Here is a 114,124-nt window from a genome sequence, read left to right on the forward strand (position 1 = left end):
AACTTTTTATGTTGACGTGAACGCGCTCTATTTCGCGCATTTGCGTCTGTACTCCACTGCATCGAAAATGCTTCCGCCGCCGTAATTTGTCAGACGATTTGCACGACCCGCAATCAGCATTCGGATTGCGATTGTGCCGCAGCAGAAATCAAAACTGACACATGGCCGTCATTGACGCTGACTAACGGTCTCGCCGCTTTGCATGCACCTCTTGAGGGAAAAATGAAGAATCGAAAATTGAAGACGACGTTACTCGCCACTGTAGCGCTGTTTGCTGTTGCGAGTATTGCAACGTCGACTGGCTCAGTTATCGCTGGTCCGGGCACCAACAAGGCAGACAGCAAGAAGGACGACAAGGATGCCGCCGTTGTTCCGAATACGCTGAAGACCAAATATCCGATCAAGCACCTGGTGATCGTTTTCAACGAGAACCGCTCGTTTGATCATTATTTCGGTACTTACCCGAATGCACTGAATCCGGAAGGCGAGCCGGTTTTCGAGCCTGCCAAGAACACGCAGCGGGACATCGACAATCTCTTGTCGAGCGTCACTCTGCTCAATAACAATCCAAACTTGAATGCGGCCAACGGCGCCGGCGCTTCCAACCCGTTCCGTCTAGATCGCACGCAGGCCAATACGGCCGATCAGGGCCATGGCTACACGGCCGAGCAGAAGGCCTACGACGGCGGCATGAACGATCTGTTCCCGGAATTCACCGGCAAGGGCACCAATGGCGGCGCCGGCGCTTTTGGCACCAAAGGTCAGGTCATGGGCTTCTTCGACGGCAACACAGTGACCGCCCTCTGGAATTATGCCCAGAACTACGCGATGAGCGACAATGCCTGGAGTGATCAATATGGCCCGTCGACGCCTGGCTTGCTCAACATGTTTGCCGGGACCACGAATGGGGCGATCATTCCGGCGGGCCTCACTGCGAGTACAGTCCAGGATGGTCAGGGCGGTCTCACGCTGACCAGCGATACGGATCCGGTCGGGGACGTGTGCTCAAGCCAGACCTCACAAGTTCGGATGACGAGCAAGAACATCGGCGACTTGCTCAATGCCGCCGATATCCCCTGGGGATCTTTTGTCGGTGGTTTCAACCTGCAAACTCTCAACAACAACGGCACCACAGGTTGTGTGCGCTCCACCGTGAGCCAGGTCGTCGGCGGCGCGATCCGGGACTATATCCCGCATCACATTTGGTTCCAGTATTACCAGTCGACGGCCAACCCGACCCATGCCCGCCCGACCTCGACCAAGGCGATTGGCTATACGACGGTACCCGGCAAAAACAAGGTTGATCCGGCCAACCACGCCTACGATTTGGACGACTTCTTCACTGCGGTCGGATCCGGCAACTATCCGGCAGTGTCTTTCATCAAAATGTCGGCCTTCCAGGACGCTCACCCGGGCAACTCCGATCCGCTCGATGAGCAGACGGGGCTGGTTACCCTGATCAACTTCCTGCAGCAGCGGCCTGACTGGGAAAGTACCGCCGTAATCCTCGCCTATGATGACTCGGACGGCTGGTATGACCACGCTTTCGCCAAGACGACGAGGCCGTCGTTCTCGGCAACAGCCGATGCGTTGAACGGCACGGGCATTTGCGGCGTGATTGGCACGACCGAACCCGCAGGAGTCAACGGCTTGCCTGTTCATGGTCGCTGCGGTCCCGGCACGCGCCAGCCGTTCATGGTGATTTCCCCCTACGCCAAGAAAAACTACGTCAGCCACGTGCTCATCACCCAGGCCTCCATTCCGCAGTTCATCGAAGACAACTGGCTGAACGGTGAGCGGATCGGCGGTGGCTCCTTCGATGCTACGACCGGCTCGATCGTCGACATGTTCAACTTCAACAAGAAAAACAGCACCACGCTCATCCTCGATCCGACCTTCGGTACGGTGGATACCAAGAACAAGACGAAGAACGATTGAGCCAGATTCAGATGCTCAATCGCACAATCGCGTGCTTCGTCGGCGCAGGCCTTATGGCCTGCGTCGCTTTGGCTGCCGAGCCGCAAACGTTGCCCGGCGAAAACCCGAATCCGGTTCGTCTGGTCCGTCCCCCAGTCGCGCCGCTCTCGGCGATGGCGAAACTCGGTCGGGACGTATTCTTCGACACGAGCCTGTCGTCGTCGGGCAAGATGGCTTGTGCGTCCTGTCACAGCCCGGACCACGCGTATGGTCCCCCTAACGACGGGCCAGTCATGCCCGGCGGCCCTGCTCTGTCGCTTCCCGGGTTGCGAGCCGTCCCATCGCTGACTTACCTGCAGCGGCAGCCTGACTTCAGCATCGGTCCCGACGACCGGGAAAACGAGACCGTCACACTGGCGCAAATGGCCGACATTGGTCAGACGGCAACGCGCGTACAAAAGACCGCGCAGCAGGCCACGCAAAGCGCGGCGAATATCGTGCCGCAGGGTGGCCTGTTCTGGGACGGCCGCGCTGACACTCTCCAGATCCAGGCATCGGGTCCGTTGCTCGACCCGCGAGAGATGGATGGCGGCAGCATCGAGGTGATTGCAGAAAAGCTGCGTCGCGCGCCTTACGCTACGAAAATCGCGGCATTGTTCGGTGAGACCGTTTTGAAGAACGCGAACTTGTTGGTTGCCGAGGCGACTTTCGCGATCGGTCGCTACCAGATCGAGGAGCCGAGCTTCCACCCCTACACGAGCAAGTTCGATTATTGGCTTGAAGGCAAAGCCCGCTTCAACGACAACGAAATGAGGGGCTACCGCTTGTTCAACGATCCGGAGAAGGCCAACTGTGCCGGATGTCATAGCTCGAGGGTCACCCGCGACGGCTTCCCTCCGCTCTTCACCGACACCCAATATGAAGCGCTGGCCGCGCCACGCAATATGGTACTCCCCGACAACAAGGACCCCGGGTATTTCGATCTTGGGGTTTGTGGACCGGTTCGCAAGGACATCGCAGACCAGACTCAGTATTGCGGCATGTTCAAGACACCTACCTTGCGCAACACCGCGTTGCGCCGTGCCTACTTCCACAATGGCGTATTCACCTCGTTGCGGCAGGTCATGGATTTCTACAATTTTCGCGATACAAATCCGGAGAAGGTCTATCCGCTTGGTGCCGACGGAAAGGTGCAAAGGTACAACGATATCCCAATGAAGTATCACGCCAACGTGGACGTCAGCGATCCTCCCTTCGACCGACATCTCGGCGAGACCCCGGCTATGACGGATCAGGACGAAGCCGACATCATCGCCTTTCTGAACACACTGAACGATGGATACAAGCCGCGGGAATGAAACGCTCGTACCGTGGCGACCTAGCGCAAGGCGCGCAACCAGTCGAATGCAGCCGATGGCTTGGTCGCCCCGGTGTCTTGTACTGACCCTTCTCAGTTCTCGCACAAATGTCCGCTTCCACGCCGCTGTCGGAGCCTGGTCGGACATCTTGGATCTATCAGTACATTCCGATGACCATTCTGGTCGCTCTGCGCCGCCTGTTCGCGAGGCTCGATGGCCGATCGCGGGAAAACATCCCGCTCGCCCGCAGCGGCTTGCCATCACCGCCTGACGGCGCCGCGATCGCTGGCGAGCCCCTGGAAACTCCGACACAGGGCATAGCCTATGTGAGCGCTTTCGGTGACGAGATCGAAGTCGCCGTAGCGCATATATGTGACGGCCGGGCCCGTGCTATCTAGCTACATAAGAACGCGCGATGGTCGACTATGACGAACGCCGCATCAGACTCGCTCTGGTCTCAGCGACTGCTCCTATAACTTATTGAGCAAATGCGTTTTTCGTTGGTGGCCGCACCAGGGCTCGAACCTGGGCCCGCTGATTAAGAGTCAGCCGCGGCTTGATGAGAATCAATGACTTGCCAGTCGCACCTCCGGGCCTATCTGGCTGAGACTGGGCATCCGTCGCAGGATCTTACCGGGCCAGTTCAACCGGCGTTCTACAGGAGGCAGCCAACGACTCAACACGTCAGAAAAACGAGCGAACAAGCTTCTGCCAAGGCAGTTGGGTTTTTCTGCATTTTTGAGATATCCGACAAGTGCGAGGTAGTTCCACGCCGCGCTGGGGTCGTTGACGGGATTTGCCTTCGCGAACTGCGAGAGATTTGTTGCGAACTCGGGCGGCGGATCGGATCGCGATCGAGGTGCTCGATCTGACCGCTTAACTAACATGAATGGAACGTAGCGCGGCTCGACGCCGCGATGCCGTCTCATCCGCCACGCCGTGTGCGCTCAGATTTTCGGCAGGGTGCGGACCGATACGTCCACGTGCAGCCCGGTTGGATCGTTCGCATTGCCGATGAACCCGCCCGATATCGGCATGGCCTGGCCTGCCTCCCGGGTCACCCCGACGCGGACCAGATTCGCGCCGGCGATCAGGCCGTTGGTCGGATCGTATTCGACCCAGCCCGCGCCGGGCAGATAGACGCTGCACCAGGCGTGCGTGCTGCCGCCGCCTTGGGTCGTGCCCGAGGAATCGTCGTACAAATAGCCGGTTACAAATCGAGTGGCGAAGCCAAAGCTGCGCAGCGCTTCCATCATCAGCACGGCAAAATCGCGGCAGGTGCCAGAGCCGAGTGCCAGGGTCTGGGCGGCCGTGTGCGTGCCCTCCTCGTAGCGAGCGTTGTAGCGAAACTCCCGCTTGATCGCGTGCGTCATCGCTTCCAGCACCTTCAGGGTCTGTTTGCTGTTCGCCTCGGACACGACGCGGAGGGCCCAAGCGTCGACCTTCCGGTCAGGATCCGGCATCTGGCGTTCGGCCAGGCGCGCGAGATCGGGAATCTCTTGCGCGTCGTAGGAAAATGGGAATAGCTCGGCGGCTTCGTCAAGGCTGTAGACCGGCAGCGGCTGGCCGTCGGGGTGATGCGTCACGTCGAGCGTCGATACAATGCTAAGCTGTTTGGTCCGGAGCGTCTCCGACCATTCGAGGTAGCAGATGGAATTGTTGAAGACGTCATGCTTCCAATAGACGCTGGTCGGCTCGGGATCGACTTTCAGTGTCGCGCCGTGCAGGCGCAGATCGTGACTTTCGTCCGGCCGGACCATCAATTTATGGCGCAGCAGGCCTACCGGATTGCGGTAGATGTATTCGGTCGTATGCACGATACTGATGTGCGCCATGTGATCCTCACCTGACCGGGACTGATCCAATCTATGCCGTGCTCGTTTTACCGGGAACAAGACGCTCCTCCCGATAGGCAAGGGCGGCCGGATTTGGGGCACCCGCCTGGTCGTTGCTTTTGAGGGCGTTGATGAACCTCGATCTCGCCCTCGTCTTGCTCATGCTCGCGGCCGCCATTGCGATGTTCCTCGTCAATCGGCCCCGCATGGACGCGGTCGCGCTGCTCGTGATGGTGGCCATGCCCTCCACCGGTATCATTACCATGAACGAGGCGCTGGCGGGGTTTGCCGATCCCTCCATCATCCTGATCGCTGCGTTGTTCGTAATCGGCGAAGGCCTGGTGATGACCGGGGTTGCACGACGCCTCGGCGACTGGCTCGACGCCAAGGCCGGCGACAGCGACAATTGCCTGCTGATCCTGCTGATGGCGGCGGTCGGCGGCCTCGGCTCCCTGATGAGCTCGACTGCGGTGGTCGCCATCTTCATCCCGGTAGTGCTGCGCATCTCGCAAAATCGCGGCACCGCACCAAGCCGGCTGATGATGCCGTTGAGTTTCGCCGCGCTCATCAGCGGAATGCTCACGCTGGTGGCTACCGCGCCCAATCTGGTCGTCAATGCCGAACTGATCCGGCAGGGCGCAAACGGTTTCAGCTTTTTCAGCTTCACTCCGTTCGGGCTGCCGTTGCTCGCGCTGGGCATCGTCTACATGCTGTTCGCGCGCCGCCTGCTGACCTCCAGGACCGGCCCGTCGGCCGCCGCGGACCGCCGCCCGAGGCTGCAGCAGTGGATCGAGCGGTACCGCCTGGCTGATCGCGAGAAGCGCGGCCGCATCGGCCCCGGCTCGCCGCTCATCGGAAAACCCCTCGACGAATTGCCGCTGCGTTCGGCGGGCGTGAACTTGCTTGCGATCGAGCGCGGCATCGGGCTTGCGGCCAGAGTGCTCCGTCCAACCGCACAGACGGAGCTACGGGCAGGCGATGTCCTCCTCGCCGATGTGCACACTTCCAAAGAGGGCATCAACGAGCTCTGGGATTCGCTGAAGCTCGAGCCGCGACCACTCGGCGAGATGGGAAACTACTTCGTCGACCACTCCCAGGAGATCGGCGCCGCGGAGGTCATCCTGCCGGCGGAATCGGCGCTGGTTGGCCAAACCGTGCGCGAGGCCCGGATTCGCTCCGAATATGATCTTACCGTGATCGGGTTGCGGCACGGCAGCGATGTGGCGGTGAACGATCTGCTCGACGAGCGGCTGAAGCTCGGGGACACGCTTTTGCTGATTGGCTTCTGGTCCGACATTCGCGAACTCCAATTCAACATGGACGACGTCGTCGTTCTGAACATGCCGGCCGAGCTGACGGAAGTTCTTCCGGCGGCGCAACGGGCGCCGCATGCGCTCGCCGTGCTCGGCCTCGTGGTCGCGCTGATGATCAGCGGCGCGGTGCCCAACGTGCAGGCCGCACTGATCGGCTGCCTGTTGATGGGGCTTCTGGGCTGCGTCGATTTCGACAGCGCGTATCGCTCCATCAATTGGAAGAGCCTGATCCTGATAGTGGGCATGTTGCCGTTCTCGCTGGCCCTGCAGCGGACGGGAGGAGTCGACCTCGCAGCCGACGCGGTGCTCGGCGTGGTCGGCGGCGCCGCGCCGCGCATGGTGCTGGCAGTCTTGTTCGTCATCACCGCGGCGCTGGGCTTGTTTATCTCGAATACGGCCACGGCCGTGCTGATGGCGCCGGTTGCGCTGGCCATCGCCAAGGACTTGGGAGCCTCGCCCTATCCGTTTGCGATGACCGTCGCGCTCGCGGCGTCCACGGCTTTCATGACGCCGATATCCTCGCCGGTGAACACGCTGGTGGTAGGACCCGGGCAATACAGCTTCGGCGATTTTGTGAAGCTGGGTACGCCCTTCGCCATCATCGTAGCGGTCATGAGCGTGCTGCTAGTCCCGGTTTTCCTCCCGTTCTGATAGACGACCCGACACTCCGTGCTGCAGTGGGGTTACGAAAACGCGCTACACCCGGAAGCTGCGGCTTGCGCGGTGACTAACGGCAACTCTTTGTCGCGCTACCCCTTTTGTTTAGCTACCGCAACCGCAATCCGGCGGGCGCGGCAACAAGGTCGCGGCTTTGTCACCGACGACCCACCACGATCATCCCTGGTCGACCGCAGATTGGCCACGTAGTCAGGGCCAAGAACGCCGACAGCAGCGTGTGCATCCACATCACACACGCAGACGAACGAATGCTCAGTATCACGCCCCCTTGAATCGACCGTGAGGCGAATCTCTATATTAGTATAATCCACTGTTTGGACAGTTCGGCTTCGGGAGTAGATGCATGGAGCGGCGCTACCAAGTCCTCCATCGTCTCATCTTGTCCTGGTCGAGCGCAGCGCTTTTTGTTCTGGCTTTCCAGGTCAACGTTGCCAGCGCCTCAGACTGGAACGATTGCAGCTCAACCAATGCCAGTCGCGCGATATCAGGGTGTTCTGTCATCTTGAACAAGGGCAGCGCGATCCCAGCCGCGCAAAGAGCCGTCGCCCTTGTCAACCGTGGCATCGCTCTCTATGACCGCAATGAGCTCGAACGAGCAAGAGCGGATTATACGGCGGCGATCCAGCTGGATCCCAAGAATGCGGAGGCACTTCACAATCGCGGCGATCTGCTTCTGCGCCAGGGTCTATTGGAGTCCGCTATCAGCGACTACACGGCCGCCCTGGCGCTGAACGATCGGTTTTCAAGTGCGTACAATGGTCGTGGGAATGCGCTCCGCGAAACCGGTCAAGTGGATCGGGCGATTGAGGACTACAACAAGGCGATAGAGTTCGATCCCAAGTCGCCGTTCGCTTACAACGGTAGAGGAAATTGCCTTAGAGATAAGGGCGAAACGGACGAAGCGATTGCCGATTACAGCCACGCGATCGAGCTGAGTAAGGACTACGCAACAGCCTATATTGGCAGAGCAAACGCTTTCGCTGACAAATCGAACTGGGCAGCGGCGCTTAAAGATTACGATGTCGCCATAGCGGTCGATCCAAAGGATCCCACGGCTTACAACAATCGCGGGACCGCGCATCAAAATGCGGGCGAGTTGGACAAGGCAATTTCAGACTACGACAAAGCCATCGCGCTCGATCCGAAACGAGCAGCATTCCACTTCAATCGCGGGCTTGCATTCCACTTGATGGGCAAGGCGAGTGAAGCGTTCTCCGAGTATACCGAGACGACTAAGCTCGATCCAAAGTATGCTTTCGCGTACCACAATCGAGGGCTGATCTCTCGTCAGAAGGGAAACCTCGACGAGGCGATATCCGACTTTTCGAGAGCTATCGAGATCAATCCGAGCTATGCGCAAGATTTCGCGTCACGAGGACTGGCGTATCTCAAAAGAAAACAACTGAAGGAAGCAATCGACGATCTGCAAAAGGGGCTTCAGTTAGACAATCGGCAAACCGGCGCCATGATCGGGCTGGGCAAAGCGTACATCGAATCGCAAGCATTTGACCAAGCTAAGCCAATCTTGGATCAAGCGATCCGGCTCGATCCGGTTTCGCCCGAGGCCTATCTCCAGCGTGGCCGTTTGATGGAAGGGATTGGCGACCTCGCCCAGGCATCTAGCGACTATAGGACCGCCCTGTCTTTCGATCCGGAACTGAAAGAAGCAAAGGAAGCGCTAAGCAAGGTCCTTGAACGCTCCAAGGTGGTCAAAATTGATCCAGCGATCGAGCCCACTGGACGGTTAAACAGGGTCGCATTGGTCATTGGAAACGGCACGTACGAAAAAGCGACTACTCTTCCCAATGCTGTCAACGACGCTTCGATCATTTCTGAGGCACTCCGAAGGATTGGCTTTAGGCAGGTGATCCAGGTTCAAGATCTTGGCCGTCAGGATCTCCTCGCAGCATTGCGTAATTTTCGTGAACTAGCCGATCATTCCGAGTGGGCGATGATTTATTATGCCGGTCACGGTATTGAAATCGATGGACAAAACTACATTGTACCTGTCGACGCACGTCTGCTGACCGATAGGGATGCGCCAGACGAAGCAATATCGCTTTCACGCTTTCTGGACGCGATCGAGGGAGCTTCGGCCATGAAGCTCGTAATACTTGACGCTTGCCGTGAAGATCCGTTCAACAACTCTATGAAACTTTCGAGCGCTTCTCGAACGATTGGACGTGGTTTGGCGAGGATAGAACCTGAGGGGGGCACGCTCGTCGCTTATTCCGCGAAGCATGGTCAGGTCGCACTTGATGGAACGGGCGCAAACAGCCCCTTTGCGATGGCACTGGCCAATCGTATGATGGCGCCAAATGTCGAAATCCGAAAGCTTTTCGGACTGGTCAGGGACGACGTCCTCGCTGCAACCAGCCGCAAGCAAGAGCCGTTCATTTACGGAACTCTCGGGGGTGATGATCACTTTATCAATCCCACGCAAAGCGATGATACCGGACATTAGAAATGCCTACGCCGCGAACTAACGCAGTATGGTTCGCTGTGAGTTTCATGTTCATGAGCTCGACGGATACTCGTGGGCAGGACGCTCCAAATACCCGCGTGCTGGTAGCGAATGTCGAACCATCGAATCGGCTCGGGCGGGAGTTGCTGGGAAAACCCGTCCTAGTTTCGAGGTCCGACGTTGCACGTGTTCGGGGCGGCGCTATTCCGGACAACCCAGTCCAGGCTGCACCACCCGTTGCCGATCCAGCATTCAAGGCAGTCTTGCTCACACCGCGGGAGTCAACTGGTCGCCCTGTTCAGATTGGCATGCCCGCACTGCCAGATGAACCTGTGGCAGGACCGTCTGTTGCGCAGCCAAACACGGCCGCTAAACCGCCAGTCTCCTTGCCGCCGGCGGCAAGTCTCAACCCGAGCGCGCCGGCAAGCGTTGAAAGCACGCCGGGCTCCGCTCCCAAGGCGCATGTGTTGCCCAATCCTGTCAGCCGATCACGGCTGAGCCCTCATCCGGCGGTAGCCAGAAGCGAAACAGCTTCGCGACGCAAAGCGATCGAACCACCGGCACGTACAAGTTATGGGGCTGCGGAAATCGCCGCGAGCCGTGCCTTCACCCGGTTTTGATCCCTAGAACCTTCGCGGCGAGAACGACCCGCCCCGCACTAGTTTTGATAACGCAAGCCAATTCTCACGCCACCGGCGGTCAGGTTATCACCAAAGCGGGTATCGGCCCGCACGAATCCCGATACTCCGTTGGAGAGGTTAAAAAAGTTGACGGCAGCTTGAATCTCACCGCGGACCTTGCCCGCGTCGGATGGAAGGGTGATGCCTGTGCTGCCGAAGACGAGGGAGTTACCCGTCTGACTGAAGATACTGTAGACGTAACCCAGCAAGCTTGGCTCAATACGCACACCATTCACTAGAAACTCGGTGCCAACCCTGGCGCCAATCCGTCCGCGCGTTGCGTCCCCATCATTAAGCGCAATGGTCGTCGCGGAGAACGCGGTGGTGCCGCTGAACTTCGAGCTAACGTATTCGATGCCTGCGGTCGGCTCGATGTAGGACTTGCTCGTCAAATCAAATTTGTAGCCGATATTGGTCGATAGGTCATAGTTTATGACGTCGTCCTTTTGATTGATTCCCCCTCCATTGATGCTGACGTTCAGTAGATCCGTCTTGAACATCAGGTCGGTGAACCAGTTGCCCTTCAGATAGGTCGCGTAGACGCCCAGGCTTCCACCATCGTAAGCCTGCGAAGCGGGCGAAGCCTTCAGATCGACATGTGAGTTCGTATAGCCCAGCAGGCCGCCCAAGAGCAGCGCGTCGTCTGCGGAGGTGACGTTCTTGATGAGCGCATCGGCCCCCGCCAGCGCACCTCCGCTTCGTTGCCGAAAGCTGAGATCTTGAGGAAAGATCTGCCCACCAAAGTTAATGGCGGTTGTGGCATTCTGATCTACATAATCGCCCCAGCCCTTAACCCAGACCGCCGGACGAACAGTTGGTCCGACGGCAGGCGGTGGTGCCTTTAGGGCAGCGAACGCATCTGTTGGTCTGCGCTGTACGGCATAGCCAAGGGCCTCTCCGGCAAAGCCTTGGGCCTGGGGCTGAGATGAATCAGCGACTCCGTTTCGTACCTCCCAAATGTGGTCGAAAACTACGTCCGAGGATTGGAACGCGATCGTCTGAGCCGCGGTCAAGGCGACGCCACTGGACAGCCCTGCCACGGTAGGGATTGACCCGAGAGCAACCGTTGTTCCTCCGTTTTGCGGCAGCAAGACCAACGCGCTCGTTCCGAAGTTCTGCGCGTTCGCAAGCGTGAACGTGCCGGGGGCAATTGATCCTGCTTGAATGAGGGTGGCTGCAGTCGCAAATGGCGCCAAAGGAGTCAGATTGAGTACCGAAATGGAGGTCGACCCGGACGCGCTTCCATTGATGATAACTTGATCGGCACGAGCAGTTTGCGTGCTAAAGTCGAGCAGAATCCTGCTCCCCGGCGATCCGACATAGTTGCCGCCGATGGTGAGTCTGTCGCCGGCGGCGTTGTTTTGCAGAATGATGGTGCCGGCATTGCTGAAGTTGCGCGTCACCGATGACGTACCGGACGCGGCAAACGTACCAGCATTCGTGACAGAACCATTCCAAATCCCGGACGAGTTGACCAGGCTCGAGTTGTTGAGCAGATCTCCGTTCCAGACTCCTGTGTTTGTGATGGTTCCGCTGGTCGCAACGACGTTGCCAAGCCAGTTGCCTTGGTTCGTTATAAGGCCGGCATTGCTGACAATATTTCCTGTCCAGATCCCAGTCGATGTGTTGGTGATCGAACCCGTGTTGCTCGCGACCACCGCGTTGGTGGTACCGCTGTTCGTGACCGTGCCATGGTTACTAAGATCATCGTTCAGCGCGCCGCCCGCGGCGACGGTGATATTGCCGCCGCTGTTGTTCGTAACGCCCGTCGACGAGAGCGAGCCGCCATTCCCGACAATAAGACTGCCAGAATTATCGATCGTCGTGGCGTTCTGGGTCGTCGCACCAATGTCGAGCGTGCCAGATACAACAGTCCAGGGCAGCGCCGTTACAGAGGGTCCGCCAGTAAGCAGCCAGGCACCGGTTCCAGTCTTCTGAAACTGTCCAAAATTCTGCAAGGATTGCGAACCCAGCAGCGCCATGTTGAAGCGGCCGGCCGTTGCTCCGCCAAGAGCAAAAGTATCTCCCGACTGAGCCACTACATTTCCGTTGATGACGGATGTTCCCGTGATTGTGAGACTGTTGACGCCGCCTGTAAAAGTAATCGCGTTGGCCTGACCGCCGCGACCAATCCCGCCGGAAATAGTGCCGCTATTGACGATAGCGAGATTGCTGCCTGAGATTCCAGCACCGCCCAGGCCGGCCAAGCCGGAAGGTCCGGGACTCTCGGACGAGTCGCCACCCGCTCCACCCGCGCTGCCGCTGCCGCCTGTGATGGCTCCGTTATTTGTTAGCGAGATCCTCTCTGGTGACTGCAACGACATTCCAACACCGCCATCGCCCCCGTTTCCTCCACCACCTCCGAATGTTCCGCCAAATCCGCCTGCTCCACCCGTTCCACCGCTACCACCAGTTATCGCTGTATTGTTCGTGATTGAGATCGGGACGGCCGTTGAGCTCGGGGAAGGAAGAAGAAATCCATCTCCGCCCGCGCCGCCTCCACCGCCGCCGCTTCCCGCCTCACCACCATTTCCACCATCACCGCCACGGCCGCCACTTCGAGCGGCTGGAAGAGGCGAGTCCAAGGACGAACCGGCGAAACCACGACTAATGCCGGCAGCGCCGCCGCCACCACCCGAAGTCAAACCGAGCGTACTTCCTTCAATGCCCAGGCCTCCATTCCCGCCATTCCCACCCGGAAAAATTCCACCTGTCCCGCCCGGAAGGTTGCTGCCGTCTCCTTCCACGGCTGGTGCAGTTTGCCCGGTTTGGCCAGCATCTCCACCATTGCCACCAGGACCTGCGACCTCTCCCGCTGCCGCGCCGCCCAAACCACCTCCGGCGAACACTGTTTGGGGATCTGCTATCGCTGAGATTGCCAATGTAGCCAGCGCCACTCTCGAAAGCGAACGGCGGCGAAGCGTTACGGTATTGACGTGCGAAGACCCGGCGGCAATTCGCTCTCGCAGGTTGATGAAAAGGGTCGCTCCATCGTCTAACGCTGTCGTCGAAAACCACGGATGCGCCGATTGCGCGAAAAGAGCCCTCCGCTTAGTCGCTTTCAACATGATACACCCCGCGCAACTGACCGCATGCCAAGAACGGGATTCTCAATCCTCTAAAAAAATTCCCAGAACGACCATGATTCCCTAACTAAATTTCGGTCGGGTTGACGATCTTCCTCATGTTGCGAAATGGAGCGAGATTCAAACCGCACGCTATTCGGCGCTTCGTTCTCAGCAAAATGCCGCGCCGTATCGATCCGCGCTGTCCTGGGATATGGAACGCGTTCTCCAGACCCAATCCGCAATTCAATTTTGAGAGCAATTCCCTGTCCCCAAAAGTGCGCAAGAACGACCGCCCCTTCGAGCCTGTCGCCTCCGGTGCCGGTTCGCAATCGCCAACTACTCGCCTGCTGGATCTCGGGTGGCCACGGTCATGAATGTTCGAGGGCCTGGTCTCGCAGTCTCGTATGATCATGCCCGGACCCACAACGTCCGCCGTGTCCGCGATCTGTCAGAAAGATTGGTTTAACGAGAGCGTATCGCTCAACACATGATGCGTAGGCGCAACACAGGTGGGGCGCGGAGTATTAGGCTTGTAGCCGCGCGCCGAGTGACCACGATTGGCCACGGTGCCGATGCATGCTAGAAAGCCGCCATGAAGGCGGATGAAGGAATGATACTTTGGTCAAAAAGAAAATGAGCGTTCGCCGCGAGTGGACGAAGGATGATGTTAAGACGCTGAAATCGCTCGCCAAGCAAAAGGCTGGTGTCACAAAGATTGCAAAGACGCTGAAGCGGACTCCTGGAGCTACAGCCGCCAAGGCCCATATGCTTGGAGTATCGCTCAGCACGCAGTAGTCGATGCCGGAGACCGACTGATAAGGTTCTGGGCGCGCGGGTTCATACAGCAATCGGCGGCGAGCACAGCAGCTAACCAAGCTCCGCACCGCTTATACTGCGGCGCAAGAGCGTGACCCCGCTCCTACAAAGCGACCCCGGCAAGTCTGGCGCCGATACTCATCCCTGGTGGTTTCGGGGACCCAGACGGCGCTCAAGTTCATGGACACTTGCCAACTGATAAGGTTTGCAGCCAAACCTTATCAGTTGCCAGATCGACTTTGCTTTCACCGTTCGCTTGCCGGTCCGTCGGGGTTCGAGTCGGGGGTCCGCTACTACATCGCTAAACCCACTATTTCGAAGGCCTTGTTCTCTTACTGGAGGGCAGACTAACTCGGAACGTCGCCTCTCGATAGTCCGCCAAAAACCGCCGTTCGTGCGTGATCCGTCGCCGCCAAAAATGGTCGGCAAGTAGGCTCAAATCGGGGACACGCAACAGCCCCCACAGACTCGTGCAGATTGTGATTTCGTTGAACTTGTGAGAATTTGGACTGGCCCCCGATCTTGCTCTCTGTAGCCTCCGGAGTCCGGCACCGCGAAGCGAGCTACCTTGGCGTCCTAGCCTCCGACACCAAAGTCGTGGTGTCCAATCCCGCGATGCACCGACTGGCGGTAGACCCGTTCCACAGACATCCGCACCTGACGGGTGGCACCGTTGGCCCCAATCCTGGCAGCGGCGCGACAATGCAGAAGTGAACCGGGCGTTAGCCAGCGGCTGCGTTAAGCTTGCCAATGCCTTCAAGCCGCAGGTGAGTGACCCCCGACAAGGCGATTGAGTCTCCGAGCTTCCGGCTCAGCTGCTCGAAACGGCCAAGAATGTCCTTGCCCGCGTCGGTGTCTGCACGATGTACGCAGATATCGTTGTGCTCGTTGCGACGGACCGGCAGTAATTCAATTTCGGTGATCTTCTTCCCTGCGATCGAGCAGCGCAGCGCCAGACCATCGAGATGACGGCCGCGCATAACGTCCCAGTCGAACGCAAAATTGCCAAGGCTGTAGAAGATCGGCTTACCTTGATAGATCTCGCCGGCCTGGACCACATGCGGGTGGTGGCCGAACACCATGTCTGCCCCCACATCGATGGCGGCGCGGGCTATTTCGCGCTGGTATGCGACTGGCTCCTCCTTGGAGGACACGCCCCAATGGCATGAAAGGATCACAAGGTCGACCTTGGTCCGCAGAGCGCGGATATCTTCCCGCATGGCCTCGAGTTCGTCGGCGTCTGCGAATGTATGCGTGATCGGCTCGGCGCCCGGCATTTCCAGCGCGCGCGGGCCCGGCTCATAGGCGGCGTGGGCCTTGATGGTGGCGCATCCCGGGCCATTGGCTGAGGCGGCGTGATTGCTCGGCCAGAACACCGATGTGTAGCTCAGGAAGCCGAAACGAACCCCGTTCTTCTCGATGATCACCGGCTTCCTGGCCTCGGCCAGGGTTTCGCCGACGCCACAGTGCAGGATCCCCACCGAATCCAGCGCCTTGACGCTGGCGACAGCGGCGCTCGCGGGATAGGCGACGTTGCTGGCGCAGCTCACGCCGACATAGCCCGCCTTCTTGAGCGCCGGACCTACCTTGGCGCCCGAATGGCGCCAACCCTTCTTGTGCGGGATATCGGGCCGCGCGGGATCGATCGAGGGCTCGGCAAGCGGGCCTTCCAGCTGTCCGAACACGACATCGGCCGACGTCAGCATGTCACGCACATTGACGAATGCGCTGAAAGGATCTTCCCGGTTCTGGATGTTGGTATCGCCCAGGATGAGCAGCGTTTGATCCATGTGCAGTTCCTTTTCGTGATGTCTGGTGTGGATGTCGGGATTGCGACCAGGTCAGGCCGCGCTTTCGGCGGAGCGCGGTGTTGTCACCGCCGCTTCGCCATCGCGCACTGGCGCGATCGATTCCAGGGAGCGCTGGTTGGTTTCGATGCCGAACAAGAGGATGCCAAGCGCCAACAGCAGATAAAGCGACGCAATGGCGTAGAGCACTGATGGGAGACCATAATTGTCATAGAGCGACACAACCATGTAGGGCGATGCGATGACAGCGATCCGCCCCGTCATCTGGGCGATGCCGGAGCCGCGGAAGCGATATTCGGTTGCGAACAACTCCGGCGTATAGCCGCCGAGACCGAAGCCGATCATCAGGCTCATGCCGCCCTGCAACAGGAAGCCGAAGATCAGCACCCAGGTCGGGTCAGTCTGTTGCGAATACGCCAGCGCGAACACGCCGCACCACAAGGCCGCAAACATGGTACCGCGACGGCGTCCAAGCCAGTCGGAGGTCAACATGCCGACCAGCGGCCCGAGCGAACTGCCCAGCGCCATGACGGTCGCAAAGCTGAGCGACTTCGTGACACTCAGCCCCTGTTTGACGAAGAAGGTCGGCACCCAATAGGAGAAGCTGTAGGAACCGACCAGACAGGTGATGCAAACCGCCATCGCGAGCAAGGTGCGGGTGACAACGCCGCGCGAGAACAGGATGGAAATCGGTACCCAGGCCGGCGCAGGCGCCGCCACTGATGTCACCGGCGGGAGCGGCCCCGCCTTCGAGGCCTCAGCCTCGATATCCTGCATGATCTTTTCGGCTTCTTCGTAACGGCCGCGCGCTTCGAGCCAGCGCGGCGACTCCGGAAGCTTGCGGCGCAGAAACCAGACCCACAATGCGCCGCAGCCGCCGATCAGATACATCGGCCGCCATCCCAGTGCCGGAATGACGAACAGGCCGGTAAAATTCACGGCGAATGTCGATGCCATCGACACCACGCTGATCAAGCCAAGCGCCCAACCGCGCCGTTGCGGCGGCACGAACTCGCTGACCATGCCGTAGCCGCAGACATATTCTGCGCCGATCCCCACTCCCATGAAGAAACGCAGCGTCATCAGCCAAGTCATCGACGGCGCGAGCATCGAGAACAGGCACATGCTGCCGAAAATCAGAAGATTAAACTGATAGGCGAACCGCCGGCCGTACCGGTCGCCGACCAGCCCCGTCATCAGCGCACCAATGGCGAGGCCGGCAAAGGTGATGGAGATGTAGTGGGCATTGGTCTCCATGTTCGACCAGCCCTCCTTAACGAGGGCGCCCAACACGCCGGCGGCCATCTGGTTGTCGAAACCGTCGAAGAACATCCCGAGGCCGATCAGGCTGAGAATCCGCCACTGAAATGCGCCCATGGGGAGCCGGTCAAGCCGGCCCGCCGCGTTAACGGGGGTAGTCATAGAAAGCGTTTCTCCCGCAAGTTACGGCGGTCAGCGACCGGTTTATGCGGGCAAGATAGGCGGAACGCCCTGGCCCGAGTATGCTAATTTACTCATCACGACGATGACTTATCTTCAGAGCAACACAGAGAATGCGGCGCTGACGCGATCAGCCCTCAGTCGGAGGCGCTGATGGCCCGAAAATTGCCTCCGCTGAATGCACTTCGCGCCTTCGAGGTCGCCGCCCGCTCGGAGAACTTCACCCATGCCGCCAAAATCCTGAACGTCTCGCAGGGCGCCATCAGCCGGCACATCGCTCAACTCGAAGCCTTCCTTGGCCTGCGCCTGTTCGTCCGTAACCAGCGCGACGTCAAGCTGACGACGCAGGGCGAACAATATGCGCAGGCCATTGCCGAAGCCTTTGATCGCATCGAACTCGCGACCCAGGTCAGCCGCCGGGAAAAGCAGTATCGCGTGGTGCGGATACGGCTGTTTCCCACGGTGGCGATGAAATGGCTGGTCAAGCGGCTCGCTCGCTTCCATGCCCTTCACCCAAGCATCAATGTGCAGGTCACGATCGCCAACGATCTCGTCGATGTAAGCGCTGGAGAGGTGGACTTCACCATTCAGATTCCCGCCATTCCAAAGCCCGGCGTGCGCTACGACACGCTGTTTCCGATCGAGCTGCTGCCGGTTTGCAGCCCCGCCGAGTTCAACAAGCATCCACCCGTGCACGATCCACGAGAGCTGCTCGACCGCACGTTACTGCAGTCGATGAAGCGCCCGCACGATTGGCGGAGCTGGTTTGACGCGGCGAACGTCACACCCGGGAGCTTTCGCGAAGGACTATCGTTCGGCAATTCCTCACTAGCCTATCAAGCAGCGATCGACGGGCTTGGCGTCGCGATGGCGCATCTGGAGCTGATCCAGGACGATCTCAACGCCGGGCGATTATTGGCGATCCATCCGCTGGTGGTACGAACCGCCGACAGCTACCACCTCGTCGGCCGCGAAACCGAGGCCGGCAGGCCGGAGATTGCTGCATTCCGCGACTGGCTGCTGTCCGAAACCAGGACACAGAAATGAGATTTCTCCATCGACAAGGTCTTGTTCTGCCTCCTCGTGTAACGCGACATGTGTAATCTCTCCTGAGTTGAGCACGCGACACCATTGTCGCGCGACGCCGCATTTCTTGTCTCTTGGTGGACCCTTGTTTCGACTCGCGCGACCGACGCGATCAGTTCTTTGCGTCCATCGTTGTCACAAGCCGCGGCCTGCATCAGGCCAATTGCTCCTTTGCGGTCTCAGCCATCAGCAGCAATGCCAAGCCTGACACAACCGCCGAAAAGATGATGAAGTAGGACAAGGAGATGGGCGTGCCAGTCCGAGTGATCAGCCACGACGCAATGAACGGAGCAAAGCCGCCAAACATCATTGATTGCAGGTTGTAAGCGGTCGTCAATCCGGTCAGCCTTCGCTTGGTTGGAAACATCTCAACAAGCGCAGCCGGCATGCTTCCCAGAAACAGCCCGCAGAACGCTGTAAAGACACTTTGTGTCAGGATCACAGTCCAAATCGATGTCGCCGCCAGCGCTACTGAAAGCAGAGGATAGGACAAGAAGATCAACAGGCCGCATGCGGCGATCATGTTGAGCCTTCGCCCTGTCTTGTCGGATATCCAACCCGATGCCAGGCATGACAGACCCATGACCAAGGTCGCAATTGCCGTCGACCAGAGCGCGGCACTGGGCGAAAGACCCGCATATTTCTGAGCGAAGGTCGGAAAATAACTGACGAACACGTACGTCACCACGGACTGGACCGCCGGAAAAGCAAACGCAAGCAACATCGCGCGAGACATGGAGAAGTTCTCCATTTCCGCCGCCTCAGGCTCCTGCTGGGCGCGCTTGAAAATCGGCGTCTCATCCACGTTGCGGCGAACATAGAAGCCCAGCGGGCCGATCAGCGCGCCGATCAGGAACGGTATCCGCCACCCCCAATCGGCCATGACGGCAGACCCAAGCGTCGTGGTGAGCACCCCGGTCACACCCGAGCCCAGCAACAGCCCCAATGTGATCGCACACGGGTGCAGGCTGCCATACAGACCGCGCCGATGTGCCGGTGCCCATTCCACCAGGAAGGAAGCTGCACCGCCCCACTCGCCCCCTGCCGAAAGGCCCTGCATGAGACGCGCGACCACCAGGAGAATTGGGGCTGCGATGCCGATCGAGGCATAGGTCGGCAAGACGCCTATCAGGCCGGTTGAGCAGGCGATCATCAGAAACGTCAGCAGGAGTGCCGGCTTGCGCCCGTATTTGTCGCCGAACAATCCAATAAGGAGACCGCCGAGCGGACGGGCCACAAAACCGACGCCGAACACCGCGAATGTTGCGAGCAGCGCCGTGTTCTCGTCCCCGGCTACGAAGAACTTTGTTCCGAGAACACTGGCCAGATAGGCGTAGACCGTGAAGTCGTACCACTCGAGCACGTTGCCGATCCCGGCTCCTGCAATGGCTTTGACCCTGGCAAACAGGCTTGTGGATTGAAATTGGCCGCGCGCGACGACGTCATAGGCCTCGGCAGTCATCTGATCCCCCCTGCCCGGATTTTTTGTTTTCCGATCATCGGAGCGTAGCCGCGGCGCGTCCAATCGAATATTGAATGATTGGTATTCGGACTCGGAATGTCAGATGGCACCCCCGCAAGCTTCAGCTTTCGCTTATCAACTCCGTTTCAAGCAACTCCAGCTGATGATCGCGCTCGGGGATCAGGGAAGTCTCAGCAAGGCGGCTGCGGTCCTCAACGTCACGCAACCAACTGCGACCAAGATGCTGGCGGAACTCGAGGCGTTGGCGCGATTCAAGATCTACGAACGCAAACCCCGCGGGATGCAGATCACAGAGCTCGGCGGCGAAGTGCTGATGTTCGCATCACGCGTGTTGTCCGAGTTCGACCGCATGCAGGCTGCGCTTGACGCAAGGCGCAACGGAGGCATCGGCGAACTCGTCGTCGGAGCCATTATCGGCGCGCCGGACATGATCGCCCGGGCGGTGACGGAGATGAAGCAGGCGCAACCGCTATTGACGATCAAACTGCGCGGCGAATCAAGCGATCATGTGATCGAAATGCTGGAATCGAGGACAGTCGACATTGCGGTCGGCCGCTTTAACAATCTCGGTCAACACAATCTCTACAACTATGAACCCCTTGGCGATGAAGGTCTGTGCATCGTCGCACGCGCTGGGCACGCACTTGCCAAGCGACGGAAACTCAAGCTGACGGATCTTGCGAGCGAACGGTGGATCCTGCAATCCCTGGCTACGCCGGTACGTCAGATACTCGAATATGAATTCGGCAAGGCAGGAATGGCGACGCCGGCGGACGTGATCGAGGTCAACTCGATCCTGGCCGTTATCCAGCTCCTGGAGCGGTCCGACGCTATTGCAATGCTGTCAGAGCCAGCGATACGGGACTATCTGGCGACCGGCCTGCTCTATCGCCTCCGTTTGCCCATTCAGTCACGTATGAGCGGGTTTGGCATTCTCACACGCCGCGGTGAAGCACTTACCGGCACGGCCGCGGAATTCGCCGAGCGCCTTCGTGCCATTGCGCGAAGCGCCCGGCGTGCCTGACTTCATTTCTAGCGGGCGAACGTCCCTCCGAGCGATCTTGTACCGATCGAGAATAGACGACCTTAACAGACCGGGTCAGCGTCGATACCATTCGATCGAAGTAGAAGCCACGCCATGCATTGATGGCTCCTCAACAGGAGGGCCGCAACCAGCGATACCGACATTTGGTTCAGGTTTCGATTTGACCGGCAGGCCTAGAAACTGCCTCGAGCGAGTGACTTCTGGGCGGCGCGTCGTTCAGAACAAAATCGCGAACTCTTATGAAAATGCTGAAGGCATCAACGCCGGGCCAGCATGGCGCCGCCTCTCCCATTGACCGACGACGTAGTCGCCCTCGGCGATCAGATCCGCAGTGCCCCAGAAGTTGAGATCGGGAAACGCGGCGCGGAAGTCGGTCGAGCGCCTTGATATCGGCGCGGCCGCCACGGGGCTCATGCAGCGAATATTTGAGCAGCATGTCAGGAGCGGCGATCTTGTCGATGACACCACGATCGACGGTCTTGCCCCAGAATTCGGTGAACCAACGGCCAACGACGGCCTTGTTATCATCCTGTTTGCTCATCGAAAAACACCCTCCATTTGCAGAAATCATGGATCGGTCGGCGATCGCTGCAACGTCTAGGCGTCGTCCCCGTTTATCGAATTCCGATTCTTGCCCTGAAATTGAAAGAAGCGGCCCGCCTCGGTCTGTCGAGCAGCCACGGCCGCATCTGCTCGCGGTCATCACGGACCTCTGCTTCGTCCTCGTCTGACCGCATGCCGCGCACTTCCGACGATGCTGCCGGCTACCTGGTGGCGAGCAACAACCTTGCAGCCGTAGTCCCCGTGCATCGATTGAAGACGTCGTGCCCTGATTCCGATCGGCCTTTGCCCGCTGTTTTTGCAAAGCTACCCTTGACACCATTAATTTCGAGGAGTGAAATTAAATTCTGAAATGGAGGATCCATGGCCAGGCTGACTGCCACCGAGCGAAAGACCAGTACGGACACGTTGCAGGCGTCCTCCGACGACGCGCGGCTCGTACAGGCCGTGGCGCGTGGCCTGTCGGTGCTTCGGGCTTTCAAGCCCGGCGAAAGTTCACTGAGCAATAGTGAGCTGGCGGAGCGCACAGGGCTCTCGAAGCCGACGATCTCGCGTCTGAGCCAGACACTTGCCGCGCTCGGCTACCTCGCGATCGTTCCCCGCACCGGCCACTATCAGCTCGGAGCCGGGATCGTCGCCTTATGCCATTCGCTGCTAGCCGGCATGCCTCACCGCATCGCTGCCCGCCCTGTCCTGCAGGAAATCGCCGACTTCTCGCGCCTGCCTGCATCGGTCGGCATGCGCGACCAATTGGTCATGCTCACCATCGAGACGGCGCATCATCCGCAGATGCGGCCGGCAAGATTCGACCTGGGCTCGCGGCTGCCGATCGAGACTTCGGCCATGGGCCGCGCCTATCTCTTCGCCCTCGCAGAGGATGAGCGCGAAGCGTTGCTGCAGCGAATCCGACTGCAGCGGCCGCGCAGCGAGTGGCGCGGCGTGCGAGCGCGGATCGACGCGGCCTTCGAGTCGATTGCCAAGCGCGGTTTCTGCGTGTCGCTCGGTGATCGCCAACCGGATGTTTATGCGGTCGGCGCTCCCGTCGTGACGGCGGACGGCGCGGTTCTGGCGTTCAATTGCGGTGGAATGCCATCTGAGGTCACTGCCGCGCAGCTCGAGAACGACATCGGACCGCGCCTTGCTCGCGCCGCCCGGCAAATTTCCATGGAGGTTTCAGGCGTTGCGTGACTTCACAAAGCAAGGCCGATCGATGACGATCGGCGAGAACGGCATGATCTGCACGTCGCATCCGGCTGCCTCCATGGCTGGCCTCGATATGCTGCGAGCCGGCGGCAACGCGGTCGACGCTGCCCTGGCCGCCATCGCTGTGCTGGCCGTCGTCGAGCCGCACATGACCGGCATAGGCGGCGACTGCTTCGCACTGTTCTCAATTGGCGGCGCGGCACCGATTGCGCTTGACGGTTCGGGGCGCGCGCCCGGCGCGGCGAGGGCCGAATGGTATGTCGATCGTGACATCCGTGAAATTCCACCAACCTCCGCGCATGCAGTGACGATACCCGGTGCGATCTCGGCGTGGTGCACGCTGAACCGTGACCACGGATCGAAGCCTCTTTCAGAGGTACTTGCGCCCGCGATCCGCCTTGCCGAGCAAGGCATGCGTGTGACGCCTCGCGTCGCGTGGGATTGGGGCCTGCAGATCGAGAAGCTCTCGGTCGATCCGGCAACCCGCGCCGCCTATCTCCCGGGCGGTTCCGCACCGGTCGTTGGCGATCTCTTCCGCAACCCCGCGCTTGCCGAGACGCTGCGTTGCATCGGTCGCGAAGGCGCGGCCGGCTTCTACTCGGGCAAAATAGCTAAGGCCCTGACCGCCAAACTGCGCGAGGCCGACGGGCTCCATCAGGAGGAAGACTTTGCCCGGCATCACTGCGATTATGTGCAGCCGGTCCAGACCAGCTATCGCGGCTATGAGGTCTACGAATGTCCGCCGCCTGGACAGGGGCTGGCCGCCCTCATGATCCTGCGCGTCATCGAGAATGTGGCGCTTGGGGACAGCCGGCGCAGCGAGGCCGATCGTATCCATCTCCTTGCCGAGGCTACCAAGGCGGCGTATCGCGTCCGCGATTCTTACTTCTGCGACCCGACGCAGGGCGACGTACCGGTTGCGCGGTTTCTTTCTGATGCCTTCATCGCCCAAATCAGTGATCGCATCGACCCCGGCAAGGCATCGCTGCCCGAAGACTGGGATCTGACCGAGCACAAGGACACCGTGTAAGTTTGTGCGGTCGATCGCGACCGCAACGCGGTGTCGCTGATCAATTCGCTGTTCGCGCCGTTCGGAAGCGGCATTTTCGAACCGACCACTGGCGTTCTCCTGCACAATCGGGGAAGCGGATTCCGGACGGACCCGAAGCACCCCTGCGTGATCGCTCCCCACAAGCGGCCCCTGCACACGATCATTCCAGGGCTGGTTTTCCGCGACGGCAAGCCGGTCATGCCATTCGGGGTGATGGGAGGCCACTACCAGGCCACGGGCCACGCGCATTTTCTCTCCCAGCTTCTCGATCGCGGGCTCGACATTCAGGCCGCGAGCGACGAGCCGCGTTCATTCGCCTTCGACGGAACGCTGTCGCTCGAGAAGACGGTCTCGCCCGCCGCTTTCGACGACCTTGCCGGCCGCGGACACGCGGTTGCCTGGTCCGATCTTCCGATCGGAGGCGCGCAGGCGATCTGGATCGACCACCAGCGGGGACTCATGTTCGGAGCGTCCGACCATCGTAAGGACGGGATGGCCCTGGTTCTCTAGTTGGAAGGAGGTGAGCAATGACGCTGTTGAAAGGTGCACTCACGGCGGAAGCAAGTCCGAAGCACCCGCCTGGCGCCTCAGGCTCACGTGATTTCATCCGCATCAACGAGGTCGGCAAGCTGTTCGGCGGTCGCGGGCCGGCCGTGACTGCGCTTCAGGATATCAATCTCGATGTCGGCCTTGGCGAATTCGTCGCAGTCGTGGGTCCATCGGGCTGCGGAAAATCGACGTTGCTTCGCATTCTCGCAGGACTAATCCCGACCAGCTCGGGAACCGTCTGGGTTGGCGATGGCAAGCTGGATGGACCACGGCACGACATCGGCGTCGTGTTCCAATCGCCCGTGCTGTTTCCCTGGCGCACCGTTCTCGACAACGTGCTGATCCCGATCGACGTCCAGAAGCTCGATCGCAAGAAGTATCTGTCGCGGGCGCGCGAGCTCATCGATCTCGTTGGATTGGGCGATTTCGAACAGCGCTATCCCGCCGAGCTCTCCGGCGGCATGCAGCAGCGGGTCGGCATCGTCCGCGCCCTGGTCCATGATCCAGCCATGCTGCTCATGGACGAGCCGTTCGGAGCGCTCGACGCCATGACGCGCGAGCACATGAACGTCGAATTGCAGCGCCTCTGGATGGCCCAGAGCAAGACCATCCTCTTCATCACCCATTCAATCTCCGAGGCCGTGTTTCTCGCCGACAGGATCGTTGTGATGACGCCCCGACCGGGCCGCATCACGGAGGTGCTCGACATTGACCTGCCTCGCGAACGGACGCTCGACATGATGACCACGCCGCCATTTGGCGAGTACGTCCGCCGCATCCGCACCCATTTCGGCACAGCTGGAGTCATGGACTGATGCCTGATCTCTCCTCGCTCGACACCGCCAAGAATCGAATCTTGAGCATCCTGCTGCTCTGCCTCGTACTCGTTGTCTGGCAGGCAAGCCCGATTCTCTTCAAAATTCCCGCGTTCATCCTGCCGTCTGCATCCGCCGTCGCTGAAGGACTGTGGCGCGGCCTGACCAGCGGGCTCTATCTCTATCACGGCGCAGTGACGTTGTTCGAGGTGGTCGCCGGGTTCGTACTTGGCGGATCTCTAGGCCTCGCTCTTGGAGTAGCCCTCGCGCTCAACCGTCGTTTCGCCTACTTCATCTACCCATACATCATCATGTTCCAGTCGATGCCGAAGGTCGCGCTCGCGCCGCTGTTCGTTCTCTGGTTCGGCCTCGGCGTCACCTCCAAGATCGTGACGGCGGCACTCGTGGCTTTCTTTCCGATGATGATCAACACGATCTCGGGATTGAACTCCGCCGACAAGGACCGCATCGACCTCATCCGTTCGCTCGGCGGCAGCGAACGACAGGTCTTCACCATGCTGCGGTTTCCGAGCGCGTTACCCTTCATCATGGCGGGTCTCGAGATCGCGATGGCCCTGTCGCTGATCGGCACCGTTGTTACCGAGTTCCTCGGCGCGGATGCCGGGCTCGGCATGTTGATGCAAAGCATGAATTTCATGATGGACGTCGCCGGGTCGTTTTCCGTCCTGATCATTTTGGCAGTCGTCGGGCTCGCACTCAATCAGACGCTGATCATGATCCGCAACCGGCTGCTGTTCTGGGAGCACCTTGGGCGGATTGACCCCGGAGTTGCCGACGACACGACCATCGCCGAGCCGAAGTCGTCCCAAGCCGGCAACGCGCTCCCCGCATCGCAGAAGTGAACTTGCCATGAAGGTCTTTTACTCAGAACGTCAACTTGAGCACCGCCCCCAGCAGATCATGCTGCTCGGCAAGCTCGCTTCGCCGGTCGAGAATCCGGATCGGCTGGCGGTACTGGCCCGCAGACTTACCGAGGCTGGCCTGAAGGAAACGCCACCTGCCGACCATGGCCGCGACGCCATCGAAGCCGTGCACGGGGCTGACTATGTCGACTTTCTCTCCTCCAGTTATGCACGCTGGGCGACCAATCCCAACGCCGGGCCGGAGATCTTGCCGAACACGCATCCGTACCGCGGTAAGGGATCGGCGCTCAGTCCTTCGTCCACACCGCCTTGCAGCGCGGTCAACGCCCAGGCGGGCTGGTACATCGGCGACCTCAATTGCGCCATCGGCGCCGGCACCTGGAGCGCGGTCTACGAGTCGGCGCAGGCCGCGCTATCTGCGGCGCACGCGGTTATCGATGGTGCCCCCTCTGCATTCGCGCTTTGCCGTCCGCCGGGACATCACGCATTCGCCGACCGCGCCTCAGGCTTCTGCTTCCTCAACAACGCCGCCATTGTCGCCGATCTCATCGGCAAACGGGCAGGCAGAGTGGCCATCCTCGATCTCGACACGCATCACGGAGACGGCACGCAAGCGATCTTCTATGATCGCAATGACGTGCTGTTCGCATCCGTGCACACCGACCCAACGACCTACTATCCCTACTTCTCGGGTTACGCCGACGAGCGGGGTGCGGGAGAAGGGTTCGGCGCCAACCTCAACTTGCCGCTTGCTCCCGGTAGCGGCGACGAAGCCTTTCTCGACGCCTGTAGAAATCTCGTTGAAGCCGCGCGGGCCCGCAGGACCGAGGTGCTCGTGGTGTCGGCCGGCTGGGACGCCCACCGCGACGACCCGCTATCCGTGCTCGATGTCTCGACCGACGCATTTGCACGAGTCGGCGAACTGCTGGCCGATCTGCAGCTTCCGACACTCATCGTGCAGGAAGGCGGTTATTCGCTCGAGGCCTCCGAGAACGCCGCCGCAGCCTTTATCGGCGCATTCTGCTCACGACACAAACGGGCCTGACGAGATGTCACCTCAACCAACGTGCAACGGAACTGGAGAGTAAGATGCGTCATAGCTATCTAGGTGCTGGCCTCGCCCTTTGCTCGGTGATTGCCGTGGCAGGCACGACCTCGTCCGCACTCGCACTGGACAAAGTGCGCCTGGGCTGGTGCACGAGCGTAATGACGCATGGGGTCGCCCCGATCGCGGTTGCCACCAAGTTTGGCTGGTTCAAGCAGGAGGGCATCGAAGTCGAACTGGTGAATTTTCCGGGATCCTCGGACTGCGTCCGCAACGTTGCGACAGGCGAGGTGCTGGCCGCGGTCGCCACCGCAGAACCGGTCGCGATCCTGCAGCAGACTGGCGTGAAGACGCAGGTTTTCTACACTGCTTACCGCCGCAACATTTTCGGTGTCGCAGTGCCGGTGGACAGCCCCATTAAGAAATATGCGGATTTGAAAGACAAGAAGATCGGGGTAACCTCCATGGCCTCGGCAGGCGTGGTGCTGGCCCGCTCGGGAGCCTCCGATGCCGGCCTCGACCCCGACCGCGATATCCGCGTCGTGGTGTCGGGTCAGCCGGCCCAAAGCGTCGTCCTGCTCCAGCGCAAGGAGATCGATGCTGTCAGCCAGTGGGACACGCAATACACATTAATGGGCCTCGCCGGCGTCCCCATGCGCATGCTCCAGGATCCCTTGATCGACTCTTTCCCGGCCAACAGTCTCGTGGCGAGCGCTGACTCGATCAAGAACAAGCGGAATCTGCTGGTGCGCTTGGGGCGCGCCTACACCATGGGCGTGGTTTACACCCTGAAGAATACGCGTCAGGCCGCCGCTATCTTCCAGGATGTCTATCCGCAGGTCGTCCCGACCGGCCTTGCTCCAGACGCAGCGCTCGAGCGGACAGCGACCCTGCTCAAGACCGTCTCCGAGAAGTGGACGCTCGATAAGCCGGGCGAGAAGTGGGGCGAGAGCGACCTCAAGATCTATCAAGGTTACATCGACTGGCTGGTACGGGCAAAGATTCTCAAGCAGTCCATTGACGCAAAGGAGATCGCGACGAACGACCTGGTCGGAGACATCAACAAGAACCTCGACATCAAGTCGGCTGAGGAAGCTTCGGCCCGCTGACACGCCGGCTCGCCCTTCCACGACAAACAAGACTGGAGTAGCGCAAATGGACCAAGCAAGCCTCGATATTCCTCCGAACGACCTTGAAGCCTACTGGATGCCGATGACGCCGAACCGGCGCTTCAAGTCGGGACCGGATTTCTTTGTCGAAGCCAAGGGGATGCACTACAAGACACCCGAAGGCCGGTCTGTGCTCGATGCCATCGCTGGGCTTTGGTGCGTCAATGCAGGGCATTGCCATCCCAAGATCATCGAGGCCATTCGCCACCAGGCGGGAAAGCTCGATTACGCATCAAGCTTCTCATTGGGCCATCCGCTCGCGTTTCATTACACCAATCGCGTGATGGAGATCGCGCCGAAAGGGTTTGACCATATTTTCCTCGCCGGATCCGGCTCCGAGGCAGTCGATACCGCCCTGAAGATGGCGCTCGCCTATCACCGGGCACGCGGCGAAGGCCATCGCCAGCGTCTGGTCGGACGCCAGCGCAGTTACCATGGAATGGGATTCGGCGGGCTCTCGGTTTCGGGCATCGGATGGCAGCGGGCGCAGTTCGGCGTCATGCTTCCGGGGGTGTCACACCTTCCTCATACACACGATCTCACGCGAAATGCGTTCAGCAAGGGCGAGCCCGAGCACGGCGCCGAATTTGCAGATGCGCTGGAAGGTCTCCTGACCGCGATCGACCCCTCGACGGTCGCAGCCGTGATCGTCGAGCCGGTCGCCGGAGCCGGCGGCGTGCTGCCGCCGCCCAAAGGCTATCTCAAGCGACTGCGCGAGATCACCAGCAAGCACGGCGTCCTGCTGATCTTCGACGAAGTTGTCACAGGCTTCGGAAGATTAGGAGCGCCCTTTGCCGCACAGGCTCTGGGCGTCACGCCAGATCTCATCACCTGCGCCAAGGGGATGAGCAACGGCGCCGTTCCCATGGGCGGCGTGCTGGTTCATCAACATGTGCATGATGCCATGTCGCAGGGACCGGAGGCTGTGGTCGAGTTTGCTCATGGCTACACCTACTCAGGCCACCCGCTTGCCTGCGCCGCCGCGATTGCCACACTCGATGTCTATCGGGAGGAAGGCATCTTCGAAAAAGTCGCCCGCATCGCCGGGAAATGGGAAGCCGCTATTCACGACATCAAGAGCGCCGGCGGCATGGTCCGCGATATCCGCAACCTCGGGCTACTCGGGGCCGTAGAGATCGAAGCTGCCCCGAATGCTCCTGGTCAACGGGCCCGCGCCGTGGCGAACCATTGTTTCGAAAATGGGATCTTTGTTCGCGCCCTTGGCGATACACTGATCCTGTCGCCGCCTCTTATCATCAACGAGGAGCAGATCGGTCAGATCGCCGATGGCATCAAGAGCGGCATTCGGACATTGTGAGATACTGAGGCGCAGACGGGGGCCGCCGACCAACAAAGCAGGCATTGCGGGCAATCTGGTCTGTGGCTCTATGTCAGCTTGCGCGGCCGTCGGCGTAGAAGACATTCCTTGAGCTCGGCTACTGACGCGGGATCGACGCCTTCGCCATTAGTCGCATCCGAGTTTCGCGGACCGAGCCGTTCCTGCAGTTGGAGGCAGTTATAGGAATTTCTCGCGGTCCTGCGCTTTGATCTCTGTCTCCAGTTGCTGATCGAGCTTGTCGAGGATTTGCCTCAAAACCTCGACTTCGTGCGGATCGAGCGCGGCCATGAGCTTACGCTCGACCCGAACAACGAATTTCTCGATATCCTTGTAGACCTTGCGGCCATCGGTCGTAAGGCTCAGGCTGGCGCGGCGGCGGTCTGCTTTATCCACATCACGATAAATCAGCCCTCGACGCACCAGCAATTCGATGGAGCGCGCGACCTTGAACGCATCGGACGAGGTCAATTTCGCAAGTTGCGTGGCCGTCAGCGGCTGATGCCTGGCAATGACCGCAAGGCTTCGCCAGGCCGGCATCGTCAGCTCGTAACGATCTTTGTACATGGGGGCAATGAAGCTACCCAGCCGCGAGGCGATGAGACCAAACCGGTACCCGGTCCAGTTCTCGAGCGGGAGGATCGTGCTGACTTTGTTCATCAAAAAGATCTGCTCGCTAGTATGGGAGCGGAACCATAACGAGTTGCATTGCACCGCTCAACCGCTCGCTTTTCCGGACGATCGTGTCATTGACGCAGGGCCAAATTACTTGCATAATGCAAATAATAAGCGTTCAAAAGAACCAAGGAGGATCAACATGTCGAAATCGACTGACGGCCAGGATCTGACGCTGGTTGGCCCAGGCACGGTCATGGGCGAGATGATGCGGCAATACTGGATTCCCGCCGCTCTCTCTTCGGAGCTATCAGTCGACGGCGATCCGATGCGTTTAATGCTGCTCGGTGAGCAGCTCATTGCCTTCCGTGACAGCTCGGGCCGGGTTGGCGTGCTGGATCATCAATGTCCGCACCGCTGTGCCTCGCTGTTCCTTGGCCGTAACGAGCACGACGGAATCCGTTGCGTCTATCACGGCTGGAAATTCGACGTCGAAGGCCGCTGCCTCGAGATGCCGAACGTCCCGCCTCCACAGGACTTCAAAGAAAAGGTCCGTGCAAAAAGCTACAAGGTGCGCGAATGCGCAGGCCTCATCTGGGTTTACATGGGCGCGCGCGCCGAGGCGCCACCGATGCCGATGCACGAAGCGCTGTTCGTTCCGGAGCAGGATCTGACCGTCACCATCCTCCAACGCGAAGCCAACTGGCTCCAGGGCCTCGAAGGCGATATCGACACGTCGCATTTCGGCTTCCTGCATGCCGGACACATCAACCCTGATGATTTCGAGGAAGGCCACCCGGCCCGTCACACGGTTTCCAACCGAGCGCCGGAATACAAGGTCACCGACACCGATTGGGGCACGATGTATGGCGCGTTTCGGCCGGAATCGGACGATCGAATGCACTGGCGCATGGCGCATTTCTCCCTGCCGTTCTGGACCCAGACCCCGAACGCCGACTTTGCCGACCACGTGGTCGCCAAAGCCTGGGTGCCCATGGACGACACCCACACGATGCTGATCTCGATCTATGGCGGCCGCGCCAAGGGGGCGACTTACTCGAGCTCCAAGCTGAAATCCGGTGGCGGCATCCCGGGGGCCGATGGTCTCGATTATCTGCCCAACACCACGGATTGGTATGGACGCTGGCGTCCCGTCCAGAACATCGGCAACGATTGGCAGATCGATCGCGAGGCTCAACGCACCAACAAAATCTACACGGGCATCCGCAACATCGTGATGCAGGATCAGGCCGTCACCGAAAGCATGGGACCGATCGTCGATCATACCAAGGAACATCTCGCGCCGAGCGACGTCATGATCTCGCGGACGAGACGGCGCCTGCTCAACGCGGCACGGGCGCTCGCCAATAACGGCACGGTGCCACCCGGCGTCGACGATGCCGAGGTGTTCTGGAATGCGCGCGCAGGCTCGTTCTATGCAGACGCGAAGGTCGATTGGCTCGAGGCCTACCAGGAGAAGCTGAAGACCGCCCTTCGCTGGCGTGCCCCGAGCCAGCAGGCGGCGGAGTAGCGTCGATGTCCACGCCGGATTGGAAGGAGCGCGCGCGCATCACGCGCCGCGCCGCGGTGTTTGGACTGACGGCCTCTTCAATGTTGCCATCGATCACGGCACCGGCACGGGCGGAGGACGAGTGGTCCACACTCGTGGCCGCGGCCAAGAAGGAAGGCCGCGTGGTGCTCTACAGTGCGTTCGTTGGCCTTGCTGCACATAAAGAACTCAAGAAGGACTTCGAGTCGACCTACGGAATCACAGTGGACATTCTCGAGGCACGCGCGAGCGAAGTCCGGGAGCGCATCCGCATCGAACAGGCCGCCGGTCGAAACGCAGCCGACGTCTCCGAGAACGGGCGGACCACGACCACGCTGCAGATCAAGGAGGAGCATGTCTTCGAACCTCACGGTCCCCTCCCCAGCCTCGGCCGCCTGAAGCCCGACTTCCCAAGCGACGGCATGCGGCTCCCTGTCTTTGCCATCGTCTACGGCATCCTGGCGAACACCTTGCTGGTCAAGCCGGCGGACGAGCCGAAAAGCTGGCTCGACCTGACGGATCCGCGCTGGAAAGGCAAAATCCTCAGCGACGATCTGCGGACGCTGGGCGGCGGCGGCGTGCTCTTCTCGGTCCTGCAGGATCTCTACGGGCGCACCTTCCACGAGAAGCTTGCTCAGCAGGACCTGAAATTCAGCCGGGAGATCCCCGCCAACGAGCGGCGGGTGGCCCGCGGCGAACTTCCGCTCTACATCCCCGACAGCCTGACGTCGCTGCTTGAGCTCAAGGGCCTGCCGGTGAAATTCATCGCGCCCAAGGAAGGGCTGCCCTATGTCGGCTACGATCTCGCGTTGCTGAAGAATGCGCCTCACCCCAACGCAGCGCGGCTGCTGATGGAGTACTATCTGGGCAAGACGATGCAGCAGAACCTTGCGAGGCTGGGGCTGCTGCCGACCACTGCGGCCGCGCTGACCGGTGTCGACCCTGCGGTGGCACAGATCGAGACAACGAAGCTTCTCGGCACCACGGATCCCGAACGCATGAACGCGATGCTGTCCTTGGCTCAGCAGATCTATCGCTGAGAGGCATCCCAGCGCAGGCCGGCTCAAGGGGCCGCGCCGGCCTGCTCCGGCACAGCCCAGGCCGACTGCTGCGGAACGACAACGGTCACATTGTCTCCGACCGAGAAGCCACCGAACGGCGGCGCATCGACATTGAGGCGGCTATCGTCGGTCTGCACCACGACCGACCGGATCGGACCGCGGAAGATCGTATGCGCAATCTGCCCAGACCACCGAAGTTCATGGTCTTTGCGGGCCGTGTCGGGCGGCGCGATGCGGGCGTCTTCGGGACGAACCATGACGGTCACGGCCTGCCCCGGCCTGACCTCGCTTGCCGACTCGCACGCACCACGCCAGCCTTTTCCGACGACGTCGAGCCGCACGCGGTGATCGCCGATCCGCGTGCAGGCCTCCACACTGGCCTCGAGCAGGTTCGGTGTTCCGAAGAAGGCCGCCACGATCCGGTTTGCGGGGTAGCGATAAATCTCCTCGGGCGCTCCGATCTGCTGGATTCGGCCGCGATCCATCACGACCACGCGGTCGGACAACGCCATCGCTTCGGCCTGATCATGTGTCACGTACAGGCTCGTCATCCCGAGCCGTTTTTGGATTGAACGGAACTCATCGCCCATCTGCAGACGAAGCTTCGCGTCGAGATTGCTGAGCGGCTCGTCGAGCAGCAGCACCTTGGGTTCGAAGACGAGGGCCCGCGCAATCGCTACCCGCTGCTGCTGGCCGCCGGACAGCGCCGGTGCTGGCCGTTCGGCCAAATCCTGCATCTCGACGAGGCGGAGTGCCTTGCCGACAAGATCGCGTATCTCGGCCGCTGATTTGCGGCGCACCCTCAGCGGATAGGCGACGTTCTCGAAGACGGTCATGTGCGGCCAGATCGCGTATGACTGGAAGACCATGCCGAGCCGCCGGCGCTCCGACGGAACGAAGACGCCGCGCCCCGCATCGCTGACCATCTCGTTGCCGATGCTGATGCGGCCGCCGGTATTCTGCTCGAGGCCTGCGACCATCCGCAACGTCGTGGTCTTGCCGCACCCCGACGGCCCCAGCAGGGTAACGAATTCGCCCTCGTTGACGCGCAGATCGACGCCGTTGACCGCGACGAAATCACCGAAGCTCCGGCTCACCTTCTCAAGAACGACATTCGACATGGCGCGATCCAGGCTCGGTCACATTCCACCGATGCGGCTGCTAATGAACTTAAGTTGAACCCACCGGAAGACGATCACGAGAACCATCATGATGAGCCCAATGACACTGACCTGCTCTGCATTGCCGTTCGCCCACAGCTTCAGCAAGACGACGGACAACACCTCGGAGCCGACGGAATAGAGCAGAACGGATGCGCTCAGCTCGCGCATGATCCCGAAGAACACCAGCACCCATCCGACAGCGAAGGACGGCCACGCCAACGCAAGGACGATGCGCCTCATGGTTTGCAGCCAGCTCGCGCCATGCACCCGGGAGCACTCCTCAAGGTCGAACGAAAGCTGCGCATATGCGCTCGACATGGCGCGGACCGAGAGCGGCGTGCCGAGCGAAATATAGGCCAGCAACAGCGCCCAGATCGTGCCGTAGATCGGGATCCCGTGAGGCAGCAGAGCAAACCCCCAGAGAAACCCGACACCGAGGACGATACCGGGCATCATCCACGGCAGCCAGGCCATCGAATCGATCAGCAGCCGGCCGCGCCACTTCGTGCGGACCGAGACATAGGCGACGGTTGCGCCGAGCAGCATGGTCAGCGTGGCGCCGACGAGTCCCAGGAACATCGTGTTGCTGAACCCGCGCCAGAACTCGCTGCTGCCGAACACCGCTCGATAGTGCTCGAGCGTCAGCATGTCCCACTGGTAGAACCCGAAGAACTTGAAGAACGAGCCGATCACGAGTTGCCCGACCGGGAGAACCACCGTCACCACAAAGAACAGAAGGCAGAAGGCAAAGGTTGCCCATCGCCATGCGCCGAGTTTCATCACCGAAGGCGAATATCCCTTGCCAGTGATGGTTTGAAAACTCCGGCCGCGCAGCATCCGCCGCTGCAGGAGAACGATCAGGAATAACAGCGCCATGATGACGAAGCTGATCGCAGTTGCGTACTGATATTGCGGCGGCGACCGCTGGTTGATCGAATCATAGATGTCGGTGGTGATGACCCGAATTCCTGCCGGCGAACCGAAGAAGAGCGGTGACTCGAAATTCTCGATGCCGCGAATGAAGCTCAGGATCGCGGCACCTGTGAGCGCGGGCAGCATAAGCTGCAATGTGACAGTACGAAAAGCTCTCAGGCGCGACGCTCCGCACATGGTTGCCGCTTCTTCGAGACTTGGATCCATCGCGCGGAAAGCATCCACGATGAGCAAAAACAGGAACGGTACTGAATATTGCATCATGTGCCAGACCACGCCGCCATATGAATAGACGTTGATTGGCGCTGTCTCCGATCCCGTGATCCACTCATAGAGCTGATTGAGCAGCCCGACCTGCGGATTGCCGAGCATGCCCCACGCCATTGCGGTCAGGATTGGGGGAATGAAGAATGGAAGCGTGATCAGGACTTCCAGAGATCCCCGAAACGGCGTGTCGGTTCGTGCCAGAATCCAGGCGAGCAGGACGGCCAGAACAACGGAAGGAATAGTCTTGGCCAGGGATATGCCGACGGTGTTGAGAAGTGTCACCGCGCTCTGCAGCGTGAGGACGTCGCGATAGCCGTCCAGACTGAACGTTCCGGCCATCCCCGGCGGCGTCGAATGCAGGCTTCCATAAAGCAGCATCGACAGGGGATAGACGGAAAGGAAAGCGAGAATGACCACGAGCAGGGCAAGGGCCGCAAGGCGGCCCGCCGCTGTCGTCTGCAGCCATCGCCCAACCCAACCAAGGCCCTTCGAGCGCCGCTCGACGAGATTGTTCACTCCCTCTCCGGCTGAAACGCTCATGGCCCTCTCAGGGATAAAGCCTCTTGGCGAGGTCCATCATCGTGGAGCGCTCAGCCAGCTTCGCGGGCCCGATGATCTTGGCGTTGACGAACTGCTGCGCATCCGGATTGGCGCGCTCGGCCGCCGCAGCGTTCACTGGCAGCATCCAGGCATTGGCGTAGAGCAATTGCGCCTCAACGCTAAGGAAGTGGTCGATGAACAAACGCGCGGCGTTGGGGTGCGGGGCGTTCTTGAGCACCGCGAGATCCATCTCCGCGTAAGGTGCACCCTCCTTCGGAATCACGACCTTCACCGGTAACCCCTTCAGATCGGACGTGAAGGCAAAGATCTGCGGGATATAGATGGCGTACTCGCCGCGAGCCACGCGTCGCGCGTCGTTTCGCATATCGCGGCTGAATACCGGCTTTTGCTCGGCGAGCTTCTGGTTGAAGTCAGCGCCCATGGTCTTTTCCAGGATGGCGAACATGGTGTTCCCGCTGCCGAGCGGCCGCATGTCGTCCGAGAGGATCTTGCCCTTCCATTTGGGATCGTTGAGATCGTTCCAGCTCGTCGGAATGTCCTGCTCCTTGACCAGCCGCGTGTTGACGAGAATACCCATTGGCTGCATGAAGGCCGGCACGCTGTATTCATTGGCCTTGAACGGCGGTCGCAAATTGGCGGCATTCGGGATCGGTGGCAATTTCTGCACGAAATCGCCGTTCTTGAGCTGCTCCTCGATCATGGTCGTCGTGACCATTTCCGCGTCGCCCAGGAAGCGGCCAGCCGCCTGCTCAGTGCGGATGCGCTCGGCGAGCTCGCTGGCGCGCAGGTCGAGACTCTCGACCGAAATTCCGTACTTCGCTTCGAACGACTTGAGGACTTCCTTGAAGTAGGGGGCGCCCAAGGCCATGTTGTAGACTACGACCTTGCCTTCCTTCTTGGCGGCCTCAACGACCTTGTCCCAAGAACCGTCGTCGGCTTGCGCAGGGCTGAATAGACCCACAAGACAAGCGACAGCCGCCGGTATCCCTAGCTTGAACAACACGTTACTCCTCCCAAAGTCCTTTTATTTGCTATATTGGTTCGCCGGTCTTCAGGTCTCCAGGACCACATATTGCTTGTCGATCGTGACCTGAAACGTTTCGGCGCGCAGCTCGCCTTCGATCAGCGCCCCACCGGACTCAACCTTCAGCTCATAACTCCGCACCTTGGTGCGATCGGGCTCGCACCACGACCGCCCGGTTCGCAGATCGAATTCCCAGCCGTGCCATGGGCAGCGCAACAACTCACCACGGCGGCTGTATTGATAGTCGCCAGGCCCCGTTGCCTCGACGAGCCCGACGATGCGCCCCTTGCACAGGGATGCGCCTTCATGCGGACAACGATTGCCGACCGCGAAATACTCGCCCTCGACATTGAAGATGCCGATCTCGCGTCCATTGACCTGGACCAGCAGGCGCTGGCCTGGCGGGATCTGATCCACGGTCGCAACCACATGCCGCGCCATCAGTCCAACCTGTAGAACTTGCGGGCATTCTCATAGAGAAGTTGCTCGCGCTGGGCTTGCGTGAGGTTGGCGCGAAATGCGAAGCGCGGATCGTCGAAATCCCAATGTGGATAGTCGGTGGAGAACAGCAGCCGGTCCCATCCGATCCTGTCGAACAGATCGATCAATTCGGCTGATGTCGCCGGCTCTTCCATCGGCTGCGTGCTGAACCACACTTGCTCGCGCACGTAGTGCGACGGCGGCTTCTTGACATGGGGAACCTCGCTACGTAGGCGTGCCCAGTGCTTGTCCATGCGCGCATTGAGCGATGGGACCCAGCCCAAGCCGCCCTCCATGATCACGACGCGCAGTTCAGGAAAGCGTTCCAGGACTCCTTCAAACACGAGACTGGCTACGACCGCCTGCATGGTCTGGGCGACCGAGTGATGTTCCTCCATGTAATAGGATGTCCATCCGCCGCCGGTCGACGGATGGCCATTCGTGCCGCCGACATGGATGGTGATCGGCAGGTTGTTGCGCACCGCCGCCTCATAGATCGGCCAGTAGCGCCGGCGTCCGAGCGGCTCGTCCGTCTTGGGCAGGATCAGGATCTGGGTAAAGTTGGGATCGCCTCCCCTGGCGTCGATCTCGGCGACGGAGGCAACCGTATCCTCCTGGGCGACCAGTACCGAGGCCCGCAGCCGCGGCTCCTGCTTCACCCAGCGTTCGACCTGCCAGGTATTCATCGCGCGGGTCAATGCGACGCCAAGATCGAGATTGCGCTGGCTTCCCGGATTCCAGCGCAGGGGAATCAACATGCCCACCTCGATTCCGTTCGGATCGAGGTGCTGCTTCCTCATCAATTCAAGGCTCGATCCCGGCGGTCCGCCCTCCTCCGGATAGGCATCGATCCTCGCAGCGTCGGGCGACATGCGCGGATGCGACAGCGCCTCGGAGAAAGCGTGGCGCAGGTGGCTGCCATAAACCGACAGATGCTCGATCCATCGTCTTTCCAGATAGGGATGCACCTCGGTCCACGACGTCATCGCCGGATGGATGTCGCAATCGATGACTTTCAGCTCGTAGCTCGCGGCTTTTGGCCGCTCGAGTTCAACGGTGCTCATGGCACAACCTCCATGATCTGATCGGCTTTGGCCAATCGCGAGTAAGTGGCAAGCGCGTTTTCACTGGCGATCTTGCGGAACAGCTCGCCAGGGAGCCGGCCGGAGAGAACCGCATCCCCGTCGAAATGCCAATGCGGATAGTCCGTCGAGAACAGGAACAGCTCATCCGACTTGATGTGATCGGCGAGCCGCATGATGGCCTCGCCGTCGTCCGTCGCATCGACCGGCTGGACGGTGAAGCGCACGTTGTTGCGGATGATCTCCGACGGCGTGCGCGTGACCCAGGGGACCTCGGCCCGTACGCCCTTCCAAGTCTTGTCGGCGCGCCAAATGAACCCGCTCAGCCATGTCAGTCCGGATTCGATGGCGACGACCTTGAGCCGGGGAAATTTCGCGAACACGCCTTCCGATATCAGGCTTTGCAGCTGGCTCTCGAATGCGGCGGATTGCGCCACATAGTCCTCGACGTAGTGGGAGGGCCAGCCGATAGCGGTCGGCGCATATCGATAGGCGCTGCCTGCGTGAATTCCGATCGCGAGGCCAAGGCGCTCGGCGCGTTCGTAGATCGGCCAGAGATGCCGGCGGCCCAGTGTCGTTTCGCCGGACACCAGCATGAGCACCTGCACGAACCGGAAGTCATCGGAGCGGCGATCGATTTCGGCCACGGCGAGCTCTGCATTGTGTGACGGGATCACGATCGAGGCGCGCAGCCGCGGATCGTGGTTGAGCCAGTGATCCCTGATCCAGTCATTGGTCGCCCGGCAGAACGCAGCCGCCATGTCTTCGCTGTGAAGCACCTGCGCGCCGTAGAGGCAGTTCAGGATTCCATAGCGCGGCCGAAACCGATCGAGCACATGGCCCTGCATCGCCTGCAGCGAGGAGCCCGGCTTCGCGCCGCCCTCGAGATCCCAGTCCGGGCGGCACGACAGCGGCGAGTTCTGCGGATAACTCGTCAGGCTCAGGTTGAGACGATCGAGCGCGCGGACGGAGACCATCTCGCGCCAATAGTCGTTCAGGTATGGCAGGAGGACGCCCATCCCGGGCACCGCCGGGTGAAGGTCGCAATCGATCGCCCCGGCATACGTCCTCGCCTGATCAAGACCGGCGACCAAGCCGTTTCCTTCCATGTCGCTCTCGCCACTTTTTTCTTGGAATTGGGAGATTGAGCTTTATGTTGATACATCAATAAATGTCCTGTCAAGAAATTTGATCTGGATCAATGCGCCTGCAAGAGTGAGACTTTGGGCGAAGATTTGCTGAGGGAGATCCCTGGAATGCCTGCGGCCAAGAAGCTCGAGGTTGAGGAAGCGTCGAACGACCGCTCGCGCACCGCCGGAACACTGGCGCGCGAACATTTGGCCGTGCTGGTCTCGACCATCGGCATGCGTCTCAACAGAGGCGCGACCGCTTATTATCGCTCGGCCTGGAACATCGGCGCGGTCGAGTGGCGCCTGATCATGACGCTCAAGAGCATCAGTTCGCTCAATGTCAGCGAGTTGTCGGACGCTGCGGATATCGACAAGGCTGCCGCAAGTCGAAGCCTGGCGATCCTGGAGGAGCGTGGGCTCGTATCGGTCGAACAAACACGGTCGCGTGGCAGAGCTGCGATCGCCAAGCTGACCGCCGAAGGTCGAAAGTTCGCAGTCAAGTTGACGGAAGTTTCGCGCGAACGAGACGCGCGACTGTTCAAGGAATTCACCCCATCCGACAAGGAGAGATTACGCGAACTCCTGAACCAGCTGTCCCACTCGCTGGAAAAAGCCGATTGGGAGCATTGACCGCGGTCAATGCGCTCCTCGGCGGGGCGATCAGACGCTTCGTCGTTCGCCTCAGGAGCGGTCCCTGATCGAACTTCGCATCCGGGATTTCCCTCACTCCAGCCCCGCGGACGGCAGACGTATCGCCACTCGAAGTCCTCCGAGCGGAGACCGGTCCAGGCTAAGGGATCCGGCGTAGAGCTCCGCGAGCTCCCGCGTGATCGACAGGCCGAAGCCGAATCCGGGAGAGCTTTCGTCGAGCCGTTGGCCGGCCTGCATCGCCTGCGACATCTGCTCCGGCGAAAGCCCCGGTCCGTCGTCCTCGACAACGAGTACGACCCTTCGCGACTCTTCGCGGGATCCGACCACGACCTTGCTGCGGCACCAGGAGAAGGCGTTCTCTAGTACGTTTCCCAGCATTTCGTCGACATCCTGCTGTTCGCAGGCGACTCCGAGGCCGGCCGGGATGTGACTGACAAAATCGATCGCCTTGTCGGCGTTCACCTTGCCGAGGACGAGGCCGAGATCCGCGACCCGCGGCAAAATCGCAGTTCTCGTCCGAACCGGACCGCCGAGCGTAGCCGACCGGGCGCGGCCCAGATGATGCCGGATGCGCCGGTCCATCAGCACGACGAGGTCGTGAAGATCATCGGATCCGGGCGTCTGCTTCTGCAGCGCAACTGCCAGCGTAGCGAGAGGTGTCTTCAAGCCGTGCGCCAGATTCGAGACGTGCTTGCGCGCCCGATCGAGGTTTGCAGCATTTTGGACCAGCAGCGCGTTGAGTTCGGTCGCCAGCGGCTGTACCTCGCTTGGCTGAGCATCCGGTACACGTTCGCGAAGCCCTGATCGTATGTCGGCGACCGCGCGGCGAAGTCGGTCGAGCGGTCGCAGTCCCAGGCGAACCTGGATCAGCATGGCACCGATCAACGCGATGCCGAGCACGGCAAGCGACAGCGCCAATGTGCGCATCGCTTCCCATAATGGCCCAAGCACCGCGTCTCGCGGAGCGGAAGCCACGATCCTAGCAGGAACTCCGGATGCCGACACATTCAGGATGCGGAAGTGGAGCCTGCGGTCGTCGGGACCCATGCCATCAGCTGGCGCCGGACGATCTCGCGGAGGTGGATCGTCGTCGACCCGACGAGGCGGGGGCGGAGGCGGCGGGGGCCTGTCGCGGATGTTGGGAGGAGACAGGTCCGCTCCATCGAGCGACCGGGACCGCAGCACGTTTTTTGGTCCGGAGATCATCCAGTACCAGCCGTGTCGTCGCCGATCGAAAGGAGGGCCGTCGGCGGATCCTGCCAAGCGTAGGGTGCCGCTACCATCGACGTCGAGCATGGAAGACAGAAACTGGATCTGGGCATCGAGCCTCTGGTCGATCTGCCCTTGCACGAAACGGTGCAGAACGAACGAGATCAGGACCGCAGCGACGACGAGCGCGGCGGTGATGAATATGCCGGCCCCGATCATAAGGCGTCGGCCGAGCGACGTGCTCTGGCTCATCATCAAGATCCTGAGTTGAGCTTGTAGCCGCGGCCTCTTTCGGTCTCGATCAGCGTCTTCCCGATCTTGCGGCGCAACCTGGCGACGATCACTTCGATCGAATTCGAATCCGTCCCGATATCCCCTTCGTAGACCTTCTCCGAAAGCAGGCCGCGCTCGACCACGGTATCCTTATGCAGGATCAGGCATTCCAGAACGCGCCATTCCAGCGCAGTCAGCTTCAACGGAAGGCCGTTGAACTCGAACACCCCGGTCTGCGTTTCGAAAGTAAGAGGGCCGCACGAGATGCGCGGCGCGGCATGACCGGAGGCGCGACGGACCAGTGCACGGAGGCGCATGACCAATTCCTCGGTCCGAAACGGCTTCGTCAGATAGTCGTCGGCTCCTGCCTTGAAGGCCTCGACCTTTTCAGTCCAGCCGTCGCGCGCAGTCAAGATCAGCACCGGCAGATGCCGGTCGTGCTGTCGCCATCGACGCAGCACCTCGACCCCGGGCACCTTGGGCAATCCCAGATCGAGCACCGCGACGTCGTAGGATTCTGTCTCACCGAGATGCTGTCCGTCCTCGCCGTTCGCGGCCACATCGACCGCGAAGTTTTCCTCGCGCAAGGCGCGGGCAATCTCTTGCGCGAGCAGGCGGTCATCTTCCACCAGAAGGATTTTCATTCCGCTTCCACCTCGGACGGGACCTATGCCCGGGAGCTTAACCCAACCTGAACGAAACGGTTCAGGCTGGATTGGGGGCGGCGTCCTAGGCTCCGGTCATCGCAATCGATGAAAGGACCGTCGGATGACCGAAAGCCATTCACATACAGATACCGACCCATCGCTCCCGGCACGCCGACAACCGCGGCATCGAGCCCTGCTGGCAGGGGTAGCGCTTGCCGTACTCGCGGTCGGCGCTGCCGCCGGCGGCGGTGGAGTGAGACTCGCCCAGAATTGGCAGCCTCACAGCGTCATGCTGTTGCAGCCGACCGCCATCGATGCGCTGCAGCCTGGAGGTCCGTCCGCGGTGCGGGGCCGCGTCGCCGAGATTTTCGGCAACAAGTTCATCGTCGACGACGGCAGCGGCCGTGCGCTGGTCGACCTCGGGCCGCGCGGCCAAGATGCTGATACGGTGACCAAAGGCGAGACCGTCACGGTTCAGGGCATATTCGAGCGGGGGATCGTCCACGCTCAGATCGTTTCGCATGCCGACGGCAGGGCGGAAGCCTTCGGTCCTCCGCCGCGTCCGCCCCGCGGGGCGCCACCTCCGCCGCCCCGGGCGGACGCGCCGCCGCCACCGCCTCCTGGAGCGCCGCCGCCGCGGTCGGATGCACCCCCGCCACCGCCGCCTGCGGCTTCTCCGCCACCGCGGGCCGATGTACCGCCCCCGCCGCCACCTCCGGGGCCCAAAGCGCTGTGAGCGAATGATGAATGGATGAATATCAGGAGACCAGGATGTCCGAAGACCAGATCAAGTTATCCGGCAAGATCGTGCACGTGTTCGCGCACCGCTTCGTGGTTCAGACCGCGAAGGGTGCGGTGCTTGCCGATCTCACGCCGCACGGAGCGGACCTCGTCAAGCTCCGGATCGGAGCCGACGTCGAGCTGGAAGGCGAACAGAAGCCCTCCGAGCTCAGGGTGACGCGTTTCACCTGCGGCCGCGAGAGCGTGACGATCCAGCACAAGAGGAAGCCCGATCACGGCCATCACGAGTCCGCGGACCTCGCCACGGCGATCGAGGCCGCGCGCGCGGCCGGGTTCGAGCCGGTCGGCACGCCCCGTCGCAAGCCCAAGCACTTCGAAATCGAGGGCCAGCGAAACGGCGAGACCTACGAACTGCACGTCGAATTGGGCGGCCGGATTCGGAAGGCCAAGCTGGTCGGCAGCGGACACGAAGCTGCTTAACGCTCAAGGGGGGCGACTGATGCCGCTCTGACCAACCGTGGTCTGCAATGGTCGAAGGAAAACGGACCCGAGCCGGAACTCAACCGGCTCGGGGGTCTATTGAGGGCCTCATTGAGCGGGCAGATCGTCAATCAAGCATCGGGATGCAACGTGTCGATTCCACTGATAAAACTACAGTGCGGCTCGTGCCGGCCAGCATCTTCCTCCTTTCGCGTTTTTGAGGAGGAGCGCCGGTGACCACACACAAGGCAAATCGAGATGGCGCGCTGCGTCCGCTGCTCGCGCTGAACTTCTTCATGGCAGACATGCAGGCCGGCATCGGCCCGTTCCTGGGCGTGTTTCTGCTCGCGCACGGCTGGCAGAGCGGCTGGATCGGAACGGTGATGACGGCAGGCTGCATCGCCGGGATGCTGATGACGACGCCAGCAGGGGCACTGATCGACGCCACGCGCAGCAAGAAGCTGTTCGTCATCATCCCCGGCATCTGCACCGTCATTGCGTCCGGCATCGTGCTACTGTCGCAGGAATTCTGGCTGGTGGCCGCCTCTCAGGTCGCAACCGCGATCGCGGGCGCCGCGATCGGCCCGGCCGTCGCCGGCATCACGCTGGGCATCGTCCGCCAGGCCGGCTTCAATCGGCAGAACGGCCGCAACCAGGCCTTCAACCACGCCGGCAACATGGTCGGTGCCGGGCTGTCCGGATTCACCGGCTGGGTGTACGGCTTCACGGCGGTGTTCTGGCTCGCCGCAGTCTTCGGCGTCCTCTCCATCATTTCCGTGCTGATGATCCCGAGCGCGTCCATCGACGACGACGTAGCGCGCGGGCTCGAACGCGAGGGCAACGACGACAGGCCCGCCAGCGGGTTGCAGGTTCTGGTCGAGTCGAAGCCGTTGCTGATCCTCGCCGCAGCGTTGCTGTTCTTTCACCTCGGCAATGCGGCGATGCTGCCGCTCTACGGCTTGGCGGTCGTCGCCAACAAGCAGGCCGATCCGGCGAGCTTTGTCGCCATAACAATCGTCATTGCCCAGGGCACTATGATCCTGACCTCGCTGGTTGCGATGCGGATGGCCGAAAAGGAAGGTTACTGGCTGGTCCTGTTGGTGTCGTTCATGGCCTTGCCAATCCGGAGTATCGTCGCCGCCGGGCTCTTGAACAAATGGGGTGTTTATCCAGTGCAGATTCTCGATGGGGTTGGGGCGGGCTTGCAGAGCGTCGCAGTGCCAGGTCTCGTTGCGCGGATCCTCGATGGTACCGGGCGGATCAACGCAGGCCAGGGCGCGGTGATGACAGTGCAGGGCATCGGAGCTTCGCTGAGTCCGGCGATCGGCGGCTGGATCGCGCAAGAGTTCGGCTATGGGCCGATGTTCCTCATCCTCGGCGGTTTCGCGGTGATCTCGGTCGCGCTGTGGAGCGTCTTCGCTCCATTGCTGAAACCCGCCTGTGCGACGAAACCCCGGCGCGTATCGAACGGAATTGCCTCGCAGGTCCCGGGTGTCGCCTGATGTTCGCTTCAAACGCCGCGACCTGGGGAATCGCGGGTCTTGCGACCCTGGGCGTCATCGCCCGTCCATGGAATCTGCCGGAATACATCTGGGCGGTGACCGGCGCCGTCTTGCTGATCGCCTTCGACCTGTTGCCATGGCGGGATGCCGTCGCAGCCGCAGGGAAAGGCACCGACGTTTATTTTTTTCTGATCGGCATGATGCTGCTGGCCGAGGTCGCACGGAAGGAAGGCCTGTTCGAGTGGCTCGCCGAACAGGCCGTCAGGCATTCGCGCAACTCGGCATCCCGGCTGTTCTCGATCGTTTATGCGGTCGGTACGCTGGTCACCATCTTCCTGTCGAACGATGCCACCGCGGTCGTGCTTACGCCTGCGGTCTATGCCGCGACCCGTACCGCGAAGGTCGAGCCGTTGCCGTATCTGCTCGTCTGCGCGTTCATCGCCAATGCCGCCAGCTTTGTGCTGCCGATCTCGAACCCGGCCAACCTCGTGCTGTTCGGCGCGCGGATGCCGACGCTGCCGGAGTGGTTGCATTGCTTCCTGCTGCCATCGATCGTGGCGATCGCGATGACCTTCATCATGCTCCGGATCAGCTTGCGCAAGAGCCTGTTGGGCGGCGTTGATGAGCGCGACGGAGAGCCAGCCATTCTGACGAGGGGCGCTGCGATCGTCGCGGCCGGCATCGGCACGACGGCGGTGGTGCTGCTCGCCGCATCCGCCTTGGGTCGGGATCTTGGAGTTCCAACTTTCGCCTGCGGTGCAGTAGTAACCGCGATCGTTCTCCTGCATAGCCGCAAATCGCCGCTATCGATCGCGCGCGATATCTCGTGGTCGGTCCTGCTTCTCGTCGCCGGGCTGTTCATCCTGGTCGAAGGCCTCAATCGCACCGGCGTGCTGCCGGCGCTCGCCGAAGAGCTCAAGCGAACCGCCGCGCTGTCGCCGCACGTAACCTCATGGGGCGCCGGCATCTTCACGGCGATCGCCTCGAACCTCATCAACAACCTGCCGATGGGTCTGATCGCGGCGACCACGACGCAAGCCGCGCAGACGTCGCATCAGATCACCGGCGCCGTTCTGATTGGTGTCGATCTCGGACCCAATCTGTCGGTCACCGGCTCGCTCGCGACGATCCTTTGGCTGATCGCGCTGCGGCGCGAGGGCGAGCACGTCGGCGCGCTTCGCTTTCTGCGGCTCGGCGTCCTGGTCATGCCGCCGGCATTGGCACTGTCGCTGCTTGCACTCTCGCTGGTTGCGCTATGAACGCAGTGGGCCGAGGTGTCGCAGCTGAAACACAACGTCGTCGGAGTAACCCTCACCGGGATCGTCATAGGCTGCAAGATCCGCGCCCCGGCGGTGAAGTGTGCGCAGGAGCGATTCCACGTCAACGGGTTGTGCGATTGAGTTGAACAATCGGAAGCTATCGATATGGCTGACGACGATCATGTGGTGCGATCGCCCCTGACGGTCCGAGCACCACGTCTCTCGAGGCGGAGGCCGCTATCCTAACCCCTCACATCGATCCAGAACGTCGTAGTCCCTTGCTCGTGTCTACCAGAGACTTGGAACAACAGCGAAGACGCGACGGCGCTTATTCCTGGGACGTCTTCGAAGACGCCGCTGAGAGCGGACGCTTTCTGGAGACGTTCATGGTGACCTCATGGCTTGAGCACCTGCGGCAGCACCAGCGCGTAACAAACACCGACACGGCCGTTCAGGATGCGATCCGCGCGATCGGTGCCGCGGCTGAGCTACGCCTACGCCAAGCTCGCGGCCATCCGGCGTAAGAAATCGCACAAAATCGTAGTTTGGCGTGCAAAATAGTCCGATTGGTAGCGGGAGACCGCTACCAACGTTCCCCCCGACCGCTTTCCGCTGAATTTTTGGTGTCCGTGGCCTAAAGCGCCAGCCTCTAGCGGCGCGTTGCTTAATTTCGCATCCAGACCGGAGCACCAATCCACAGCGACAGCTCCGCATTGAAATAAAATTTGATGGGATAAGTCTAAAAGACGACTTGATCTCTTATCCTTCTATGAAGCTGCGACGTTCCAGCCATTCGATAGGTAAGCAGTAATGACCGATCAACAATTGGCTCTTCAGGCCGTCAGCGAAGCCCAATGCATACTGAACGAATACCTTCAGCCCCGCCCCCACGACAATGAGCGCATCCTCGACAGGTTGGTGGAGGTTCTTGAGCGGCCCGGTTTGATAGTTGCAGTGAGCCGGTTGCAGCAACGAAGTAGTCTCTGAGCGCTCAGATGACGAAACAATTTCCATTAATTCCTTTGGCCGCTTGCATCGCTACATTCTTGTTAGGGGGAACGCCAACTGCGCTGGCGAAACAATGCAGTACCGCGATGCCACCAAATCGGCACGAGTATTGGTCTTGGCGCCTCATCGACGGACGAAAATGCTGGTACGAAGGCAAGCCGATGCTTTCGAAATCATTATTGGAGTGGCCTGTGCAGGTTTCGACGCAGCCGCGTCTCACTGAAGAGCTTGCAAGCGCCCTCATAGAGAAGCCTAGCGATCCGATAGATTCAGAAGAGCTGGCGCCGACGCACAAGAATACTTTCGATGCCCTGTGGCGCACCAGGGTTGAACGGCGGTAGACTTTTGACCTTCAAATTGAGCGAGGCCGCTTCGTCAGCTAAGGCTATCGGCTTCGATCCTGCTCTCCCCTTGTGGGAGCCTTATGCAGCGAAAAAATCTAACGAGCAGGGTTCAGCACGAATTTTGGGAGTCAGTCGTCGCTGCAGATACTTTCATTTCTCTTTCCCATAGCGGCATACAAGACGGCCCGATGACGGCGGGGCCACCTTGCAGAGGGTCGCCTTCGCTTTCAGCGCCCGCCGTCGTCTCGAAGCGGACAGTGGCGGTATTTCGGGCAGACCGGCTACGCCGGTGTGTTGCCGCCTGATAACGCGGCGGGGCGTTTTGCTGTTGACGCGCCACACAACAATCAAAGCACCAACAGCCGTATATGTGCGAACGGTATAATCGCCTTTTCTCAACGCATCGCACCTAAATCATGTACCATCTCGTACACAAAGGCGGTGCGCCGACGGGCCATCAGAAGCAGACTTCAAACTGCGAATGCTTGATGCCCGCTTCAGCGCCGTGAGCGGACATCATCAGCTAGACCAGTCATGTCCGGGAAGGGCCAAGAACGGACGTATCCGGTACCGAATTGAGCGCGGGAAGTCCGTCATTCGATGTCACAAAGGGTTTGCGGCCCGGAGTCCAAAGAATACACCTCGCGCAATTGCGTCCCGCACTATGCCGCGCTGACGTTATCTTCATCAATTGGATCAGCGATCGTCGGCAAGGTATGCATACCGCGTTCATGGAAGTGGGTCGCCGGTGTGCGATCGATGGCCAGACTGAGAAGTTCCGGTCGACTGTAGTGGCCGCGCGAGTCCATCAGTTGCTTGCGTCGATCGATTAACGCGAAATCCAGATCGGCAATCACCTGGCCTTGACCAGAACGCAAGGGTTCACCGATCAATTCACCTTCTGGCGAGATGATCGCGGTGAAGCAGCCGCCGGAGATTGGCCCAATGCTGCACCCGGTGTCCTTCATGATCTGTGCTTGCTGTTCGCCATCTAGCCACGCCGTTGCGCTAACAACGAAACAGCCGGCTTCAAGGGCGTGATGGCGGACATTGACTTGTGTCTGCTCGGCAAATCGATCACCCGCGAATGAACCCGGATACATCGCAGAATGGATTTGCTCGCCGTCAGCCATCAGGGCGTAGCGCGCCAGCGGATTGTAATGCTCCCAGCATGCCAACTGGCCGATACGGCCGACGACACTATCCACTGCGCGCAGCCCGGAACCATCGCCCTGGCCCCAAATCATGCGCTCATGAAAAGTGGGACTGATCTTGCGGCGACGTTGGACTAAGGTACCGTCTGCGTCGAACAACAATTGCGTATTATAGAGCGTGCCGCCGTCGCGCTCGCTGACGCCTATCGACACCACCATCCTAGCCTGCCTCGCAGCCTCACCGATGGCTTCCGTGGTGGCTGAGGGTACCGTTACGGCCTGATCGAGCAGCCGGGGGTGCTCCTTGCCGGTTCGGAGCTCGAAAGGAGTCTGCACGAATGAGAAATAGGGATAGTATGGCACCACCGTTTCCGGGAACGTGGCGAACTGGACCCCCAGTTTGGCGAGTTCCGCGATTTTCTGAACCACTTTTTGCACCGTACCTTCCCGGCTATAGAGCACGGGACTGATCTGTACGGCAGCGGCTTTGACGATGATCATGCTTTTTCTCCCAGAATACGGATTGGGCCCCTGGGGACCGTTGGCCGCTCATACAGCTTGCTGAAACAACGCCATCGAATTGCGCGCGAAACGGAGGAAGAACCTCTGCATTGCTTGATCGGTCTTGGTTCGGGCTTCAACCAATGCATCGGGACCAAGGGCCGACCCTTCAACGGAGAAGAACGTCAGATCATGCAGCCCAATGGAACCCAGGATAGCTTTGAGATACGGCGTGATGAAATCGGGCTGATGCGTGCGCTCGCCGGAAAATCTTCCGCCCGATGACACTGCGACAAAAACCGGACGGTCGCGTAGCGCACCTATTTTTCCTTCGGCAGTCACGTGGAATGTTCGACGGACTCGAACGACGTGATCTATCCACATCTTGAGAGCGGCAGGCACGCTGAAGTTATGCATCGGAGTTGCGATGACCACGAAGTCGGCGCTCTCAAGCTCCTGGATCAGCTCTTCAGACCGGGACATAGAGCCTTCGGGAGACAGTTCCGGCGAACGACCGCTCCGTCGCGCCAAGAGCAGTTGCATAATCTTCATCGAGATCGGTGATGGCGCCACCGATCGGTCGAATGATGACCGTTGCCGTGGGTTCGCTGTTCAGCAGATGGCCGACGATTGTTTGAGATAGCCTGTAGCTCTCCGATGCCTGCCCGCGGGGGCTGCAAATCAAATGCAGTATTTTCATGATTGGCTTTCCATCGCTGTTGTCTGAACTCTGACTGAACGATAGCCAATCGCGCGGCCTGCATCCAAGGACCATGAATGAGCTTTGCGACTGGTCCATGATTTACCGCGCGATGAACTTGACCGCTGCGGCCTGCGAGAAGTGGAGACCGATCCGACCCGTTGTGGCATAGTCGTTTTTCGTTCATCCACGGATCGGATCAGGCCATGCGTGCCGCGAAGCCCGAAAACCTCTTGTTGCTTGATCCGACGGCGGCGTCACCGTTCTACCGGCAGATCTACGATAGGTTTCGCGACGCCATCGCCAATGGAATGTTGAAGCCCGGCGACCGTATTCCCTCGGCACGGGCGCTGACCAAGGAGTTGGGGCTGGCCAGAGGTACCATCGAAACGGCGTATTCCTTGCTGGCCGCCGAGGGGTATATCGAGGCACGCGGTCAGGCAGGGACCATAGTAAGCCCGGATCTCAAGCCGCGAACGCCCACTGCGAGCCCGGTGCCGTTGCCGGATATCCCCGACATCGACGCTGTCAGTTTTCGTCCGGATTCCATCCTGCCGTTCCAGATGGGCTTGCCGGCCCTGGATGCCTTTCCTCGCAAGATTTGGGCGCGCCTTGGCGCGCGCAGTGTGCGCGCCATGCAGCCTTCTGACATGATCCATCCTTCCGTGTACGGCTTGCCTTTGCTGCGTGCGGAAATCGCGAGGTACCTCCAGGTTTCGCGGGGGATCAGCTGCCGGCCATCACAGGTGTTCGTCACCTCGGGCTATCGTCAAACCGTGGAGCTGATTGGTTATACCCTCCTGAAGGCGGGTGATCGCGTCTGGCTCGAAGACCCGGGTTATCCGCCCACCGGGGAAATATTCAACCATATGCGCATCGAAGGTGTCTCCGTGCCGGTCGACGGGGAGGGCATGGTTGTTTCCGATGCCGTCAAGCTGGCGCCCAAGGCGCACGCAGCGGTGGTCACGCCTGCGCATCAGAGCCCGCTCTGCATGTCCTTGTCGTTGCCCCGGCGCCTCGCGCTGTTGGACTGGGCCGCGCGAAACAAGGCATGGATCATCGAAGACGACTACGATGGCGAATACCGCTATGTCAGCCGCCCACTCCCTGCGTTGAAGAGCCTCGATCGCGATGGGCGGGTGCTCTATGCAGGCACGTTCAGCAAGGTGCTCTTTCCAGGCATGCGGCTTGCGTATCTCGTGGTGCCGGAACAGAAGGTGGAGCGGTTTGAGCAGGTCGCTGAAAGCCTTTCAGCGGGTTGTCCCGGGCTCACGCAAACTATCGTCACTGCATTCATCGCCGAAGGACATTTCGCGCGCCATATCCAGCGGATGAGGAAGCTCTATGCCGAGCGCCGAGAGGCGACGGCCGCGGGCCTGGAAAGCGTTTTGGGAAAATATGTACGAATAGATTCACAGCCGGGGGGCATGCACCTGATCTTGCGTCTGCGAGGCAATCGATCAGACCGCCGGCTCGTCGCAAGTATGCGGGAACAGAATTTGTACGCGGAAGCACTCACGGACTGGACGACACGCAACGATGGAGCTTCGGCCCTTCTTCTAAATTTCACAAATATTGACTCCCGGCGCACCGTCGAACATTTCGGACGACGCATTTTGAAATTGATGTGACGGCGGCGGCTGGTGCGAGATCTGCTGGAGCCCAAAATCATGGCACACCTGCAAAGACCAATCATGGACCTTCTTGAATAGGCCAAGATACAGCACGATGGAATCCTTCAACCAGATGAGGATTCAATCATGAACAAGCGCATTGATTACGCCAAGGCTTCGCCGGACGGCTTCAAGTCTTTCGGGGGTGTCTATGTCTATCTTCAAAAAAGCGGCCTCCCAAAGCAACTCGTCGATCTCGTGTATCTGCGGGTTTCGCAGATCAACGGCTGTGCCTACTGTATCGATATGCACTCCCGCGACCTGCTCAAGTCTGGCGTCGCCGTCGAAAAACTCGTGCTGGTGCCTGTATGGCGCGACGCGGGGCAAGTCTTCAGTGATCGCGAACGCTCTGCGCTGGCCTGGACAGAAACCGTGACGCGGGTGGCCGAAACCGGCGTTCCCGATGCCGACTATGAGGCCGCGGCTGGCGAATTCAGCGACAAGGAGCTCGCTGACCTCACCTATGCCATTGGCTTGATGAGTGCGTTCAACCGATTGGGAATTTCGTTTCGCTCGATTCCCGCTGCCGCCGGCAAGGCTTGAGGTACCCAACATTTCGCGCATGGAAATTCGTCCATGCGCGCACCCTGCGACGTCCGGCCGTAGCGCCGGCGACGAGTGAATGGATTTACGCACATGGCATGGATAATGCTGGCCTCCGCCGGCTTTCTCGAAATCGGATTCGCGTTCGGCATGAAGTGGTCTGCAGGGTTTACGCAGCTGATACCTGGGCTGTTCACGGCTGCTACCGGCTTGTCGAGTGTCTTTCTTCTCTCACTCGCGCTCCGGACACTTCCAGTAGGAACGGGGTACGCGATCTGGACCGGCATCGGCGCCGCGGGTACCGCCATTCTAGGTATCGCAGTGTTAGGCGACTCCGCGTCGCCCGCGCGGCTGCTTTGCATTGTTTTGATTGTAGCAGGCGTGATTGGACTAAAGCTTGTCTCGGTAAACTGAAATGCCGCTTTGCCGCAAGAGGCCCAGTGTCCGCTTTGGGTCAAAAAGCCGACATAGACTTAGGGCGGCGCGATGTCCGTTACGGGCCAATAGGCGACGTCGCCGATCCGCCTTTTTCATTCAATGACCTCGTCGTTTCCATCAACACCTGACGGGCGGGTGAGCCTAACCATCCAGAATCGGTCAAGTGCATTGCCCCTTCGGTGCAAACTGTCTTCTGGCGAGAGATGGGCATCAACGGTAACATTGCGCAAACTGTTCGGGCGGGGAGAGACGAATGATCTCTGCTTGTTGGCTTGCCGTTTGGATCGCGTGCTTCGGCTTAGGAATGGCTGTTGTCTATCGGACTGGACTCCGCATCGAACGTTGGTCTGGCGCTCTTGGCTTGACCTACTTCGTACTCATGGGCTGTTCAGTGCCGATCTTAGCTTGGCTGGCCGCGGATCAGATCGCAACTGTAGAGCTGGCCAGTTGCGAGGAGTTAGACCCAACCGCGGATCGGCTAAAAGGCATGTCACCATCCGAATTTCGCACGCGCTGCATTGCGACTCACGACAATTCAGATTGGCTTGCTCGTCGCAAAACATGAATGCTCTGGAGGCAAATCATGCCGGATGCGCTTGAAGTCGAGATATCTGCCTTCTTCAACAAATACATGGAGACGTTCACCTCCTGGGATGGCGATCAAATCGCCAAACTCTACTGCGCTCCCTGCATCACCATGCGGGGTGACGGGTCGATACATTGTTTTCAGTCACGTGGCGAGATTGCGCGGTTTTTCCAAGGAGTGGCCGATACCTACCGACGCGAAGGGGCCGAAAGTGGAACTCTGCACGATGTAGTGGCCGTTCCTATAGGCGAACGCAGTGCTCTCGGAACTGTAACGTGGAAAAACCTCCGACCGGATGGAAGCGTCACAAGGCAATGGCGGCAGTCCTACAACCTTGTTCGCTTCCCCGACGGCTGGCGCATCCTTGCTACGACATTTCACCTAAGCGGAGTACCGGGCGAGTGATTTCCGCTTTGGGTCAAACGCGGAAGTCGGAACGCGCAATCGTAACGTCCGCATCACTCCCGACACCGGACTTTCGATAGCCAGCGCAGCACTTCCGAAAACGGCGTCTGCAAGACGCACGGACGCCATCATTCGAACGCTATTCAGCGGTCAGCCCCAATGCCCTCACCGCAGCCACCAAAGTGGGCGTTTCGCTATCGTACATCTGCTTGAACGCGATGTGTCCTTGAGCGAATTCCTCGATGCCATACGAGTCGAGCCACTTCAGTATTCTATCAGTCTTGCTTGCTTCCACCATCAGGCCGGAAAGGCGCTCTACGACTTCCTGCGGCATGCCGACTGGGCCGGCGAGAAAGACGTAACCGGCAATAGCAAAGAGCTTGGCGTCGAGCCCCTGCTCGATAAAAGTGGGAACGTCGGGAAGCTTCCTGTTCCGCCTCGTCGATTGCACGGCGATTGCCTTTCCGGCTCCGGATTCCAACGCGTTGACAGCATTGGCGTAGCTCCCCATCGCCGCCTGAAGCACGCCCGCGGCGAAATCCTGCCACATCGGCGCTTCGCCGCGGTAGTGCACGGCTTTTATCTGCAGCCCATACTGTTTGTTGAGCTCTGCAACGACAATATGCGGGTACGTGCCTGGGCCAAAAGTCCCCACATTCGTGGCGTTCTTGCGGGCGTATTCGACGAACTCTTTCAAGCTGGTGGCGTTCGTCGCCTTGTAGGCGACCAATGGCAGATGTCCTGCCGACATACTCGAAATGAGCGCGAAGTCTTTGTCGGCGTCGTACGGCAAATTCTTAAAGATCACGCGGCTTTGCGCCAGAGTCGCGGTGATGGCGACCAGTAGTGTGTAACCATCTGCCGGCGACTGCTTCACCGCCGCTGCACCGATCGAACCGCTCGCACCTGCCTTATTCTCAACGATAACCGGCTGGCCGAGTTTCTGGGACAGGTATTCGCCGTAGATGCGCGCAAGCGAGTCTGTGAATCCGCCGGCAGGATAGGCGCAAACGATTTTGATAGGCTTGGATGGCCAAGTCTGCGTCCACCCGCGATCATGATACGAAAAAGCGATAGCGGCTGCGCCGGTTGCGATAAAGGAACGGCGCGTGGTTCTCGATGCCATGACGACCTCCATCGGATCTACATTTCGAATACGCGCGTCGTGGGTGCGCTGCTGCCGGTCCTTCAAGCGAACGACCTTGGTTGAACCTTGCGCGGTTCGGGGCGCCGCTGCGCGGCGCGGCAAGCCGTTGGTCATGCTCACGAATTGTCTCCTGAGCAAATTGCTGCCACCCAGAGGACGGTATCAGGCCATGGGCGGGGGCTCTTGACATTCTGCTTACATTCTCCTCACCGGCGGCTTATTCTTGCGTTGCAACCGGCGCGAGAGACCGACGGGGGAAGTCACCCAAGGAATTGCCAGATTGCGGTATCTCTTCGAGGAGTACGCATTCGACACCGACCTTCGCGAGCTTTACCGCGGAGCACACGTGGTCTCCGTTGCTCCTCAGGTATTCGACCTGCTCGATTATCTGATCCGCAATCGGAAACGGGTCGTGAGTAAGGACGACCTCATCAATACCGTCTGGAACGGCCGTGTCGTGTCCGATGCGGCACTGGCAACGCGGCTGAATGTCGCTCGAAGTGCGATCGGCGATTCCGGCGTAAAACAGCGTCTAATCAAAACCCTGCAACGCAAAGGCTTCCGTTTTGTTGGAACGGTGCAGGAAGTGCAGAGGCCCGCAGATGCGGTACTCACAGCCGATTCCGGCGGACAGATCTTTCGGGGTAGCGCTGGTCCAGGTCGGTCGGACGCCGTGCCCCCGGATGGACATGCCTCAGGAACTCGCGACGGCGCTACGAGGTCGATTCCCGCGCCGCGTCTTTCCATCGTCGTGCTGCCGTTCGCGAACCTCGGAGGCGATCCCGAGCAGGATTATTTTGCCGATGGCGTGACCGACAGCCTCACCACGGACCTTTCGCGCATCAGTGACTCATTCGTATTCGCGCGTAACACCGCTTTCACCTTCAAGGGAAAAGCCGTCAATGTAGAGAAAGTCGGGCGCGAGCTGAATGTCCGCTATGTGCTTGAAGGGTCGGTGCAGCGAGGCGGCAACCGGCTTCGGGTGAATGTTCAGCTGATCGATGTCGAAACCGGCAATCACCTGTGGGCCGACCGGTTCGAGAAACCCGTCGTCGACCTGTTCGATATGCAGGACGAAGTCGTATCGCGGCTGGCAAACACGCTAAATGCGGAGCTCATTGAGGTTGAGGCGCGGCGAGCGGGACTTTCAATCCATCCCGATGCGATGGACCTCTATTTCCAGGGCTGGGCTTGCGCGAACAATGGGACGACCGCGGAATACATGACGCAAGCCCAAGCCTTTTTTGACCGAGCCCTGGCGCTTGATCCCGGCAATATCGGGGCGCTTGTCGGCTCGGCGCGGGTTAATGCGGCGATTGGTGCCAATCTTATGCGCGACGACTGGATCGCGCACCTCACGGCGGCCGAAGTCGCCTTAACGAGGGCCTTGTCCCTCGCGCCAAACCATGCTCAGGCCCATAGCGTCTTGGGCCTCGTCCAATCATTTACCAACCCGGTCCAAGGTATCGCTGAGTGCGAACGGGCGTTAGCACTGGATCACAATCTGGCCGACGCTCATGCCTTCATCGGTCTAGCTAAGTTTTTTCTCGGTCGCGGCGAGGAGACCGAGGCCCATATCCGCGAGGCGCTTCGTCTCTCTCCTCGCGATACCAACGCCTACCGGTGGTTCATGTTTGTCGGTCTCGCCAAGTTGTTTCTCGGCGCTGACGTGGAAGCAGTTGTGTGGCTGCGCCGGAGCATCGAGGCCAACCGCAATCATCCCGTCACGCATTGCTATCTCGCCGCTGCACTGTCGCTGCTGGGCTCACCAGACAAGGCGCGGGCCGCCGCGCAGGCGGGCCTTCTGCTCAATCCGACCTTCAACCTCCGCCGCTACCGAGCCCGCGCGGCGAGCGACCATCCGGCTTATCTCGCCGGCCGCGAGCGTGTGTATGAGGGCATGCGCATGGCCGGGGTGCCGGACGAATGAACGGCAGGAAGTTGCCGGTCGCGACCCAATGTCCGTTTCGACGAAATAGCGGACGTGAGCCCCGACTAGGGCCGTGTCCGCTTTGGGTCAAACTCGGAAGTCGGAACGCGCAACCGTAACGTCCGCTTCACCGCCGACACCGGACTTTCGATAATCCAGCGCGGCACTTCCGAAAAGGGCCAGATTCGGACATCTCAGCACAACGCGCATCTTGATCAATTCGAAAAGCCATGCAGCAGATCGCGACGACCGCGATAGCAGTCGGGGCTTGCTATGGCCGGCGACCCCGATCATGCGAATGGCTTAGGGACTGAGCGGCGTGAGGACGTTGCGCAGTGGCGCGCTGGAAATTTGCATCAAACCCGCGAATGGCTGACCCAGCTCTAGGACCAGGTAGATCGCCCCGGCGGCCGACAGTGCAAAAACGAACAGCGAGCCGAAAACGGTTGCGCTGGGTTTGGCAAACAGGCCGAAGCTTCCAAAGATGATGGTGAGCCAGAAAATCAACACCACCAGGAACGGCATAGGGATTGAGTTGTTCGTCTGTGCGAACAGCAGCAGGCGGGTTTGCGCAATGTCGGTGGCGATCTGTATGGCACTGGTTTGCAGGGAGCGCTGGGACTCGTTCTGCGGCGAAAGCCGCTGAAGCTTCGCAAAGAATGCGTCGCCTGCGGCGCTCGCCTCGAAGGGATGCGCCTTGGTAACCTCGGAACCTTTCTCGCGCCACATTCGCTCGGCTAAAACAACGATGCTGCGCCGCAACAGATTGCGGACGTCGTTCGTCTCCGGTCCGTACTGCTCCAGCAGATTGTCGAGCACGACAACATTACTCGTCATCTGCGTGACTTGAGCGCTCTGCGTGTCGTAGGAACTCTTCGCCGAGGCGATCAGCAGGCCGAGGACAAGCGCGGCTATCGTCCCGATAAGGCCCGTGCCCAGCCTGACCACATCCTTGTCATCTGTACTCAGGTGATGCCCAGGAAGGAACATACCGAGCAGGGCGCCACCTGAGATGCATAGAAACGTGATGCACGATAGCGCGATTGCATTCATGATTCACCTGTGTCTCGCGAGGCAGCGGCCGTCTCTCTGCTAGTCATCCAGTTTTAGGCCGTAGCTTCAAGCTCGTTCGCCTGAGCATAGCCTCGGTCTCTGCCGCGTATCGTTGACGGGGCATCCTGATGCGTCGACCGCGGTGTGTCGCCTACGCCGCGGAGGCAACTGCGGGTCCCTTAGCGATCAACATGCGTCGGTCGTGAATCAAGCTCTCCAGCCGGAGGGCTGCCACGGACAATGTGGCATCATCCACCGCGCTCTCGTCTCCAGCAGCGGATTTGGCGCGCTCCGCCTTTAGAATGCCGTCGATTTCTTCTTCGATATCCGAAAGTTCAGCCTCTGTATCGACTTTCCGAATCCGGCGCGCCAAGGCATAGAGAGAATCGAGCGGGCCTTCGGTTGCGCGGTTGCCGACGCCCAGGAATTTCCACGCCGCCGCAAGCAAGGTGGCGGCGCCACCCAGTACCATCGGCGTCAAATAGATCCAATTGCCGTATTCATCCATGAAGCTCTGCGTGGTGCTGTTGTAGACGGCTGCCGCGCCAGGGTGTAGCGGAAGGTAGGCATCCTGGTCGGTGCTGGGCGCGGTGATCTGCGCGAAAATCGGCTGCTCGCGCAGAAGATTCCTGCGCGCGCTCATGATCGCCTCCGTGAGGCTTGTTACCAGATCAGTGCCGAGCTTCTTTTGCGCAACCAGGTATAGCGAGGTCCTCAGGGTCGTCAGGTCATCTTCCGGGACCGGCGGCGATCCCCGCAGCGTGCCCTTCGGGACGTCGAAGCTTTCAAAGGCGCGTACATTCTCTGCAATTGCCCCCGCGGACCCGATTGGGATCAGTACCGGGACCATTTTATGGTCGAGCTGAAAAAATCCGCGAACGAGTGAGAGGTATTTTTCGGCGAGCGGGATCACGACAAGCAGGGCACTGACCTGTTTTGACTGAATGGCCTGCCGAACATCCGTCAAAGCAAGGTTCTTGAATACAACTTTGGCGCCCGCCAGATCGTATTCCTTGGTCAACACATCGACAATTTTCGCGTTCGCTACTCCGCCGACCACGCCGACCGTGCGTCCCTTCAGGTTGCCCATGCTCTCGATGGATGATCCCGGCGGCGCGATGATCAGTACGACCATATGGCTGACTACGACAACGGCTTGCGCCTGCGACAAGTCACCGACATCGCCGCGAACCACGGCGAGATCGACCTTACCCGCGGAGAAGGCGTTAGCGGCCTCAAGGGCGGTGCCGCTGTCGATAACCTTGAGCCGCACCGGCGCGTTCGTCGAAACGAACTCGCCTGCTATCGCTGACATTGCCTTGGCAGCCTCGCCGTCGATTGAGCCGACCGCCACGATCAGCGTTACCGGGCGAGTGTAGTACCGATAGCCAAGGAGACATGCGCCTGCCGCAAAGACGACGACGCCGATAACCAGGAAAAAGCGAAGCCACAGCGGCAACTTTATCGACATCATGCTCGTCGCTCCAGACGCGTCGGCCGATGGACATCGCTGCATGCCCTAATTGCCGCGCGTACAGCCGCAAAGACCAAGGCCTCGTACTTCCAACTATGCGAAAACGGACAGGCGCCCGTGCGAGTTCGCCATGCCCTTGCCGCTGTATTTCTGCGGACCTGCGACGCCCGCGAACGTCCGCGGCCAGCGGCCGCTCTACGTGCTCGCTTCTCAAGACGCACCCCCAAGCTCGGGGAAATTAAATGGTATGTATCAGAATTGTGGGCCGATGTCCCTCTATTCCCAAGTCCGAAACGGGTCCTGTGTCACGAGCAGATAGATCGTGGTGGCCTGCTTTGATCTGAATCAACGCCCAACCGCTGGATGCGATCTTATGTGACGCCTCTTGCAGAACAACGACCTTTGCGGAGAAGAATCCACGCTGTTGGTCATTGGGTTCATAGCCGTAAGCGCAGAAAAGGCCAGTGCTGCCGTAGTGTACTGCCAATACGTTGACTATCCCGCCGGGTGCGTCGTAAGGCCCGGCGTCGTGTTGCGGCCTCGGCCGGTGGTGGTATTGCCCCCGTTGTGCGCGCCCCTGTGGTCCGTCCAGTGGATCGCGAAATTCGGCGCTGATTGTTAGCTCCACAGCGCAGCGGGCTTCCGCTTTTGCACGCATTCCAGACTCAAGTCGGACACTACGGTACGTCCGAAATGGGCCAAAGCAACCTCCCCCGGCGCTAAAAAACGGCCGTCCGACGTCTTGACAGTTAACCCGCCTGATCTAATTTTTTGACGGGCATAGCCCTTATATTTCAAGGATAGGCAGAACGACCGTCAGAGGAATGACGACGATGATCGACGAAAATTTTGTGCTATTGCGGTGCCACCGAAACAATATCCATCGCTACCGTAAATTGCTCGCAACGGAGCTCTCCGAGCTTGAGCGTCAATACCTAGAGCGCCGCATTTCCGAAGAGCAGACCGCGATAGAGACGCTGTCGATGGCCATTTTTCCTCTTGAGTTAGGTGCCGTGAACGCCCCGCGACGAGCATCGCCTGACGCGGCTTAAGGCGGCCTGCGACAATGTTAGAAGTCGTCTTGATTGACCGTGATAGACGCGGGTGGGAGTGGCAGCTTCGCGACCATTCTGGCAATACATTCATGCCCGGACGAGAACGGACACGGCGAGCCGCCAAGTACGCGGGGGAGAGAGCCTTATTTCAACTCCTCGCTGCCGATCCAAACTTAATAGGTCTGCAACGGCCGACGTGAACGCAGGCAACCACTTAGCCCGGTTCGTGGTCGAAAACCTTACTTCAATGAGTCGTCGTTGAAGGTATCGCATCGATTAAGCGCATAAAGGCTGGTTGTTCTCGCAAGTGAAGGAAGCTGCGGTCTCGTTGGCCGCCACAATCAGCGCGCGGTGCGCGCCAACTCATCGCGTGCAGCGAGCAACGCGTCGCGCTCGGTCATGTCGCGCAGGCTACCTCTCCTTTGTAATCCATTTCACACATGCAGCGAAGCGCGTCCGATATAATTTTTTGCGGGGGCCCCGAAGTGGGAGGTCGAGATGCCAACATCATCTCACCTTTTGCGATGGTCGACCGAGATGCTGCCGGAACGCGCGAGGTTCTCCACGTTCCGTGAGGAGTTTGCGCGGCTGAACCTCGCATTGGACGTGATAGATCACAGCGGCGGCCGCCCGCGTATCGACGTCACCTACTTGCCGCTTGGCGCGGTCGGCGTTTGTGGCGTTGTCGCCACGCCGGTGGAGTTCATCCGTCACAAACACCACCTCAAGGATAGTTGTGACCAATTCGGACTGAACATCGTCGAGACCGGACCGGTCCAATTTGCAAATGCTGGCCAGGAACATGTCTATGATGCCGGCTCCGCTTGTTTGATTGACCGGGGAAGGCCGCTGCGAGTATTTGGGCCGAGTGGTGCCAGAGTCAGATACGTGACCGTGCAGGCTACCGCCCTTAAGTCTCTGGTTGCGCAGCCGGAAGATCTATCAGGTCGGCCGGTGCGTCCCGGACCGGCGCTTAGACTCCTAGGCTGCTACCTGCGATCGCTCGCAACCCTCAAAGAGCCTCCGTCATCAGAACTGGCCTCCACCATCGGCGTACATCTCCTTGATCTCGTGGCCGCGACGCTCGGGACGACCGACGAAGCTGCAAACATCGTTACGGACCGCGGCGTGAAAGCAGCCAGGCTGCAGGCGATCCTGGCGGTGGTCGCGCGACGCTTCAACGATCCCAATTTCGATCTGGACAATGTCGCCGGGGTGCTCGGCATGTCGCGGAGATACGTGCAAAAACTGCTCGACGAGGGGACCGGAAAGTCGTTCACCGAGCACCTTTCAGAACGCCGGCTTGAGCGTGCCTTCGCGATGTTGACTGACCCGCACCATCGGCGCTTGGCGATCATCGATATTGCGTTTGGGGTCGGCTTTGGTGATGTTTCTCATTTCAATCGCATGTTCCGCCGATACTTCGGCGAGACGCCATCAGGCGTGCGCGCCGCAGCGACAATGGGGGAGCAGAAGTGATCCTGCGACTTCCAACTCGCGAAATCATGATATCTCTTAGGCCCTTCTTGTTGAACCCGAGCATCCCTACCCATGCTTACAGTCTTCAACAGTCGGGTAGCTGCGCGCCTCCTTCGTTTGGTGTGTTTGCTGGCGATCTTGGCCGGTCCCGCCTTTGCCGACGACGAGCAGGTATGGGCCGCGCTAAGGCAAGGCGGCAAGATCGTGCTGCTGCGCCACACTCACGTCGATATGCGAGAAGGAATAGGACGCCTCGTGCGCGGTAACTGCGCTGAGGAGGTGAACCTTTCCACCCACGGCATTGAGCAGGCCAAGCGCATCGGAGAAGTGTTCCGCGCTCACGGCATTGTGGTCGGAGAGGTCCTCACCAGCCCTTATTGCCGTTGCGTCGACACCGGCAAGCTTGCATTCGGTCGCGCGACGCCGGTCCAATATCTGATGCCCCCGGGCGTCTTATCCGACGATCAGGCCAAGTTGGATCAGGAGCGGGTCTTGCAAGACATCCGGAGCCACCGCGCTTCTGCGAACCTGGTGATGATCACCCACGATCTCAACATTTCCAACATTGTTCTTGAACCATCGATTGCCATGGGCGATTTTTTCGTTCTCCAGCCCAATGGGATGGATTTCGAGCTCGTCGGCAAGATTCTAATGCCGGACAAGTAGGACATCGACGCCAATACGCGTTTGCGCTTGGCATCGCCGTTGCGATGACGACAGTCGACGACCGCTCAGGGTCAAACTCGGAAGTTGGAGGGTGCAACCGTGACGTCTGCTTAACCTCCGTGCGGCACTTCCGAAAAGGGCCAACGGGAGACGTGCCCTCGCGGTTTTCCCGCTAACGGCTGACATCACAGCCTCAAATCTGCTTCCTACGGATTACGCTGGCGTACAGTGACGGTATCGCCGATTTCGAACGACATCAGGTCCTCGCCAACTTGCAGCGGACCGTCATAGGTTTCGCGCGTTCCCGCGACGATATCGTCAACCGTTGCCCGAGGAACCTTGTCGCTGCCGAGAAAAACTAGATGCGAATAGACGGCCAGTTTCGGCTTGGCCAACGAAAATATCTGCCCAGCTTCCCGCGGACTAGTATGGTGGTCGACAACGCGCTGGATGTAGGCATTTGACAGCAGTTCAGGTCGTACGACACACACCTCGTGTATCAGCAGGTCAACGCCGGTACCGTACTTTATGACATTTCTGTCATAGCGGGTGTCGCCCGAAATCACCACCGCGTGCCCTTTGTATTCAATGCGATAACCCACGGCAGGCTTGATGGCCGCCCCGTGATCGACCGTGAAAGCAATCACTTTGACGCCATCTTTATCGTAAACGACGCCGTCCTTGTCGAACTCCTCCACGACTGTTGCGATGCCTTCGGGCGACAGCTTTTCGTCCTCCAGCCGGATTTTGATGTCCAGAGCGTAAGCGCTTTCCAGATTGCTCATCAGCGATTTGGCACCGACCGGGCCAATCAGCCGGAATGGCTCCTTCCGGCTATTCCCCAACCACCCCGTAAGCCATAGATCGGGGATGCCCAACGTGTGGTCCGAATGATAATGGGTAATGAAGAGCGCATCGATCCTGCTCATGATCGTGCTCTTCGTCGCGTTGATTTGCCGCAAACGGATAGTAGCACCCCGCCCAGCGTCAAAAAGCAGTTTCTGATTTCCCGCCTCTACGAGCGTGCTTGGGCCAAAACGATCTAGATCGGGGATCGGCGTGCCAGTGCCGAGCAAGGTGACCTTGAAATCGCTGTCGGCTTTGGTTTGCGCATTGACCGTCGCGCCAAGAAGGAAGGCCAACAATCCGACGAATGAGGCTAACGTCTTGGACATGGTCGCAACCTTTCGTTGGTGGCGAAACCAAGACCCTCATCTTTAATTTTGAGGTAGTCAATGTCCGTTCCGGGTCAAAAGCCGACCATAGACGCCTCGCTCGACCTTCGTCGACTTCCCTCCCGACAGCGGACATTGCGGCGTTCTGAGCAAACGTCAGCTAAGGCCAAATGCGGACATGGCCAGCTCAATCGATCGCCTCGTCGGCGCGCGGGCAACGACATCGCGAAACGGCAACGGGCGTGATTGAGCAATTATACTGTTGATCCAGATCAAGACCGCTGCCACCGGCCGGCCACTACGCTGTCGGCTAGGAAGTGCCGCCCAACGCCGAAGGATGTTGGACTCAGGGATGAGCATTTTTGTTAAGTTCATGAGCGCAATCTTCGGTACCAGGGCGGAGGCGGACCTCACCGGGCGTTACCGAAACGTGGGAGCGATCATGAGTGTTCCGTCTCCCCGGCAATGAAGCCGTAAATCACGAGTACAGTCGGCTACTTCCCACAGGAGCCTATCAAGAAGGACACAACTCATGTCGAACTATGATCGAAATGCAGCTGCGCCGGGCTTCCCCGCAAACGGCGCCATAGCGATAGACGTCGGCCTTCGCGCTTTTATGCTGCGCGTATACAATTACATGGCCGCCGGCGTTGGCTTGACCGGCGTTGCCGCGTTTTTGACCTATCAGTTCACCGGCCCTGAATTGCTTCAAAGTCCGCTGATGTGGGTGCTAATGCTGGCGCCACTGGGTTTAGTGTTCTTTATCAGTGCACGAATCAACACGCTGTCGGTGGAAGCTGCGCGAGGATTGTTTTTCCTCTATGCGGCCCTGGTCGGGATTTCATTGTCGACTATCTTCCACATTTACACACAGTCCTCGATCACCAGAGTGTTCTTCATCTCAGCGGCGGCCTTCGGCGCGCTCAGTATCTGGGGCTACAGTACCCAGCGAAGCTTGTCTGGATTTGGAACGTTCCTGCTTATGGGCCTGATCGGCATCATTGTCGCTAGCCTGGTCAATCTGTTTCTGAGATCGAGCGGGCTCGATTGGATGATTTCCATTATCGGAGTCGGCGTCTTTGCGGGGCTCACGGCCTACGATACCCAGCGGATCAAGGGGATGTACGACGGCGGCGATGACACCACTTCGGCCGGCCGCAAGGCAGTGTTGGGCGCGCTGTCACTCTACCTCAACTTCATCAACCTGTTCATGATGATGCTGCGCCTGATGGGCGGCCGACGCTAGACTACGACGTCATTCTCGAGTGCGATCCGCTCGCCATTGCGCGATGAGGACGCGACGATTGAATAACAAGAGCGCTTTGGCGTGGGAATGTCTGCTTCGGGTCAAACTCGGAAGTCGGAACGCGCAACCGTGAGGGACGAGGATTGTCCACTCGCATCTGCCGTGCCTTTGCAAGGGCTGCTCGCGCCGAAGCGAGGCGCTTTTCGTCCTGATTTTGGAACGTGGGAAGGACGGAAGATGCGGAATTTTGTTTCGGAAGTCGGCCGGTCATCTCATGGCGCTTTGATCGGTCTTTATCTGCTGCATCCAGGTGCTGTAGCTCACGATACCGGCACTTGGGCAGGGCTCATTTGGGAGCAACGCCAATAGTTCAAGAAGGTGGTGATCGGGATCCCTGAAGAAGATGGAAGCCGCAGGCATCCATCCTATGACGGAGGGTTCCGCCGCCGGCAAGCCAAAAAAGTCCAGAGGAACAACACCTGCACTAGTGAGCTGCTGCTGCCAACGCAAAAGGTCTTCCAACTCCACGCGAAAGGCGAGATGGAGCTGCATCACATTTGGCGACGAAGAGCCTGCCCACAATCCGAGCATCGAGTGTCCTCGTTTACCGATCCAGAAGAAAGCGGTACCGCGCTCGTTATCAAGGTGTGCCAGTTCAAGTCCGAGCACTTCGGAATAAAAGGCTGTTGAGCGGCTCAGTTCACTGACATTTAGATGAGCTTCGAACAACGAGCAGGGCAAAAGAGCCGGCATAGATTTCTCCACACGATATGAACGAGAGCGCCAGCGCGGCCCTTTTATTCCGCCTTCGGAAATTGGGTAGGGCTTTATACGACAAAGACTCGGCTTTCTGCGACACCCTCCTCAAAGTCTCGTCTGTCGGGATAAGGCGTGAAGTCAGCTTCGGGTCAAATTGGGACGTCGGAACGCGCAACCGCGAGGTCCGCGTCACTCCCGACACCGGACTTTCGATAGCCAGCGTGGCGCTTCCGCAAAGGGCCTCACCCGACGTCGTTATTCCTATTACCCCGTTGACCAGCGGTTCAAGTTCACGCCGGATCTTGTTTTCCGCTTCCCCTAGGGGCTCGGGCCAATTCTCGTACATCCTTTAACTCTTCGAGACCATCGACGAGTGAAACGACCCGCTCTGCGCCAGCCTTGCCAACGACTGGAACCGCAAAGTTCATGAATTTACCTTCTAGGGACGATCGCGAAAGGGGGCGCTCGGCGTCGCCTTCCGGAACCTCCACGGTCTCGCGCAGAGACTGACCGTCTGCGAAAACGATCTCTACGCTGGCGCCGCGTCCCTTGGGGAGCTTGGCCATCAGAGAAGATCCCGCTTTCACCGACGTCTTCTCCACCAGCACCATGACGTCCTTGGCTCGCCTGCGGTCTTTCTCGAGTTGCGCTACAGTCACATCGCCGTCGAGAAGAGCCATCGCGACGCAAACGGGAAGACTGTGATCGGCGGTACCCTTCGTCTGCGGCCGGAATTTTGCAGGATCCGCAACGCGCTCGATTATCCCGGGATAGCTCTCAACCGTAATAGCCCGTATCTCTTGTGTTCGCCCCTTGATCTTCGCCGAGAGTAATGCGCCAGCCTCTGCTGCGGCCTGCAACTCAATTTGCACGGGGAAGCGCTTGAATGCCACCTGGGGCAGCCGGTATCCCCCAAGCTCAAGGTCAACGGCAAAACCCTCTTTGGCGGGTTTCATCTTCGACGCCAACCAATCGAGCGTACCGGAAGGGCCGGTAAAGCCCTGTGCGGCGAGCCGTGTTGCGAAAACGCCGTCAGTCGCAGTGGCGGCAAGTCCCATGGCTTTCATCATGCTGATCGACGGCGCGTTGCGTGCGCTCGTGGGGGAGCAGTATCTCATGGACTTGGCGGTCCACACTCGGCGCGGGCTTGAGGGTGTCATTCGCGATGGCCGACACGCAGGCGGTCGCGCGTACGGTTATCGTGCGATTCCGGCAAGCCCGGCGAGTTGGAGATCGTCGAGAAGGAGGCCGAGATCGTCCGCCAAAATTTTGCTGACTACATTGGCGGTCAGACACCGCGCCAGATCGCGCACAACCTCAACAATCGACGTGTCCAGCCTCCTCGCGGAGGCCTGTGGAACGCGTCGACAATAAATGGCAACGTGTCACGTGGCGGCGGCATGATCATGAACGATCTGTACGCGGGGCGCATCGTTTGGAACAAGGTGCGCATGGTGAAAGACCCGGTGACGCGCAAGCGTCTCTCGCGGCCCAATCCTAAGGATCAATACAAGATCGTCGATGCTCCGCATCTACGCGTTGTTGATGACGCGACATTCAAGGCCGCACAGGCCATCAAGATCGAGCGCCGCCGCGACGCAACGCCAGCGGCGGCTCAAAAGGCTCGCGCGCCGAAGCGAGTGTTTTCTAGACTTATTAAGTGTGGCTGTTGCGGCAGTGGCATGGCGTCAATCGGGAGCGATGCCAAGGGTCTCCGCCTGCAGTGCACGGCGTATCGCGAGAGCGGTTCCTGCAAGAATAGCCGCCGCGTTTACCTCGACGACATCGAGGCGCTCGCGATCAAGGGATTGGGCCAGCACCTCGCGCACCCCGTGGTGCTCACCGAATATGTCGAGGCCTACAATATCGAGCGCAAGCGCCTTAAAAAGGAGGCGAGCAACGAATGCGCACGGCTGGAACGGCGGCTTGGCGAGATTGAGCGCGAGATGAACCGGATCGTTGACTCCATTGTCGTCGCGGGCATGCCGCCGGAACGGTTCGTCGCCCGCATGCAGGAACTTGAGGCCGAAAAAAACAAAGTCGTGGCCGGGCTTGTAAGCGCCGAGGAAAGCGACAACGTCATCGCACTGCACCCGAAGGCGCTCGACCGCTACAAGCGCGCCGTTGTGGCACTGGCCGATGAACTGAAGCGCGGCAACCCCACCGAGTTCGCGACCGTCCGCGAGTTGGTCACGGCAATCATCGTGCATGCCAGCCCAAGCCGGCCTGGCGGTGCGGGAACCAAAGCGAATGCGGAGGATGACCGGAGTGTGAGGATCGACATAAGAGGTCGGCTGGCCGCGCTTTGCGACAACCCAGCCCTTTTTCCGAACATAGCTATGTCGGGGGGAACGATGGTAGCGGGAGAGGGACTTGAACCCCCGACCCCAGGATTATGATTCCCGTGCTCTAACCAGCTGAGCTACCCCGCCATGGGCTCGCGAACGTCGGCGTGCAGCCGCGGGTGCGAACGGGCGGCATATAAAGAGTGGCATGCTCGCCTGTCAAGCAAAGGCGGACATGTCAGCAACTTATTGCAGACAGAGGCTATTTCGGCCGGACCGACGGGTCGCCGCCGCGGCTGCCTGGCGGTGGAATCACCGGCGTGTTGCCGCCTTGCGGGGTCGGCGCCCGCATCTCGGGATCGACGCCGGCCGGCGGGCACAGCACGCCGTCGGATTTGGCGAGCTTGTCGCCCAGCGCCTGCCCGGTGGTGGTTCCCTCCGGAACCACGACGCCGGGATGCGAAGGCTGTTGCGGCCCGCAATTCACGGCAGCGCGCGACGGTGCCGGCGGCGCGGTCCGTGCCGGCGGCGTGGCCGGCGTCGGCGGCGCCTGCGCGGCGGCCACAATGGGTGCCGTCATCAGCACACAGGATAAAGCGAGCGTTCGAATCCTCATGACGGGAGAACCGTGACGACGCGCCGATGTTCCCTATGAAAATTGCCGCAGCCTCACGATTTGCGGAAGCGGATCAGCGAGAAGTGGCCCATCGGCGGCATCGGCCGACGCTCCGCGAGGCTGACACCGCCGTGCTTGGCCGCCCAATTGGTCAACCGCTCCCACGGAAATTCCGGACGCCAGCCGAGCCGCCGCGCCAGCGGCGCAAAGGCGAGCTCGAAGATGCGGCGCGGACCGCTCTCGGCGCCGATGTGATTGACCAGGATCAGTTCGCCGCCGGGCTTCAGCACGCGAACAAAATCATCGAGCGTCGCCTCGGGATCCGGCACCGCGGTGATGACGTATTGCGCGACCACTGCATCGAAGAACGCATCCGGAAATGCGAGGTTCTTGGCGTCCATCACCGCCAGCGTCTCGACATTGGAGAGGCCCAGCGCGCGCACGCGCTTCAGCGCCCGCCGCAGCATCGGCTCGGAAATATCGACGCCGCACAGTTTTGTGGTGCGCGCATATTCCGACAGCGACAGCCCGGTGCCGACGCCGACATCGAGCACGCGCCCGCCGATCCGGTCCGCTTCCGCAATCGTCGACTGACGGCCCTGATCGAACACCTTGCCGAACACCAGATCGTAGATCGGTGCCCAGCGGCCATACGCCTTTTCGACCCCCTCGCGGTCGATGTCCCCAGCCATTCCCTGCCCCGAATTTTCTTTGATCTATCCGCGAACCGCTTCCGCGAGCGCCGCCGTCGCATCCCGCACAGCGGTTCGCGCCACGCGGCTCGCACTCGCACTCCTGATGAAGCCGCCGCCGAGCACACGCGCCTGCCCCGAGGCCGCGTCGTAGAACACGCAGGCCTGGCCGGGCGACACGCCCTCCTCGCCGGCGACGAGCTCGACCTCATAACCGCCATCGGCGGCGCGCAACCACGCCGGCTGCGGCGCGCGCGTCGAACGCACGCGGACATACATCTCGATGCCCTCGCCGATCACGCGATCCAGCGCGCCGTCGCCGATCCAGTTGACGTCGCGCAGCGCGATGCGATCCATCCGCAGCGCCTCGCGCGGCCCGACCACGACACGGCGCGTCGCCGCGTCGAGCTTGACCACATAGAGCGGGCTGCCCGACGCAATGCCGAGGCCCTTGCGCTGGCCGACGGTGAAATGAACGATGCCCTGGTGCTGGCCGACGACATTGCCGGCGAGATCGACGATGTCGCCCGGGGCGATCGCGTTCGGCTTCAGCCGTCCGATGATGTCGGTGTAGCGGCCGGTCGGCACGAAGCAGATGTCCTGGCTGTCCTGCTTGTCGGCGACCTCGAGATCGAAGCGCCGTGCCAGCTCGCGGGTCTGCGGCTTGGTCATGTCGCCGAGCGGGAAGCGCAGGAAGTCGAGCTGCTCGCGCGTGGTGGCGAACAGGAAATAGCTCTGGTCGCGATCGGCATCCGCCGCGCAAGTCAGCGAGCGCGATCCGTCGGCCAGCCGGCGCGAGGCGACATAGTGGCCGGTGGCGAGCGCCTGCGCACCGAGCTCGCGCGCGGTAGCGAGCAGATCGCGGAACTTGACCGAACGGTTGCACTCGATGCACGGCACCGGCGTCTCGCCGAGCGCGTAGCTGTCGGCGAAATTGTCGATCACGGATTCCTTGAACCGGCTTTCATAGTCGAGCACGTAATGCGGGATGCCGATCCGCTCGGCGACATTGCGCGCGTCGTGGATGTCGCGGCCGGCGCAGCATGCGCCCTTGCGATGGGTCGCGGCGCCGTGGTCGTAGAGCTGCAGCGTGATCCCGACCACGTCATAGCCCTGCGACTTCAACAGCGCAGCCGTCACCGACGAGTCGACGCCGCCGGACATGGCGACGACGATCCGTGTGTCTTCAGGGCGGCCTTCGAGATCCAGACTGTTGAGCATCTTCAAGGGGTCATTGAGCAGTGTCGCGGCGAGCTTACGCACTCCGCGACGAAATTGGAAAAGCCTTTTATCCAGAAAGCCTTAGAACGCATCCACGGCGGCTTCGGTCGGTTCAGGACGCGTCGGAGGCCACCCTTAATATAGGCCGTATTCCGGTGAGGCAATCCGGCGGAAACGACACCTTGCCGCGCGCGGACGGCAAATCTTGCCGCCGGGCAAAAAGGAGACCCGTTGGGAACCTGTTCCAGCCCATGGGCGCGACACGTAACCATCTGAAATAGCTTGGCATTTATTACACGCCATGATTGGCCCGCTCCTTGCTGACAAAAGCCCGGAAGTCTCATTTGCGAGGGTTGGCAGTGGTCAGCGTCACGTCGGAAGCATTGGCAAGCCGGTCTTTTCAGGGCACGACGCCGCGGTCGTCGCGGCCCGACCCCGCCGCGCAGGCGGGGAACGACGGCTTTGCCGCGCTGGTCGACAGCAGCACTGTGTCCAGCAACGACTCGAGCCGCTACGACTCGCAACCGGCGCCGTCGCGCCGCTCCGACGATTCGTCCTCGACGACGGATGCGCGCTCCCGCGGCAGCAGCACGGCCCCCGACCGGACGCGGGATTCCAGCAGCTCGCCTGACGACAAGAAGGTCGACAGCGACAGCGACGCGCCGCGCAAGACCAAGTCGAAATCGAAGTCGGATGACGCGAGCACCGATACGCCATCCACCGATGACACGCCGGCCACGACGCAAGCCGTTGCGCAGCCCGATCCATCCAGTGCTGCCACGGCCGCCGCGGTAATTGCTGCCGCGACCGCTGCTCCGGCGACTGACCCGGCAGCGACGGCCACCACGCCATCCGACCAGCCGGCCGCACCGCTTGCGATCGCGGCCGCGGCGATTGCGGCGAGCGCGGCCATCGCCGGCACCGGGACGCCGGGCAGCAACGGTGCGCCTACCGGCGCCGACACCGCAACGGCGGCGGCCACGACGGCGAATGCCGGCAAGGTCGCCAAGGCGGCCGGCGTCAAGACCGAGACTCCAGTCATCACCACAGCCGATGCAACGACGGTCGAGGGCGCAGCGACAGCGACCGGCGACGCGACGCTCGCTGCAACAATTGCCGCCGGAACACCGACGAAGCCGACGCAGGCCAAGGTCCAGGTGGCCGCGAAGGACGCGACCGCCACGGCACCTGCGGACCAGGACAGCGCAGCGGCGGACGGCGGCAGCGCCGCACCGGCTGCGCCGACGACCATCGTTCCCGCAGCCGCGCCGGCCGCCGGCAAGGCGAAGGCGGCTGCCGACGGTGCCGCCGATGCTATCAAGGCCGATGCGAGCGGCGACGGCAGCGCCGCACCAACGTCGCCTGTCGGCGGCCACACGGCTGCGTCGACCCAGCTCACGACGCCCGATCCCTCCGCGCAGGCTTCGAACGCAGTCCAGCCGCAACTGACGACCACGCAGACGACGCCGTCCGCGACCGCGCAACTGACCGTGACCACCGCCGCGCAAAGCGCCGCCGTGCCGCTCAGCGGGCTTGCGATGCAGATCGCAGCCTCCGCCAAGAGCGGCAAGAGCCGCTTCGAGATCCGGCTCGACCCCGCCGAGCTCGGCCGCATCGATGTCCGCATCGACGTCGATCGTAACGGCCAGGTGACCTCGCATCTCACCGTCGAGCGCCCGGAAACGCTGTCGATGCTGCGCCAGGACGCCAACCAGCTGCAGCGCGCGCTCGACAATGCCGGCCTCTCGACCGGCAATGGCGGACTGCAGTTCAGCCTGCGCGACCAGTCGCAGTCGGGCCAGAACAACAATGGCCAGCCCAACCCGAATGCCCACCGTTTGATCGTCGCCGAGGAGGACAGCGTTCCCGCCGCGGTGGCAGGCCGCTCCTACGGACGTGCAACCGGCGCCCTCGGCGGCGTCGATATCAGAGTGTAAGGAGTTCACGATGTCAGTCGATGCAACCATGCCGACGCCCGTCGTCTCCGCACCGAGCACCGGCAGCGGAACAAGCTCCGGGAGCAGCAGTAGCAGCAGCAGCAGCACCGGTGCGTCGACGACGACGGCCGGTATCGCCGACAATTTCCAGACCTTCCTGACGCTGCTCACGACCCAGTTGAAGAACCAGAACCCGCTCGATCCGCTCGACACCAACCAGTTCACCCAGCAGCTCGTGCAGTTCGCCGGCGTCGAGCAGCAGCTGAAATCCAACGATCAACTGAAGTCGCTGATCGAGATCGAGAAGAGCGCGCAGTCGACCCAGGCGCTGGTCTATGTCGGCAACACCGTTGCGGTCGACGGCAGCAAGACGCAGTTCGACAAATCGGCGACCTGGAATCTGGTGTCCCCGCAAGCCACCAGCGCCACCATCACGATCACGAGCTCGACCGGCCAGACCGCCTATTCCGGCAATTTCAACCTGAAGCAGGGCAATGCCAGCTTCGTCTGGGACGGCAAGGGCAATGACGGCACGCAATGGCCGGCCGGCACCTACACGCTGACCGCCACCGGCAAGGATTCCAGTGGCAAGGACCTCGCGATTTCCACCGAAGTGCAGGGCGTCGTCGACTCCGTCGACCTCACCGCCTCGCCGCCGCTGCTCTCGATCGGCGGACAGACCTACACCACCGACAAGATCAAGCGCGTGGTGCGCGGCACGTCGAGCGGCAGCAGCAGTTGAGCTACGTCGTCCCGACCTGCGCCTCGCCAACGTTGGCGATGGTTCTCGATTCACTATCAAACATCGCGGTGTCATCACCCGCGCATGCGGGTGATCCAGTATTCCAGAGACGCCGGTACTTGAGCCGAGGGGCCGCGGCGTACTCGATCGCCCGGTCGAGCCGGGCGATGACAGATGTGGGTGAGAATGCAGCTTCGCGTTCGTCGCGCGACTTTCTCCGCACACTCCACCGTCGTCCCGGCGAAGGCCGGGACCCATAACCACAGGATTGTGTTGTTGGAAACAGGCTGTTGCCCCTGCGCCACGCAACAATTCGCATTTGTGGTAATGGGTCCCGGCCTTCGCCGGGACGACGGCGAGTGTGTTGCACGATCTGTGAGCCATACATCCGCATTCTCGCGACATTGATTTGTCCGAGCTTTGGATTTCGTTCCGCCCTCCTCTCACAGAGGGCGCAGGGAAAGCCGGGTGCCGATCGCACCCATGGGCCCCGAGCAAAAGGTAGAAAGCTAGGGGGTAGGACCACAGGTGTAACCGGGAACTCCGGCTTTCCCTGCGCGATGGGTTACGGCTTACTTCGTGCTCTCCCCGGCGAGACTGGGCTTGCTTGTCACCGCCATCGCGTCACGCCTTCGCGTGTTGCGACGAGACACCTGCCGCTAGGGCGTCAGGACCACACGACTTCACCGTCCGCTTCACGCGCATTCGTCGACTGCGCGCTTGGCGTCCACCGCATCCCACACCGCGTTCGTGACGATCGCGAAGCGCCCCTCGATCGGGTGAGACGGGCGAACCATACACTGAGTTTTCATTCCGATAAACCGAAATATTTCTCTCGCGACGGCTTGACAGGTTTTGCTGAGTTGCCCGTCGTGTCGAATTGGCAACACCGGTTGCCATAACGATGCCCATCATCTCACCGCGCGGATAAAAATGATGGGTATCGCTGCGCTCCACCCATCCTACGCGCGGAGCCCGGAATCCATCTCCGGTTGACGCCGCCCGGGGAGCGGGAGCGGCCTGGCGTCCGCTGCTGGACTGTTTCGCAGCAAATGGCGGCCGCGCCGGCGGCGTGCCTGTGATGCAAGGTCTTGCAGAGGACGTCTTGCCTGAGCAACACTCTCAATTCCGGGTGATTGCCGACCTCAATGCTCCCGCGCGATGAGTTGATCGAATGAAGCCAGCTCCGGGCCATCGACGGCCGATCCATCATTCGCCAATTTTCTGGATCGGCATCGCTTTGTGCCTGGCGGCAATCGCCATCTACGTTTGGTCGGATGACCTTTCCTGGCGGCCGGCACCGAACCCGCGATGAAGAGCCGGGCTCGTGATCGACTCGTAGTGGGCATTGCTCACGGTCAGCTTTTGGCCCACCCGGCATGCAACTGGTTCTGGCCCGCGTTCCCCCTCGATCAAGAGGGGCGATCCTGAAGGGGCATCCTGGACACGTGCCGATCAGGGCAGCGTGGCTCAGTGAGAATCCTTTCGGGCGAGGCGGACGCCGCGCGGCGAATCGCCGAAACGCGTTCGGAACAGGCGATTGAAATACGAAACGTCCGAGAAACCAACCTCCAGCGCGATATCGGAAATTCGCTGACGGCTGGCGTGAGACTCGGTCAGCAATTTGAGCGCCCGTTGCAGACGCAATTCATTCAAGCGCTCGGTGAACGATGACCCCGATGACGCCATCAGGCGCTGCAGATAGCGAGGTGAAATGCCCTGGCAACGGGCGACCGTTTGAACGCTGAGCCCGGGCTCCTGAAAGTGTATGGCCAGGTAGTCGAGCACTGCGTTGTGCCGAGCGGCCACGACGGCGCTCGCGCTGCTCTCGCCCAAGGCAGGCCCCTCGCCGATTGCGAGCGCGATGAGATCATGGATGTGGGTCACGACCGTATCATGAAGCCTGGGGGCGGACAGCGCCCTCGTCTTAATGACCGACTTCAGATATGCCGTGAACAGCCGGAATGCTTCGGTCCGGTGCCAAATCGGCCGCATGGCCAGGCTTTCGACGTCGGTCAAGCGCTGCGCAAGCACCTCGCGCGGCACGGCCAGACCAAATTGCAATCCCTCGACATAAGTAACGCTGACGGGCTCGGAATGCAGAATTGCGATTGCATCGCTGCCGCGAACTTCAACTTCGCCGCCGCGCTGCGACAGCTGGCTTCCGCCGGAAGAGCAGAAGATTACGCCGATTGAGTCATCACCATCGGCAAGGTTCGCTTGCAAGCGCTTAAAACGCATGGAAGTGCCTTTCAGCGCGAGCGTACGCAAACCCCGAACCGCATACAGGGACGCATCGGCCTGGAACGGAACGTTCGATAGAGGCTCGATATCTGCATGCACGACGCATCGCCCAAAGTGCTCGCGCCATGCGGGGATGCGAATGCGCTCCGGAAGATCGCGCGTTGAAAATCGATACGATATGAAATTGGCTGCGTCCGTAGGCATGGGGACCTCCAGCCTTCACAGAACATCAGAATGAAGTACTGCGGCACACCAACGTCGGAATCTGCATTTTGCAATTCACGCACCGGCCTGCTCTTGATCCGTGCGCATGAGTCCAAGAAGCCACGCTATCAGTCTGCTAGTCTGATTTGCCTGTGATTGATAGTAGTGTGAACTGGTTCACTCAGTCGCCAGAATATTACGTGTATAATATCCGCGAAAGTCGCAGCCGATTTTTCTCCTTTAAGAGGATACGGTCGTGACGGCTCAATTTATGATTGCTGCCATCGGATCCGGTTCAAACATTCCTGGCAGAGTGCAAGCGCAAATCAGCCCTACGACCCTGTTTGCGATTGACCCAGCTTAAGGAGCCGCACGCAAGGCTCCCTGGTAGAACTACTGGTCTCGATTTTGTTTGGTCGCTCCGGCCAAATCGCTATCAGTATTCGTTGGACTGCCGGCGGCACCGTTGGTTTTTTGGCCCCGGTTGAAATGGTCGAAATCTGTCACATGGGAAGTCAGCCTTAGTGATCAGGAAAGGGTTCGATCATGTCCACCATATTCGACATGCTTTATCACGAGTACTGCCGTGCCCGCCTCGCCGAAATGCGGAAACAGCTTTTGATACCGGTCATCGGCGGAACCTTGCTGGCGCCGTCGGAGGACGATGATCCTTCTGGCCTCGACGAACGTGGCTGGCCCGCGAAAGCGCCGCCAACCATCGGATAGCTGCAGCGCGCAATCCCATAGGTTGACCGGAGGCTAGTCCGGCACGCGCACGCCTCGGAGCGTCCGATCGGCTCACGGACCTGTACGCGATCAGGCCGCGCGCGCACGCCAGACAGATCAACAGATGCTTGATCGAACCCACACTTCGAAGCGATTGATCGGCGAAACTCCGCCGGAGTTCAGATCGACCGGCCGCGACCCGCGCATCGATGTCTGCCGCGGGATCGCGTTATGGTGGATCTTTCTCGATCACATTCCAAATAACGTCGGAAGTTGGCTGACGCTGCGCAACTACGGCTTCTGCGATGCCGCCGAGATATTCATGTTCATCTCGGGCGTGACCTGCGCACTGGCCTACGGCAGAGCGCGTCAGCGTGACGGCTGGAGCGGCATGATCGGCCGTTCGCTGCGACGGGGATGGGACATCTATGCCGCCTTTCTGCTGCTTACGCTCGCTTGCGCCATCCTCGTCTACCTCACGGGCAGCGACCGTCTTGCCGACGAGAGCAATACGCGGGTCCTGTTCGAGCGTCCGGGCGCCACGCTTGCGCACGCCGCGATCCTGCAATACCGCCCCGTCAATACCGATGTCTTGCCGGTCTTTGTGATCTGTCACGTATTGTTCGCGCCGCTGTTGTGGCTGCTGCTGCGAGCACCAAACATGACGCTTGGCCTTTCGTTGTTGCTTTATGCGCTGGTGCACGTCTTCGGCTGGAGCGTTCCTGCCTGGCCCGATGGCGTCTGGTTCTTCAATCCGCTGGCGTGGCAGCTGCCGGTCGTGCTGGGCGCGTGGTACGTCATCGAGAGGAAGAGGATCCGAGGATGGGTGACGTCGCGCCCTGCGCTCATTCTTTCTGCTCTCTATCTGGCGTTCAGCCTGGTCCTTGCGCTGGGCCAGGACATCAAGCTGGTCCCGCCGATCCTGACGGATCTATTGTTTCCATTGGACAAATCGAACTTGAGTCCGTTGCGGCTGCTGCATTTTCTGGCGCTTGCGATCGTGGCGTTATGGCTGGTTCCCGAGGGCTGGCGAGGGCTATCGACCCCGATCCTGCGCAGCGCGCGGTGTTGTGGCGAGAATTCGCTGCCGATTTATTGTCTCGGCGTCCTGCTGGCGCTCGTCAGCCAGTTTGATCTGTTCGACAGCTCGAACCGGCTTTCGATGCAGATCGTGCTCAGTCTTGCCGGCGTCCTGGTGATGATCCTCGTCGCGACGCTACTGAACGCGCTCAGCACCAAGCGCAAGCGCCAGGTCGACGTCGATGCCGTCGTGCATGATTTGATTCCACGCGCGAGCCATCACGGCATCCTCGACAGCCATGGCGCGCACATCCTGTAGAGCGTTTTCGAGCGAAGTGGGTACCGGTTCGCGTGAAGAAACGCGTCAAAACTAGAGTTTAGAGCCCCGTTCCGATGCAATCGGAACGGAATAGGCTCTAGGCGGAACCGAATCGCAAAGCGGCCCTGGGAGCGTCGCCGCGCCCCCAGGGCTGCTTTCGTTATCGCGCGTGGGAGAAGCGGGCGCGCTCTGCAGCGCAGTTGGCGCCCACGCTCACTTCGACTGCCCCGCAGCGTCGAGGATCAGGCGCGCAATCGCGTCGGGCTGCGAGATCAGCGCGAGATGGCTCGCCTTCACCTCGATCGTGGTGGCGCCCATCCGCTTCGCCATGAAGCGTTCGAGATCCGGATTGATGGTGCGGTCTTCGGTCGAGACCGCGTAGTAGCTCGGCTTGCTGCGCCAGGCCGCGTGGCTGACCTTGCCGGCCAGCAGCTGCTTGTGGAACGGCTGCTGCACGGCATAGAGCACCTTTGCTTTCGCTTCCGGCAGGTCGCCGGCGAAATCGCGCAGGAAGGCCTCTTCCGACAGCCGGCCTTCGTCGCCATCGAACACGATGCCGGCGCTGGCCGGCGGCGTCGGATAGGTTTTTGCCAACGCGGTGTAGTCCTCGTCCGCATCGGGTGCGCGCGCGGCGACATAGACCAGCGCCGAGACATTCGGATGCACGCCGGCCTCGGTGACGATCATGCCGGAGAAGGAATGACCGACCAGCACCGTCGGGCCATCCTGGCGATCGAGCACGCGCTGCGCTGAGGCGACCGCTTCCGGCAGCGTGGTCAACGGATTTTGCACCGACGTCACATTGAGCCCGGCGGCCTGCAAGCGCGCAATGACCTCGGTCCAGCAGGAGCCGTCGGCGAACAGGCCATGCACCAGCACGACGTTGCGCGCCTTCACCGGCGGCGTGGTTGCGGCCATGCCGCGCGAGGACACCAGCGAAGCCGCGGCGCCGGCGAGCAAGGCGGTCGAGAAAGTGCGTCTGTTCATCATCATGACAAATGCTCGGATCGAGCGAGTGGAGGGGCGCGTCCACCTGCGGTGAACGGACAATCTCTCGTACGCAGGCGGTCGCGCGTCGTTACGGCGCGGGGCTGTCGTGTTCGTCAAAGAAAATTGACCAAGGTGCCGTCCGGCAATCTTTCGACACATGTTGTCACACGCGAGATGATTGCGGAAGCGAGTCTCACGTCGATTATCTCGCCCGGGACCCCCTCTCCCCAACCCTCCCCCATCGCAAGTCGGGCCTGCCCGACTTGCGCAGATCAATGATGCGCAACCGGGGTAGACCCCGGTTGCGTGGGGAGGGAGCCCGAGCAGTGTGCTTACCTCACGTTGCACAACGTGGGAGATGCGAGGGAATTGCGGGTAAGAGACGCAAGGGACGCACCGGCAGGAGGGTTCCCGCCCCCCTTGTGGGGAGGGTTAGGGAGAGGGGTGCCGCTCGCTCCGGAGCCTGACGGCAGGCCAGCAATGGGCCCCCGGCCGTCCGATCCGCCCCCCAGTTCCCGGCCGGTCCAACGAGATTCGTATTGAACGCTTGGGCTTAGGCAAATTTTAAACCGGCGGGCGTAGGTTACCTCTTGCGAGTTCAGTGGTTGAGAGTTTGTGAGTACGCCATGACAGAACCCCATCGCCCGAGGGTGAAATACGTCATCGGGCCTGACGGCAGCCCGTTAACGATTGCGGATTTGCCGGCCCCCGGTACCAAACGGTGGGTCATCCGCCGCAAGGCCGAAGTCGTCGCTGCGGTGCGCGGCGGCCTGCTCTCCCTTGAGGAGGCCTGCAGCCGCTACACATTGACCGTCGATGAATTCCTTTCCTGGCAGTTCTCGATCGACCAGCATGGTCTGGCCGGGCTGCGCACCACCCGGATCCAGCAGTACCGGCAGTAAATCCGCCCGTACCCGTGGCATTTGACGAAAACCGGCTTCGCTTTTCGAAGCCGGTTTTTTTCATGTCCGCGATTTTGCCGCGGTTCTTAACCTTCGTTAACCATATGGAAACCATACCCTAGGCAATATTTGCCCAGTCGGACCCGCGTGGGCCGAATCCCTGGGGGCCGTTGGTGCAAAGTCTGGTTGCTTTCCTGAGAGGTCTTGGTGCGGCTCGCCTCGGGGCCATGGTTGCGGTCACCGCGGCCCTGATCGGTTTCTTCGCTTTCGTCATCATGCGCGTCACCACGCCGCAGATGACCACCCTCTTCACCGACCTGTCGACCGAGGATTCCTCCGGAATCATCAAGGAGCTGGAGCGCCAGGCGATCCCGTTCGAGCTGCGCAATGACGGCGCCGCGATCATGGTGCCGAAGGACAAGGTGACGCGGCTCCGGATGAAGCTCGCCGAGGGCGGCATGCCCAAGGGCGGCGGCGTCGGCTACGAGATCTTCGACAAGTCGGACGCCCTGGGCACCACGAGCTTCGTCCAAAACATCAATCATCTGCGCGCGCTGGAGGGCGAGCTCGCCCGCACCATCCGCGCCATCGACCGCGTCCAGGCCGCGCGCGTCCACCTCGTGCTGCCGGAAAAGCCGCTGTTCTCGCGCGAAACGCCGGAGCCCTCGGCCTCGATCGTGCTCAGGGTGCGCGGTGCGCTGGAGCCGCAGCAGATCCGGGCGATCCGCCACGTCGTCGCCTCCGCGGTCAACGGGCTGAAGCCGCAGCGGGTCTCGATCGTCGACGAGGCCGGCTCGCTGCTCGCTGATGGCGCCGCCAGCGACGCCGACGCCACGGTCGGCGACGAGCGCCGTGCCGCGTTCGAGAAGCGGATGCGCAAGCAGGTCGAGGACATCGTCTCCTCGGTGGTCGGCTCGGGCCGCGCCCGCGTCCAGCTCTCCGCCGACTTCGACTACAACAAGATCACCCAGACCTCGGACAAGTTCGACCCCGAGGGCCGCGTACTGCGCTCGACCCAGACCCGCGAGGAAAGCAGCGCCACCGCCGACAATTCCGGCCAGGTCACCGTCAACAACGAGCTGCCGGGCAACCAGAACCAGGACAACGCCGTCCGCGCCCGCGACCAGAGCAAGAAGAGCGAAGAGACCAACAATTACGAGATTTCCCGCACCACCAAGACCGAGGTGACCGAGGCCGGCCGCGTCAACCGCATCTCGGTCGCGGTGCTGGTCGACGGCGCCTATTCCAAGAATGAAAAAGGCGAGATGGTCTATCAGGACCGCAGCAAGGAGCAGCTCGACCGCATCGCCACCCTGGTCCGCTCCGCGATCGGCTTCGACCAGAAGCGCGGCGACCAGGTCGAGGTCGTCAACCTGCGCTTCGCAGAACCGCCCGCCACGCAGCCGATCGCCGAGCCGACCGGCCTGCTCGGCATGCTGCAATTCACCAAGGATGACGTGATGTACGTCATCGAGCTCGGCGTCATGATGATGCTGGGGCTGGTCGTGCTGTTCATGGTGGTCCGCCCGCTGGTCAAGCGTATCGTGGCGGCCGACGCCATTCCGGCGCTGATCGGCGCGGGTGTGCCGGCGATGGCCGAAGCCCATGCCGAGAGCGCGGGCGCGACCGGCCAGGCGCTGATCCCGAGCGGCAGCGGCGCGGCGCAACTGATCGACGTCGCCCAGATCCAGGGCCAGGTCCACGCCCAGGCCGTGCACCGGGTCGGCGAACTCGCCGAACGCAATCCGAACGAAACCGTCTCCATTGTCCGTCAATGGCTGAGCGAGCCGGTAGAGAACTGACATGGCCGCAGTACCGCAGACCACCAACGCCAACGACATCGCCACCGTCCTGTCGACGCTGGCGAACCGGCAAAGTGCCCGGCCCAAGGGCAAGCCGCTGCCCGGCCCGAAGCGGGCGGCGATTTTGATGCTCGCGCTCGGCGAGCAGTATGGCGGCAAGATCTGGTCGATGCTCGACGACGAGGAGGTCCGCGAGCTGTCGGTCCACATGTCGACGCTCGGCACCGTCGAGGCCGACGTGGTCGAGGATCTGATGCTGGAATTCGTGTCGCGGATGTCGGCCTCCGGCGCGCTGATGGGCAATTTCGACGCCACCGAACGGCTGCTGCAGCAGTACCTGCCGGCCGAGCGCGTCACCGGCATCATGGACGAGATCCGCGGCCCCGCCGGCCGCAACATGTGGGAGAAGCTCTCCAACGTGCAGGAAGAGGTGCTCGCCAACTACCTCAAGAACGAATACCCGCAGACCATCGCCGTGGTGCTGTCGAAGCTGAAGCCGGAGCACGCCGCCCGCGTGCTGGCGATCCTGCCCGAGGACATCGCACTCGACGTGGTCGGCCGCATGCTGCGGATGGAGGCGGTGCAGAAGGAAGTCATCGAGCGCGTCGAGCAGACGCTGCGCACCGAGTTCATGTCGAACCTGTCGCAGACCCGCCGCCGCGACGCCCATGAGGTGATGGCCGAAATCTTCAACAATTTCGACCGCCAGACCGAGACCCGCTTCATCACCTCGCTGGAAGAGGAAAACCGCGAATCCGCCGAGCGTATCAAGGCGCTGATGTTCACCTTCGACGACCTGATCAAGCTCGATGCCGCCTCGGCGCAGACGCTGATGCGCAACATCGACAAGGACAAGCTCGGCGTCGCGCTGAAGAGCGCCAACGAGGAGGTGCGCAGCTTCTTCCTCGGCAACATGTCCTCCCGCGCCGGCAAGATGCTGATGGACGACATGGCCGCGATGGGCCCGGTGCGCCTGCGCGACGTCGACGAGGCGCAGGCGCTGCTGGTCAACCTCGCCAAGGATCTCGCCGCCCGCGGCGAGATCACGCTGACCAAGAACCGCGCCGACGACGAGCTGGTGTACTGATGGCCGCACCCGCGAAATTCCTGTTCGACACGGACTTCTCGGCGCCGGACCGCGCCCGCGAGCGCGCGCCTACGGCGGCCGAGATCGCGCAGAAGGTCGCCGACGCCGAGGCGCGGGCCTATCGTGCCGGCTATGAAGCTGCGCTGCGCGAGGCCAAGGTCGAGAGCGACCGCCGCTCAGCGCAGGCGCTGGAAGAGATCGGCACCGCGATCAAGGGCATCGCGGCGCGCTTTGCCGGCATCGAGACGCGGATGGAGACCGAGGCCGTGGACGTCGCGGTCGCGGTGGCCCGCAAGCTCTGCACCGAACTGGTTGCGTGCGAGCCGCTCGGCGAGATCACCGCGCTGGTCTCTGACTGCTTCTCGCATCTGGTGGCGACGCCGCATCTCGTGGTCCGCATCAATGACGCGCTCTACGAGGCGGCGCATGACAATATCGAGCGGATGGCGGCGCATTCCGGCTTCCAGGGCCGGCTGGTGATCCTGGCCGAGCCGACGATTGCGACCGGCGACTGCCGGATCGAATGGGCTGACGGCGGCGTGGTGCTGGAACGCGCCGCGATCGAAGGCAAGATCGACGAACTCGTCGGGCGCTATCTGGCGTCCCGCGGCCAGGCCGGCTGACGGCGATTGAGGGCTGAACCATGAGCGACACCGACTCCCACGTCCCGCTTCCCGACCTCAACGCCGCCGACGCGCCGGGGATCGACGACATCGGCTACAACGAGGACGAAAATGCCGCGCGCATCGCGGCCGATCTCGAAGCCGTGTTCGACGTGCCGGTGCAGGTCTCGGCGGTGCTCGGCCGCTCCAAGATGGACGTCGGCGATCTCCTGAAGCTCGGACCGGGCACCGTGCTCGAACTCGACCGCCGCGTTGGCGAGGCGATCGACATCTACGTCAACAACCGCCTGGTGGCGCGTGGCGAAGTGGTGCTGGTGGAAGACAAGCTCGGCGTAACCATGACCGAAATCATCAAGACTGAACGTTCTTAAACGGACCCAACGGTAGCGCGCGGAACCTGCGCGACCAGACGAACAGGAGATCATCATGCGGCTTCTCATCGTTGGCACCCTGAAGGGCCAGCTCACGACCGCGACCAAGATCGCGATGGACAACGGCGCTTCCGTGACCCACGCCGAAACCATCGAACAGGCGATGAACGTGCTGCGCGGCGGCAAGGGCGCCGATCTGCTGCTGGTCGATGTCGGCCTCGACATCCGCGACCTCGTGATGCGGCTCGAGGCCGAGCACATCCACGTGCCGATCGTCGCCTGCGGCATCTCCAACGACGCCCGCGCCGCGGTCGCCGCGATCCATGCCGGCGCCAAGGAATACATCCCGCTGCCGCCCGACCCCGAATTGATCGCTGCCGTGCTCGCCGCGGTCGCCAACGACGCACGCGACCTGATCTGGCGCGACGAGGCGATGGGCCGGGTGATCAAGCTCGCGCAGCAGATCGCGGGCTCGGATGCCTCGGTCATGATCACCGGCGAGTCCGGCACCGGCAAGGAGGTGCTGGCGCGCTATGTCCACGCCCGCTCGGCCCGCGCCAAGCGGCCGTTCATCTCGATCAACTGCGCGGCGATCCCGGAGCACCTCCTGGAATCCGAGTTGTTCGGCCATGAGAAGGGCGCCTTCACCGGCGCGGTGGCGCGCCGCATCGGCAAGTTCGAGGAAGCGACCGGCGGCACCCTGCTGCTCGACGAAATCTCCGAGATGGACGTCCGTTTGCAGTCGAAGCTGCTGCGCGCGATCCAGGAGCGCGTGATCGACCGCGTCGGCGGCACCAAGCCGGTCCCGGTCGACATCCGCATCATCGCAACCTCGAACCGCAATCTGTCGGAGGCGGTGCGCGAAGGCTCTTTCCGCGAGGACCTGCTGTTCCGCCTCAATGTCGTCAATTTGAAGATCCCGCCGCTGCGCGACCGTCCGGCCGACATCCTCGAGCTGGCGCAGCACTTCGCCAAGAAATATGCCGAGGCCAACGGCCTGCCGGTCCGCCCGGTCTCGACCGAGGCTCGCCGCGTCCTGACCGCGAACCGCTGGCAGGGTAACGTCCGCGAGCTAGAGAACACCATCCATCGCTCCGTCCTGATGGCGCAGGGCGACGAGATCGGTGCTGAGGCGATCCTCACCCCCGACGGCGACCGGCTCGACCTCGCCAAGACCGCGCCCGCGGTCGCGCATGCCACGCTTGCCGCCGAGCAGGTCACCCGCGCGTTGGTCGGCCGCACCGTCGCGGACGTCGAGCGCGATTTGATCCTGGAAACCCTGAAGCACTGCCTCGGCAACCGCACCCACGCCGCCAACATCCTCGGCATCTCGATCCGCACCCTGCGCAACAAGCTGAACGAATATGCAGACGGCGGGATCCCGATCACACCGGCCGGCAATGGCGCGCCCGACTATCAGCGGATGGCCAGCGCTGGTTGAGAACCGCAGGTGGCAGGGCCCTCCTGCCGCGATTGCCTCACGTCACGAGTAGCTTGGAGCGTCGGGCTTACGGAAGATTCGGATCGGATCGCCCGGCGTGATGTCGCGGCCGGTAAAGGTCGCATAGGCATATAGGGCAAGATAGCCGACGGCTATTGCACCGACGAGATAGAACAGCCAGGTTCCTGCGCGCTTCATCGAACCGTCACGTCTCTGAAATCCGACCGGCTTTTAATGCGCTGATCAAGAAAGCGCTACGGCCAACATGCCGCGCCGGACCCGCCGCCTGTCATCCCTTGTATCTTGCGGCCGGTTGCCTTACTCAATCTCTTATTGTTTTTTCGTTCTTTGACAACTGGAGAGAGATATGGCCCTTTACGCGCAGACCGTCGGCACCCTGTCCACCAACTCCTCGACCTTCACGCCGATGCAAGGCCTTACCCTGACGATCCCCGAGGGCGTCGGCACCACCGCCATCATCATCCTGAACGTTCCGATGCCCTACGCGACCGGCACCGATACGCCGGGCGGCACGTTCGGCATCGCCCTCAATGGCGCGGTCTCGACGGTTACGGCGAGCTTCACCTACAACGACCCGGCCCCGACCAGCACCGGTCGCATCCCGACGACGCTGGTCGTCGGCATCCCGCTCGGCAACGCTGCCCAGACCGTCCAGGCCGTCTGGTACGGCGTCCGCGGCAGCACCGTGATCATCGACAGCCCGGCGACGCTGACCGCGATGATCTAAGCCCTGATCCGGTCGAGCGCCGCGCGTTAACGCACGCCCCGAGCGTGAACGTGGCGCGACGGCAGGCTGACCTCGGCCAGCCGAACGGCGTCTTCTTCCCGGTCGATCGCGACATATTCGCCGTGCCAGTACGCCAGCGCGGCGGTTCGCTCCGAGGTGATCACGTCGAGCACGCGACCTATGACGATCGCGTGCGAATGCCGTTCGATGATCTCCTCGACCTCGCAATCAACAGCGGCAAGCGCGCCGACCAGCAACGGTACGCCTGACGCGCGCGTCGTCCATTCGGCGCCGGTGAAGCGGTCGGCGCCCTTCAGACCGCCCTTGCCGGTGAAGCGCTCGGCGATCTCGAGCTGGTCAGCGGTCAGGATGTTGACGCCGAACACGCCATGGCGCGCGATCAACGGCCACGAGGAGGCGGCGCGGTTGATGCTGACGATCAGCGACGGCGGCTCGACCGACAGCGACGACACCGAGGTCACCGTCATCCCCGAAATGTCCTTACCGCGACCGGCGGTGATGACGCCGACGCCACCGGTGAGATGGCGCATCGCGCCGCGGAACTCGGCGGCCGCGACCGCGGGCTCGATCGAAACATTGCGGACGACGGAATTCATGGCGACCTCACAGGGTGTCTTCGCTGCCTTCGAGCAGGTGCTTCAGGATCTCGCCCTCCAGCGCGGCGAGTTCGGCCGAGCCGCGCCGGCGCGGCCGCGGCAGGTCGATCGTGACGTCCTGCGCGATGCGGCCGTCCTCGATGACAAGCACGCGGTCGGCGAGCGCGACCGCCTCGGCGACGTCATGCGTCACCAGGATCGCGGTAAAACCCTGGTCGCGCCAGACGCGTTCCAGCAATTGCTGCATCGAGATCCGGGTCAGCGCGTCGAGCGCGCCGAGTGGCTCGTCGAACGCCAAGACGCGCGGCTGGCTGACCAGCGCGCGCGCCAGCGCCACGCGCTGCTTCTGGCCGCCCGAGAGCACCGACGGCCACTGCCCGCGCTTGTCGTCGAGGCCGACCTCGACCAGCGCGTGCTCGGCACGTGCCTGCGCGTCGGCGGAGGAACGCTCCCGTCCCAGACCCACCTCGACATTGGAGAGCACCCGCGCCCAGGGCAGCAGGCGCGGCTCCTGGAACATGACGCGGACATCCTGCGCCCGGGGCTGTTCGCCAAAGGCGATGCCGCCCGCCGTCGGCGCGTCGAGGCCGGCGATCAGGCGCAGCAGCGTGCTCTTGCCACAGCCGCTGCGGCCGACGATCGCGACGAACTGGCCGGCCGGGATGTGCAGGTCGATGCCGCGCAACACCTCATTGTCGCCGAACGCCTTGCGCAGGCCGCGAATGGTCAGCGACAGGCCACGGGTCGCACCTTCCGATCCGCGCCGCAGCTGCCGTGCCTGCACGACGATATCGGCGCGGTCGACCGGCTCGGCGTCGACGGGCTGGAAACGAAGCGCTTCTTGCATTCTCATTCTCACTTCTTCTGGAAGGCGGGGTGCCACGACAAGGTCAGCCGCTCCAGCGCCCGCGAGGCGCTGTCGGCGAGCTTGCCGAGCAAGGCGTAGATCAGGATCGAGAGCACGACGACGTCGATCAGCATGAACTCGCGCGCCTGCATCGCCATGTAGCCTAGGCCGGACGAGGCCGCGATGGTCTCGGCGACGATCAGGGTCAACCACATGATGCCGAGCGCGAAGCGCAGGCCGACGAAGATCGAGGGCAGCGCGCCAGGGAAGATCACCCGGCGGAACAGCTCGCCGTCGCTCATGCCGTAGATGCGGCCCATCTCGATCAGCTGCGGGTCGACGGTGCGGATGCCGTGCAGCGTGTTGAGATAGATCGGGAAGAACACGCCGAGCGCGACCAGGAACAGTTTTGCCGACTCGTCGATGCCGAACCACAGGATGACCAGCGGAATCAGCGCCAGATGCGGGATGTTGCGCACCATCTGCAGCGTGGTGTCGGTGAGCTTCGCCGACAGCTGCGACAGCCCATTGGCGAGCCCGAAGGCGAAGCCGATGCTGCCGCCGATCACAAATCCGATCGAGGCGCGCCAGAAGCTGACCCAGATGTTGCGGATCAGCTCACCTGACAGCAGCAGCTTCCAGCCCGCCAGTGCGACGTCGGACGGCGCCGGCAGCACGCGCGAGGGAACGAAACCGGTGACGCAGGCCAGCTGCCAGACCAGGATGATGGCGAGCGGCACGATCCAGGGGATCAGGCCGTCGACCTTGGGGAGTTTGGGTGCGCTGGAGCTGTTTCCGTTCCGATGGGATCGGAACGGAGCTCCAGATTTTTGTTTTGACGCGTTTTCTTCACGCGAACCGGCATCCACTTCGCTCGAAAACGCTTTGCGGCGCGGAAGACTGTCGATGAGACTCATGATTGCGATGCCTGCTTCTGCGGACGGTAGTCGTTGCCGATGGTCTCGCCGAACGGCCCGGTGTTGACGCGGATCGGCGTCACATTGCCGGGTTGCGCCAGCGACAGCAGCGGGAACACCAGCTCGGCGAAGCGATAGGCTTCCTCGAGATGCGGGTAGCCCGACATGATGAAGGTATCGACGCCGATGTCCTGATACTCCTTGATGCGCGCGGCGACCGTCTGCGGATCGCCGACCAGCGCGGTGCCGGCCCCGCCGCGCACCAGGCCGACGCCGGCCCAGAGGTTCGGGCTGATCTCGAGCTGGTCGCGCCGGCCGCCATGCAGCTGCGCCATGCGCTGCTGGCCGACCGAGTCCATCCGCTCAAAGATCTTCTGGGCGGCCGCCACCGTGTCGTCGGTGACGTACTGGATCAGCTCGTCGGCGGCGCGCCACGCCTCCGCATTGGTCTCGCGCACGATCACATGCAGGCGGATACCGAATGAGAGCTCGCGGCCGCGCTGCGCGGCCACCGCCTTCACCTTGGCGATCTTCTCGGCGACCTGCGCCGGCGGCTCGCCCCAGGTCAAATATTTGTCGACGGTGTCGACCGCGACGTCGATGCCGGCGTCCGACGAGCCGCCGAAATACAGCGGCGGCCGCGGCGATTGCACCGGATTGAACAGCAGGCGGCCGTCCTCGATCCTGATGTGCTTGCCCTCGACATTGACCGTCTTGCCCGCGAGCAGATCGCCGTAGACGTTGAGAAACTCGCGCGTCACCGCGTAGCGCTCGTCGTGGTCGAGGAAGATGCCGTCGCCCTTGCTCTCGATCGGATCGCCGCCGGTGACGACATTGATCAGGAGACGGCCGTTCGACAGCCGGTCCAGCGTCGCGGTCATGCGGGCGGCGACGCTCGGCGATTGCAGGCCGGGCCGGACCGCCACCAGATAACGCAACCGCTCGGTCCAGGGCGCGACGGCTGACGCCACCACCCAGGAGTCTTCGCAGCTCCGCCCCGTCGGCAGCAGCACGCCGTAATAGCCGAGTTGGTCCGCGGCCTGCGCGATCTGGCGCAGATAGTTGAAGTTCACCTCGCGGCCGCCGATCGCCGTGCCGAGGTAGCGGCTGTCGCCGTGGGTCGGCAGGAACCAGAGGATATTGGCGTTGGTTGCGGTGCTCACGTGCCCGGTCTCCATGCGACGTCGGAAATCTTGATTTGCTTCGGGATCAGGGCGAGCGCGAAGAACGCGTCGGCGACCTGCTGCTGATCCGCGACCACGCTGTCGGTGACCGGCTTGATGCCGTAGGACTGCCGCTTCAGCGCGACCTCCACCACCGGCACCGACAGGCCGATGCTCGGCGCCAGCTGTTCGGCAACGGCGTGGATATCGCCCTTGGCCCAGTCATCGACCTCGCTGAGCTGCGCCAGCACCAGCTCGACGATCTTCGGGTCGCTGTGCAGGAACTGCTTCGAGGCAAAGTAGAACTGATAGTTCGCGACGACGCCGGTGCCGTCGGCCAACGTGCGGGCGCCGGTCGCAGCCTCTGCCGCAGCCTGGAACGGATCCCAGATCACCCAGGCATCGACCGCGCCGCGCTCGAACGCCGCGCGCGCATCGGCGGGCGCGAGATAGGCGACCTCGACGTCGGAATATTTTACGCCGGCTTTCTCCAGCGCCTTCACCAGCAGATAGTGGACGTTGGAGCCCTTGTTCAGCGCGACCTTCTTGCCCTTCAGCTCCGCGACCGATTTGATCGGGCTGTCCTTCGGCACCAGAATCGCCTCGCCCTTCGGCGCCGGTGGCTCATAGGCGACGTACCGGATCGGTGCGCCTGCGGCCTGCGCGAAGATCGGCGGCGCCTCGCCGGTGTTGCCGAAATCGATCGCACCGACATTGAGCGCTTCCAGCAGCGGCGGACCCGACGGAAACTCGGTCCAGACGACCTTGTAGCCGACCGATTTCAGCTTCTCCTCGAGCGAGCCCTTGCTCTTCAACAGCACCAGCTTGCCGTATTTCTGGAAGCCGATGCGGACGACCTTGTCCTGGCCGTAGGAAACGCCGACGCTGGCTGCGACGATGCCGACCGACAGCACTGCGCGAGCAATCCAGCGTCGAAATAAACGCGTCATGGGAATGTCCTCTGCATTGAATTGACCAAGGAGCGATCAGGTCTGGGGATTGCGCCAGACGATGTCGCGGATCGCGATCTGCTTCGGGATCAGGCCGAGCTTGAAGAAGCGGTCGGCGACGCCCTGCTGGGTCACGATGATGTCGTCAGTCACAGGCCCGACCGAGAAGCCGGCTCGCCGCGCCGCGATGGTCTGGATATCGAGCGGCACGCCGGTGACGGCGGCCAGGGATTTCGCGACCTCATCGGGATGCGCCTGCGCCCACGCCGCCGACGACGTCGTGACATCGACGATCTGCTGCAGGACGGCGCCGTGATTTCGGGCGAAGTCGCGGTTGGCGATGTAGAACGAGTTGGTCTTGGTGATGTCGCGAGTCTTGACCAGAATGCGACCGTGCTGCTTGGTCTCGGCGATCGCGAAATACGGATCCCAGATCGCCCAGGCATCGATGCCGCCATTGGCAAAAGCCGGGCCGGCGTCGGGGGGCGTCAGATAGACCGGCGTGATATCGCCATAGGTCAGCCCGGCTTTCTCCAGCGTCTGAATCACGACGTTATGCGCGCTGGATCCCTTGGTGAAGCCGACGCGCTTGCCCTTGAGATCGGCGATGCCTGTGATTGCCGAATTCTGCGGCACCAGGATGCCTGAACCATTGATGATCGGCTGGGCCGCGGCATAGACGATGGCCGCGCCCGCGGCCTGGGCGAAGATCGGCGGGGAATCGCCGACGGCGCCGTAATCGACGCTGCCGACATTCATCGCTTCCATCATCGGCGGGCCCGAGGAGAACTCGACCCATTTCACGCTGATGCCCTGCGGCTTGAAATGATTTTCCAGGGCTTCACGCTGGCGCGTGATAACCAGCACGCCGTTCTTCTGGTAGCCGATACGAATTTCCTTCGCGTCCGCCTGGGCCTGCGCACCCCGTGACAGCGCGGCAGCGGCGGCTGTGACGAGCGACAGCTGGAGGAACTCACGACGCTTCATTCCAAAACTCTCCTGACGATCAAGCGCGTTTCTCAACACGCGATCATGCGTTGTCAGGATGATGGGGCGCGCGAATGAAGCTGTCGAGCACCGCACAAAAATAGCGATGCCAGCACTTCGGTGCAGGCATCGCGCGAGTCGTTTCTTTTAAGGCGCGGATCGCGCGTAGCGAATTATTTTCCTCACGAGATCGCGAGGTCGCTGCACAACAATCGATCAGCCCGCGGCGGCGGTTTTCGGCGCGACATTGACCGCGAGTTTACCGTAGCGATCCGAGAACGCCTGTGTGTCGATCTCCTCGAGCTGGATCGCACCACTCAACACGCCCTTCTTCCAGGCATCGTGCTCCGGATCGTGCTGGAACTCCGGCATCACTTCCTTGCCGAAAAGCTCGAGCGACTCGCAAATGTGCTCATGGGTGTTCTTGCCGGCCTGGTTGAGCAGGATCACCTGGTCGATATGCGACGCGCGGAAGCGCCGCAGCTTCTTGGCGATCGTCTCCGGCGAGCCGATCAGGCCGCCGCGCAGCGCAGCCTCCTGCGCCTCCGGATTCTCGCGCTTCCACTTGTTGTACTCGTCCCACATGTTGACGGTGCCGGGCGCCGGCCGCTGCCGGTTCTGCGCCTGGCCGTAATAGCGCAGCGCGAACTGGAAGAAGGTCGCGCCATCGGCACGCTTGCGTGCTTCCTCGTCGGTCTCGGCGCACATGAAGAACGAGACCAGCGCCATGTTCGGATTGATCTCGTAGTCGGCGAGCTTCTTCAGCCGCTTGGTGATCGCGTTGTAATAGGCATGCACCCAGGCATGCGCCGCCTCGGCGCTGACGAACTGGAAGCCGAGCGCGCCAAATCCGTTCTGCCCGGCGCGCTCGATGGTCGGCAATTGCGAGCAGGCCATCCAGAGCGGCGGATGCGGCTTCTGCACCGGCTTCGGCACGACGTTGCGCAAGGGGATGTCGAAATATTTGCCGTGATGCTCGGTGCCGATCTTGGTGAACATCGGGAAGATCGCACTGACCGCCTCCTCGAACACCTCGCGCTTGGTCTCCATGTCGCGGCCGAACGGCGTCAGCTCGGTGATCGAGGCGCTCTCGCCCATGCCGAACTCGCAACGGCCGTTGGAGAGCAGATCGAGCACCGCAACCCGCTCGGCGACGCGGGCGGGATGATTGGTGGTGAGCTGGAAGATGCCGTGGCCGAGCCGGATATTCCTGGTGCGCTGGCTTGCGGCGGCGAGGAAGGATTCCGGTGCCGGCGAATGCGAATATTCCTCGAGGAAGTGATGCTCCACGACCCAGGCATAGTCGTAGCCGAGCCGGTCGGCGGTCTCGAGCTGCGTCAGCGCGTTCTGGTAGAGGCGGAGTTCGTCTCCGTCGTTCCACGGGCGCGGCAGTTGCAGCTCGTAAAAGATGCCGAATTTCATGGCGTCACTCCCAAGGTCGCGCTCCCGACCACTTATTGTGGTCCCGACCGCTTGTTGTTTTCGGTCAGTCTAGTGGCGGCGCGACCCAAGTCCAGCCTCGGGGGCGAAACTCCAATTCCGTGCAGCGGGAGATAGCTTGATCGGACCGCATGAATGTTTAGCTTGTGCTGGCACGAGTCGCGGCGCTATCGGTCGCGCGCTCATTCCTCCGAAAGCCACATGACCACCTTCACGCCGCATCAGGACTCCGCGCTGAAAGCAGTTGCCGACTGGCTCAAAGCCAAGCCCGGCAAGGGCGCCACGCCGCCGGTGTTCCGGCTGTTCGGCTATGCCGGAACCGGAAAGACCACGCTTGCCCGCCACATCGCCGAAGGCGTCGACGGCGAGGTGAAGTTCGCGGCTTTCACCGGCAAGGCGGCGCTGGTGATGCGCAACAAGGGCTGCGACAGCGCCTCCACGATCCATTCCCTGATGTACCGCGCCCGCGAATCCGGCGTCGAGCAGCCGAGCTTCGAGCTGTGGGACGACGCGCCGGCATCGAAGGCCAAGCTGATCGTGATCGACGAATGCTCGATGGTCGATGCCGAGCTCGGCCGCGACTTGATGTCGTTCGACTGCCCGCTGCTGGTGCTCGGCGATCCCGCGCAATTGCCGCCGATCCAGGGCGGCGGCTTCTTCACCGATGCCGAGCCGGACGCGATGCTGACCGAGGTGCACCGCCAGGCCCAGGACGATCCGATCGTGCGGATGTCGATGGATATCCGCGAGGGCCGCGAGCTCGAGATCGGCCGCCACGGCGAAAGCGAGGTGGTGTCGCGCAAGGAGCTCGATCCGGACCGCGTGATGCGCGCCGACCAGGTGCTGGTCGGCCGCAACAACACCCGCCGCGCCTACAACATGCGGGTGCGGCAGCGGCAAAATATCGAGGATCCGCTCCCCGTCGCCGGCGACAAGCTGGTCTGCCTGCGCAACAACCGCAAGAAGGGCCTGTTCAATGGCGGGCTATGGCGGGTCAAGGCGCGGGCGCAGTCGAAATCCAAGATCATCACCATGCGCGTGATGCCGGATGAGGATTTCGGCTACAAGGTCACCAAAGTCTCGGTGCGCGGCGAATGCTTCGACGGCGGCGTCGAGGGCGTTCCGTGGGAGCAGCGCAAGCCCTATGACGAGTTCGACTACGGCTATGTGCTGACCGTGCACAAGTCGCAGGGCTCGCAATGGGACGATGTCGTGCTGTTCGACGAGAGCTTTGCGTTCCAGGATTCGCGCGCGAGGTGGCTGTATACGGGCATCACGCGGGCCGCGAAGCGGCTGAGCATTGTGGTGTGACGCCCGATCCACCGTCATTGCGAGCGGAGCGAAGCATCCATCGTTCCGCTTGTTGAGACATGGATTGCTTCGTCGCTATCGCTCCTCGCAATAACGAGATGACGATTTCGCCGCGACGAAGTAGAAGTCCTCGTGGGGCGGCCGCCCGCCTAAGGTCTTGCCCGAGCGTGATTTTGCTCACGAAACCGTGTGGCCGGCGGCGTAACAAAACGCGCTTTGACCCGTATTTTAAAGCGTCGGAGCGGCTCGGCCCGATTTGCGAATGCCGGCTGCCGCTCTAGACTGGCCCCCAATTGCGATCCCACGAGGAACCCATGCCCAAAAGCTCCCTCAGCCGCCTCTCGGTTTGCGCCGCCGCGATCGGCGCGCTGGCCGTCGCCGCTTTTGCCGTTGCGCCCTCGCTTGCCGCCGAGGACGCCGTGATCATCCCGCCGCCCCCAGCAAGCGCGCCCGAGGCCGGCATCAAGACCGCGGTGCTCGCCGGCGGCTGCTTCTGGGGTGTGCAGGGCGTGTTCCAGCACACCGCCGGCATCGTCAGCGCGGTGTCCGGCTACTCCGGCGGCAGCAAGGCGAATGCGGACTACGAGAAGGTCTCGACCGGCACGACCGGCCACGCGGAATCGGTCGAGATCAAATACGACCCGCAGAAGATCTCCTACGGCAAGATCCTGCAGATCTTCTTCTCGGTCGTGCACGACCCGACCCAGCTGAACCGGCAGGGCCCCGATTCCGGCACGCAATATCGCTCGGCGATCTTCACCACCAGCGACGAGCAGAAGCAGGTCGCGGACGCCTATATCGCCCAGCTCAACGCGGCCAAGGTCTACAAGAAGCCGATCGTCACCAAGGTCGGCGCGCTGGAGGCGTTCTATCCGGCGGAAGGCTACCACCAGGACTATCTGACGCTGCACCCGAGCCAACCCTATATTGCCTATAACGACATCCCGAAGGTCGAGAACCTGAAGAAGATCTTCGCGGAGAACTACATCGAGAAGCCGACGCTGGTGAGCAGCACGAAGGCCACCAACTGAGCATCTCGCAAAGGAGGTTGAATGTCCGACACCAAAACCGACGGCAAGGTTCACAAGAGCGAGGCCGAGTGGCGCAAGGAATTGACGCCGATGCAGTACGCCGTGCTGCGGGAAAAGGCGACCGAGCGCCCCTTCACCGGCGAATACGAGCATGATCCCCGCAAGGGCACCTATGTCTGCGCCGGCTGCGGGCAGACGCTGTTCGAATCCGACCAGAAGTTCGACTCCGGCTGCGGCTGGCCGAGCTTCTCCAAGCCGGCGATCGAGAGCCATGTCGACGAGGAGCACGATGTCAGCCACGGCATGATCCGCACCGAGGTGCTGTGCGCGAAATGCGACGGCCATCTCGGCCATGTCTTCAACGACGGCCCCGGCCCGACCGGCCTGCGCTACTGCATCAACTCGGCGGCGCTGAAGCTGAACGAGAAGAAGTAACGCGGCAGTCACTACCGCTCGTCATGCGCGGGCTCGACCCGCGCATCCATCAAGGAATGAGTCTTTCATCACGATGGATTGCCGGGTCAAGCCCGGCAATGACGGCAGTGGGGTTTGGCAAATATCCTGCTCCCAGCGTCGAACAATTTCCCCGCCCCGCGCGACCAAGAACCGGTCGCGCGGGGTTTGTTTTGGCCGCAGCGGCCTTGGCGCGCCTGAACACAAGGAAATTTTGATGTCACGGATTCCAGGAAAGCTTTTGTTGGGTCTCGGTCTTGCCGGCCTGATCATGGGGAGCACTTTGAGCATGCCAGCGTTCGCCGCCGACAAGATCTCGCTGTTCAAGGTCATCACCTCCAAGGACGAAATCGTCATCGGCCTCACGGATGCCGACCTCGCGCAGGTCGAGGGCCAGAATGCCGGCGGCATCGCCAAGATGCTGGTCGCCAAGGGCTCGATGAGCGTCTGGCAATACGCCGTGCACAAGTCGGCCGCCGGCGATCTCGAACAGGCGCCGCTGCACAAGATCGGCCTGATCGCCAGCGACTCGCTGCGGGTCGAGCCCTATCCGACCCCGCTGAAGGTGCTGCCGATCGACGAAAGCAAGAAGTAGTCGCCCCGGCGCCCCGACAACATCCTTGTGATCGGCGGGGCGCCTTAACGACTCGCGGGCCGGAATGTGCTTTGCTCCGAATTCGCGGGGCCGTCGGCGTCTCGCCGTGCGGCTGCCGCCTATTCTGAGGAGGGCGCCATGTCGCTCGGACTGATCCTCATCATCCTCCTGCTGATTATCCTCCTAGGCGGCTATAGCGGCCGGATCCGCGGCTATGGCTATGGCCTCGGCCACTCCGGAATGGGCCTTTTCGGGGTGATTTTGATCGTGGTCGCGATCCTGGCCTGGCTCGACAAGATATGAGAGCCTTAAGGCTCTGAAATAAAAAGGATTATTCGGCACGACCGCGTGCTATGCGCGGATTCAGCATGTGCCTTGCCGGGGCCGCTTCTGGGGTCGCATTTTTGTCAAAGAGGCCTATATTAGGGGTCGAAATGACACGTACGGCGCGCCGCCGATGGTAGGCCGCCGTCCCCAAAATCCCTTTCGCCGCATCGCGCCAAGAACACAAGAGGTCGTCGACCATGCGTCCCCTGCGTCCGTTCAACTACAACACGTCTGCCGAGCTGTTTCCTGCCGCCATCCGCAAGAAGAAGCGGGCTGGTTTCGCCTATCGCCGTTTCGGCACTGCCGCCGAAGCCGTGCGCTTTGCGATGGAAGAGCTGCCGGCGGATTCGCTGAACGGCGCCTATCTGCAGGTCGAGGAAGCCCGTTTCGACCAGAACGGCATCCGCTCTCTCTATGAGAGCGAAGGCTTCCCGCTGCCGCGTCGTCCGCGCCCCGCCGCCAGCCAGACCGACGCCGACGCCGCGTAACCTTTCCGCTCCTCCTAAAACGAAAAGCCCTCGGACCGATCCGGGGGCTTTTGTTTTGGTGAGTTCGTTAGAGCCGCGGCTGCTTGTCGAGCCAGCGCCGCAGCATCCGCACATTGCGCATGTTGGCGCGGAACATGACGTCGAACGCATCGCCCGCCACCGGCACCATGCCGATCACGCCGTCGACCGCGACATTGGCGAGCATCCGCGCCGTGATGTGCCAGGGCGCGCCCAGCAAGCGGGCTTCGCGCACCAGCCACAGCGAGATCGCGGTGGTAATGATATCGCCGACCACGGGGATCAGGCCGATCAGCCCGTCGATGCCGTAGCGGACATTGGTGCCCGGCACGATGAAGGCGACGTCGAGCAGCTTTGCGATCATCTCCAGCCGCGCCAGCCGCTCTTCGCGCGTCAGATTGCCGAACGGATTGGCGCTGGCGTTGCGGAAGTCGAACTGGAAACCCTCGAACTGCGGATGCAGCGCTGCGTCTGAGAATTCGCGTCCGTCCTGGTCGATGACCTTGCCGCGCGCCTGCGCCCCGCCGAAAGGCGGCCGCGATCGCGCAGCGTGGGGCATGAAAATGTCGTCCTCGGGCATGGCCATCACATGGTAACGCAGGCAGGCGGTTCAAGTTGCGTCACATTACCACTGTGTCACGTTTGAGGCTCCGTCACGGCCGCATCAAGCACCGCGCGCCGAAGCGGCGGCGGAAGCAGCGGTTTTCGCTCGCCGCGTTTAGTCGACGACCTTGTTCATGGTTCTGAGTCGGTGGGCCAGCGTCCTCATCACCTTCAGGGCAAAATGCGGCGTCTGGCTGACGAGGAAGAGAAACTGCTTTTCCGAGACCGGGACGAGTTCGACATCGGTGAGAGCTGTGGCGGACGCGCTCCTTGGCTCGTTGTCGATCAATGCCATTTCGCCAAAGATCGTGTCAGCCGCCAGGTCCGCCACGGTCTTGTTGCCGACCTGAATGCGCACGTAGCCGCTCTTGATCACGAAGAGCTCGTTGGCTTGCTCGCCCTCGCGAAAAATGATGCCACCGGCCCGGACCAGCCGCGTTTCGATACTGTTGCCCGTCAGAAGGCTAAAGCTTGCATCTACCACTCTTGAACCCTTTCCCCGAAGCCGGACGCAGGTCTCATACGTCCCGGCCGTCTGCGGCTCCGGCTAAAACAAATGCGCGAAAACAAAGTACAGAAGGCCCGAGATCAGCATCGCCATCGGCAAGGTCAGAACCCAGGCCATGGCGATATTGCGGATTGTCGACCATTGCAGCCCGGACCCGTTCGCAGTCATGGTGCCTGCGATACCGGACGACAGCACATGGGTCGTCGACACCGGCAAGCCGTATCCGTCCGCAGCGGCGATGGTCGCAGCCGCGGTGATCTCGGCGCAGGCACCCTGCGCATAGGTCAGGTGGGTCTTGCCGATCTTTTCACCCACGGTCACGACAATCCGTTTCCAGCCAACCATCGTGCCGAGGCCGAGCGCGATGGCGACCGCAATCTTCACCCAGGACGGAATGAATTTGGTGGCGGCATCCAGCGAGCCCTTGTAGCGATTGAGCGTCGCGACGTCGGCATCGCTCAGCCCGCTGTCGCTGCTTTTCATGAGCAAGCGAAGCGCCTCCGATACCAGATACATATCGTTGCGCGTGTTGCCGACGGTCTCGGCCGGGAATTTTGCCAGCGAACCGTGCTGAACGACCTGGTCGCTGATTTCGCGGACGAGAACGGCAAGCGCTGGATAGGTATCGTCAGTGAGTTGCCGAAGCGCGATGTAGTTCGTCACGATGGGACGGGGGTCGCCCACAACCTTGCGATCGGCTCCCCTGCTCTCGACGACCTTGCTCGCCGCAGCCGAATTCGCGGTGAATGCTGCTATCTGACCAGCAGGCATCGCGCGGTTGAGTGCGTAAGCGGTTGGGACCACACCGATCAAAATGAGCATGATGAGACCCATGCCTTTTTGACCGTCGTTCGATCCGTGAAAGAAGCTGACCAGGGTACAGGTCAGGATCAGGATGCCTCGAATCCACCACGGCGGTGGCTGCTCGCCTTGCGGCTCGCCGAACAGGGCTGGTGTTGCGCGCAACAGCGCGCTTTTCAGCCCGTAGAGCAGGATGGCAGCAAGCGCAAATCCGAACAGCGGCGACAGCAGCAGCGCCTTGCCGGTATTGGCGGCCTGCGACCAATCCACGCCGGACGTCCCCTCTCTTCCGTGCATTAGGGCGTTCGCGATCCCGACGCCCATGATCGATCCAATCAGGGTGTGCGAACTCGAGGCGGGCAGTCCAAAATACCAAGTACCCACGTTCCAGATGATGGCAGCGATCAGAAGCGCAAACACCATTGCGAAACCGGCGCTGCTGCCAACCTGAAGGATCAATTCGACCGGCAACAAGGAGACGATGCCGAAAGCAACGGCACCACTGGATAGGAGGACGCCGATCAGGTTGAAGAAGCCTGACCAGACAACGGCAATGTGGGCCGGCATCGAACGCGTGTAGATCACGGTTGCGACGGCGTTCGCCGTGTCGTGAAAGCCGTTGACGAATTCGAAACCGAGCGCGATCAGCAACGCGACGAAGAGCAGCAGGAACGCGAGATAGGAGGTCTTGCCGGCCCCTGTGGCACCAACGTCGGCGTAAATGCTGTAGGCCACGAAAAGAAGCGCGGCCCCGATCACTCCCAGATAGATAATGCCGGTGAGGGGATGAAAGCCCTTCTCGAGATCGGGCCCGCCACGCCGCGCAGGCTCGATCGAACCAGGTAACGCTAGATCGCTCATCGATCGCCCCTCACAGCCGCGGGAGGACAAAAGCGGCCATGTGACATTGGGACTACGTTTACATGACGCCCATGTGACAGTTGCGTGAAGGAGGGCTCGGCCGGCTTGCGGCCAGCGTCTAATCTATTGATAAGACTACCGTAATGTCGCGATTGCTGCGCGCCACGCGTTATGCTGAGCTTCCGATTGCGATCCGCTCATTCGCGGTTGGGTCGCAGTCGATGACGCCGAAGCTGGCGACTTCCGCTATTCCCTTGGAAGCTGTCGATCGTGAGTACGACGACTTGCCCTAGTGTTGGGCCGACACCGACGGCGTCACCGGCTGGTAGAGCTCTTCGGCATATTTGTGCGCCAGCCAGGACGTGATCACGCACGGGATGAAGCCGACCAGCCCGTAGAGGATGAACTGCACCGGACCGCTTTCGGAGCCGTGCGAGGCATACATCAGCGCCGCGCCGACGAACGCCACGAGGCCGACGATCAGCATACGCACCGTTGGCGCGATCCGCTTCACATGCATCAGGATGTCGTCGATCGCGGCGAACATCAGCGACGGCACGATGCCGAACAGATAATTGTATTGCAGCGACTTCACGAACACGACGAGCAGCTTCGCCACCTCGCCGCCATTGGTCTCGGTCCAGTAGCCGGACTGATAGGTGGTCATCAGCAGCAGCAGGAAGCCTGCGATGAACGGCCCGATGGCTGCGAAGATCAGATAGCGTTTCATGGCGTGCCCTTGCCCGACGTCAGGCGAGTGTAACGCAGTCGCGCGACGGAGCTAGAGAAAATCGAAAACGCCCGGCAATGTTCCGGCGCTCTGCACGTCGAATGCGCTGCAACAGGCGGCCGCCGCGATGTCGCTGCGATACGGAATCGCCCGGACGGAGCCGGGCGATGAGGTCGTGAGGCACCGAGGCGAGCGCTAAGGCCGCTACTCGCCCCACGCCGCGAAGGCGTCGTTGAAGGCCCGCTCGCCGGGGGCGCCCTTTTCGATGGCGATGATGGCGCGGCGCTGGTTGGTGTAGACCAGCGGCACGTCGAACCACGAGCGCTCCTTCAGCAGCTGCAGATTGCGCGAGCGGTCGGCGTCGACATTGGAGAGGCCGACCAGGAAGAAGCCGTCGGTGACCTTGACCGCGAGCCCGGCCAGCGGCGTGCCGCGCGCCTGCTCGTTGGACTTCATCAGGATGCCCGGCACGTTGCCGACGCCGCCATTGGCGAAGTCCTGCGGCAGGATGAAGGTCAATTCCGCGGTGTGGCTCGCCGGCAGCGACGAATCGGTGTTGCGACGGAACGACATCGTCATCTTGAACTTGCGGTCGGGGATGTCGATGTCAGCGCGCACGGCGATGTCGGGCTTCTGGTTGCCGGAGCCCTTGATCTGCTCGGTGCGCCAGACCACCGAGCCGACATATTGCTTGCCCTTCGGATCCGACGGGTCCTCGTCATAGAGCACCACGCGCTGCGCCACCGGAGCGACCGGCTCGCCCGACGACGAGGGCTGCCCGACGCGGTCGGTGATCTTCTTGCTCGCAGGCGTCGCGGCGGCATCCTTCGGCGCCTCGACGGGCGCGGAGGACTTGAACAGGCTGCTGACGAAGGTGGTGACCTGCTGCCGCAACAGGATGCCGGTGCCGACCAGGATCAGCAGAATGCCGATCGCGATCGCGGTCTTGAACGGGAACATCGACCGGACGCGCGGCGGCTTGCTCGGCTCGCGCTCGCCATTGCCGATGCGCGACCGTTGCGGCGGCGGCGCCTGCGGCGGCTGCGGGGTGTAACGCTCCGCCTCCTCGACCGACTCCTCATAGGAATACGGCGCGTCGGGATCGGCGCCGCGGTTCTCCAGGCTCGGCTCGACCCGGTCGAATTCCGGCGAGGGCGACGGCACGTTGGCGTAGGTCTTGCGCGCGTTGCGGCTGGCCTGCGCCGCGGCGCGGCCGAGATCGTCGGCGTCGGCGGTGATGTCGCGGAAGCCGCGCACACCCGGCGCGGCCGGCGGCGCCGGAGGCTGCGCACCTTCCGGACCGCGGCGCGGCTGACCCGGCCGGGCCTGTGGCGGCTGGGTATCGAGGCCTGGCGGGACGTTCGGGGGAATCTGCGGGTTCTGCGGCCGCGGCGAGGCCGGCGCCGCATCGGGACGCAAATTGCGCGGCGGGCGGGGTTCGGCCGGCGGCCGCGGGCGCGCGGCAGCGTCGGCGGAATTGGCCTCGGGCGGCCGGGGATTCGCGCGGCGCAGCGTATCGCTGCTGCGGGCGGCACCGCCGCCACCGGGGCGGGAGGCCTCACGGGCGCGCTGCGCGGCCTCGGATTCGACCTTGCGAACCGCCTCTTCCAGCGACAGCCGTTCGCGGGTGATCTCGGACTCCGAGAGCGGCGGCTGCACGCCACGGAGTTGCTGGATCAACGCCGTCCGCGCCCGCGCGTACAGCGCGCGGCGGGCTTCGCCGGGAGCGTTGGGGTCCAGTCCGGCGATGGCACGGGCGATCAGCGGGTAGTAGTCAGCCATTTCCACACAATTGGTGGGATATAGGTAATATCCCGTTAAGCCTCGAACGGATTCTGTACCAGAATAGTATCTTCACGCTCCGGGCTGGTGGACAGCAGGGTGACCGGGCACCCCACCAGCTCCTCGACCCGGCGAACGTATTTGATGGCCTGGGCCGGCAGGTCCGCCCAGGAGCGCGCATTGGCGGTCGGCTGCTTCCAGCCCTCGATGATCTCGTAGATCGGCTCGACCCGGGCCTGCGCGCCCTCGCCTGCCGGCAGATGGTCGATTTCCCTGCCGTCGAGCTTGTAGCCGATGCAGACCTTGATGCTGTCGAACCCGTCGAGAATATCGAGTTTGGTCAGCGCCAGCCCGGCAATTCCGCAGGTACGGACAGTCTGTCGCACCAGCATGGCGTCGAACCAGCCGACCCGGCGCTTGCGCCCGGTGTTGACGCCGAATTCCTTGCCGCGGCGGCCGATTTCCTCGCCGATCTCGTCGTTCAGCTCGGTCGGGAACGGACCCTGGCCGACGCGGGTGGTGTAGGCCTTGCAGATGCCCAACACATAGCCGACCGCGCCCGGACCCATGCCGGTGCCGGTCGCGGCCTGCGCCGCCACCGTGTTGGACGACGTCACATAGGGATAGGTGCCGTGGTCGACGTCGAGCAGCGCGCCCTGCGCGCCCTCGAACAGGATGCGCTTGCCCTCGCGGCGCTTGAGGTCGAGCAGCCGCCACACCGTCTCGGCATAGGGCAAAAGCTTCGGCGCCATCGCCGTCAGCTCGGCCAGAATGCCCTTGCCGTCGATCTCCTCCAGATTGTGGCCGCGGCGCAGCGCATTGTGATGCGCCAGCAGCCGTTCGATCTTGTGCGGCAGGGTGTCGAGGTCGGCGAGGTCCATCAGGCGGATGGCGCGGCGGCCGACCTTGTCCTCATAGGCCGGGCCGATGCCGCGGCGGGTGGTGCCGATCGAGGTGATGGCGTTGCCGGATTCGCGCAGGGAGTCGAGTTCGCGATGCAGCGGCAGGATCAGCGTGACGTTCTCGGCGATGCGCAGATTGTCCGGCCCGACCGCAACGCCCTGCCCCTTCAGCTTGGCGACCTCGTCGAGAAAGGCCTGCGGGTCGAACACCACGCCATTGCCGATCACCGCCAGCTTGTTCGGGCGCAGCACGCCGGACGGCAGCAGCGCCAGCTTGTAGGTCTCGCCATTGATCACGAGCGTATGGCCGGCATTGTGGCCGCCCTGGAAGCGCACGACGATGTCGGCCTGTTCCGACAGCCAGTCGACGATCTTGCCCTTCCCTTCGTCACCCCATTGGGCGCCGACGACGACAACATTGGCCATTTCGAAGATGTTCCCTTCAGGTGTTTCAGACCATGATCGCGGCGAAAACGCGTCCGCCCACAGCGATCCTGCATGATATGCCCAGCCCAAATCACGGCGCCCGGCCGCGCGCACGCAAGGCGCCTACCGGATAAAGGAAGCGGCCCGGCTTCGCAAGCAAGAAGGGGGTCGTTTATGCCTTTTAGACGAGCGACAACCCTTTGATATCCCCTAAAAATTCCACCCCGTGCGCGGCGGCGGCGCCCTGGCCGGAATTTAATGTTGGCGCGGCCCGGTGCGACCCGATCGGCCGATTGATCGCAGCCGCCATTGCGGCGATCATTCAGCTGGATTAACCGGCAGGGTCCATGCCCAATTCGACACCAGCAACCATGGCGCTGCGGAAGCTAGGCCTTGCCTTCAAGCTCCACACCTATGTCTACGATTCCAGCGCCGAGAGCATCGGGCTGCAGGCGGCGGAGGCGCTCGGCGTCGAGCCGAACCGGATGCTGAAGACGCTGATGGCCGAGGTCGACGGCAAGCCGGTGTGCGCCGTGGTGCCGTCCGACTGCGAGGTCAGCATGAAGAAGCTCGCCGCCGCGCTCGGCGGCAAGTCGGCCAGGATGATGCGCCCGGCCGATGCCGAGCGGCTGACCGGCTACCATGTCGGCGGCATTAGCCCGTTCGGCCAGAAGAAGCGGGTGCCGACCGCGATCGACGAGACCGCCCTCACCCACATCACCGTGTTCGTCAATGGCGGCCAGCGCGGCCTGCAGATCGAGATCGATCCGAACGACGCCGCGCTCGCCGCCGGCGCCACGATGAAGGCGCTGGTGGCGACGCAAGACTAGAGCGGGATGACTTTTCTTCGAAACGTCGTCCCGCCCCATCCCTTTGTTTTGAGCATGATCTTTTTCGCTTGAAAACGCTCTGATGCGATCAATGCGGGGATTTGTCCCTGCCGAACTCGGCGCCAACGAGGTCGGACAGGCCGGACAATTCCTCTGCCGAAATATCGTTGACGTTGAGCCGCAGCTGCATGATCGCGAGGTCGAGCAAATGTGCCGCAAAGCTTGCGCCGGCCGCCCTCACGATGTTGCGCTGCTCGATCAACACCGTGATGACGTCGCGCAAACTGCGCACTTGCACTTGATCCATCGCCCTCTGCCCGATGCTGGCCGTTGTGATGTGTGTTGTCATTGGGATACCGATTGTAGTGTGCTGATGGACGCCGTGGCGGCGGACGGAATGTAGGGCAGGTGCTGAGCTTCCTCGCCCAGGCGCAGGATGCGCGAGGGCACTTCGCGGACTTCGATGTCGATCGTCATGGGCGGCGGAATCAACGTCACCGACGCTTTCGGCCACGGCGCCGGATTTGGCGTGACGGCGGTGAAGCGATAGGCGGCGGCGATCTCGAGCGCGAGCAATTGCAGCTCCAGCATCGCAACCCCCATCCCGGCGCAGGCGCGCGGACCGGCACCGAACGGGATGTAGGCATCGGTGTTGTAGCGCCGCGTCATCAGGAAGCGGTCGGGATCCTCGAAATGCCTGCCATCGCGCTGCAATTGCCAGGGGCAGATCAACAGCGAGGTGCCGACCTTGAGGTCGTGCCCGCCGATCGTCACCGGCTGCATCACCTCACGCGAGAACCACCATGCGCTGGGATAGAGCCGGCAGACCTCCTTGACCAGCGTCGCGCTCAGATTGGCGCGCTTCACTGCGTCTAGTCGCAGTTCGCCGTCGTCGCCAAGGCACTCCGCGGCCTCGTCGGCGATGTCGTCCATCAGCGCGGGATCGGCGGCCATGTGGTAGAACATCCATGCCGCGGTCGAACCTGTGGTGTGATGGCCGGCCAGCAGCAATGTCAGGATCTCGTCCTCGAGATCGCGATCACTCAGACCGAGCGCCTCGAGATCGCGCAGCGCGCTGCTCGAACCCGCCTTGCGGCGCAGCCGCTGCACCACCGTCGACATGGCAAGCTTGGCACAGACCCGGTTCTTGCGGCGGCGGTACCAAGCCACCGGACCGAACGGCAAGGCGCGGAACATCTCCTCCGCCAGATCGTCCTCGATCGCGCCGACGGCCTGAACCAGGGCTTCCTCGTCGCCAGACGACATCACCTGGGAGCCGAAGATCGCGACGCAGATCGTCCGCAGCGCCAGCATCGCGGTGACGTGGTGCGGATCGAACGATCCGAGCCGCGCCAGGCTGGCGCCGACCGCACGGATCTCAGCGCACATATGCGGCAGGAATTTCTCGACGCTGCCTTTGGCCATGTGTTTCTGCAGCACCGCCCGCCGCCGTTTGTGCTCCTCGCCGCTAAGCATCAGCGAGCTGCGGCCGAGCACCGGCGTCAGCTTCTTGATCAGCTTGCCCTTTCCGATGTCGGTCTCCGGCGCCTTGAGGATCGGGCGCAGCAGATCGGGATCGTTCACCAGGAAGACCGGCGCAGGACCGAGCCGCAACGGCACCAGCCCCCGCTCTGCCTCGTTACCGCGCGTCAGCAACAGACGCAGCGGATCATGCTGGAATGCTCGAACGTCCGAGAACATGTGAAGCATCGTAGATCTCCAATTGCCGTCCAAGGTCGAGGAATTTGGTCAGGCCGGGATTGTCGGCAAGACCAAGCGGGATTTCTCCGGCGAGCGCCGTCAGCGGGCGGCCCATGCGATCATTGCCGATCACCTGCGGCGGGCCGTAGCGGCGGGTGCGGACGTCCATGCGGGTGAGAAAACGCTCATAGGAGAGGTCGGCCAGCGCCACGAGCGCCTTCGCTCCGCGCAGCTCGGCGAAGCGGAACATCAGCGCGTAGTTCACGCGTGCAGTCTGCGACCTCGCGACACCAGGCAGCACGCCGAAACGGCTGATCTCCCAGGCGTCACGGCGGCTCGGAAAGCGGCGCACCGCAAGCTGCGGGAACACCGACTTGGTGAGATAGGGATAATCGGTGCGAACCGCCCGGAAGCCGCCGACGAGCTCGACGCCGGAGAACAACAGGCAGTGCTCGGTATACCAGCAGTCGAACTGATCGCGTTCGACATCCCCGACCGTGGTCAGAAGCCAGCCGCAATGGTCGACGAACAGCCGCTTGCGCAGCCGCAACATCGCTCCGACATGCGCCGGATCAAGCTCTTCCCTGGTGATGAGTGCATGAAAGCCGTCCAATGAATGCGGCATTATCCTTTCCTCCAAATGCGGAACATCTGGAACAAAAGGGGCCAACTGTGGTACCCCCGGAAACCGGGGGTTTTAGTCAATGGGCCTGGTAGACGCGATTTCGACCATCGAGGCGTCAGATACCATCGACGAGCTCAGCTCGTCATTGCATCGCATTGTCCAGAACTACGGCTTCTCGGGCTTCGCCTTTGTCGATGCCGGCCGGCCCGATCTTGATCTGCCCTACCATATCGGCACATTTCCCGACGCCTGGAAGCGGGCGTATGTGCAGAACGAGTTCGTGCATGCCGATCCGGCGCTGGCGCGCTCGCGACGTACCAACACGCCGTTCAGCTGGAGCAGCCTGAAGCTGCCGGAGCGAAGCGGACACAAGCGGGCGCCCGAGGTCAAGACGATGGATGCCGCCCGGGAGTTCGGATTCAAGGACGGCTTCGTCGTGCCGTTCCACTATCGCGACCGGCTCGGCGCCGTGCATTCGAGCTCGACGGTGTTTTTCTGGCAAGACCAGCCGCGCGATTTCGACAAGCTGTTCGTCTGCCATCGGCATGAACTGCATCTGTTGATGATCTACTGGGTGCAGCGGGCGATGGACATCGTCAACCGCGACCAGCGCAACGCGCCGACCATCCTGCGGCCTGCCGACGCTGCCGAGACGATCAAGCTCACGGCCCGCGAAAAGGAAGTGATGGCGTGGGCGGCGCGCGGCAAGACCGTGGTCGACACCGCGCAGATCCTCGGCATCTCGCCGGAGACCGTGGAGGGCTTCATCAAGCAGGCGCTGCGCAAGCTCCAGGCGTCCAACAAGACACACGGCGTGGCGAAGAGCATCGCGCTCGGGATCATCGACCTGTGAGCGGCGCCGCGCGGCCATCGCAGCGTGCTCAGGGCTGCTGCCGCGCCCACCGCATGGCCCCGCGAACAGCAAACGCGGCATTATGTGGCAAGGTCACCTATCCGGGTTGGGTTCGTCACACGCATCGCCCCCTGATTGCATTCGCGGACGGTCTTGATAAAAAAGCGAAGGTCGGATGATGCGGATGCGAGCATCTCGGGCCATGGGGTGCGCGGGCCGCGCGATTGGGCGGCTGGAGTCCAGGTACGGATCGTCCTGCGCGTCGCCCGGTTCGGTGGGACCATTTGTCTATCCGAATGATCCGCCGGAGTCCCATTGCGGCGCGCTGGTCATTTGCCGGCAGCCTTCGTCGACAAATTGCGGTCCACGGTCATTGCCGGAGATGGTCTGAACGCACCATGAGCACATCGCAGGACGACCAGATCGACCAACTGGTGCAGGCGCGCTGGCGCGAGATCGGGCTGTCGCAGGCCGATCTCGCCGAGATCCTGTGCGCGGGCGCCTCGCTGCAAAAGAACGGCGTGAGCGGTACGGTGAAGATCGATACCGGCCGTCTGGCGACCGTCGCCGAGATGCTCGGGATCGCCGCCGACATCCTCAACCGGCGGAGCGCAACCACCGCGCCGACACAGGGCGGCGGCCACACCGCGGAATCGCTGCAATCGCTGCTCGAACTGCGCATGCTGCGGGTGTTCCGCGAGGTGCAGGATCCCGACACCAAGCGGATCCTGATCGAGCTCGCCGAGCAGATCGTCAAGCGCCAGACCACGCCGCCGCAAACCAGTTAGAGGCTCATCCCGGCCCGCAAAGCGCCGTAGTAGCGGAAGCGCCGTCGCCCGCCGCGAAAGGGGCCTTCGCGCATGGTCGCGATGCGTCCATCCCCATTGAAGGATCGGCGGAATCCGTGTCTGTGACAGGGGCCGGGGAGATCCATACCGGCCCGGCGATGCCAGCCGGGCAGGCCGCGGCGTCGTGAACCCGGGCCTGTCGCATGTCTGCCTCCGATTCCACCACCACGCCTGCGTCCGGTTCCTGGATCGCCAACCAGCCGTATCTTTTGCTCTGCATCACCGCGATGTGCTGGGCCGGCAATGCCATCGTCGGCCGGCTCGCCGCCGGCCACATTCCGCCGGTGACGCTGTCGTTCCTGCGCTGGTCGGCGGCGTTCCTGATCATCCTGCCGTTCGCCTGGAAGCACCTCGCCCGCGACTGGCCCGCGATCCGCAAGAATCTCGGCATCATGATGCTGCTGTCGATCACCGGCATCAGCGCCTTCAACACGCTGCAATACTGGGCGCTCGAGCACACCCAGGCGCTCAACACGCTGCTGCTGCAATCGGCGGCGCCGCTGGTGGTCGCACTGTGGTCGCTGATCCTGCTCGGCACACGGCTGACGCTGGCGCAGTTGCTTGGCGTCTCGCTGTCGCTGTGCGGCGTGCTGGTGATCCTGCTGCATGGCGACCTCACCACGCTGTCGAAGATCGACTTCAACAAGGGCGACCTGATCTTCACCGTCGCGCTGGTGATCTTCGCGCTGTATTCGGTGCTGACCTTGAAGCGGCCCAACATCCACGGCCTGTCGGTCGCGGCCTTCACCTTCGGCTGCGGCGCGCTGTTCCTGGTCCCGTTCTTCATCTGGGAACTCGGCGCGCGCCCGGTGATGCAGCTCACGACCAACAACCTGCTGTCGCTGTTCTATGTCGCGGTGTTCCCCTCGACGCTGGCCTATCTGTGCTTCAACCGCGGGGTGCAGCTGATCGGCGCCAACCGCGCCGCGCCGTTCTTCCATATGGTTCCGGTGTTCGGCACCATTATGTCGATCGTGTTCATCGGCGAGCATCCGCAGGCCTTCCATTTCATCGGCTTCGCGCTGGTCTTGGCCGGCGTCTTCGTGGCGTCGCGGAAGCAGTAGGCCTGATCGGTCCCTGCGCCCCCGAGGTCTGCGGTGACTATCGGCGGCAAATCCGCTATCTCCTAGGGTCTGCTTTGCGGACAGGTCCCAACATATGGCGCGCGCCAGCAATCTCTTGATCGGCACCCTGACGCTGGCCCTGATCGCCGGCTCGCTCGGCGGCTGGCTGGGCTATCAGCGCTATGCCGGCATCAAGCGCATGGTGCCGTTCCGCGTCGTGTTCGAGGGCTCGGCGTCGGGCCTGCGCCGCGGCGCCAGCGTCAATTTCGCCGGCGTGCGGATCGGCGAGGTGGTCTCGATCAGGCTCGACCGCCACCGTGTGGTGGCGATGACGCGGATCGAGGGCAACGCTCCGATCAAGAAGGACACCCAGGTCGGCCTCGAATTCCAGGGCCTGACCGGGATCGCCTCGATCTCCTTCAGCGGCGGCACCGACGACGCCGCGGCGCCGCCGGTCGGCGCCGATGGCATTCCGGAGCTGACCGCCGACGCCGAAGGCACGATGGGCATCCAAGAGAAGCTGCGCGTCGCGCTGCGCAATGTCGACCGCGTCATCACCGAGAACGAGGCCGACATCAAGGACTCGCTGCTCGGGCTCGAGAACTTCACCAATTCGCTGTCGGGCAATGGCGAGCTGATCGCCGCCTTCATCGACGCCGCCGACGCCGGCGTCAGCGCGGTCGACGACAAGATGACCTCGGCCGGCAAGTTCCTGAAGAGTTTCGGCAGCGACAAATATGGCGGCGATCTGCTGCCGACCGTGATCTCGCTGCGCGAGCTGATCCAGAGCTTTGACAAGAAATCCGGCGCCGTGATCGCCGAGACCCGCAAGACACTCATCGACGTCAGCCAGTCCGTCAACAAGTTCAACGAGAAGATTGTCGGTTCAGGGGGCAGGCGCTAACCTGAAGCTCCAACCAAGAACCAAGAACAACGGAAACGCCAGACGTGCACGACCGAACCGCAGCCCCTTCCCCGCCTCCCGCAACCGTCAACCGCGCCGCACCCGCTGTGCCGCGGCGCTTGCGGCACTATCTCACGCTCGACGATTTCGAGCCGCAGGCCCGGCGGCTGCTGCCGAAATTCCTTTACGGCTACATCTCGGGCGGCGCCGAGACCGACGCGGCCCGCACCGACAATCGCAGGGCGTTCGACGAATACGGCTTCGTGCCGCGGGTGCTGAAGGACGTCTCCGGCCGCGACCAGACCACGACGCTGTTCGGCAAGACCTACGCCTCGCCGTTCGGCATTCCGCCGATGGGCTCGTCAGCGCTGTGCGCCTATCGCGGCGACATCGTGCTGACCCGCGCCGCGGCCGCCGCCAACGTCCCGATGATCCTCTCGGCTTCCTCGCTGATCACGCTGGAGGACGTCCGCGCCGCCAACCCTTTAGCCTGGTACCAGGCCTATCTCGCCGGGCTCGACGAACGCATCGAGCCGCTGGTCGATCGCGTCGCGGCGGCCGGCTACGACACCTTCGTCGTCACCGCCGACGTCCCGGTGCCGCCCAACCGCGAGAACAACATCCGCAACGGCTTCCAGGTGCCGCTTGCGATCACGCCTCGGGTGTTCTGGGACACCATCAGCCATCCCGACTGGCTGCTGAACACCTGGGCGCGCACCGTGTTCAATCACGGCATGCCGCATTTCGAGAACATGGACGCCAAGCAGGGTCCGCCGGTGCTGTCCAAGAACCTGATGCGCAACATCGGCAGCCGCGACCAGCTGGCCTGGAAGCATGTCGAGCTGATCCGCAAGCGCTGGAGCGGCAAGCTGGTGGTCAAGGGGCTGATCTCGCCGGAAGACGCGCGGCTGGCGCGCGAGCACGGCTGCGACGGCGTGATGGTCTCCAACCATGGCGGCCGCCAGCTCGACTACACCGTCTCCGGCTTGCGCACGCTGCAGGAGATCGCGGCGCAGAAGGGCAACATGACCGTGATGGTGGACGGCGGCATCCGTCGCGGCACCGACGTCATCAAGGCCTTGGCGCTGGGAGCGGACTTCGTCTGGGTCGGCCGTCCGTTCCTCTATGCCGCCGTGGTCGCGGGCGAAGCCGGCGTCGCGCGCGCGATCTCGCTGCTGCATGACGAGATCGACCGCGACCTCGCCCTGCTCGGCATCCGCAGCCTGAAGGAGATCACCCCGGACCTGGTGCGGAAGTTTTGAGCTCACGCATAGCGCGCCGCGCCCATGCACAGCGCGGTGATCGCGAGCAGCCCGGCCGCGATGCGCTGGGCGACCGCGAGCCGCGCGCGCGCCGCTGACGGATCGCCTGCGCTGGTGCGCAACTGCCTGACGGCGCCGCCGCCGACGATGATCTGCACCGCGATTGCGGCCAGCGCAGCGATCGCGCCCCCGGCCAGGATCTTCTCCGACAGCGCAAACGAGCCCTCATGGACCAGACGCCAGAGCGTGGCGCCGGTGACGATCGCGACCGTCGCGGCGCCGATCTGCGGGCCCAGCAGCTTCTCGCCGCCGAGACCGCCGGTGCGCGCCAAGGTGAAGCTGGAGCCGGCCCAAAACACCGATGACAGGACATGAAGGGACAGGGCTATGATGAGGGCGGTCTGCATGATGTTGCTCCAAAGGGCATTGAGAATGGGCTGGGAAATTAGATATACATAATGTATAGTCAATCTGACGAAAGCAAGGCCAGCCGATGCCGCCGCGCAGCTATGTGAGCCCGGCACGCAGCGCAGCTGCCGCCGAGACGCGCGAGCGCGTGATCGAGGCCGCCTCGCGCACCCTGCGTGAGGACGAGAGCATCGCGCGCTTCTCGCTGGATACGGTGGCGAAGGCGGCCGGCGTGACCCGGCTCACCGTCTACAACCAGTTCGGCTCGCGGAGCGGGCTGCTCGAGGCCGTGTTCGACGAGATCGCCCGTCACGGCGGCCTGCATCAGCTCGCCGACGCCATGACGATGGCCGATCCGCGTGCCGCGCTCGACCGCACGGTCGAGATCTTCTGCGGCTTCTGGAGCCGCGATTCCGCGGTCGCCCGGCTGCACGACGCGATGGCGACCGATCCCGAATTCGCCGAAGCGGTGCGCGAGCGCAACGAACGCCGCCGCCGCGGCGTCACCGCATTGATCGACCGTATCGCGGGCCGGAGCGCGTCGCCGCAGGCCCGCAAGGACGCCGTCGACCTGATCTTTGCACTGACGAGCTATCCGACCTTCGCCTCGCTGAGCGCGGGGCGGTCGAGGGATGAGATTTGCCGGGTGGTGCAGGCGGCCTGCCGCGCGGCGTTGACGCCACTCGCGCCGCTTTCAGACCCGTCATCCTGAGGCGCTCGCGAAAGCGAGCCTCGAAGGATGAATCGGCCACAGTCGGACCGTCGACCCTTCGAGAAGCGCTTCGCGCTCCTCAGGGTGACGGTGGTGGAGTTGCGAAAGGCGCGCTCGCCTCACCCGACCTTGAACTTGCTGTAGGCCTCGCGCGTCGCGATGATGACGTGCTGCTCGCAGCCGTTGCGGCGATGTGGGTCGCAGCGGTTTTCGTAGTCGGCCGAGGTCATCATGTCGATGAAGGCTGCGACGTTCGGATAGTAGACCAGCGCGAGATAATCCCAGCGCTGGCCGGCCGGCTCGCCCAGCGCGACCGTCTCGGCGTTTCCGGTCCACAGCAGCGTGCCGCCGCGCGCCTTGATCATCGGCACGGTGAGCGCGCTGTAACGCAGGTACGCATCCCAGCCCGAGCCGTCGCCGTCGAGCGATCGCTCCCGAAATCGCATCAGATTGACCATCACGACCGGAGCCTGGCGATCCAGCTCGTTCAGGCCTTTGACGTTCAAGAGATCGACACCCATCACCCGCTCCCGCCCAAAGCCCTTTGGTCCAGCCGCATCGGTTCGGCCGCAAACATTATGTCACATCGCGGGACTAGCCTGAAATACCGCCGAGCCCTAAGCTGGCCCCTGCTCTCGGAGGTCAAGGCCGTGATGACCCTTCCCGAACTTGCAGCCGACGCGCTCGGCAAATTCCTCGGCGAATACATGCAGCGCAGATTTGGCTCTTCGCAAACCGAGCTGGTGGAGATGGTGCCATCGATCGCGCGGATCGCGATCGAATGCATCGGCAACAGCGACGCGCTCTATCACAATGTCGAGCACACCATGCTGGTGACGCTGGCCGGCCACGACATCCTGCGCGGCCGCGCGCTGCATTCGCACATGAGCGCCGAGGACTATGCGCATGTCATCATCGCCTGCCTCACCCATGACATCGGCTATGTGCGCGGGCTGTTCGAGGCCGATGGCCAAGACGGCTATCTGATCAATGCCGATGGCCGCAAGGTGATCCTGCCGCGCGGCTCGTCGGATGCGGCGCTGATGTCCTATCACGTCGACCGCTCCAAGATCTTCGTGATGGAACGGATCAAGGGCGTCGCCCAGCTCGACAAGGAGCGCATCGCCCGCGCCATCGAGGGCACCCGCTTTCCGCTCACCGCCCCTGATGACGATGAGGATTTCGGTGAAGAGGCCACCTTGCTGCGCGCCGCCGATCTGATCGGCCAGCTCGGCGACCCCCACTACATCCGCAAGGCCAACGCGCTGTACATCGAGTTCGAGGAGGCCGGGCTGAACCGCCAGCTCGGCTACGATTCGCCGGCCGATCTCGTCGACCTCTATCCGCGCTTCTACTGGGACAGCGCCGCGCCGCATGTGCAGCCGGCGATCCGTCACCTCAACGTCACCTCCAGCGGGCGGCAATGGATCGCCAATCTCTACAGCAACGTGTTTCGCGCCGAGCGCGACATCTCGCTCTCGGGGCCGCAGAAATAGGCGGGGCGTCGGAGACACGCGCAATATCTATCTCCGTCATCCTGAGGTGCGAGCGGAGCGAGCCTCGAAGGGTGCACGGCCCTGCTGGTGGCCGTCGACCCTTCGAGACGCGCGTGCCGCGCTCCTC

Annotated in this window: 106 protein-coding genes, 2 tRNA genes and 2 pseudogenes; 58 read left to right on the forward strand and 52 right to left on the reverse strand. The window is 61.9% G+C overall.

Going from position 1 to position 114,124, the window contains the following annotated elements; all coding sequences use genetic code 11:
- Window positions 1–222: 222 nt before the first annotated feature.
- From G6P99_RS40720 to G6P99_RS40730, 3 genes are all read left to right on the forward strand, one after another.
- Window positions 223–1,938 carry a phospholipase C gene (locus tag G6P99_RS40720; RefSeq protein ID WP_246709778.1) on the forward strand — a complete coding sequence of 572 codons (1,716 nt, stop codon included), beginning with the start codon at window positions 223–225 and terminating at the stop codon, window positions 1,936–1,938.
- A complete protein-coding gene (locus G6P99_RS40725) occupies window positions 1,935–3,275 on the forward strand; it encodes a cytochrome-c peroxidase (RefSeq protein ID WP_245284986.1) in 1,341 nt (446 codons plus the stop codon). The genes G6P99_RS40720 and G6P99_RS40725 overlap by 4 nt, the downstream gene beginning before the upstream one ends.
- A gap of 170 nt (window positions 3,276–3,445) precedes the next feature.
- Window positions 3,446–3,673, forward strand: coding sequence for a hypothetical protein (locus tag G6P99_RS40730; protein ID WP_029085573.1), 228 nt, complete (start codon window positions 3,446–3,448; stop codon window positions 3,671–3,673).
- A 103-nt stretch (window positions 3,674–3,776) separates the two neighbouring features.
- On the opposite strand, the gene G6P99_RS40735 is transcribed toward G6P99_RS40730, so the two are convergent.
- Together G6P99_RS40735 and G6P99_RS40740 are read right to left on the reverse strand one after the other, a co-directional pair.
- A tRNA-Lys gene (locus G6P99_RS40735) sits at window positions 3,777–3,871 on the reverse strand.
- A gap of 351 nt (window positions 3,872–4,222) precedes the next feature.
- Complete coding sequence (locus G6P99_RS40740) at window positions 4,223–5,110, reverse strand: transglutaminase family protein (RefSeq protein WP_165126163.1); 888 nt, start codon at window positions 5,108–5,110, stop codon at window positions 4,223–4,225.
- Window positions 5,111–5,241: 131 nt separating this feature from the next.
- Here G6P99_RS40740 and G6P99_RS40745 point away from each other — a divergent pair, with 131 nt between their 5' ends.
- Both G6P99_RS40745 and G6P99_RS40750 read left to right on the forward strand, forming a co-directional pair.
- Entirely contained in the window at window positions 5,242–7,074 is a 1,833-nt protein-coding gene (locus tag G6P99_RS40745) for an SLC13 family permease (RefSeq protein ID WP_029085572.1), read from the forward strand.
- Window positions 7,075–7,444: 370 nt separating this feature from the next.
- The gene (locus G6P99_RS40750) at window positions 7,445–9,565 is read left to right on the forward strand and encodes a tetratricopeptide repeat protein (RefSeq protein ID WP_165126166.1); all 2,121 of its coding nucleotides are present in this window, start codon (window positions 7,445–7,447) and stop codon (window positions 9,563–9,565) included.
- Window positions 9,566–10,223: 658 nt separating this feature from the next.
- On the opposite strand, the gene G6P99_RS40755 is transcribed toward G6P99_RS40750, so the two are convergent.
- Complete coding sequence (locus G6P99_RS40755) at window positions 10,224–13,313, reverse strand: autotransporter outer membrane beta-barrel domain-containing protein (RefSeq protein WP_165126169.1); 3,090 nt, start codon at window positions 13,311–13,313, stop codon at window positions 10,224–10,226.
- A 618-nt stretch (window positions 13,314–13,931) separates the two neighbouring features.
- Here G6P99_RS40755 and G6P99_RS40760 point away from each other — a divergent pair.
- Window positions 13,932–14,108: a hypothetical protein gene (locus tag G6P99_RS40760; protein ID WP_165126172.1), complete on the forward strand. Its 177-nt coding sequence runs from the start codon at window positions 13,932–13,934 to the stop codon at window positions 14,106–14,108.
- A gap of 743 nt (window positions 14,109–14,851) precedes the next feature.
- Here the strand turns inward: G6P99_RS40760 and G6P99_RS40765 are convergent.
- Window positions 14,852–15,919 (reverse strand): CapA family protein, encoded by a 1,068-nt coding sequence (locus tag G6P99_RS40765; protein WP_084518894.1) that lies wholly within the window; start codon window positions 15,917–15,919, stop codon window positions 14,852–14,854.
- Window positions 15,920–15,970: 51 nt separating this feature from the next.
- Window positions 15,971–17,359, reverse strand: coding sequence for an MFS transporter (locus G6P99_RS40770; protein ID WP_029085568.1), 1,389 nt, complete (start codon window positions 17,357–17,359; stop codon window positions 15,971–15,973).
- 171 nt (window positions 17,360–17,530) lie between these two features.
- On the opposite strand from G6P99_RS40770, the gene gcvA reads away from it, so the two are divergent.
- Entirely contained in the window at window positions 17,531–18,424 is an 894-nt protein-coding gene (gcvA, locus tag G6P99_RS40775) for a transcriptional regulator GcvA (RefSeq protein ID WP_165126174.1), read from the forward strand.
- Between the two features lie 193 nt (window positions 18,425–18,617).
- Here the strand turns inward: gcvA and G6P99_RS40780 are convergent, their stop codons facing one another.
- The gene (locus G6P99_RS40780; RefSeq protein ID WP_051346885.1) at window positions 18,618–19,925 is read right to left on the reverse strand and encodes an MFS transporter; all 1,308 of its coding nucleotides are present in this window, start codon (window positions 19,923–19,925) and stop codon (window positions 18,618–18,620) included.
- Window positions 19,926–20,028: 103 nt separating this feature from the next.
- Between G6P99_RS40780 and G6P99_RS40785 the strand changes: the two genes are divergently transcribed.
- On the forward strand, window positions 20,029–20,970 hold the full coding sequence (locus G6P99_RS40785; protein WP_165126177.1) for a LysR family transcriptional regulator: 942 nt from the start codon (window positions 20,029–20,031) through the stop codon (window positions 20,968–20,970).
- A gap of 282 nt (window positions 20,971–21,252) precedes the next feature.
- Here G6P99_RS40785 and G6P99_RS40790 read toward each other — a convergent pair.
- Window positions 21,253–21,532: pseudogene (locus G6P99_RS40790) on the reverse strand (ester cyclase); the annotation flags it as partial.
- Between the two features lie 383 nt (window positions 21,533–21,915).
- Here G6P99_RS40790 and G6P99_RS40795 point away from each other — a divergent pair.
- The 7 genes and pseudogenes from G6P99_RS40795 (at window position 21,916) to G6P99_RS40825 (ending at window position 29,586) form a co-directional block, all read left to right on the forward strand.
- Window positions 21,916–22,740 (forward strand): IclR family transcriptional regulator, encoded by an 825-nt coding sequence (locus tag G6P99_RS40795; protein ID WP_165126180.1) that lies wholly within the window; start codon window positions 21,916–21,918, stop codon window positions 22,738–22,740.
- Window positions 22,733–24,316: pseudogene (ggt, locus tag G6P99_RS40800) on the forward strand (gamma-glutamyltransferase). Before G6P99_RS40795 ends, ggt begins: the two are co-directional and overlap by 8 nt.
- A 17-nt stretch (window positions 24,317–24,333) precedes the next feature.
- The gene (locus tag G6P99_RS40805; RefSeq protein WP_165126182.1) at window positions 24,334–25,170 is read left to right on the forward strand and encodes an ABC transporter ATP-binding protein; all 837 of its coding nucleotides are present in this window, start codon (window positions 24,334–24,336) and stop codon (window positions 25,168–25,170) included.
- On the forward strand, window positions 25,170–26,033 hold the full coding sequence (locus G6P99_RS40810; RefSeq protein WP_165126184.1) for an ABC transporter permease: 864 nt from the start codon (window positions 25,170–25,172) through the stop codon (window positions 26,031–26,033). Before G6P99_RS40805 ends, G6P99_RS40810 begins: the two co-directional genes overlap by 1 nt.
- Before the next feature lie 7 nt (window positions 26,034–26,040).
- The gene (locus tag G6P99_RS40815; protein WP_165126186.1) at window positions 26,041–27,099 is read left to right on the forward strand and encodes a histone deacetylase family protein; all 1,059 of its coding nucleotides are present in this window, start codon (window positions 26,041–26,043) and stop codon (window positions 27,097–27,099) included.
- A 44-nt stretch (window positions 27,100–27,143) separates the two neighbouring features.
- The gene (locus G6P99_RS40820) at window positions 27,144–28,208 is read left to right on the forward strand and encodes an ABC transporter substrate-binding protein (RefSeq protein WP_165126188.1); all 1,065 of its coding nucleotides are present in this window, start codon (window positions 27,144–27,146) and stop codon (window positions 28,206–28,208) included.
- A gap of 46 nt (window positions 28,209–28,254) precedes the next feature.
- Entirely contained in the window at window positions 28,255–29,586 is a 1,332-nt protein-coding gene (locus G6P99_RS40825) for an aminotransferase class III-fold pyridoxal phosphate-dependent enzyme (protein ID WP_165126190.1), read from the forward strand.
- Between the two features lie 198 nt (window positions 29,587–29,784).
- Here the strand turns inward: G6P99_RS40825 and G6P99_RS40830 are convergent, their stop codons facing one another.
- The gene (locus G6P99_RS40830) at window positions 29,785–30,264 is read right to left on the reverse strand and encodes a MarR family winged helix-turn-helix transcriptional regulator (protein ID WP_165126192.1); all 480 of its coding nucleotides are present in this window, start codon (window positions 30,262–30,264) and stop codon (window positions 29,785–29,787) included.
- A gap of 157 nt (window positions 30,265–30,421) precedes the next feature.
- On the opposite strand from G6P99_RS40830, the gene G6P99_RS40835 reads away from it, so the two are divergent.
- A complete protein-coding gene (locus G6P99_RS40835) occupies window positions 30,422–31,750 on the forward strand; it encodes a Rieske 2Fe-2S domain-containing protein (RefSeq protein ID WP_165126194.1) in 1,329 nt (442 codons plus the stop codon).
- A gap of 5 nt (window positions 31,751–31,755) precedes the next feature.
- Window positions 31,756–32,808, forward strand: a complete 1,053-nt coding sequence (locus G6P99_RS40840; RefSeq protein WP_334261876.1) for an ABC transporter substrate-binding protein — start codon at window positions 31,756–31,758, stop codon at window positions 32,806–32,808.
- Between the two features lie 23 nt (window positions 32,809–32,831).
- Here the strand turns inward: G6P99_RS40840 and G6P99_RS40845 are convergent, their stop codons facing one another.
- The 6 genes from G6P99_RS40845 to G6P99_RS40870 are packed head-to-tail and all read right to left on the reverse strand — an operon-like array spanning window position 32,832 to window position 39,448.
- Window positions 32,832–33,950, reverse strand: a complete 1,119-nt coding sequence (locus G6P99_RS40845; protein WP_165126198.1) for an ABC transporter ATP-binding protein — start codon at window positions 33,948–33,950, stop codon at window positions 32,832–32,834.
- An 18-nt stretch (window positions 33,951–33,968) separates the two neighbouring features.
- Entirely contained in the window at window positions 33,969–35,708 is a 1,740-nt protein-coding gene (locus G6P99_RS40850) for an ABC transporter permease (RefSeq protein WP_246709780.1), read from the reverse strand.
- 31 nt (window positions 35,709–35,739) lie between these two features.
- Window positions 35,740–36,756 carry an ABC transporter substrate-binding protein gene (locus G6P99_RS40855; RefSeq protein WP_246709784.1) on the reverse strand — a complete coding sequence of 339 codons (1,017 nt, stop codon included), beginning with the start codon at window positions 36,754–36,756 and terminating at the stop codon, window positions 35,740–35,742.
- A gap of 48 nt (window positions 36,757–36,804) precedes the next feature.
- Window positions 36,805–37,218: a Rieske (2Fe-2S) protein gene (locus G6P99_RS40860; RefSeq protein WP_165126202.1), complete on the reverse strand. Its 414-nt coding sequence runs from the start codon at window positions 37,216–37,218 to the stop codon at window positions 36,805–36,807.
- Window positions 37,218–38,321 carry an amidohydrolase family protein gene (locus G6P99_RS40865; RefSeq protein ID WP_165126204.1) on the reverse strand — a complete coding sequence of 368 codons (1,104 nt, stop codon included), beginning with the start codon at window positions 38,319–38,321 and terminating at the stop codon, window positions 37,218–37,220. The genes G6P99_RS40860 and G6P99_RS40865 overlap by 1 nt, the downstream gene beginning before the upstream one ends.
- Window positions 38,318–39,448, reverse strand: coding sequence for an amidohydrolase family protein (locus tag G6P99_RS40870; RefSeq protein ID WP_165126207.1), 1,131 nt, complete (start codon window positions 39,446–39,448; stop codon window positions 38,318–38,320). Before G6P99_RS40870 ends, G6P99_RS40865 begins: the two co-directional genes overlap by 4 nt.
- Window positions 39,449–39,595: 147 nt before the next feature.
- On the opposite strand from G6P99_RS40870, the gene G6P99_RS40875 reads away from it, so the two are divergent.
- Window positions 39,596–40,099, forward strand: coding sequence for a MarR family winged helix-turn-helix transcriptional regulator (locus G6P99_RS40875; RefSeq protein ID WP_165126210.1), 504 nt, complete (start codon window positions 39,596–39,598; stop codon window positions 40,097–40,099).
- 93 nt (window positions 40,100–40,192) lie between these two features.
- Here G6P99_RS40875 and G6P99_RS40880 read toward each other — a convergent pair whose 3' ends face one another.
- The 3 genes from G6P99_RS40880 to G6P99_RS40890 form a co-directional block, all read right to left on the reverse strand.
- Window positions 40,193–41,581 carry a sensor histidine kinase gene (locus tag G6P99_RS40880; RefSeq protein ID WP_334261877.1) on the reverse strand — a complete coding sequence of 463 codons (1,389 nt, stop codon included), beginning with the start codon at window positions 41,579–41,581 and terminating at the stop codon, window positions 40,193–40,195.
- 2 nt (window positions 41,582–41,583) lie between these two features.
- On the reverse strand, window positions 41,584–42,246 hold the full coding sequence (locus tag G6P99_RS40885; protein ID WP_165126216.1) for a response regulator transcription factor: 663 nt from the start codon (window positions 42,244–42,246) through the stop codon (window positions 41,584–41,586).
- A 139-nt stretch (window positions 42,247–42,385) separates the two neighbouring features.
- Window positions 42,386–42,754, reverse strand: a complete 369-nt coding sequence (locus tag G6P99_RS40890) for a hypothetical protein (protein ID WP_165126219.1) — start codon at window positions 42,752–42,754, stop codon at window positions 42,386–42,388.
- A gap of 266 nt (window positions 42,755–43,020) precedes the next feature.
- Here G6P99_RS40890 and G6P99_RS40895 point away from each other — a divergent pair, with 266 nt between their 5' ends.
- The 4 genes from G6P99_RS40895 to G6P99_RS40910 all read left to right on the forward strand — a co-directional run bounded on the left by G6P99_RS40895 (window position 43,021) and on the right by G6P99_RS40910 (window position 46,755).
- Complete coding sequence (locus tag G6P99_RS40895) at window positions 43,021–43,470, forward strand: hypothetical protein (protein ID WP_165126222.1); 450 nt, start codon at window positions 43,021–43,023, stop codon at window positions 43,468–43,470.
- Window positions 43,471–43,766: 296 nt separating this feature from the next.
- The gene (locus G6P99_RS40900) at window positions 43,767–44,972 is read left to right on the forward strand and encodes an MFS transporter (protein WP_165129180.1); all 1,206 of its coding nucleotides are present in this window, start codon (window positions 43,767–43,769) and stop codon (window positions 44,970–44,972) included.
- Window positions 44,972–46,231: an arsenic transporter gene (locus G6P99_RS40905; protein WP_165126225.1), complete on the forward strand. Its 1,260-nt coding sequence runs from the start codon at window positions 44,972–44,974 to the stop codon at window positions 46,229–46,231. The genes G6P99_RS40900 and G6P99_RS40905 overlap by 1 nt, the downstream gene beginning before the upstream one ends.
- Before the next feature lie 284 nt (window positions 46,232–46,515).
- Entirely contained in the window at window positions 46,516–46,755 is a 240-nt protein-coding gene (locus G6P99_RS40910) for an MFS transporter (RefSeq protein WP_414645605.1), read from the forward strand.
- A gap of 235 nt (window positions 46,756–46,990) precedes the next feature.
- Here the strand turns inward: G6P99_RS40910 and G6P99_RS40915 are convergent, their stop codons facing one another.
- The gene (locus G6P99_RS40915) at window positions 46,991–47,203 is read right to left on the reverse strand and encodes a hypothetical protein (protein ID WP_029085566.1); all 213 of its coding nucleotides are present in this window, start codon (window positions 47,201–47,203) and stop codon (window positions 46,991–46,993) included.
- A gap of 23 nt (window positions 47,204–47,226) precedes the next feature.
- Here G6P99_RS40915 and G6P99_RS40920 point away from each other — a divergent pair, with 23 nt between their 5' ends.
- Complete coding sequence (locus tag G6P99_RS40920) at window positions 47,227–47,580, forward strand: hypothetical protein (RefSeq protein ID WP_245284985.1); 354 nt, start codon at window positions 47,227–47,229, stop codon at window positions 47,578–47,580.
- Window positions 47,581–48,245: 665 nt separating this feature from the next.
- Here the strand turns inward: G6P99_RS40920 and G6P99_RS40925 are convergent.
- From G6P99_RS40925 to G6P99_RS40935, 3 genes are read right to left on the reverse strand one after another with little or no spacing between them, the layout of a single operon-like run.
- Window positions 48,246–49,238 (reverse strand): nitrilase-related carbon-nitrogen hydrolase, encoded by a 993-nt coding sequence (locus tag G6P99_RS40925; protein ID WP_029085565.1) that lies wholly within the window; start codon window positions 49,236–49,238, stop codon window positions 48,246–48,248.
- 48 nt (window positions 49,239–49,286) lie between these two features.
- Window positions 49,287–49,721 carry an FMN-dependent NADH-azoreductase gene (locus G6P99_RS40930; protein WP_256434743.1) on the reverse strand — a complete coding sequence of 145 codons (435 nt, stop codon included), beginning with the start codon at window positions 49,719–49,721 and terminating at the stop codon, window positions 49,287–49,289.
- Window positions 49,708–49,938 carry an NAD(P)H-dependent oxidoreductase gene (locus G6P99_RS40935; protein ID WP_256434744.1) on the reverse strand — a complete coding sequence of 77 codons (231 nt, stop codon included), beginning with the start codon at window positions 49,936–49,938 and terminating at the stop codon, window positions 49,708–49,710. The genes G6P99_RS40930 and G6P99_RS40935 overlap by 14 nt, the downstream gene beginning before the upstream one ends.
- Before the next feature lie 206 nt (window positions 49,939–50,144).
- Between G6P99_RS40935 and G6P99_RS40940 the strand changes: the two genes are divergently transcribed.
- From G6P99_RS40940 to G6P99_RS40955, 4 genes are all read left to right on the forward strand, one after another.
- Window positions 50,145–51,569, forward strand: a complete 1,425-nt coding sequence (locus tag G6P99_RS40940) for a PLP-dependent aminotransferase family protein (protein ID WP_029085563.1) — start codon at window positions 50,145–50,147, stop codon at window positions 51,567–51,569.
- A gap of 129 nt (window positions 51,570–51,698) precedes the next feature.
- Window positions 51,699–52,154 (forward strand): carboxymuconolactone decarboxylase family protein, encoded by a 456-nt coding sequence (locus G6P99_RS40945; RefSeq protein ID WP_029085562.1) that lies wholly within the window; start codon window positions 51,699–51,701, stop codon window positions 52,152–52,154.
- A gap of 93 nt (window positions 52,155–52,247) precedes the next feature.
- Window positions 52,248–52,568, forward strand: a complete 321-nt coding sequence (locus G6P99_RS40950) for a DMT family transporter (RefSeq protein ID WP_029085561.1) — start codon at window positions 52,248–52,250, stop codon at window positions 52,566–52,568.
- A gap of 607 nt (window positions 52,569–53,175) precedes the next feature.
- On the forward strand, window positions 53,176–53,583 hold the full coding sequence (locus tag G6P99_RS40955; protein ID WP_165126228.1) for a nuclear transport factor 2 family protein: 408 nt from the start codon (window positions 53,176–53,178) through the stop codon (window positions 53,581–53,583).
- 139 nt (window positions 53,584–53,722) lie between these two features.
- Here the strand turns inward: G6P99_RS40955 and G6P99_RS40960 are convergent, their stop codons facing one another.
- Window positions 53,723–54,844: a Bug family tripartite tricarboxylate transporter substrate binding protein gene (locus G6P99_RS40960; RefSeq protein WP_246709816.1), complete on the reverse strand. Its 1,122-nt coding sequence runs from the start codon at window positions 54,842–54,844 to the stop codon at window positions 53,723–53,725.
- 166 nt (window positions 54,845–55,010) lie between these two features.
- Here G6P99_RS40960 and G6P99_RS40965 point away from each other — a divergent pair, with 166 nt between their 5' ends.
- Window positions 55,011–56,660, forward strand: coding sequence for a winged helix-turn-helix domain-containing tetratricopeptide repeat protein (locus G6P99_RS40965; RefSeq protein ID WP_165126231.1), 1,650 nt, complete (start codon window positions 55,011–55,013; stop codon window positions 56,658–56,660).
- A 303-nt stretch (window positions 56,661–56,963) separates the two neighbouring features.
- Here the strand turns inward: G6P99_RS40965 and G6P99_RS40970 are convergent, their stop codons facing one another.
- A complete protein-coding gene (locus G6P99_RS40970) occupies window positions 56,964–57,713 on the reverse strand; it encodes a DUF4239 domain-containing protein (protein WP_029079120.1) in 750 nt (249 codons plus the stop codon).
- A 151-nt stretch (window positions 57,714–57,864) separates the two neighbouring features.
- Entirely contained in the window at window positions 57,865–59,187 is a 1,323-nt protein-coding gene (locus G6P99_RS40975; protein ID WP_029079121.1) for a TAXI family TRAP transporter solute-binding subunit, read from the reverse strand.
- A gap of 833 nt (window positions 59,188–60,020) precedes the next feature.
- On the opposite strand from G6P99_RS40975, the gene G6P99_RS40985 reads away from it, so the two are divergent.
- The 3 genes from G6P99_RS40985 (at window position 60,021) to G6P99_RS40995 (ending at window position 62,387) form a co-directional block, all read left to right on the forward strand.
- The gene (locus G6P99_RS40985; protein ID WP_035976424.1) at window positions 60,021–60,239 is read left to right on the forward strand and encodes a hypothetical protein; all 219 of its coding nucleotides are present in this window, start codon (window positions 60,021–60,023) and stop codon (window positions 60,237–60,239) included.
- Window positions 60,240–60,740: 501 nt separating this feature from the next.
- On the forward strand, window positions 60,741–61,721 hold the full coding sequence (locus tag G6P99_RS40990; RefSeq protein ID WP_165126234.1) for a helix-turn-helix transcriptional regulator: 981 nt from the start codon (window positions 60,741–60,743) through the stop codon (window positions 61,719–61,721).
- Between the two features lie 72 nt (window positions 61,722–61,793).
- A complete protein-coding gene (locus tag G6P99_RS40995) occupies window positions 61,794–62,387 on the forward strand; it encodes a histidine phosphatase family protein (protein ID WP_051346068.1) in 594 nt (197 codons plus the stop codon).
- Window positions 62,388–62,593: 206 nt separating this feature from the next.
- On the opposite strand, the gene G6P99_RS41000 is transcribed toward G6P99_RS40995, so the two are convergent.
- Entirely contained in the window at window positions 62,594–63,562 is a 969-nt protein-coding gene (locus G6P99_RS41000; protein WP_165126237.1) for an MBL fold metallo-hydrolase, read from the reverse strand.
- A 532-nt stretch (window positions 63,563–64,094) separates the two neighbouring features.
- On the opposite strand from G6P99_RS41000, the gene G6P99_RS41005 reads away from it, so the two are divergent.
- Window positions 64,095–64,808: a Bax inhibitor-1/YccA family protein gene (locus G6P99_RS41005; RefSeq protein WP_029079123.1), complete on the forward strand. Its 714-nt coding sequence runs from the start codon at window positions 64,095–64,097 to the stop codon at window positions 64,806–64,808.
- 267 nt (window positions 64,809–65,075) lie between these two features.
- On the opposite strand, the gene G6P99_RS41010 is transcribed toward G6P99_RS41005, so the two are convergent.
- The gene (locus tag G6P99_RS41010; protein WP_029079124.1) at window positions 65,076–65,561 is read right to left on the reverse strand and encodes a VOC family protein; all 486 of its coding nucleotides are present in this window, start codon (window positions 65,559–65,561) and stop codon (window positions 65,076–65,078) included.
- A 296-nt stretch (window positions 65,562–65,857) separates the two neighbouring features.
- Window positions 65,858–66,625: an MmgE/PrpD family protein gene (locus G6P99_RS41015; protein WP_165126240.1), complete on the reverse strand. Its 768-nt coding sequence runs from the start codon at window positions 66,623–66,625 to the stop codon at window positions 65,858–65,860.
- Between the two features lie 168 nt (window positions 66,626–66,793).
- On the opposite strand from G6P99_RS41015, the gene G6P99_RS41020 reads away from it, so the two are divergent.
- Entirely contained in the window at window positions 66,794–67,966 is a 1,173-nt protein-coding gene (locus G6P99_RS41020) for a recombinase family protein (RefSeq protein WP_084518353.1), read from the forward strand.
- Here the strand turns inward: G6P99_RS41020 and G6P99_RS41025 are convergent.
- From G6P99_RS41025 to mnmA, 4 genes are all read right to left on the reverse strand, one after another.
- Window positions 67,923–67,999, reverse strand: a tRNA-Met gene (locus G6P99_RS41025). The two genes, G6P99_RS41020 and G6P99_RS41025, sit on opposite strands and share 44 nt — an antisense overlap.
- Window positions 68,000–68,114: 115 nt before the next feature.
- Entirely contained in the window at window positions 68,115–68,432 is a 318-nt protein-coding gene (locus G6P99_RS41030) for a hypothetical protein (RefSeq protein ID WP_414645476.1), read from the reverse strand.
- Between the two features lie 89 nt (window positions 68,433–68,521).
- Window positions 68,522–69,160 (reverse strand): class I SAM-dependent methyltransferase, encoded by a 639-nt coding sequence (locus G6P99_RS41035; protein ID WP_029079128.1) that lies wholly within the window; start codon window positions 69,158–69,160, stop codon window positions 68,522–68,524.
- Between the two features lie 24 nt (window positions 69,161–69,184).
- Window positions 69,185–70,381, reverse strand: coding sequence for a tRNA 2-thiouridine(34) synthase MnmA (gene mnmA, locus G6P99_RS41040; RefSeq protein ID WP_029079129.1), 1,197 nt, complete (start codon window positions 70,379–70,381; stop codon window positions 69,185–69,187).
- Window positions 70,382–70,740: 359 nt separating this feature from the next.
- Between mnmA and G6P99_RS41045 the strand changes: the two genes are divergently transcribed.
- Together G6P99_RS41045 and G6P99_RS41050 are read left to right on the forward strand one after the other, a co-directional pair.
- Complete coding sequence (locus G6P99_RS41045) at window positions 70,741–72,318, forward strand: flagellar hook-length control protein FliK (RefSeq protein ID WP_029079130.1); 1,578 nt, start codon at window positions 70,741–70,743, stop codon at window positions 72,316–72,318.
- Window positions 72,319–72,328: 10 nt separating this feature from the next.
- Window positions 72,329–73,060: a flagellar hook assembly protein FlgD gene (locus G6P99_RS41050; protein WP_165126246.1), complete on the forward strand. Its 732-nt coding sequence runs from the start codon at window positions 72,329–72,331 to the stop codon at window positions 73,058–73,060.
- Window positions 73,061–74,530: 1,470 nt separating this feature from the next.
- Here the strand turns inward: G6P99_RS41050 and G6P99_RS41055 are convergent.
- Window positions 74,531–75,508: a helix-turn-helix transcriptional regulator gene (locus tag G6P99_RS41055; RefSeq protein WP_029079132.1), complete on the reverse strand. Its 978-nt coding sequence runs from the start codon at window positions 75,506–75,508 to the stop codon at window positions 74,531–74,533.
- A gap of 546 nt (window positions 75,509–76,054) precedes the next feature.
- On the opposite strand from G6P99_RS41055, the gene G6P99_RS41060 reads away from it, so the two are divergent.
- Window positions 76,055–76,234, forward strand: coding sequence for a hypothetical protein (locus G6P99_RS41060; protein WP_035976386.1), 180 nt, complete (start codon window positions 76,055–76,057; stop codon window positions 76,232–76,234).
- A gap of 124 nt (window positions 76,235–76,358) precedes the next feature.
- Window positions 76,359–77,573, forward strand: a complete 1,215-nt coding sequence (locus G6P99_RS41065; protein ID WP_029079133.1) for an OpgC family protein — start codon at window positions 76,359–76,361, stop codon at window positions 77,571–77,573.
- 213 nt (window positions 77,574–77,786) lie between these two features.
- Here the strand turns inward: G6P99_RS41065 and G6P99_RS41070 are convergent, their stop codons facing one another.
- Window positions 77,787–78,566: an alpha/beta fold hydrolase gene (locus G6P99_RS41070; protein ID WP_029079134.1), complete on the reverse strand. Its 780-nt coding sequence runs from the start codon at window positions 78,564–78,566 to the stop codon at window positions 77,787–77,789.
- 623 nt (window positions 78,567–79,189) lie between these two features.
- Between G6P99_RS41070 and G6P99_RS41075 the strand changes: the two genes are divergently transcribed.
- The 6 genes from G6P99_RS41075 (at window position 79,190) to G6P99_RS41100 (ending at window position 84,789) form a co-directional block, all read left to right on the forward strand.
- Window positions 79,190–79,465: a DUF1153 domain-containing protein gene (locus G6P99_RS41075; protein ID WP_002714638.1), complete on the forward strand. Its 276-nt coding sequence runs from the start codon at window positions 79,190–79,192 to the stop codon at window positions 79,463–79,465.
- Between the two features lie 173 nt (window positions 79,466–79,638).
- On the forward strand, window positions 79,639–81,267 hold the full coding sequence (gene fliF, locus G6P99_RS41080) for a flagellar basal-body MS-ring/collar protein FliF (RefSeq protein WP_029079135.1): 1,629 nt from the start codon (window positions 79,639–79,641) through the stop codon (window positions 81,265–81,267).
- A gap of 1 nt (window position 81,268) precedes the next feature.
- Complete coding sequence (gene fliG / locus G6P99_RS41085) at window positions 81,269–82,354, forward strand: flagellar motor switch protein FliG (protein ID WP_029079136.1); 1,086 nt, start codon at window positions 81,269–81,271, stop codon at window positions 82,352–82,354.
- On the forward strand, window positions 82,354–82,977 hold the full coding sequence (locus tag G6P99_RS41090; RefSeq protein WP_165126249.1) for a FliH/SctL family protein: 624 nt from the start codon (window positions 82,354–82,356) through the stop codon (window positions 82,975–82,977). Before fliG ends, G6P99_RS41090 begins: the two co-directional genes overlap by 1 nt.
- 20 nt (window positions 82,978–82,997) lie before the next feature.
- Window positions 82,998–83,348, forward strand: a complete 351-nt coding sequence (fliN, locus tag G6P99_RS41095; RefSeq protein WP_029079138.1) for a flagellar motor switch protein FliN — start codon at window positions 82,998–83,000, stop codon at window positions 83,346–83,348.
- A gap of 55 nt (window positions 83,349–83,403) precedes the next feature.
- Window positions 83,404–84,789, forward strand: coding sequence for a sigma-54 interaction domain-containing protein (locus tag G6P99_RS41100; RefSeq protein WP_029079139.1), 1,386 nt, complete (start codon window positions 83,404–83,406; stop codon window positions 84,787–84,789).
- Between the two features lie 42 nt (window positions 84,790–84,831).
- On the opposite strand, the gene G6P99_RS41105 is transcribed toward G6P99_RS41100, so the two are convergent.
- Entirely contained in the window at window positions 84,832–84,987 is a 156-nt protein-coding gene (locus tag G6P99_RS41105) for a hypothetical protein (protein WP_029079140.1), read from the reverse strand.
- Between the two features lie 169 nt (window positions 84,988–85,156).
- On the opposite strand from G6P99_RS41105, the gene G6P99_RS41110 reads away from it, so the two are divergent.
- Entirely contained in the window at window positions 85,157–85,537 is a 381-nt protein-coding gene (locus G6P99_RS41110) for a hypothetical protein (RefSeq protein WP_029079141.1), read from the forward strand.
- Between the two features lie 26 nt (window positions 85,538–85,563).
- Here G6P99_RS41110 and G6P99_RS41115 read toward each other — a convergent pair whose 3' ends face one another.
- The 7 genes from G6P99_RS41115 to G6P99_RS41145 form a co-directional block, all read right to left on the reverse strand.
- Window positions 85,564–86,154, reverse strand: coding sequence for a flavin reductase family protein (locus tag G6P99_RS41115; protein ID WP_029079142.1), 591 nt, complete (start codon window positions 86,152–86,154; stop codon window positions 85,564–85,566).
- Between the two features lie 7 nt (window positions 86,155–86,161).
- Window positions 86,162–87,001 carry an ATP-binding cassette domain-containing protein gene (locus G6P99_RS41120; RefSeq protein ID WP_029079143.1) on the reverse strand — a complete coding sequence of 280 codons (840 nt, stop codon included), beginning with the start codon at window positions 86,999–87,001 and terminating at the stop codon, window positions 86,162–86,164.
- Window positions 87,002–87,009: 8 nt separating this feature from the next.
- Window positions 87,010–87,756: an aliphatic sulfonate ABC transporter permease SsuC gene (gene ssuC / locus G6P99_RS41125; RefSeq protein ID WP_051346088.1), complete on the reverse strand. Its 747-nt coding sequence runs from the start codon at window positions 87,754–87,756 to the stop codon at window positions 87,010–87,012.
- A 158-nt stretch (window positions 87,757–87,914) separates the two neighbouring features.
- Window positions 87,915–89,096 (reverse strand): FMNH2-dependent alkanesulfonate monooxygenase, encoded by a 1,182-nt coding sequence (gene ssuD, locus G6P99_RS41130; protein WP_029079144.1) that lies wholly within the window; start codon window positions 89,094–89,096, stop codon window positions 87,915–87,917.
- Window positions 89,078–90,031: a sulfonate ABC transporter substrate-binding protein gene (locus G6P99_RS41135; protein WP_029079145.1), complete on the reverse strand. Its 954-nt coding sequence runs from the start codon at window positions 90,029–90,031 to the stop codon at window positions 89,078–89,080. Before G6P99_RS41135 ends, ssuD begins: the two co-directional genes overlap by 19 nt.
- A gap of 36 nt (window positions 90,032–90,067) precedes the next feature.
- The gene (locus G6P99_RS41140; protein WP_029079146.1) at window positions 90,068–91,018 is read right to left on the reverse strand and encodes a sulfonate ABC transporter substrate-binding protein; all 951 of its coding nucleotides are present in this window, start codon (window positions 91,016–91,018) and stop codon (window positions 90,068–90,070) included.
- A 216-nt stretch (window positions 91,019–91,234) separates the two neighbouring features.
- A complete protein-coding gene (locus G6P99_RS41145) occupies window positions 91,235–92,440 on the reverse strand; it encodes an LLM class flavin-dependent oxidoreductase (RefSeq protein ID WP_029079147.1) in 1,206 nt (401 codons plus the stop codon).
- A gap of 219 nt (window positions 92,441–92,659) precedes the next feature.
- Here G6P99_RS41145 and G6P99_RS41150 point away from each other — a divergent pair, with 219 nt between their 5' ends.
- The 6 genes from G6P99_RS41150 (at window position 92,660) to G6P99_RS41175 (ending at window position 96,663) form a co-directional block, all read left to right on the forward strand.
- Entirely contained in the window at window positions 92,660–93,769 is a 1,110-nt protein-coding gene (locus tag G6P99_RS41150) for an ATP-dependent DNA helicase (RefSeq protein ID WP_029079148.1), read from the forward strand.
- A gap of 314 nt (window positions 93,770–94,083) precedes the next feature.
- Window positions 94,084–94,800, forward strand: coding sequence for a peptide-methionine (S)-S-oxide reductase MsrA (msrA, locus tag G6P99_RS41155; protein WP_165126252.1), 717 nt, complete (start codon window positions 94,084–94,086; stop codon window positions 94,798–94,800).
- A 21-nt stretch (window positions 94,801–94,821) separates the two neighbouring features.
- The gene (gene msrB / locus G6P99_RS41160) at window positions 94,822–95,235 is read left to right on the forward strand and encodes a peptide-methionine (R)-S-oxide reductase MsrB (protein ID WP_029079150.1); all 414 of its coding nucleotides are present in this window, start codon (window positions 94,822–94,824) and stop codon (window positions 95,233–95,235) included.
- Window positions 95,236–95,470: 235 nt separating this feature from the next.
- Window positions 95,471–95,848, forward strand: a complete 378-nt coding sequence (locus G6P99_RS41165) for a hypothetical protein (RefSeq protein ID WP_035976387.1) — start codon at window positions 95,471–95,473, stop codon at window positions 95,846–95,848.
- A gap of 138 nt (window positions 95,849–95,986) precedes the next feature.
- Entirely contained in the window at window positions 95,987–96,151 is a 165-nt protein-coding gene (locus G6P99_RS41170) for a DUF3309 family protein (protein WP_016844323.1), read from the forward strand.
- A gap of 221 nt (window positions 96,152–96,372) precedes the next feature.
- Entirely contained in the window at window positions 96,373–96,663 is a 291-nt protein-coding gene (locus G6P99_RS41175; protein ID WP_029079152.1) for a hypothetical protein, read from the forward strand.
- A gap of 67 nt (window positions 96,664–96,730) precedes the next feature.
- Here G6P99_RS41175 and G6P99_RS41180 read toward each other — a convergent pair whose 3' ends face one another.
- The 6 genes from G6P99_RS41180 to G6P99_RS41205 form a co-directional block, all read right to left on the reverse strand.
- Window positions 96,731–97,267 carry a DUF4112 domain-containing protein gene (locus tag G6P99_RS41180; RefSeq protein WP_029079153.1) on the reverse strand — a complete coding sequence of 179 codons (537 nt, stop codon included), beginning with the start codon at window positions 97,265–97,267 and terminating at the stop codon, window positions 96,731–96,733.
- 132 nt (window positions 97,268–97,399) lie between these two features.
- The gene (locus G6P99_RS41185) at window positions 97,400–97,768 is read right to left on the reverse strand and encodes a Crp/Fnr family transcriptional regulator (RefSeq protein ID WP_051346070.1); all 369 of its coding nucleotides are present in this window, start codon (window positions 97,766–97,768) and stop codon (window positions 97,400–97,402) included.
- A 63-nt stretch (window positions 97,769–97,831) separates the two neighbouring features.
- Complete coding sequence (locus tag G6P99_RS41190) at window positions 97,832–99,454, reverse strand: inorganic phosphate transporter (RefSeq protein WP_029079155.1); 1,623 nt, start codon at window positions 99,452–99,454, stop codon at window positions 97,832–97,834.
- A gap of 289 nt (window positions 99,455–99,743) precedes the next feature.
- Window positions 99,744–100,184, reverse strand: a complete 441-nt coding sequence (locus tag G6P99_RS41195) for a DUF5413 family protein (protein WP_029079156.1) — start codon at window positions 100,182–100,184, stop codon at window positions 99,744–99,746.
- Between the two features lie 204 nt (window positions 100,185–100,388).
- Window positions 100,389–101,966 (reverse strand): hypothetical protein, encoded by a 1,578-nt coding sequence (locus G6P99_RS41200; protein ID WP_029079157.1) that lies wholly within the window; start codon window positions 101,964–101,966, stop codon window positions 100,389–100,391.
- A 35-nt stretch (window positions 101,967–102,001) separates the two neighbouring features.
- Window positions 102,002–103,294: an adenylosuccinate synthase gene (locus tag G6P99_RS41205; RefSeq protein ID WP_029079158.1), complete on the reverse strand. Its 1,293-nt coding sequence runs from the start codon at window positions 103,292–103,294 to the stop codon at window positions 102,002–102,004.
- Between the two features lie 347 nt (window positions 103,295–103,641).
- Here G6P99_RS41205 and ybaK point away from each other — a divergent pair, with 347 nt between their 5' ends.
- Entirely contained in the window at window positions 103,642–104,124 is a 483-nt protein-coding gene (ybaK, locus tag G6P99_RS41210; RefSeq protein WP_029079159.1) for a Cys-tRNA(Pro) deacylase, read from the forward strand.
- An 88-nt stretch (window positions 104,125–104,212) separates the two neighbouring features.
- On the opposite strand, the gene G6P99_RS41215 is transcribed toward ybaK, so the two are convergent.
- The 3 genes from G6P99_RS41215 to G6P99_RS41225 are packed head-to-tail and all read right to left on the reverse strand — an operon-like array spanning window position 104,213 to window position 106,450.
- Entirely contained in the window at window positions 104,213–104,431 is a 219-nt protein-coding gene (locus G6P99_RS41215) for a hypothetical protein (RefSeq protein ID WP_029079160.1), read from the reverse strand.
- Between the two features lie 38 nt (window positions 104,432–104,469).
- Window positions 104,470–105,834 (reverse strand): cytochrome P450, encoded by a 1,365-nt coding sequence (locus G6P99_RS41220; RefSeq protein WP_245284559.1) that lies wholly within the window; start codon window positions 105,832–105,834, stop codon window positions 104,470–104,472.
- Window positions 105,794–106,450, reverse strand: coding sequence for an acyl-homoserine-lactone synthase (locus G6P99_RS41225; RefSeq protein WP_165126255.1), 657 nt, complete (start codon window positions 106,448–106,450; stop codon window positions 105,794–105,796). Before G6P99_RS41225 ends, G6P99_RS41220 begins: the two co-directional genes overlap by 41 nt.
- Before the next feature lie 79 nt (window positions 106,451–106,529).
- Between G6P99_RS41225 and G6P99_RS41230 the strand changes: the two genes are divergently transcribed.
- The 5 genes from G6P99_RS41230 (at window position 106,530) to G6P99_RS41250 (ending at window position 111,381) form a co-directional block, all read left to right on the forward strand.
- On the forward strand, window positions 106,530–107,303 hold the full coding sequence (locus G6P99_RS41230; RefSeq protein ID WP_029079163.1) for a helix-turn-helix transcriptional regulator: 774 nt from the start codon (window positions 106,530–106,532) through the stop codon (window positions 107,301–107,303).
- A 398-nt stretch (window positions 107,304–107,701) separates the two neighbouring features.
- Window positions 107,702–108,091, forward strand: a complete 390-nt coding sequence (locus tag G6P99_RS41235; protein WP_029079164.1) for a hypothetical protein — start codon at window positions 107,702–107,704, stop codon at window positions 108,089–108,091.
- Between the two features lie 203 nt (window positions 108,092–108,294).
- Window positions 108,295–109,215: a DMT family transporter gene (locus G6P99_RS41240; RefSeq protein WP_029079165.1), complete on the forward strand. Its 921-nt coding sequence runs from the start codon at window positions 108,295–108,297 to the stop codon at window positions 109,213–109,215.
- Window positions 109,216–109,309: 94 nt separating this feature from the next.
- A complete protein-coding gene (locus G6P99_RS41245) occupies window positions 109,310–110,119 on the forward strand; it encodes an MlaD family protein (RefSeq protein ID WP_165126258.1) in 810 nt (269 codons plus the stop codon).
- Window positions 110,120–110,226: 107 nt separating this feature from the next.
- On the forward strand, window positions 110,227–111,381 hold the full coding sequence (locus tag G6P99_RS41250; RefSeq protein ID WP_029079167.1) for an alpha-hydroxy acid oxidase: 1,155 nt from the start codon (window positions 110,227–110,229) through the stop codon (window positions 111,379–111,381).
- Window positions 111,382–111,383: 2 nt separating this feature from the next.
- Here the strand turns inward: G6P99_RS41250 and G6P99_RS41255 are convergent, their stop codons facing one another.
- A complete protein-coding gene (locus G6P99_RS41255; RefSeq protein ID WP_029079168.1) occupies window positions 111,384–111,788 on the reverse strand; it encodes a hypothetical protein in 405 nt (134 codons plus the stop codon).
- Window positions 111,789–111,874: 86 nt separating this feature from the next.
- Here G6P99_RS41255 and G6P99_RS41260 point away from each other — a divergent pair, with 86 nt between their 5' ends.
- Window positions 111,875–112,501 (forward strand): TetR/AcrR family transcriptional regulator, encoded by a 627-nt coding sequence (locus G6P99_RS41260; RefSeq protein ID WP_035976389.1) that lies wholly within the window; start codon window positions 111,875–111,877, stop codon window positions 112,499–112,501.
- 119 nt (window positions 112,502–112,620) lie between these two features.
- Here the strand turns inward: G6P99_RS41260 and G6P99_RS41265 are convergent, their stop codons facing one another.
- Window positions 112,621–113,022 (reverse strand): DUF1330 domain-containing protein, encoded by a 402-nt coding sequence (locus G6P99_RS41265; RefSeq protein ID WP_029079169.1) that lies wholly within the window; start codon window positions 113,020–113,022, stop codon window positions 112,621–112,623.
- 129 nt (window positions 113,023–113,151) lie between these two features.
- Here G6P99_RS41265 and G6P99_RS41270 point away from each other — a divergent pair, with 129 nt between their 5' ends.
- Window positions 113,152–113,997, forward strand: a complete 846-nt coding sequence (locus tag G6P99_RS41270) for a hypothetical protein (protein ID WP_029079170.1) — start codon at window positions 113,152–113,154, stop codon at window positions 113,995–113,997.
- Window positions 113,998–114,124: the final 127 nt, after the last annotated feature.

This window comes from Bradyrhizobium sp. 6(2017), from assembly GCF_011058295.2.
Taxonomy (GTDB): Bacteria; Pseudomonadota; Alphaproteobacteria; order Rhizobiales; family Xanthobacteraceae; genus Bradyrhizobium; species Bradyrhizobium septentrionale.

Coding starts and splice junctions, on each gene's coding strand:
- G6P99_RS40780 (WP_051346885.1), bottom strand. CDS start 19,925: ATGACTGCCGAGGCCTATGACGTCGTCGCGCGCGGCCAATTTCAATCC.
- G6P99_RS41145 (WP_029079147.1), bottom strand. CDS start 92,440: ATGAAATTCGGCATCTTTTACGAGCTGCAACTGCCGCGCCCGTGGAAC.
- G6P99_RS41090 (WP_165126249.1), top strand. CDS start 82,354: ATGGCCGCACCCGCGAAATTCCTGTTCGACACGGACTTCTCGGCGCCG.
- G6P99_RS40815 (WP_165126186.1), top strand. CDS start 26,041: ATGAAGGTCTTTTACTCAGAACGTCAACTTGAGCACCGCCCCCAGCAG.
- G6P99_RS41105 (WP_029079140.1), bottom strand. CDS start 84,987: ATGAAGCGCGCAGGAACCTGGCTGTTCTATCTCGTCGGTGCAATAGCC.
- G6P99_RS41180 (WP_029079153.1), bottom strand. CDS start 97,267: ATGGCCATGCCCGAGGACGACATTTTCATGCCCCACGCTGCGCGATCG.
- G6P99_RS41005 (WP_029079123.1), top strand. CDS start 64,095: ATGTCGAACTATGATCGAAATGCAGCTGCGCCGGGCTTCCCCGCAAAC.
- G6P99_RS41050 (WP_165126246.1), top strand. CDS start 72,329: ATGTCAGTCGATGCAACCATGCCGACGCCCGTCGTCTCCGCACCGAGC.
- fliG (WP_029079136.1), top strand. CDS start 81,269: ATGGCCGCAGTACCGCAGACCACCAACGCCAACGACATCGCCACCGTC.
- G6P99_RS41225 (WP_165126255.1), bottom strand. CDS start 106,450: ATGCCGCATTCATTGGACGGCTTTCATGCACTCATCACCAGGGAAGAG.
- G6P99_RS40820 (WP_165126188.1), top strand. CDS start 27,144: ATGCGTCATAGCTATCTAGGTGCTGGCCTCGCCCTTTGCTCGGTGATT.
- G6P99_RS40955 (WP_165126228.1), top strand. CDS start 53,176: ATGCCGGATGCGCTTGAAGTCGAGATATCTGCCTTCTTCAACAAATAC.
- G6P99_RS40935 (WP_256434744.1), bottom strand. CDS start 49,938: ATGAAAATACTGCATTTGATTTGCAGCCCCCGCGGGCAGGCATCGGAG.
- G6P99_RS41190 (WP_029079155.1), bottom strand. CDS start 99,454: ATGAGCGATCTAGCGTTACCTGGTTCGATCGAGCCTGCGCGGCGTGGC.
- G6P99_RS40845 (WP_165126198.1), bottom strand. CDS start 33,950: ATGTCGAATGTCGTTCTTGAGAAGGTGAGCCGGAGCTTCGGTGATTTC.
- G6P99_RS41065 (WP_029079133.1), top strand. CDS start 76,359: ATGCTTGATCGAACCCACACTTCGAAGCGATTGATCGGCGAAACTCCG.
- G6P99_RS41205 (WP_029079158.1), bottom strand. CDS start 103,294: ATGGCCAATGTTGTCGTCGTCGGCGCCCAATGGGGTGACGAAGGGAAG.
- G6P99_RS40880 (WP_334261877.1), bottom strand. CDS start 41,581: ATGAGCCAGAGCACGTCGCTCGGCCGACGCCTTATGATCGGGGCCGGC.
- G6P99_RS41140 (WP_029079146.1), bottom strand. CDS start 91,018: ATGAAGCGTCGTGAGTTCCTCCAGCTGTCGCTCGTCACAGCCGCCGCT.
- G6P99_RS40755 (WP_165126169.1), bottom strand. CDS start 13,313: ATGTTGAAAGCGACTAAGCGGAGGGCTCTTTTCGCGCAATCGGCGCAT.
- ssuD (WP_029079144.1), bottom strand. CDS start 89,096: ATGGAGACCGGGCACGTGAGCACCGCAACCAACGCCAATATCCTCTGG.
- G6P99_RS41215 (WP_029079160.1), bottom strand. CDS start 104,431: ATGGATCAAGTGCAAGTGCGCAGTTTGCGCGACGTCATCACGGTGTTG.
- G6P99_RS40885 (WP_165126216.1), bottom strand. CDS start 42,246: ATGAAAATCCTTCTGGTGGAAGATGACCGCCTGCTCGCGCAAGAGATT.
- G6P99_RS41230 (WP_029079163.1), top strand. CDS start 106,530: ATGGGCCTGGTAGACGCGATTTCGACCATCGAGGCGTCAGATACCATC.
- G6P99_RS41100 (WP_029079139.1), top strand. CDS start 83,404: ATGCGGCTTCTCATCGTTGGCACCCTGAAGGGCCAGCTCACGACCGCG.
- G6P99_RS40930 (WP_256434743.1), bottom strand. CDS start 49,721: ATGTCCCGGTCTGAAGAGCTGATCCAGGAGCTTGAGAGCGCCGACTTC.
- G6P99_RS40720 (WP_246709778.1), top strand. CDS start 223: ATGAAGAATCGAAAATTGAAGACGACGTTACTCGCCACTGTAGCGCTG.
- G6P99_RS40900 (WP_165129180.1), top strand. CDS start 43,767: ATGGCAGACATGCAGGCCGGCATCGGCCCGTTCCTGGGCGTGTTTCTG.
- G6P99_RS41245 (WP_165126258.1), top strand. CDS start 109,310: ATGGCGCGCGCCAGCAATCTCTTGATCGGCACCCTGACGCTGGCCCTG.
- G6P99_RS40810 (WP_165126184.1), top strand. CDS start 25,170: ATGCCTGATCTCTCCTCGCTCGACACCGCCAAGAATCGAATCTTGAGC.
- G6P99_RS40985 (WP_035976424.1), top strand. CDS start 60,021: ATGATCGACGAAAATTTTGTGCTATTGCGGTGCCACCGAAACAATATC.
- G6P99_RS41075 (WP_002714638.1), top strand. CDS start 79,190: ATGACAGAACCCCATCGCCCGAGGGTGAAATACGTCATCGGGCCTGAC.
- G6P99_RS41150 (WP_029079148.1), top strand. CDS start 92,660: ATGACCACCTTCACGCCGCATCAGGACTCCGCGCTGAAAGCAGTTGCC.
- G6P99_RS41195 (WP_029079156.1), bottom strand. CDS start 100,184: ATGAAACGCTATCTGATCTTCGCAGCCATCGGGCCGTTCATCGCAGGC.
- G6P99_RS41170 (WP_016844323.1), top strand. CDS start 95,987: ATGTCGCTCGGACTGATCCTCATCATCCTCCTGCTGATTATCCTCCTA.
- G6P99_RS41135 (WP_029079145.1), bottom strand. CDS start 90,031: ATGACGCGTTTATTTCGACGCTGGATTGCTCGCGCAGTGCTGTCGGTC.
- G6P99_RS40920 (WP_245284985.1), top strand. CDS start 47,227: ATGACGAAACAATTTCCATTAATTCCTTTGGCCGCTTGCATCGCTACA.
- G6P99_RS40905 (WP_165126225.1), top strand. CDS start 44,972: ATGTTCGCTTCAAACGCCGCGACCTGGGGAATCGCGGGTCTTGCGACC.
- G6P99_RS41070 (WP_029079134.1), bottom strand. CDS start 78,566: ATGATGATGAACAGACGCACTTTCTCGACCGCCTTGCTCGCCGGCGCC.
- G6P99_RS41055 (WP_029079132.1), bottom strand. CDS start 75,508: ATGCCTACGGACGCAGCCAATTTCATATCGTATCGATTTTCAACGCGC.
- G6P99_RS40770 (WP_029085568.1), bottom strand. CDS start 17,359: ATGACTACCCCCGTTAACGCGGCGGGCCGGCTTGACCGGCTCCCCATG.
- G6P99_RS41165 (WP_035976387.1), top strand. CDS start 95,471: ATGTCACGGATTCCAGGAAAGCTTTTGTTGGGTCTCGGTCTTGCCGGC.
- G6P99_RS41060 (WP_035976386.1), top strand. CDS start 76,055: ATGTCCACCATATTCGACATGCTTTATCACGAGTACTGCCGTGCCCGC.
- G6P99_RS41200 (WP_029079157.1), bottom strand. CDS start 101,966: ATGGCTGACTACTACCCGCTGATCGCCCGTGCCATCGCCGGACTGGAC.
- G6P99_RS41035 (WP_029079128.1), bottom strand. CDS start 69,160: ATGGCTGGGGACATCGACCGCGAGGGGGTCGAAAAGGCGTATGGCCGC.
- G6P99_RS40745 (WP_029085572.1), top strand. CDS start 5,242: ATGAACCTCGATCTCGCCCTCGTCTTGCTCATGCTCGCGGCCGCCATT.
- G6P99_RS41015 (WP_165126240.1), bottom strand. CDS start 66,625: ATGGGACTTGCCGCCACTGCGACTGACGGCGTTTTCGCAACACGGCTC.
- G6P99_RS40995 (WP_051346068.1), top strand. CDS start 61,794: ATGCTTACAGTCTTCAACAGTCGGGTAGCTGCGCGCCTCCTTCGTTTG.
- G6P99_RS40945 (WP_029085562.1), top strand. CDS start 51,699: ATGAACAAGCGCATTGATTACGCCAAGGCTTCGCCGGACGGCTTCAAG.
- G6P99_RS41265 (WP_029079169.1), bottom strand. CDS start 113,022: ATGGGTGTCGATCTCTTGAACGTCAAAGGCCTGAACGAGCTGGATCGC.
- G6P99_RS40740 (WP_165126163.1), bottom strand. CDS start 5,110: ATGGCGCACATCAGTATCGTGCATACGACCGAATACATCTACCGCAAT.
- G6P99_RS40870 (WP_165126207.1), bottom strand. CDS start 39,448: ATGGAAGGAAACGGCTTGGTCGCCGGTCTTGATCAGGCGAGGACGTAT.
- G6P99_RS41115 (WP_029079142.1), bottom strand. CDS start 86,154: ATGAATTCCGTCGTCCGCAATGTTTCGATCGAGCCCGCGGTCGCGGCC.
- G6P99_RS40975 (WP_029079121.1), bottom strand. CDS start 59,187: ATGATGTCGATAAAGTTGCCGCTGTGGCTTCGCTTTTTCCTGGTTATC.
- G6P99_RS41120 (WP_029079143.1), bottom strand. CDS start 87,001: ATGCAAGAAGCGCTTCGTTTCCAGCCCGTCGACGCCGAGCCGGTCGAC.
- G6P99_RS40960 (WP_246709816.1), bottom strand. CDS start 54,844: ATGACCAACGGCTTGCCGCGCCGCGCAGCGGCGCCCCGAACCGCGCAA.
- G6P99_RS40940 (WP_029085563.1), top strand. CDS start 50,145: ATGCGTGCCGCGAAGCCCGAAAACCTCTTGTTGCTTGATCCGACGGCG.
- G6P99_RS41030 (WP_414645476.1), bottom strand. CDS start 68,432: ATGACGGCACCCATTGTGGCCGCCGCGCAGGCGCCGCCGACGCCGGCC.
- G6P99_RS40840 (WP_334261876.1), top strand. CDS start 31,756: ATGTCCACGCCGGATTGGAAGGAGCGCGCGCGCATCACGCGCCGCGCC.
- G6P99_RS41000 (WP_165126237.1), bottom strand. CDS start 63,562: ATGTCCAAGACGTTAGCCTCATTCGTCGGATTGTTGGCCTTCCTTCTT.
- msrA (WP_165126252.1), top strand. CDS start 94,084: ATGCCCAAAAGCTCCCTCAGCCGCCTCTCGGTTTGCGCCGCCGCGATC.
- G6P99_RS40925 (WP_029085565.1), bottom strand. CDS start 49,238: ATGATCATCGTCAAAGCCGCTGCCGTACAGATCAGTCCCGTGCTCTAT.
- msrB (WP_029079150.1), top strand. CDS start 94,822: ATGTCCGACACCAAAACCGACGGCAAGGTTCACAAGAGCGAGGCCGAG.
- G6P99_RS40875 (WP_165126210.1), top strand. CDS start 39,596: ATGCCTGCGGCCAAGAAGCTCGAGGTTGAGGAAGCGTCGAACGACCGC.
- mnmA (WP_029079129.1), bottom strand. CDS start 70,381: ATGCTCAACAGTCTGGATCTCGAAGGCCGCCCTGAAGACACACGGATC.
- G6P99_RS40785 (WP_165126177.1), top strand. CDS start 20,029: ATGGCACCCCCGCAAGCTTCAGCTTTCGCTTATCAACTCCGTTTCAAG.
- G6P99_RS40835 (WP_165126194.1), top strand. CDS start 30,422: ATGTCGAAATCGACTGACGGCCAGGATCTGACGCTGGTTGGCCCAGGC.
- G6P99_RS40825 (WP_165126190.1), top strand. CDS start 28,255: ATGGACCAAGCAAGCCTCGATATTCCTCCGAACGACCTTGAAGCCTAC.
- G6P99_RS41010 (WP_029079124.1), bottom strand. CDS start 65,561: ATGCCGGCTCTTTTGCCCTGCTCGTTGTTCGAAGCTCATCTAAATGTC.
- G6P99_RS40805 (WP_165126182.1), top strand. CDS start 24,334: ATGACGCTGTTGAAAGGTGCACTCACGGCGGAAGCAAGTCCGAAGCAC.
- G6P99_RS40860 (WP_165126202.1), bottom strand. CDS start 37,218: ATGGCGCGGCATGTGGTTGCGACCGTGGATCAGATCCCGCCAGGCCAG.
- G6P99_RS41175 (WP_029079152.1), top strand. CDS start 96,373: ATGCGTCCCCTGCGTCCGTTCAACTACAACACGTCTGCCGAGCTGTTT.
- G6P99_RS41220 (WP_245284559.1), bottom strand. CDS start 105,834: ATGCTTCACATGTTCTCGGACGTTCGAGCATTCCAGCATGATCCGCTG.
- fliN (WP_029079138.1), top strand. CDS start 82,998: ATGAGCGACACCGACTCCCACGTCCCGCTTCCCGACCTCAACGCCGCC.
- G6P99_RS41255 (WP_029079168.1), bottom strand. CDS start 111,788: ATGCAGACCGCCCTCATCATAGCCCTGTCCCTTCATGTCCTGTCATCG.
- G6P99_RS40765 (WP_084518894.1), bottom strand. CDS start 15,919: ATGGATCAAACGCTGCTCATCCTGGGCGATACCAACATCCAGAACCGG.
- G6P99_RS41240 (WP_029079165.1), top strand. CDS start 108,295: ATGTCTGCCTCCGATTCCACCACCACGCCTGCGTCCGGTTCCTGGATC.
- G6P99_RS41235 (WP_029079164.1), top strand. CDS start 107,702: ATGAGCACATCGCAGGACGACCAGATCGACCAACTGGTGCAGGCGCGC.
- G6P99_RS41260 (WP_035976389.1), top strand. CDS start 111,875: ATGCCGCCGCGCAGCTATGTGAGCCCGGCACGCAGCGCAGCTGCCGCC.
- G6P99_RS40795 (WP_165126180.1), top strand. CDS start 21,916: ATGGCCAGGCTGACTGCCACCGAGCGAAAGACCAGTACGGACACGTTG.
- G6P99_RS40895 (WP_165126222.1), top strand. CDS start 43,021: ATGTCCGAAGACCAGATCAAGTTATCCGGCAAGATCGTGCACGTGTTC.
- G6P99_RS40865 (WP_165126204.1), bottom strand. CDS start 38,321: ATGAGCACCGTTGAACTCGAGCGGCCAAAAGCCGCGAGCTACGAGCTG.
- gcvA (WP_165126174.1), top strand. CDS start 17,531: ATGGCCCGAAAATTGCCTCCGCTGAATGCACTTCGCGCCTTCGAGGTC.
- G6P99_RS41110 (WP_029079141.1), top strand. CDS start 85,157: ATGGCCCTTTACGCGCAGACCGTCGGCACCCTGTCCACCAACTCCTCG.
- G6P99_RS40730 (WP_029085573.1), top strand. CDS start 3,446: ATGACCATTCTGGTCGCTCTGCGCCGCCTGTTCGCGAGGCTCGATGGC.
- G6P99_RS40830 (WP_165126192.1), bottom strand. CDS start 30,264: ATGAACAAAGTCAGCACGATCCTCCCGCTCGAGAACTGGACCGGGTAC.
- ybaK (WP_029079159.1), top strand. CDS start 103,642: ATGCCCAATTCGACACCAGCAACCATGGCGCTGCGGAAGCTAGGCCTT.
- G6P99_RS40970 (WP_029079120.1), bottom strand. CDS start 57,713: ATGAATGCAATCGCGCTATCGTGCATCACGTTTCTATGCATCTCAGGT.
- G6P99_RS40950 (WP_029085561.1), top strand. CDS start 52,248: ATGGCATGGATAATGCTGGCCTCCGCCGGCTTTCTCGAAATCGGATTC.
- G6P99_RS40750 (WP_165126166.1), top strand. CDS start 7,445: ATGGAGCGGCGCTACCAAGTCCTCCATCGTCTCATCTTGTCCTGGTCG.
- G6P99_RS40990 (WP_165126234.1), top strand. CDS start 60,741: ATGCCAACATCATCTCACCTTTTGCGATGGTCGACCGAGATGCTGCCG.